This is a genomic window from Pseudomonas sp. SORT22 (genome assembly GCF_018417635.1).
Classification (GTDB): Bacteria; Pseudomonadota; Gammaproteobacteria; order Pseudomonadales; family Pseudomonadaceae; genus Aquipseudomonas.
The window spans coordinates 5,421,109-5,535,614 of the sequence record NZ_CP071007.1 but is presented as its reverse complement, the minus strand read 5'-3'; the positions used below and the strand labels follow the sequence as shown (position 1 = coordinate 5,535,614).

At 63.2% G+C, this 114,506-nt stretch carries 97 protein-coding genes, 4 pseudogenes and 2 riboswitches (2 of these 103 only partly in view); of the genes and pseudogenes, 56 read left to right on the top strand and 45 right to left on the bottom strand.

Annotated elements, in window-relative coordinates; all coding sequences use genetic code 11:
* The 13 genes from phaC to gshB form a co-directional block, all read right to left on the bottom strand.
* Positions 1–1,492: the 5' portion of a class II poly(R)-hydroxyalkanoic acid synthase gene (gene phaC, locus JYG36_RS25370; RefSeq protein WP_213602665.1), read on the bottom strand. It extends 188 nt beyond the left edge of the window; the window shows 1,492 of its 1,680 coding nt (coding positions 1–1,492); the start codon lies at positions 1,490–1,492; its stop codon lies beyond the left edge, outside the window.
* A 350-nt stretch (positions 1,493–1,842) separates the two neighbouring features.
* Entirely contained in the window at positions 1,843–2,220 is a 378-nt protein-coding gene (locus JYG36_RS25365) for a gamma-butyrobetaine hydroxylase family protein (protein WP_045193856.1), read from the bottom strand.
* A gap of 97 nt (positions 2,221–2,317) precedes the next feature.
* Complete coding sequence (hslU, locus tag JYG36_RS25360) at positions 2,318–3,655, bottom strand: ATP-dependent protease ATPase subunit HslU (RefSeq protein WP_045193855.1); 1,338 nt, start codon at positions 3,653–3,655, stop codon at positions 2,318–2,320.
* Positions 3,656–3,732: 77 nt separating this feature from the next.
* On the bottom strand, positions 3,733–4,263 hold the full coding sequence (gene hslV / locus JYG36_RS25355; RefSeq protein WP_028945572.1) for an ATP-dependent protease subunit HslV: 531 nt from the start codon (positions 4,261–4,263) through the stop codon (positions 3,733–3,735).
* Positions 4,264–4,440: 177 nt separating this feature from the next.
* Positions 4,441–5,712, bottom strand: coding sequence for a dihydroorotase (locus JYG36_RS25350; protein ID WP_213602663.1), 1,272 nt, complete (start codon positions 5,710–5,712; stop codon positions 4,441–4,443).
* Entirely contained in the window at positions 5,709–6,713 is a 1,005-nt protein-coding gene (locus JYG36_RS25345) for an aspartate carbamoyltransferase catalytic subunit (RefSeq protein WP_010221491.1), read from the bottom strand. Before JYG36_RS25345 ends, JYG36_RS25350 begins: the two co-directional genes overlap by 4 nt.
* Positions 6,714–6,725: 12 nt before the next feature.
* The gene (gene pyrR / locus JYG36_RS25340; protein ID WP_010221492.1) at positions 6,726–7,244 is read right to left on the bottom strand and encodes a bifunctional pyr operon transcriptional regulator/uracil phosphoribosyltransferase PyrR; all 519 of its coding nucleotides are present in this window, start codon (positions 7,242–7,244) and stop codon (positions 6,726–6,728) included.
* Positions 7,245–7,306: 62 nt separating this feature from the next.
* Positions 7,307–7,738 carry a Holliday junction resolvase RuvX gene (gene ruvX / locus JYG36_RS25335; protein ID WP_093376944.1) on the bottom strand — a complete coding sequence of 144 codons (432 nt, stop codon included), beginning with the start codon at positions 7,736–7,738 and terminating at the stop codon, positions 7,307–7,309.
* On the bottom strand, positions 7,738–8,307 hold the full coding sequence (locus JYG36_RS25330; RefSeq protein ID WP_213604497.1) for a YqgE/AlgH family protein: 570 nt from the start codon (positions 8,305–8,307) through the stop codon (positions 7,738–7,740). Before JYG36_RS25330 ends, ruvX begins: the two co-directional genes overlap by 1 nt.
* Before the next feature lie 71 nt (positions 8,308–8,378).
* Positions 8,379–9,362 (bottom strand): ankyrin repeat domain-containing protein, encoded by a 984-nt coding sequence (locus JYG36_RS25325; RefSeq protein ID WP_093376935.1) that lies wholly within the window; start codon positions 9,360–9,362, stop codon positions 8,379–8,381.
* A 159-nt stretch (positions 9,363–9,521) separates the two neighbouring features.
* Positions 9,522–10,013, bottom strand: a complete 492-nt coding sequence (locus JYG36_RS25320) for a hypothetical protein (protein ID WP_213602661.1) — start codon at positions 10,011–10,013, stop codon at positions 9,522–9,524.
* A gap of 139 nt (positions 10,014–10,152) precedes the next feature.
* Positions 10,153–11,058 (bottom strand): energy transducer TonB, encoded by a 906-nt coding sequence (locus JYG36_RS25315; RefSeq protein WP_038997538.1) that lies wholly within the window; start codon positions 11,056–11,058, stop codon positions 10,153–10,155.
* Positions 11,059–11,167: 109 nt separating this feature from the next.
* Entirely contained in the window at positions 11,168–12,121 is a 954-nt protein-coding gene (gene gshB, locus JYG36_RS25310; RefSeq protein WP_213602659.1) for a glutathione synthase, read from the bottom strand.
* Between gshB and JYG36_RS25305 the strand changes: the two genes are divergently transcribed.
* The 9 genes and pseudogenes from JYG36_RS25305 (at position 12,120) to trhA (ending at position 22,338) form a co-directional block, all read left to right on the top strand.
* Positions 12,120–12,398, top strand: coding sequence for a hypothetical protein (locus JYG36_RS25305; protein ID WP_177329128.1), 279 nt, complete (start codon positions 12,120–12,122; stop codon positions 12,396–12,398). The genes gshB and JYG36_RS25305 overlap by 2 nt on opposite strands.
* A 37-nt stretch (positions 12,399–12,435) precedes the next feature.
* On the top strand, positions 12,436–12,846 hold the full coding sequence (pilG, locus tag JYG36_RS25300; protein ID WP_045193849.1) for a twitching motility response regulator PilG: 411 nt from the start codon (positions 12,436–12,438) through the stop codon (positions 12,844–12,846).
* 43 nt (positions 12,847–12,889) lie between these two features.
* Positions 12,890–13,255, top strand: coding sequence for a twitching motility response regulator PilH (gene pilH / locus JYG36_RS25295; RefSeq protein ID WP_045193983.1), 366 nt, complete (start codon positions 12,890–12,892; stop codon positions 13,253–13,255).
* A complete protein-coding gene (locus JYG36_RS25290; RefSeq protein WP_082075373.1) occupies positions 13,252–13,806 on the top strand; it encodes a chemotaxis protein CheW in 555 nt (184 codons plus the stop codon). Before pilH ends, JYG36_RS25290 begins: the two co-directional genes overlap by 4 nt.
* Before the next feature lie 15 nt (positions 13,807–13,821).
* Positions 13,822–15,867, top strand: a complete 2,046-nt coding sequence (locus JYG36_RS25285; RefSeq protein ID WP_045193845.1) for a methyl-accepting chemotaxis protein — start codon at positions 13,822–13,824, stop codon at positions 15,865–15,867.
* A gap of 7 nt (positions 15,868–15,874) precedes the next feature.
* Positions 15,875–20,689 (top strand): annotated as a pseudogene (locus JYG36_RS25280) (Hpt domain-containing protein); the annotation flags it as partial.
* Between the two features lie 129 nt (positions 20,690–20,818).
* A pseudogene (locus JYG36_RS26935) lies at positions 20,819–21,205 on the top strand (response regulator); the annotation flags it as partial.
* The gene (locus JYG36_RS25275; protein ID WP_093376918.1) at positions 21,198–21,665 is read left to right on the top strand and encodes a chemotaxis protein CheW; all 468 of its coding nucleotides are present in this window, start codon (positions 21,198–21,200) and stop codon (positions 21,663–21,665) included. The pseudogene JYG36_RS26935 and the gene JYG36_RS25275, both read left to right, overlap by 8 nt.
* Before the next feature lie 55 nt (positions 21,666–21,720).
* Positions 21,721–22,338 carry a PAQR family membrane homeostasis protein TrhA gene (trhA, locus tag JYG36_RS25270; protein ID WP_045193841.1) on the top strand — a complete coding sequence of 206 codons (618 nt, stop codon included), beginning with the start codon at positions 21,721–21,723 and terminating at the stop codon, positions 22,336–22,338.
* On the opposite strand, the gene JYG36_RS25265 is transcribed toward trhA, so the two are convergent.
* Both JYG36_RS25265 and JYG36_RS25260 read right to left on the bottom strand, forming a co-directional pair.
* Complete coding sequence (locus JYG36_RS25265; RefSeq protein ID WP_045193840.1) at positions 22,335–23,054, bottom strand: 16S rRNA (uracil(1498)-N(3))-methyltransferase; 720 nt, start codon at positions 23,052–23,054, stop codon at positions 22,335–22,337. The genes trhA and JYG36_RS25265 overlap by 4 nt on opposite strands.
* Positions 23,055–23,153: 99 nt before the next feature.
* The gene (locus tag JYG36_RS25260; protein ID WP_045193839.1) at positions 23,154–24,560 is read right to left on the bottom strand and encodes an adenosylmethionine--8-amino-7-oxononanoate transaminase; all 1,407 of its coding nucleotides are present in this window, start codon (positions 24,558–24,560) and stop codon (positions 23,154–23,156) included.
* 190 nt (positions 24,561–24,750) lie between these two features.
* On the opposite strand from JYG36_RS25260, the gene JYG36_RS25255 reads away from it, so the two are divergent.
* From JYG36_RS25255 to JYG36_RS25245, 3 genes are all read left to right on the top strand, one after another.
* Positions 24,751–26,601, top strand: coding sequence for a flavin monoamine oxidase family protein (locus JYG36_RS25255; RefSeq protein WP_093376915.1), 1,851 nt, complete (start codon positions 24,751–24,753; stop codon positions 26,599–26,601).
* 262 nt (positions 26,602–26,863) lie between these two features.
* The gene (locus tag JYG36_RS25250; protein ID WP_045193834.1) at positions 26,864–27,415 is read left to right on the top strand and encodes a cytochrome b; all 552 of its coding nucleotides are present in this window, start codon (positions 26,864–26,866) and stop codon (positions 27,413–27,415) included.
* A gap of 34 nt (positions 27,416–27,449) precedes the next feature.
* A complete protein-coding gene (locus JYG36_RS25245; RefSeq protein WP_093376912.1) occupies positions 27,450–28,028 on the top strand; it encodes a YceI family protein in 579 nt (192 codons plus the stop codon).
* A 64-nt stretch (positions 28,029–28,092) separates the two neighbouring features.
* On the opposite strand, the gene rhlE2 is transcribed toward JYG36_RS25245, so the two are convergent.
* The 7 genes from rhlE2 to JYG36_RS25210 form a co-directional block, all read right to left on the bottom strand.
* Positions 28,093–29,976 (bottom strand): RNA helicase RhlE2, encoded by a 1,884-nt coding sequence (gene rhlE2, locus JYG36_RS25240; RefSeq protein WP_045193831.1) that lies wholly within the window; start codon positions 29,974–29,976, stop codon positions 28,093–28,095.
* Between the two features lie 221 nt (positions 29,977–30,197).
* Positions 30,198–30,983 carry a substrate-binding periplasmic protein gene (locus tag JYG36_RS25235; RefSeq protein WP_213602654.1) on the bottom strand — a complete coding sequence of 262 codons (786 nt, stop codon included), beginning with the start codon at positions 30,981–30,983 and terminating at the stop codon, positions 30,198–30,200.
* A gap of 65 nt (positions 30,984–31,048) precedes the next feature.
* Entirely contained in the window at positions 31,049–32,131 is a 1,083-nt protein-coding gene (locus JYG36_RS25230) for a hypothetical protein (protein WP_093376904.1), read from the bottom strand.
* A gap of 110 nt (positions 32,132–32,241) precedes the next feature.
* A complete protein-coding gene (gene metF / locus JYG36_RS25225) occupies positions 32,242–33,087 on the bottom strand; it encodes a methylenetetrahydrofolate reductase [NAD(P)H] (RefSeq protein WP_045193827.1) in 846 nt (281 codons plus the stop codon).
* Between the two features lie 93 nt (positions 33,088–33,180).
* The gene (gene ahcY / locus JYG36_RS25220; RefSeq protein WP_045193826.1) at positions 33,181–34,590 is read right to left on the bottom strand and encodes an adenosylhomocysteinase; all 1,410 of its coding nucleotides are present in this window, start codon (positions 34,588–34,590) and stop codon (positions 33,181–33,183) included.
* A 21-nt stretch (positions 34,591–34,611) separates the two neighbouring features.
* Positions 34,612–34,716, bottom strand: a riboswitch (S-adenosyl-L-homocysteine riboswitch).
* Between the two features lie 99 nt (positions 34,717–34,815).
* Positions 34,816–35,325 carry a hypothetical protein gene (locus JYG36_RS25215; RefSeq protein WP_213602652.1) on the bottom strand — a complete coding sequence of 170 codons (510 nt, stop codon included), beginning with the start codon at positions 35,323–35,325 and terminating at the stop codon, positions 34,816–34,818.
* 78 nt (positions 35,326–35,403) lie between these two features.
* The gene (locus tag JYG36_RS25210) at positions 35,404–35,910 is read right to left on the bottom strand and encodes an inclusion body family protein (RefSeq protein ID WP_123564896.1); all 507 of its coding nucleotides are present in this window, start codon (positions 35,908–35,910) and stop codon (positions 35,404–35,406) included.
* 336 nt (positions 35,911–36,246) lie between these two features.
* Between JYG36_RS25210 and JYG36_RS25205 the strand changes: the two genes are divergently transcribed.
* The gene (locus tag JYG36_RS25205) at positions 36,247–36,645 is read left to right on the top strand and encodes an acyl-CoA thioesterase (RefSeq protein ID WP_010221517.1); all 399 of its coding nucleotides are present in this window, start codon (positions 36,247–36,249) and stop codon (positions 36,643–36,645) included.
* A gap of 66 nt (positions 36,646–36,711) precedes the next feature.
* Here JYG36_RS25205 and JYG36_RS25200 read toward each other — a convergent pair whose 3' ends face one another.
* Positions 36,712–37,947 carry a cation:proton antiporter gene (locus JYG36_RS25200; RefSeq protein WP_213602650.1) on the bottom strand — a complete coding sequence of 412 codons (1,236 nt, stop codon included), beginning with the start codon at positions 37,945–37,947 and terminating at the stop codon, positions 36,712–36,714.
* A gap of 200 nt (positions 37,948–38,147) precedes the next feature.
* Between JYG36_RS25200 and JYG36_RS25195 the strand changes: the two genes are divergently transcribed.
* Together JYG36_RS25195 and JYG36_RS25190 are read left to right on the top strand one after the other, a co-directional pair.
* On the top strand, positions 38,148–38,981 hold the full coding sequence (locus tag JYG36_RS25195) for an EamA family transporter (RefSeq protein WP_045193824.1): 834 nt from the start codon (positions 38,148–38,150) through the stop codon (positions 38,979–38,981).
* Positions 38,982–39,006: 25 nt separating this feature from the next.
* Positions 39,007–39,393, top strand: a complete 387-nt coding sequence (locus JYG36_RS25190; protein WP_093376890.1) for an MAPEG family protein — start codon at positions 39,007–39,009, stop codon at positions 39,391–39,393.
* A gap of 6 nt (positions 39,394–39,399) precedes the next feature.
* On the opposite strand, the gene mltA is transcribed toward JYG36_RS25190, so the two are convergent.
* A complete protein-coding gene (gene mltA / locus JYG36_RS25185; RefSeq protein ID WP_213602649.1) occupies positions 39,400–40,551 on the bottom strand; it encodes a murein transglycosylase A in 1,152 nt (383 codons plus the stop codon).
* A gap of 130 nt (positions 40,552–40,681) precedes the next feature.
* Between mltA and JYG36_RS25180 the strand changes: the two genes are divergently transcribed.
* Positions 40,682–41,128 (top strand): c-type cytochrome, encoded by a 447-nt coding sequence (locus tag JYG36_RS25180; RefSeq protein ID WP_093387186.1) that lies wholly within the window; start codon positions 40,682–40,684, stop codon positions 41,126–41,128.
* Positions 41,129–41,174: 46 nt separating this feature from the next.
* Here the strand turns inward: JYG36_RS25180 and JYG36_RS25175 are convergent, their stop codons facing one another.
* The 4 genes from JYG36_RS25175 to JYG36_RS25160 all read right to left on the bottom strand — a co-directional run bounded on the left by JYG36_RS25175 (position 41,175) and on the right by JYG36_RS25160 (position 45,684).
* Positions 41,175–41,570 carry a DUF1090 domain-containing protein gene (locus tag JYG36_RS25175; protein WP_045193820.1) on the bottom strand — a complete coding sequence of 132 codons (396 nt, stop codon included), beginning with the start codon at positions 41,568–41,570 and terminating at the stop codon, positions 41,175–41,177.
* Between the two features lie 59 nt (positions 41,571–41,629).
* Positions 41,630–43,309 (bottom strand): NAD-dependent DNA ligase LigB, encoded by a 1,680-nt coding sequence (gene ligB / locus JYG36_RS25170; protein WP_213602648.1) that lies wholly within the window; start codon positions 43,307–43,309, stop codon positions 41,630–41,632.
* A 170-nt stretch (positions 43,310–43,479) separates the two neighbouring features.
* On the bottom strand, positions 43,480–44,670 hold the full coding sequence (gene metK / locus JYG36_RS25165) for a methionine adenosyltransferase (RefSeq protein WP_038997515.1): 1,191 nt from the start codon (positions 44,668–44,670) through the stop codon (positions 43,480–43,482).
* Between the two features lie 12 nt (positions 44,671–44,682).
* Complete coding sequence (locus tag JYG36_RS25160; RefSeq protein WP_045193817.1) at positions 44,683–45,684, bottom strand: ArsR/SmtB family transcription factor; 1,002 nt, start codon at positions 45,682–45,684, stop codon at positions 44,683–44,685.
* A gap of 259 nt (positions 45,685–45,943) precedes the next feature.
* On the opposite strand from JYG36_RS25160, the gene tkt reads away from it, so the two are divergent.
* The 9 genes from tkt (at position 45,944) to JYG36_RS25115 (ending at position 55,264) form a co-directional block, all read left to right on the top strand.
* On the top strand, positions 45,944–47,941 hold the full coding sequence (gene tkt / locus JYG36_RS25155) for a transketolase (RefSeq protein ID WP_093376877.1): 1,998 nt from the start codon (positions 45,944–45,946) through the stop codon (positions 47,939–47,941).
* 103 nt (positions 47,942–48,044) lie between these two features.
* Entirely contained in the window at positions 48,045–49,112 is a 1,068-nt protein-coding gene (gene epd / locus JYG36_RS25150; RefSeq protein ID WP_093376873.1) for an erythrose-4-phosphate dehydrogenase, read from the top strand.
* Positions 49,113–49,124: 12 nt separating this feature from the next.
* Entirely contained in the window at positions 49,125–50,288 is a 1,164-nt protein-coding gene (locus JYG36_RS25145) for a phosphoglycerate kinase (protein ID WP_045193813.1), read from the top strand.
* 31 nt (positions 50,289–50,319) lie between these two features.
* Positions 50,320–50,538 carry a hypothetical protein gene (locus JYG36_RS25140; RefSeq protein WP_045193812.1) on the top strand — a complete coding sequence of 73 codons (219 nt, stop codon included), beginning with the start codon at positions 50,320–50,322 and terminating at the stop codon, positions 50,536–50,538.
* Positions 50,539–50,589: 51 nt separating this feature from the next.
* A complete protein-coding gene (locus JYG36_RS25135; RefSeq protein ID WP_045193810.1) occupies positions 50,590–50,916 on the top strand; it encodes an MliC family protein in 327 nt (108 codons plus the stop codon).
* Positions 50,917–51,011: 95 nt separating this feature from the next.
* Entirely contained in the window at positions 51,012–52,076 is a 1,065-nt protein-coding gene (fba, locus tag JYG36_RS25130; protein ID WP_043863595.1) for a class II fructose-bisphosphate aldolase, read from the top strand.
* Between the two features lie 213 nt (positions 52,077–52,289).
* Positions 52,290–54,410 (top strand): putative bifunctional diguanylate cyclase/phosphodiesterase, encoded by a 2,121-nt coding sequence (locus JYG36_RS25125; RefSeq protein ID WP_213602647.1) that lies wholly within the window; start codon positions 52,290–52,292, stop codon positions 54,408–54,410.
* 39 nt (positions 54,411–54,449) lie between these two features.
* The gene (locus tag JYG36_RS25120; protein ID WP_045193804.1) at positions 54,450–54,950 is read left to right on the top strand and encodes a YgjP-like metallopeptidase domain-containing protein; all 501 of its coding nucleotides are present in this window, start codon (positions 54,450–54,452) and stop codon (positions 54,948–54,950) included.
* Between the two features lie 17 nt (positions 54,951–54,967).
* Positions 54,968–55,264: a winged helix-turn-helix domain-containing protein gene (locus tag JYG36_RS25115; protein WP_093376863.1), complete on the top strand. Its 297-nt coding sequence runs from the start codon at positions 54,968–54,970 to the stop codon at positions 55,262–55,264.
* A gap of 80 nt (positions 55,265–55,344) precedes the next feature.
* On the opposite strand, the gene JYG36_RS25110 is transcribed toward JYG36_RS25115, so the two are convergent.
* Positions 55,345–55,797, bottom strand: a complete 453-nt coding sequence (locus JYG36_RS25110) for a GNAT family N-acetyltransferase (protein WP_093376860.1) — start codon at positions 55,795–55,797, stop codon at positions 55,345–55,347.
* Between the two features lie 232 nt (positions 55,798–56,029).
* On the opposite strand from JYG36_RS25110, the gene JYG36_RS25105 reads away from it, so the two are divergent.
* The gene (locus tag JYG36_RS25105; RefSeq protein ID WP_093376858.1) at positions 56,030–56,770 is read left to right on the top strand and encodes a substrate-binding periplasmic protein; all 741 of its coding nucleotides are present in this window, start codon (positions 56,030–56,032) and stop codon (positions 56,768–56,770) included.
* Here the strand turns inward: JYG36_RS25105 and yccS are convergent, their stop codons facing one another.
* The 7 genes from yccS to JYG36_RS25070 all read right to left on the bottom strand — a co-directional run bounded on the left by yccS (position 56,771) and on the right by JYG36_RS25070 (position 67,903).
* On the bottom strand, positions 56,771–58,954 hold the full coding sequence (yccS, locus tag JYG36_RS25100; RefSeq protein ID WP_093376854.1) for a YccS family putative transporter: 2,184 nt from the start codon (positions 58,952–58,954) through the stop codon (positions 56,771–56,773).
* A 118-nt stretch (positions 58,955–59,072) separates the two neighbouring features.
* Positions 59,073–60,254 (bottom strand): BaiN/RdsA family NAD(P)/FAD-dependent oxidoreductase, encoded by a 1,182-nt coding sequence (locus JYG36_RS25095; RefSeq protein ID WP_045193795.1) that lies wholly within the window; start codon positions 60,252–60,254, stop codon positions 59,073–59,075.
* 99 nt (positions 60,255–60,353) lie between these two features.
* Positions 60,354–61,691: an ATP-dependent RNA helicase DbpA gene (gene dbpA, locus JYG36_RS25090; RefSeq protein ID WP_249744453.1), complete on the bottom strand. Its 1,338-nt coding sequence runs from the start codon at positions 61,689–61,691 to the stop codon at positions 60,354–60,356.
* A gap of 105 nt (positions 61,692–61,796) precedes the next feature.
* Positions 61,797–63,224 (bottom strand): multidrug transporter subunit MdtD, encoded by a 1,428-nt coding sequence (gene mdtD / locus JYG36_RS25085; protein ID WP_195885525.1) that lies wholly within the window; start codon positions 63,222–63,224, stop codon positions 61,797–61,799.
* 70 nt (positions 63,225–63,294) lie between these two features.
* Complete coding sequence (locus JYG36_RS25080; protein ID WP_213602646.1) at positions 63,295–64,626, bottom strand: TldD/PmbA family protein; 1,332 nt, start codon at positions 64,624–64,626, stop codon at positions 63,295–63,297.
* A complete protein-coding gene (locus JYG36_RS25075) occupies positions 64,626–66,068 on the bottom strand; it encodes a TldD/PmbA family protein (RefSeq protein WP_093376844.1) in 1,443 nt (480 codons plus the stop codon). Before JYG36_RS25075 ends, JYG36_RS25080 begins: the two co-directional genes overlap by 1 nt.
* Positions 66,069–66,100: 32 nt before the next feature.
* Positions 66,101–67,903 (bottom strand): acyl-CoA dehydrogenase, encoded by a 1,803-nt coding sequence (locus tag JYG36_RS25070; protein WP_093376839.1) that lies wholly within the window; start codon positions 67,901–67,903, stop codon positions 66,101–66,103.
* Between the two features lie 189 nt (positions 67,904–68,092).
* Here JYG36_RS25070 and JYG36_RS25065 point away from each other — a divergent pair, with 189 nt between their 5' ends.
* The 3 genes from JYG36_RS25065 to JYG36_RS25055 all read left to right on the top strand — a co-directional run bounded on the left by JYG36_RS25065 (position 68,093) and on the right by JYG36_RS25055 (position 69,970).
* On the top strand, positions 68,093–68,692 hold the full coding sequence (locus tag JYG36_RS25065) for a hypothetical protein (RefSeq protein ID WP_143013253.1): 600 nt from the start codon (positions 68,093–68,095) through the stop codon (positions 68,690–68,692).
* A 133-nt stretch (positions 68,693–68,825) separates the two neighbouring features.
* A complete protein-coding gene (locus JYG36_RS25060) occupies positions 68,826–69,521 on the top strand; it encodes a hypothetical protein (protein WP_213602645.1) in 696 nt (231 codons plus the stop codon).
* 50 nt (positions 69,522–69,571) lie between these two features.
* A complete protein-coding gene (locus tag JYG36_RS25055; RefSeq protein ID WP_213602644.1) occupies positions 69,572–69,970 on the top strand; it encodes a hypothetical protein in 399 nt (132 codons plus the stop codon).
* A 73-nt stretch (positions 69,971–70,043) separates the two neighbouring features.
* Here JYG36_RS25055 and putA read toward each other — a convergent pair whose 3' ends face one another.
* Positions 70,044–73,997, bottom strand: coding sequence for a trifunctional transcriptional regulator/proline dehydrogenase/L-glutamate gamma-semialdehyde dehydrogenase (gene putA / locus JYG36_RS25050; RefSeq protein WP_213602642.1), 3,954 nt, complete (start codon positions 73,995–73,997; stop codon positions 70,044–70,046).
* 352 nt (positions 73,998–74,349) lie between these two features.
* Here putA and putP point away from each other — a divergent pair, with 352 nt between their 5' ends.
* From putP to JYG36_RS25005, 10 genes and pseudogenes are all read left to right on the top strand, one after another.
* A complete protein-coding gene (gene putP / locus JYG36_RS25045; protein ID WP_045193789.1) occupies positions 74,350–75,834 on the top strand; it encodes a sodium/proline symporter PutP in 1,485 nt (494 codons plus the stop codon).
* A gap of 262 nt (positions 75,835–76,096) precedes the next feature.
* Positions 76,097–76,933: a 23S rRNA (adenine(2030)-N(6))-methyltransferase RlmJ gene (locus tag JYG36_RS25040; RefSeq protein WP_045193787.1), complete on the top strand. Its 837-nt coding sequence runs from the start codon at positions 76,097–76,099 to the stop codon at positions 76,931–76,933.
* A 104-nt stretch (positions 76,934–77,037) separates the two neighbouring features.
* Positions 77,038–78,795 (top strand): carbamoyltransferase family protein, encoded by a 1,758-nt coding sequence (locus tag JYG36_RS25035; RefSeq protein WP_038997493.1) that lies wholly within the window; start codon positions 77,038–77,040, stop codon positions 78,793–78,795.
* Positions 78,779–79,909 carry a glycosyltransferase gene (locus JYG36_RS25030; protein ID WP_213602640.1) on the top strand — a complete coding sequence of 377 codons (1,131 nt, stop codon included), beginning with the start codon at positions 78,779–78,781 and terminating at the stop codon, positions 79,907–79,909. Before JYG36_RS25035 ends, JYG36_RS25030 begins: the two co-directional genes overlap by 17 nt.
* Positions 79,909–80,805 carry an antimicrobial resistance protein Mig-14 gene (locus tag JYG36_RS25025; protein ID WP_213602638.1) on the top strand — a complete coding sequence of 299 codons (897 nt, stop codon included), beginning with the start codon at positions 79,909–79,911 and terminating at the stop codon, positions 80,803–80,805. Before JYG36_RS25030 ends, JYG36_RS25025 begins: the two co-directional genes overlap by 1 nt.
* Positions 80,802–81,009 (top strand): annotated as a pseudogene (locus tag JYG36_RS26930) (PIG-L family deacetylase); the annotation flags it as partial. The gene JYG36_RS25025 and the pseudogene JYG36_RS26930, both read left to right, overlap by 4 nt.
* Before the next feature lie 98 nt (positions 81,010–81,107).
* Positions 81,108–82,202 (top strand): annotated as a pseudogene (locus tag JYG36_RS25020) (PIG-L deacetylase family protein); the annotation flags it as partial.
* 51 nt (positions 82,203–82,253) lie between these two features.
* Positions 82,254–83,210 carry a glycosyltransferase family protein gene (locus JYG36_RS25015; RefSeq protein ID WP_045193782.1) on the top strand — a complete coding sequence of 319 codons (957 nt, stop codon included), beginning with the start codon at positions 82,254–82,256 and terminating at the stop codon, positions 83,208–83,210.
* A 67-nt stretch (positions 83,211–83,277) separates the two neighbouring features.
* The gene (locus JYG36_RS25010) at positions 83,278–84,051 is read left to right on the top strand and encodes a glycosyltransferase family 2 protein (RefSeq protein ID WP_093376811.1); all 774 of its coding nucleotides are present in this window, start codon (positions 83,278–83,280) and stop codon (positions 84,049–84,051) included.
* A gap of 48 nt (positions 84,052–84,099) precedes the next feature.
* Positions 84,100–85,194, top strand: coding sequence for a glycosyltransferase (locus tag JYG36_RS25005; RefSeq protein ID WP_093376807.1), 1,095 nt, complete (start codon positions 84,100–84,102; stop codon positions 85,192–85,194).
* 5 nt (positions 85,195–85,199) lie between these two features.
* Here JYG36_RS25005 and JYG36_RS25000 read toward each other — a convergent pair whose 3' ends face one another.
* Positions 85,200–85,802 carry a BUD32 family EKC/KEOPS complex subunit gene (locus JYG36_RS25000; protein ID WP_093376803.1) on the bottom strand — a complete coding sequence of 201 codons (603 nt, stop codon included), beginning with the start codon at positions 85,800–85,802 and terminating at the stop codon, positions 85,200–85,202.
* A 99-nt stretch (positions 85,803–85,901) separates the two neighbouring features.
* On the opposite strand from JYG36_RS25000, the gene JYG36_RS24995 reads away from it, so the two are divergent.
* The 3 genes from JYG36_RS24995 to hldE all read left to right on the top strand — a co-directional run bounded on the left by JYG36_RS24995 (position 85,902) and on the right by hldE (position 90,454).
* Entirely contained in the window at positions 85,902–87,077 is a 1,176-nt protein-coding gene (locus tag JYG36_RS24995) for an O-antigen ligase family protein (RefSeq protein ID WP_213602637.1), read from the top strand.
* Positions 87,078–87,092: 15 nt separating this feature from the next.
* Complete coding sequence (msbA, locus tag JYG36_RS24990) at positions 87,093–88,901, top strand: lipid A export permease/ATP-binding protein MsbA (RefSeq protein WP_045193777.1); 1,809 nt, start codon at positions 87,093–87,095, stop codon at positions 88,899–88,901.
* Positions 88,902–89,032: 131 nt separating this feature from the next.
* Positions 89,033–90,454, top strand: coding sequence for a bifunctional D-glycero-beta-D-manno-heptose-7-phosphate kinase/D-glycero-beta-D-manno-heptose 1-phosphate adenylyltransferase HldE (gene hldE / locus JYG36_RS24985; protein WP_045193776.1), 1,422 nt, complete (start codon positions 89,033–89,035; stop codon positions 90,452–90,454).
* Positions 90,455–90,487: 33 nt separating this feature from the next.
* On the opposite strand, the gene JYG36_RS24980 is transcribed toward hldE, so the two are convergent.
* The 4 genes from JYG36_RS24980 to JYG36_RS24965 all read right to left on the bottom strand — a co-directional run bounded on the left by JYG36_RS24980 (position 90,488) and on the right by JYG36_RS24965 (position 93,879).
* Positions 90,488–91,450: a metal ABC transporter ATPase gene (locus JYG36_RS24980; protein WP_213602636.1), complete on the bottom strand. Its 963-nt coding sequence runs from the start codon at positions 91,448–91,450 to the stop codon at positions 90,488–90,490.
* Positions 91,451–91,497: 47 nt separating this feature from the next.
* Positions 91,498–92,307: an aldo/keto reductase gene (locus tag JYG36_RS24975; protein WP_213602635.1), complete on the bottom strand. Its 810-nt coding sequence runs from the start codon at positions 92,305–92,307 to the stop codon at positions 91,498–91,500.
* A complete protein-coding gene (locus JYG36_RS24970; RefSeq protein ID WP_093376795.1) occupies positions 92,304–93,479 on the bottom strand; it encodes an NAD(P)/FAD-dependent oxidoreductase in 1,176 nt (391 codons plus the stop codon). Before JYG36_RS24970 ends, JYG36_RS24975 begins: the two co-directional genes overlap by 4 nt.
* A 67-nt stretch (positions 93,480–93,546) precedes the next feature.
* Positions 93,547–93,879: a DMT family transporter gene (locus tag JYG36_RS24965; RefSeq protein ID WP_028945643.1), complete on the bottom strand. Its 333-nt coding sequence runs from the start codon at positions 93,877–93,879 to the stop codon at positions 93,547–93,549.
* A gap of 86 nt (positions 93,880–93,965) precedes the next feature.
* Here JYG36_RS24965 and JYG36_RS24960 point away from each other — a divergent pair, with 86 nt between their 5' ends.
* Together JYG36_RS24960 and waaA are read left to right on the top strand one after the other, a co-directional pair.
* The gene (locus tag JYG36_RS24960) at positions 93,966–94,856 is read left to right on the top strand and encodes a LysR family transcriptional regulator (RefSeq protein WP_045193769.1); all 891 of its coding nucleotides are present in this window, start codon (positions 93,966–93,968) and stop codon (positions 94,854–94,856) included.
* Between the two features lie 14 nt (positions 94,857–94,870).
* Positions 94,871–96,139, top strand: coding sequence for a lipid IV(A) 3-deoxy-D-manno-octulosonic acid transferase (gene waaA / locus JYG36_RS24955; RefSeq protein ID WP_093376786.1), 1,269 nt, complete (start codon positions 94,871–94,873; stop codon positions 96,137–96,139).
* A gap of 88 nt (positions 96,140–96,227) precedes the next feature.
* Here waaA and JYG36_RS24950 read toward each other — a convergent pair whose 3' ends face one another.
* A complete protein-coding gene (locus JYG36_RS24950) occupies positions 96,228–97,661 on the bottom strand; it encodes a TolC family outer membrane protein (RefSeq protein ID WP_213602634.1) in 1,434 nt (477 codons plus the stop codon).
* 141 nt (positions 97,662–97,802) lie between these two features.
* Positions 97,803–97,907, top strand: a riboswitch (TPP riboswitch).
* Between the two features lie 157 nt (positions 97,908–98,064).
* Between JYG36_RS24950 and thiC the strand changes: the two genes are divergently transcribed.
* A complete protein-coding gene (gene thiC, locus JYG36_RS24945; protein ID WP_213602633.1) occupies positions 98,065–99,951 on the top strand; it encodes a phosphomethylpyrimidine synthase ThiC in 1,887 nt (628 codons plus the stop codon).
* A gap of 99 nt (positions 99,952–100,050) precedes the next feature.
* Positions 100,051–101,343, top strand: coding sequence for a putative hydroxymethylpyrimidine transporter CytX (cytX, locus tag JYG36_RS24940; protein WP_195885542.1), 1,293 nt, complete (start codon positions 100,051–100,053; stop codon positions 101,341–101,343).
* Here cytX and JYG36_RS24935 read toward each other — a convergent pair.
* A complete protein-coding gene (locus JYG36_RS24935; protein ID WP_093376769.1) occupies positions 101,312–102,058 on the bottom strand; it encodes an RsiV family protein in 747 nt (248 codons plus the stop codon). The two genes, cytX and JYG36_RS24935, sit on opposite strands and share 32 nt — an antisense overlap.
* Positions 102,059–102,244: 186 nt before the next feature.
* Between JYG36_RS24935 and JYG36_RS24930 the strand changes: the two genes are divergently transcribed.
* From JYG36_RS24930 to JYG36_RS24890, 9 genes are all read left to right on the top strand, one after another.
* Positions 102,245–102,865 carry an NUDIX domain-containing protein gene (locus JYG36_RS24930; RefSeq protein WP_093376764.1) on the top strand — a complete coding sequence of 207 codons (621 nt, stop codon included), beginning with the start codon at positions 102,245–102,247 and terminating at the stop codon, positions 102,863–102,865.
* The gene (locus JYG36_RS24925; RefSeq protein WP_045193762.1) at positions 102,856–103,308 is read left to right on the top strand and encodes a DUF1249 domain-containing protein; all 453 of its coding nucleotides are present in this window, start codon (positions 102,856–102,858) and stop codon (positions 103,306–103,308) included. Before JYG36_RS24930 ends, JYG36_RS24925 begins: the two co-directional genes overlap by 10 nt.
* A gap of 84 nt (positions 103,309–103,392) precedes the next feature.
* Positions 103,393–104,208 carry a 3',5'-cyclic-AMP phosphodiesterase gene (gene cpdA / locus JYG36_RS24920; protein ID WP_093376759.1) on the top strand — a complete coding sequence of 272 codons (816 nt, stop codon included), beginning with the start codon at positions 103,393–103,395 and terminating at the stop codon, positions 104,206–104,208.
* 102 nt (positions 104,209–104,310) lie between these two features.
* Entirely contained in the window at positions 104,311–104,919 is a 609-nt protein-coding gene (locus JYG36_RS24915) for a YqiA/YcfP family alpha/beta fold hydrolase (protein WP_045193759.1), read from the top strand.
* Positions 104,920–104,955: 36 nt separating this feature from the next.
* A complete protein-coding gene (gene parE, locus JYG36_RS24910) occupies positions 104,956–106,860 on the top strand; it encodes a DNA topoisomerase IV subunit B (RefSeq protein ID WP_045193757.1) in 1,905 nt (634 codons plus the stop codon).
* Positions 106,857–107,843 carry an esterase-like activity of phytase family protein gene (locus JYG36_RS24905; RefSeq protein WP_045193756.1) on the top strand — a complete coding sequence of 329 codons (987 nt, stop codon included), beginning with the start codon at positions 106,857–106,859 and terminating at the stop codon, positions 107,841–107,843. The genes parE and JYG36_RS24905 overlap by 4 nt, the downstream gene beginning before the upstream one ends.
* Entirely contained in the window at positions 107,840–108,358 is a 519-nt protein-coding gene (locus JYG36_RS24900) for a retropepsin-like aspartic protease family protein (protein ID WP_045193755.1), read from the top strand. The genes JYG36_RS24905 and JYG36_RS24900 overlap by 4 nt, the downstream gene beginning before the upstream one ends.
* Before the next feature lie 10 nt (positions 108,359–108,368).
* Positions 108,369–110,627, top strand: coding sequence for a DNA topoisomerase IV subunit A (parC, locus tag JYG36_RS24895; RefSeq protein ID WP_045193754.1), 2,259 nt, complete (start codon positions 108,369–108,371; stop codon positions 110,625–110,627).
* Between the two features lie 176 nt (positions 110,628–110,803).
* Positions 110,804–111,511, top strand: a complete 708-nt coding sequence (locus tag JYG36_RS24890) for a PqiC family protein (RefSeq protein ID WP_045193753.1) — start codon at positions 110,804–110,806, stop codon at positions 111,509–111,511.
* 200 nt (positions 111,512–111,711) lie between these two features.
* Here the strand turns inward: JYG36_RS24890 and JYG36_RS24885 are convergent, their stop codons facing one another.
* Positions 111,712–113,214, bottom strand: coding sequence for a HAMP domain-containing protein (locus tag JYG36_RS24885; RefSeq protein WP_045193751.1), 1,503 nt, complete (start codon positions 113,212–113,214; stop codon positions 111,712–111,714).
* Positions 113,215–113,349: 135 nt separating this feature from the next.
* On the opposite strand from JYG36_RS24885, the gene serB reads away from it, so the two are divergent.
* On the top strand, positions 113,350–114,506 hold the 5' portion of the coding sequence (serB, locus tag JYG36_RS24880) for a phosphoserine phosphatase SerB (protein ID WP_213602632.1). Its footprint extends 58 nt past the window's final position; only the first 1,157 of its 1,215 coding nucleotides appear in the window; it begins with the start codon at positions 113,350–113,352; its stop codon lies beyond the right edge, outside the window.

Genomic DNA, 114,506 nt, shown 5'->3' with positions numbered 1-114,506 from the left:
TGTTGGTCATGTAGCGCGCCTTGGGGTTGCCCGGCGGGTTGAGGATGCTCTGGATATGGCCGCTGTTGGACAGCAGGAACTCGACCTTGCCACCGAACAGCTGCGCCGACTTGTAGCATGACTGCCACGGGGTGATGTGATCGGCGGTACCGGCGACGCTGAAGATGTCGGTGGTCACCTGCTTGAGGTCGATCGGCGTGCCGCACACTTCCAGTGCATCGGGGCGCAGCAGTGGGTTGTTTTTGAACATTTCGATCAGGTCGCCGTGGAAGGCGGCCGGCAGTCGCGTGGTGTCGTTGTTCCAGAACAGGATGTCGAACACCGGCGGCTCGTTGCCCAGCAGGTAGTTGTTGACCCAGTAGTTCCAGATCAGGTCGTTGGGGCGCATCCAGGCGAATACCTTGGCCATGTCGCGGCCTTCGAGCACACCGGCCTGATAGGAGTGGCGCTTGGCCGCCTCGAGGGTCTGCTCGTCGACGAACAGCGCCACCTGGGTATCGAGGGTGGTATCGAGCACGCTGACCAGCAGGGTCAGGGCGTTGACCTTCTTTTCGCCCAGCGCCGCGTAGTGGCCCACCAGCGCAGTGCAGGTGATACCGCCGGAGCAGGCGCCGAGCATGTTCAGGTCCTTGCTGCCGGTGATCGCCAGGATCACGTCGACCGCTTCCTTGAGCGCGTCGATGTAGGTCGACAGGCCCCATTCGCGCTGGGACTTGGTCGGGTTGCGCCAACTGACGATGAAGGTCTGCACGTTGGAGCGCAGGCAGAAACGCGCCAGGCTCTTTTCCGGGCTGAGGTCGAAGACGTAGAACTTGTTGATCTGCGGCGGTACCACCAGCAGCGGCTTTTCCAGCACCTGCTCGGTGATCGGCCGGTACTGGATCAGTTCCAGCACGTCATTGCGAAACACCACCGCGCCTTCGCTGGTGCCGAGGTTCTTGCCGACTTCGAAGGCGTCCATGTTCACCTGGCTGGGCATGCCGCCATTGTTGACCATGTCCTTGGCCAGGTTCGACAGGCCGTCGAGCAGGCTCTTGCCACCGGTTTCGAAGAAGCGTTTGACCGCCGCCGGGTTGGCTGCGGTGTTGGTCGGCGCCATGGCCTCGGTCATCAGGTTGATGACGAAGTGGCCGCGGCTGATGTCCTGGTCGGAGAGGTTGCTGGTATCGATCCAGTCGTGCAGTTCCTTGCGCCAGGCCAGGTAGGTCTGCAGGTAGCGGCGATACAGCGGGTTCTGGCTCCAGGCCGGGTCGTGAAAACGGCGGTCATCGCCCTCGGGCTGCAAGCTCGACTTGCCGAAGATCACATCTTTCAGCTCCATGCCGAAATGGGCGACATGCTTGGCACTGTGCAGCGGTTGACGAATGGCCTGACGCAGGACCATTCGAGCAGATGTCAGCAAATCCTTGCGGCGCAAGCCGATCACCGGGTTCAGACCCAGGGTGTTTTCCGAGGCTTGGCGCTGCAGGTCATCGTTATTCTTGTTACTCATCTACGACGCTCCGTTGTCCTGAGACGAGTACCGGTTTGACTGTGCGCGTTACACAGACGAACGCCCGGTACTGCTGCTCGGGTGACCAGTGATAACGAACTGCGGTCCTGCGGCCGGATGCAAACGACGATGAGCCATGCGGGTTTTTTCTGCGTGAGAAGACTGCCTGCTTTCGCTCGCGACCTCTACATACCAGCCCGACCCTGCATTAAATCCGATGCAGGGAACTTGCCAGATCCATTGGTTACCCGACTTTTTGGTATAGCGCAAGACGGCCACTCATTGGCCGTGGTGCAGGCATTCAAGCAAATAGAATTAGAAAATGCGCTCTAAACCCTGAGGGGCCCGAGCTAGAGCATCAGCTTGACGATCGACTCGTTGGGGTCGCGGGATTTGCCGGCTTTTTTCAGCTCGCCAAGGTAGTCATCCCAGAGTTCCTGCTGGCGCAGGCACAACTGCTCAAGGTATTCCCAGGTGAACAGGCCGCTGTCGTGGCCGTCGTCGAAGGTCAGTTTCAGTGCGTACTGGCCGGCAGGTTCCAGCCCGCTCAAGCCAACGCCAAGCTTGCCGTACTGGAGGATCGGATTGCCGTGGCCCTGGACCTCGGCGGAAGGGGAGTGCACGCGCAGGAATTCGGCGGGCAGGTTGTACACCTCGCCTGGCCCGTAGGTCAGGGTAAGGGTCTTGGAGGCTTTGTGCAGGTTGATGCCGGTGGGGATTCTGGTCATGGATAAGGGCTCTTGGGCTACAAGCTGCAAGCTACAAGCTACAAGAGAAGGCGTCCAGCGCACTTGACTTGCAGCTTGCCGCTTGAAGCTTGCCGCTTTAGAGAATGTAGCGAGACAGGTCTTCGTTCTGCGCCAATTCGCCCAGGTGGCTGTTGACGTAGTCGGCGTCGATGCGGATCGGCGCTTCGCTGTGGGCGCTGGCCAGGTCGCCGGCGCTGAACGACACCTCTTCGAGCAGGCGCTCGAGCAAGGTGTGCAGGCGACGGGCACCGATGTTCTCGGTTTTCTCGTTGACCTGCCAGGCGATCTCGGCCAGGCGCTTGATGCCGTCGGCGGCGAACTCGATGTTCAGGCCTTCGGTTTTCAGCAGCTCACGGTATTGCTCGGTGAGCGAGGCGTGCGGTTCGCTGAGGATACGCTCGAAGTCTTCCGGGCTCAGGGCCTTGAGTTCGACGCGAATCGGCAGGCGACCTTGCAGCTCGGGCACCAGGTCGCTCGGCTTGCTCAGGTGGAAGGCACCGGAGGCGATGAACAGGATGTGGTCGGTCTTGACCATGCCCAGCTTGGTGTTCACCGTGCAGCCTTCGATCAGTGGCAGCAGGTCGCGCTGCACGCCTTCACGGGAAACATCGGCGCCGCCAACGTTACCGCGCTTGGCAACCTTGTCGATTTCGTCGATGAACACGATGCCGTGCTGCTCGACCGCTTCCAGGGCCTTGGCCTTGAGCTCGTCTTCGTTGACCAGGCGCCCGGCTTCTTCGTCGCGCACCAGCTTGAGCGCTTCCTTGACCTTGAGCTTGCGGCTCTTGCGCTTGCCCTTGCCCATGTTGGCGAACAGGTTCTGCAACTGGTTGGTCATCTCCTCCATGCCCGGCGGCGCGGAAATATCGACACCCACGGCCTCGGCCACTTCGATCTCGATTTCCTTGTCGTCCAGCTGGCCTTCGCGCAAGCGCTTGCGGAACAGCTGGCGGGTGTTGGAGTCCTGGCTGGCGACCTGGTCTTCGTTGAAGCCGGTGCGCGCCGGTGGCAGCAGGGCGTCGAGGATGCGCTCTTCGGCAGCATCTTCGGCGCGGTGGCCGACGCGGATGATTTCCTGCTCGCGGAGCATCTTGATCGCGGCATCGGCGAGGTCGCGGATGATCGACTCGACGTCACGGCCGACATAGCCGACCTCGGTGAACTTGGTCGCTTCGACCTTGATGAACGGGGCGTTGGCAAGCTTTGCCAGGCGCCGGGCGATTTCGGTCTTGCCGACGCCGGTCGGGCCGATCATCAGGATGTTCTTCGGCGTCACTTCAACGCGCAGCTCGGCCGGCAGCTGCATGCGCCGCCAGCGGTTGCGCAGGGCGATGGCGACGGCGCGCTTGGCGTCGTCCTGGCCGATGATATGGCGGTTGAGTTCGTGGACGATCTCGCGGGGGGTCATGGACATGATAGTGATGGTCCTTGGGCTCGATAAGTCAGCGTGGAAAAGCCCGGCCACCGGGGCCGGGCGCCAGAACAGCTGAATTACTCGGCCAGGTCCTGCTCCTCGATGGTCAGGTTGTGGTTGGTGAACACACAGATGTCACCGGCGATGTTCAGCGCGGTCTCGGCGATTTCGCGGGCCGAGAGGTCGGTCTTTTGCAGCAGGGCGCGGGCGGCGGCCTGGGCGTAGGCGCCACCGGAACCCATGGCGATCAGGCCGTCTTCGGGCTCGACCACGTCACCGTTGCCGGTGATGATCAGCGATGCGTCCTTGTTGGCTACCGCCAGCATGGCTTCCAGGCGGCTCAGGGAACGGTCGGTACGCCACTCCTTGGCCAGCTCCACGGCGGCGCGGATCAGATGGCCCTGGTGTTTTTCCAGTTGCCCTTCGAAGCGTTCGAACAGGGTGAAGGCGTCGGCGGTGGCACCGGCGAAACCGGCGATGACCTGGCCGTGGTACAGGCGGCGGACTTTCTTGGCGTTGCCTTTCATCACGGTGTTGCCGAGAGAAACCTGGCCGTCGCCGCCCATGACGACTTTGCCGTGGCGGCGAACTGAAACGATGGTGGTCAAGGGAGAGTCTCCACGCAGCGGGGCGAAAATGCCTGATGCAGACTCATATGGGGGTGGTGGGAAGGATTTCAACCTTGCAGGATGAGTGGTAATGGCTATCGCGGGTCAAGCCCGCTCCCACAGAGATGGGTGAAATCCTGTGGGAGCGGGCTTGACCCGCGATGTAGCAGCGCAAACTCAGGCTTCGTGACTGATATGCCCATCGACCAAGGTATAACGCACCGCACTCGGCAGGCAGTGGCCGATGAACGGGCAGTTGTCGCCCTTCGAGCGCCATTGCTCGCCGGCCAGGGTCGAGGCCTTGGCGTCGAACAGCACCAGGTCTGCGGCACTGCCTACCTTCAGCTCGCCCGCTGGCAGGCGCAGCGCTGCTGCAGGGCCTGCAGACAAACGTTGCAACAAAGTCGGCAAGTCGAGCAGGCCGTCTTCCACCAGGGTCATGGCCAGCGGCAGCAACAGTTCGACACTGCTGATGCCCGGCTCGGTGGCGCCGAACGGTGCCAGTTTGGCATCCCGCTCGTGGGGCTGGTGATGGCTGGAAATCGCCTGGATCACCCCGGACTTCACCGCCTCGCGCAGGCCGTCGCGGTCGGCGCGGGTGCGCAGCGGCGGTTGCACGTGGTAGAGGCTGGAGAAGTCGCGCAGCGCTTCGTCGGTGAGGATCAGCTGGTACAGGGCCACGTCGGCGGTCACCGGCAGGCCCAGTTCCTGGGCCTGGGCGATCAGCCGCGCGCCGCGGGCGCTGGTCAGCTGGCTGAAGTGCGCACGCACGCCGGTCTGTTCGACCAGCAGCAGGTTGCGCGCCAGGGCCACGGTCTCGGCGGTTTCCGGGATGCCCGGAAGGCCGAGGAAGCTGGCCATGGCGCCTTCGTGGGCCAGGCCACCCTGGGCCAGGTCGCGGTCCTGGGAGTGGAAGATCACCGTCAGGTCGAAGGTCGCGGCGTATTCCAGGGCGCGGGCCAGGGTGCGGTTGTTGGCAAAGGCATTGAGGCCGTTGCCAAAGGCCACGCAGCCGGCGTCGCGCAGGGCAATCAGCTCGGCAAGCTGCTCGCCTTCAAGGCCTTTGCTCAGGGCGCCGATCGGGTAGACCTTGCTGTGCCCGGCTTCGCGGGCGCGGTCGAGAATCAGCTCGGCCACTGCCGAGGTGTCCAGCACCGGCTTGGTCTGCGGCGGGCAGCACAGGCTGGTGACGCCACCGGCAGCGGCAGCGCGGGTTTCGCTGGCGATGCTGCCCTTGCGGCTGTAGCCGGGCTCGCGCAGGGCGACGTTGAGGTCGACCAGGCCGGGGGCGGCTACCAGGCCTTGGGCGTCGATGCTGCGCGCCGGCTTGAAGCCTGCCGGGGCGGCGCCGATGGCGATGATCTTGCCGGCATCGATGTGCAGGTCAGTGGTCTGGTCCAGGCCGCTCAGCGGGTCGATGACCCGGGCGCCGAGAATACTGAGGGTCACTGGGCGTTCTCCTGCTCGAATTGACGTTGCGCGGTCTGCCCGCTCATGGCCATGGACAGCACCGCCATGCGCACGGCGATGCCGTAGGTGACCTGGTTGAGGATCACCGAGTGGGCGCCGTCGGCCACCGCTGATTCAATCTCGACGCCGCGGTTGATCGGGCCCGGGTGCATGACGATGGCATCCGGCTTGGCCCCGGCCAGGCGCGCGGTGGTCAGGCCGAACAGGCGGTAGAACTCGCCTTCGCTGGGCAGCAGGCCGCCGGCCATGCGCTCACGCTGCAGGCGCAGCATGATCACCACGTCGACGTCCTTGAGGCCTTGCTCGAGGTCGGTGTAGACCTTCACCCCATACTGCTCGATACCGATCGGCAGCAGGGTTTTCGGGCCGATCACGCGGATGTCCGGGCAGCCCAGGGTTTTCAGCGCGAGCATGTTCGAGCGCGCCACCCGCGAGTGCAGGATGTCGCCGACGATGGCCACCGAGAGGTTCTCGAAGCCGCCCTTGTGCCGACGAATGGTGAGCATGTCGAGCATGCCCTGGGTCGGGTGGGCGTGGCGGCCGTCGCCGCCGTTGATGATCGCCACCTCCGGGCACACGTGCTCGGCGATGAAGTGCGCGGCGCCCGAGTCGGCATGACGCACGACGAACATGTCGGCGGCCATGGCTTCGAGGTTGCGCAGGGTGTCGAACAGGGTTTCACCCTTGCTGGTCGAAGAGGTCGACACGTTCAGGGTGATGACGTCGGCCGACAGCCGCTGGGCGGCCAGTTCGAAGGTGGTGCGGGTGCGCGTGGAGTTCTCGAAGAACACGTTGCAGACGGTCTTGCCGCGCAGCAACGGGACCTTCTTCACGGCCCGGGCGCCGACTTCGAGGAACGAGTCGGCGGTGTCGAGGATTTCGGTCAGCAGTTCGCGGGGCAAACCGTCGAGCGAGAGAAAGTGGCGCAGCTGGCCCTGATCATTGAGCTGCAGCGGGCGCTTGGCGTCGATTGGCGTCATCGCGGGGGACTCTTAAAGGGCGGAAGCGGAGGCGAGGTCCTGGCGCTCGAGGGCGAGCGGTGCGGGTCCGGTCAATTTTACCCGTTCATGGGCAGCCAGCGACAGGGTGGCGCCGACCACATTCGGCCGGATCGGCAATTCGCCGGCATCCAGGTCGAGCAGGCAGACCAGGGTCACGCTGGCCGGGCGGCCATAGTCGAACAGCTCGTTGAGGGCGGCGCGGATGGTACGCCCGCTCATCAGTACATCGTCGATCAGCACCAGGTGCTGGCCTTCGATCTCGAACGGCAGGTCGGACGGGCGCACCTGCGGGTGCAGGCCGTTCTGGCTGAAGTCGTCGCGGTAGAAGGAAACGTCGAGCGTGCCCAGGGCGGCGTCGCTGCCCAGCTCTTCGAGCAGGGCCTGGGCGACCCAGACACCCCCGGTGCGGATGCCGATGAAACGCGGCTCGGCAATGGCGCGGCGGGCCAGATGGGCGCGAAGGTCGACGGCCATCTGCCGGATCAGTTCGGCGGGATTGGGTAGGCTCATGCTTGCTCCTCAAGAGGCCGGGGAGCGGTGCGCTGGCCCGGCTTGAATGCGATGATCGGGTCTCAGGCCCCGGTATTGGCCTCCAGCCAGCCCTGCAGCAGCAAGGCGGCGGCAATGGCATCCACCGGATTGTCGCGGTAACTGCCGCGCTGGCCGCCACGGGCCATGCGCTCGCCCTTGGCTTCGAAAGTGGTCAGGCGTTCGTCGTGGGTGTGGACCGGCAGGTTGTATCGACCATTAAGGCGGCGGGCGAATTTTTCTGCGCGCTCGCTCATCTCGCTGGGGCTGCCATCCATGTTCAAGGGCAGGCCGACCACCAGGGCGTCGGGTTTCCACTCTTTGATCAGTTTTTCAACCTGGGCCCAGTCCGGCGTGCCGTTCTGCGCCTTGAGGGTGCACAGCTCGCGGGCCTGGCCGGTGATCACCTGGCCGACGGCGACGCCGATCTGGCGGCTGCCGTAGTCAAAGCCCAGCAGTAGACGTACTTCGGCCATCAGGCGTGCCCCGCCTGGCTGGTCAGCAGGCTGAGGTTGATCCCCAGGCTTGCCGCCGCAGCGGCCAGGCGCTGCTCACAGGCCATGCCGAAGATGATCTCGGGGTCGAACGGGCAGTTCAGCCAGGCGTTGTCGGCCAGTTCCGCTTCCAGCTGCCCGGCTTCCCAGCCGGCATAGCCGAGGGTAATCAGGCTCTGTTTCGGGCCCAGGCCGTCGGCGATGGCAAACAGCACGTCCTGGGAGGTGGTCAGCGACAGGCCGTCGAGTTCGACGGTGGCCTGGAAGCTGCGCTCGCTGGTGTGCAGGACGAAGCCGCGGTCGGTTTGCACCGGGCCGCCCATATAGATTGGTACATGAATGCAACTGGCCGGCGGTTCGACGTCCGGGCGCAGCTGTTCGAGGATATCGCCCAGGTTGAGGTCTTGTGGCCGATTGACCACCAGCCCCATCGCCCCATTGGCGTTGTGCTCGACGATATAGGTCAAGGTCTGCGCGAAGTTCGGGTCGGCCATGTGTGGCATGGCAATCAGGAACTGATGCTTGAGGTAATCCGGGCTGAGGTTCTTCATGCCTGATAGTGTGGCGGTGAGTGGCCACGCTGACAAGGTGCTGGCGTCACCTTGTCAGCTTTACTGCGGGGTTACTTGAACAGCTTGACCACTTCTTCGGTGTACAGGGTTGGCGACTCTTCAGCGGCCGACAGCACGTACTCCTGGACGGTTTGCTGCTTGGCCTGCGGGTACTTGGCCAGGTAGCTCTCCGGGAACGCCGGGGCCTTGAGGCTGGAGCCGGCCTTGATCAGCGCGGCGACGCAGTCCGGGTTGTCCGTGCGGGCGGCTTCTTCCAGCGGCGTACCGACCGGGAAGGTGCCGTGCTGCTCGTGGTAGGCATCGATCGAGCTGCCTTTTTTCAGCAGCAGGGCAATGCGCTCGGCCGCTTGTGGGTCAGGCTGGCCGTTCATCTCAAAGGCGCGTTCGCAAACATGGTGCAGCGGCGTCGTGCCGGTCAGGGTTACCTGGTAGGGATTGGCGCCGGCAGCGACCAGCAGCTTGATCACCTCCAGGTTCGAGGCACCCGGTCCGGTCAATGGGGTAAAGCCGTTCGGCCGGACGGCCTTGGCATCGGCGCCGGAAGCCAGCAGCAGCTTGATCAGTTCGGCTGAGCCCTTGCCTGCTGCGGTGTTCAGCGGCGTAGCGGAATCGCCCTGGGCCAGCACGTTGACGTCGGCGCCGGCCTTGATCAGGCCCTTGACCATGCGCAGGTCGGCCTCGGAGGCCTTCGATTGCTCGGCCTGGTTGAGGACGAACAGCAGCAGGGTTTCGCCGTTTTCCTGGATCGGTGTGTTGACGTCACCGATCTTTGGCAGGAACAGCTCGAACGGCGCGACGATCTTGTAGGAGGCGGCCAGGAACATCGGCTGGCCTTTCGGATCGGCACCCTGGTCGAGCAAGGCCTGGATCTTGGCCAGGCGCGCCGGGGTTTCGTCGTACTTGTACTCGCCAACTTCGTTGTACAGCTTCTGCGACAGCTCGGCGGCGTCGGCGAAGGCAGTAGCAGGCAGGACGCAGGCCGCCAGGGCCAGGCCGAGGGCGGCTGTTTTGCGGGCGAAATTGATGCGCGACATCAACAGAATCCTTTCTTGAGGGGGATATACGGGCGCGCATCATCGCAAAATGGCTATTGTTTTGCCATCAGGCTTAACCTTAGATCGATTGTAGTAGTCGGCGCTGACTGCCGGGTGGGTAGTCAGCAGTCAGTGCAGACGGGGCGAGCGGCTGTGTTTTCAGGAACGAAAAATAGCTGGGTGGTATTGAGCGGTAAACGAATTAATGACAACGTTTATCTCGCGATCATCCAGTTGGTAGTCGAAGTTGCCAGCACCTTCGATGTGAAGTAGCTCAGGTTGGTTGGACAGGGCGTTGATATTCAACGTTCCTGTGCCAGGATGGCTTCCACCTACCTGTCCGTTTTTGTAAGTTGCAAACAAGCCCAGGAACTCATTCACACCGGGTGTAGGGCTTATTGGGTAGTCGCCTTGTTTCAGCGCAGAGCCAGTCGAAATCCAAAGGGCAGGGTAGGTTCCGCTCGGATCAAAAGCCCCCTCGCTGAAAACGCAATAAATAAGGCTCGCGTCGCCCGGCCGAAAAAAATAGACGTTATTGTCCTCATGCACTTTTTCATTAATGCCATCTTTTACGGTTATGTTGAAATAACCTGAGGCGAGTTTAAAGTTGTATTTAAATTTTTCGGTGGCAGGCTCATTGTTAATAGTCATGGCGATCCCCTGGTTTGGTGATTTACCTAGTGATATTGAACCGCTGAAAGCAATGCCGAAACTGTCAGTTTTATCAGGTGGCAGTGATAGGTTTTCGTGTTATGCGTAAGTATTTTCAATTCTGCCCATTGCACGCAAATCAATTACTCTGCAACCGATCGCCGCGGGCGAAACGCCAGGTACGGATGATCTCCAGCCGGTCGATATCGGCCAGGTCGCCGGTGAACGGCGCGAACGGTGCGGCCAGGCGCACGATGCGCTGGGCGGCCTGGTCGAGCAGCGGCTGGCCGGAGGACTCCAGCACCAGCACTTCATACAGCGAACCGTCGCGGTTGATCGACACCATCAGCCGCAGGCTGCCGTAGATCTGCTGGCGCCGGGCTTCGTCGGGGTAGTTGAGGTTGCCGATACGCTCGACCTTCTTGCGCCACTCGTCCTTGTACCAGGCACCCTTGTCGCGCATGGTCGAGGCGGCATTAAGCCTGTGGATGCGCGGGCGCTTGGCGTACAGCTGCTGCTCGTTGGACAGTTCGGCTTCGAGGCTGGCGATCTGGCTGGACAGCTGCGAGCTGTCGAAGTCCGGGGTCGCGGCCTTGGGTTTGGGCTGCGGCTTGGCTTCCTTGGGTCGGGTTTCGACCTTTTCCGGCTTCGGCGCCTTGGTCGCCACTACTGCCTTGGGCGGCGTCGGTTGCGGTTGTACTTCGGGCTTGGCGGCCGGCGGCGGGGTGACCTTGTTGATCTTGCTGTCCTGGAAGGGCGCCACTTCGGTGGTTTTCGGCACCGCCTTCTTGTCCAGGGTGCCGCTGCCTTGCTGATTGTCCTGGGCCAGGTAATCGGCCTTCTGCGGCGCTTTCTCGCTTTTGAAGGTGGCCAGGGTGATTTCCATGGTCCGGCGGATTTCTTCGGGCTTGGCGAAGGTGAAGCCGACACCGAGAATCAGCGCCAGGTGCAGCAGCGCTGCCAGGAACAGGGTAAAACCCAGGCGATCCACCGGGCGTACGCGGGGTGGAGAGAAGTCGGCAGGGATGTCAGCAGGAAGCGTCATCAGGTATCCAGCAGCTGCAAAGACCGGGGGAAACCGGCAGAGCAGGTGCCCAGGTCATAAAAACGACCGGCATGATACCCCACTCTGCGCGGTTGCTCCGCGTCGGCTGTCAGCGCGCCTTGAGCTTGCGATCAATGGCATCCATCAACTGCACGCCGATCTGGGTGCCGAAGGCGTTGTCGATCTCGCGGATGCAGGTCGGGCTGGTGACGTTGATTTCGGTCAGGTGCTCGCCGATCACGTCCAGGCCGACGAACAGCAGGCCCTTCTCGCGCAGGGTCGGGCCGACCTGTGCGGCGATCCAGCGGTCGCGGTCGGTCAGCGGGCGGGCTTCGCCACGACCACCTGCAGCGAGGTTGCCGCGGGTTTCGCCCGAGGCCGGAATGCGCGCCAGGCAATAGGGCACCGGCTCGCCGTCGATCATCAGGATGCGCTTGTCGCCGTCCTTGATGGCCGGCAGGTAGCCTTGCGCCATGATTTGCTGGGTGCCGTTGCCGGTCAGGGTCTCGAGGATTACCGAGAGGTTCGGGTCGCCCGGGCGATGGCGGAAGATCGAGGTGCCGCCCATGCCGTCCAGCGGCTTGAGGATGGTGTCGCCCTGCTGGTTGACGAATTCGCGCAGGATATCGGCGCGGCGGCTGACCAGGGTCGGCGGCGTGCACTGCGGGAACAGCGTGGCGAACAGCTTTTCGTTGCAGTCGCGCAGGCTCTGCGGGCGGTTGACCACCAGCACGCCGGCGGCTTCGGCCTGTTCCAGCAGGTAGGTGCTGTAGACGAACGCCATGTCGAACGGTGGATCCTTGCGCATCAGGATCACGTCCAGCTCGCTCAGGGCGCTGTCTTGCTCGGCGTCCAGCTCGAACCAGTGCTCCGGGTCGGCGAACACTTTCAGCGGGCGCATGCGTGCGCGGGCCTGGCCGGCGCCTTGGTAGAGGTCCTGCTGCTCCATGTAGAACAGCGACCAGCCGCGCTCCTGGGCGGCCAGCAACATGGCCAGCGAGCTGTCCTTTTTATAGGAAATGCGCGCAATGGGGTCCATGACAATCCCGAGGCGAACGCTCATGGGCAAAATCCTCTCAGCGGCAATGGGCCGCATTGGCTCGAATGAAAAGTGGCGTCAGGGTGGCGCTCGCAGCGCTGGCGGTCAAGGGAAAAACGCATCCTGGGCGGCGCTGCGCCGGGCGTCGGCGCGGGCCGATGGAATGCACCCCCCAGAGTGTGCTAAAAAGGCCTGGCACGTGGCCTGCACGGCCGTCTCCAGCTGCAAGCCACAAGCCATAAGCCACAAGAAAAAGCACGCCGCGTTCACCCTGCTTTTTCTTGCCGCCAGAAACTTGTAGCTTGCCGCTCATAGCGAGCAGCGATGGTAGAGCAATTATGGAACAGCCCGGCGCGGCATTGAAGGTGATGGTGATCGACGATTCCAAGACGATTCGCCGCACCGCCCAGATATTGCTCGGTGAAGCAGGATGTGAGGTCATCACGGCCATCGACGGTTTCGATGCCCTGGCCAAGATCATCGACCACCAGCCGCAGATCATTTTCGTCGACGTGCTGATGCCGCGTCTGGACGGCTACCAGACCTGCGCCCTGATCAAGCAGAACAGCACCTTCAAGGACACGCCGGTGATTCTCCTGTCGTCCCGCGATGGCCTGTTCGACAAGGCCCGTGGCCGTGTCGTCGGCTCTGATCAATTTTTGACCAAACCTTTCAGCAAGGAAGAGCTGCTGGACGCAATCAAGGCCCATGTGCCCGGATTCGCCGCAGAAGAACAACACGCACCCTGACGTTGCGCCGCCGCGCAGGCGTCTATTCCTTATGGGGAACAGCATGGCCCGAGTTCTGATCGTCGACGATTCGCCGACCGAAATGTACAAACTGACCGGTATGCTCGAAAAGCACGGGCATGAAGTGCTCAAGGCCGAAAACGGCGCCGATGGCGTAGCCCTGGCCCGCCACGAAAAGCCCGATGCGGTACTGATGGACATCGTCATGCCCGGGGTCAACGGCTTCCAGGCCACCCGCCAGTTGAGCAAAGACCCGGAAACCGCGCATATCCCGGTGATCATCGTCACCACCAAGGACCAGGAGACCGACAAGGTCTGGGGCCAGCGCCAGGGCGCCAAGGACTACCTGACCAAGCCGGTGGACGAAGACACCCTGATCAAAAAGCTCAACGACGTGCTCAAAGGTTGACCACCCAGCCCATGGGCGAGTCGCTGACGGCCTTCGAGCTGCTGCTGGACATCGACCGGCGCTGCCGGCTGCTGGCCGCCGACCTGCCGTTGCAGGAAACCCGCCTGCAGAGCTGGAGCGGCATCGGCTTTCGCATTGCCGAACAGTGGTTCGTCGCGCCCATGGGCGAAGTCGCCGAAGTGCTGCACGAGCCGCGCCTGAGCCGCATCCCCGGGGTCAAGCCCTGGGTCAGCGGTGTCGCCAACCTGCGTGGCCGGCTGCTGCCGGTGATGGACCTCTGCGGTTTCTTCGCCCTGGGCCTGTCGGCACCGCGCAAGCAGCGACGAGTGCTGGTGCTCGACCATGACGAGTTGTTTGCCGGCTTGCTGGTCGATGAAGTGCTGGGTTTGCAGCATTTCCCACTGCACAGTCTCGACCTGTCGCCGCCAACGCCGTTGCTCAGTGCGGCCGCGCCCTTCGTCCAGGGGCATTTCCAGCGTGAGCGCAGCTGGGCGATCTTCAGCCCCTTCGCCCTGGCCCAGGCGCCGGGTTTCCTCGATGTCGCGCTGTAAAGGAATGCCACCTCCGTGACCACGACCAAGACGGCTCCATCGCCCCAGGGTTCCCGCAGCAGCGCGCAGATCGCGGCGCTGTTCGTGGTGCTGATCCTGTCGATCATCCTGCTGTTTGCCAACTTCGCCTACCTCAACACCCAGGCCAACTACGACAAGCAGTACATCGGCCATGCCGGCGAACTGCGCGTGCTGTCCCAGCGCATCGCCAAGAACGCCACTGAAGCGGCGGCCGGCAAGGCCGTGGCCTTCCGCCTGTTGAGCGAGGCGCGCAACGACTTCGAACAGCGCTGGGGCTACCTGAAAAAGGGCGATGCCAGCACCGGCCTGCCCGCTGCGCCGCCGGCGGTGCGCAAGGAAATGGACGCAGTGCTGCGCGACTGGGAAAACCTGCGCAAGAACACCGACACCATCCTGGCCAGCGAGCAGACCGTGCTGTCGTTGCACCAGGTCGCCGCGACCCTCGCCGAAACCGTGCCGCAGTTGCAGGTGGAGTACGAGAAGGTCGTCGAGATCCTCCTGCAAAGCGGTGCGCCGGCCAGCCAGGTGGCCGTGGCCCAGCGCCAGTCGTTGCTGGCCGAGCGTATTCTTGGCTCGGTGAATACCGTACTGGCCGGCGACGACACCGCTGTGCAGGCCGCCGATGCCTTCGGCCGCGACGCCAGCCGTTTCGGCCAGGTGCTCGAGGCCATGCTCGGCGGTAACGAAGCGATCCAGGTTACCCGCGTGCAGGATCCGGACGCCCGCGCGCGCCTGGGCGAGATCGCCGAGCTGTTCCAGTTTGTCGCAGGCTCCGTCGACGAAATCCTCGAAACCTCGCCCGAGCTGTTCCGTGTGCGCGAAGCCGCCGGGAGCATCTTCGGCCTTTCGCAAACCCTGCTCGATGAAGCCTCGCGCCTGGCCACCGGGTTTGAAAACCTGGCAGGCGGCCGAACCCTGGATACCGTCGGCGGCTATGTACTGGGTTTGCTGGCGCTGGCGTCGATCATTCTCATCGGCCTGGTGATGGTTCGCACCACCCACCGCCAGTTGCACGAAACTGCCGAGAAGAACGAGCGCAACCAGCAGGCGATCATGCGCCTGCTCGACGAAATTGAAGACCTTGCTGACGGCGACCTGACCGTAACCGTGTCGGTGACCGAAGACTTCACCGGCGCCATTGCCGATTCGATCAATTACTCCATCGACCAGCTGCGCGACCTGGTGGCGACCATCAACCTCAGCGCCGAGGAAGTTGCCGCCGCCGTGCAAGACACCCAGAACACCGCGCGCCAACTGGCCAAGGCCTCCGAGCACCAGGCCCAGCAGATCAGCGATGCCTCGGTGGCGGTGGGCGACATGGCTGAATCCATCGACCGCGTTTCCACCCACGCCTACGAATCGGCCAAGGTGGCCGAGCGTTCGGTGGCTATCGCCAACAAGGGCAACGAGGTGGTGCACAACACCATCAACGGCATGGACAACATCCGCGAGCAGATCCAGGACACCGCCAAGCGGATCAAGCGCCTGGGCGAGTCGTCCCAGGAGATCGGCGATATCGTCAGCCTGATCGACGACATTGCCGACCAGACCAACATCCTCGCCCTCAACGCGGCGATCCAGGCTTCGCTGGCCGGTGAAGCCGGGCGCGGTTTTGCCGTGGTTGCCGACGAGGTACAGCGCCTGGCCGAACGCTCATCGTCGGCCACGCGGCAGATCGAAGCGCTGGTGCGTACCATTCAGGCCGACACCAACGAAGCGGTGATCTCCATGGAGCAGACCACCGCCGAAGTGGTGCGCGGTGCGCGCCTGGCCCAGGATGCCGGGGTCGCTCTGGCCGAAATCGAAGGCGTGTCGCAGACCCTCGCCGACCTGATTCACAGCATCTCCGACGCCGCCCAGCTGCAGACCTCTTCGGCCGGGCAGATCTCGCATACCATGTCGGTGATCCAGCAGATCACCTCGCAAACTTCGGCCGGCTCCACCGCCACCGCCGAGAGCATCGGTAACCTGGCGCGCATGGCCAGTGAAATGCGCCGCTCGGTGTCCGGTTTTACCCTGCCGCCGACGCCACCGCGTTGAGGGCATCATGGTGATGGGAGCAGTTATGGCGGATCGGCACGATACGGTGGCGCTGGCCTGGGTCAGAGGGGCGATCGCCGACTGCCTGGGCCAGGCGCGCCTGACCCTTGAACACTTTGCCGCCGAGCCCGGCGATGAAGCGGTGCTCGACGGATTCGTCGAACAGCTGCACCAGGTGCGCGGCTGCCTGCTGATGCTCGAACTGCACGGCGCGGCGCTGCTCGCCGAAGAAATGGAACAACTGGGCCTGGCCTTGCGCCAGGGCCGCGCCAGCCAGCGCGGTGAAGCGCTGGGCGCGTTGTTTCGCGGCCTTGAGCAATTGCCGCTGTACCTGGAGCGCCTGCGCAGCGCCCGCCGCGACTTGCCGTTGGTGGTGTTGCCAGTGCTCAACCAATTGCGTGCCGAGCGCGGTGCCCAGGCCCTGGCCCAGGACAGCCTGCTGAGCAGCAGCCCGGCCGACGCCGAAGAGCTGGCCAACCTCGACCTGTACCTGGGCACCTGGCGCGATCGCCTGCAGGCCGGGCCGGATCGTGATGCCTTGCGTTCGGTGGTCGCCGCCCTGTGCGAAGACCTCAAGCGGGTCAAGGAGCGCCTCGACCAGTTCGTGCGCGGCGACCGCCAGCATCTTGAGGAACTGGAGCCGTTACTGGCGCCGCTGCGCCAGATCGCCGACACCCTGGCGGTCCTCGGCTTTGGCCAGCCGCGGCGGGTGATCATCGACCAGGTGCTGGTGCTGCAAAGCCTGGCCCAGGGTCAGCGCGAGCCTGCCGATGCGCTGCTGATGGATATCGCCGGCGCGCTGCTGTATGTCGAGGCCACCCTGGCCGGCATGGTCGGGCCGCTGGAGCAGAACAGCCAGAGCCCGCTGCCGGGCACCGACCTGGCGGAGATTCGCCAGCTGGTGCTGGAGGAAGCCTTCGCCGTGCTGCAGCAGGTCAAGGACCTGATCGGCGATTGCCTCGACGCCGGCTGGCAGCCGCAGCGTCTGCAGCCAGTGCCGGGCCTGCTGCAACAGGTGCGTGGCGCGCTGGCGATGCTGATGCTGCCGCGCGCAGCGGCGTTGATCGGGCAGTGCGGCGACTACGTGCATGCACAGCTGCTGGGCAGCGAGACCCTGGCGGATACTGCAGCCCTGAGCCACCTGGCCGAGGCCGTGAGTGCCTGTGAATGCTACCTGCAATGGCTGATTGCCGATCCCCAGGCCAACCCTTCGCGGTTCCTCGAGGCGGCGCAGCACAGCCTGGCTGCTTTGGGTTATCGGCCCGAGCCGGAACCGGCGTTGGTGGAAGCGCCTGTTGTTGCGGCGGATGAAGAAGCACCAATCGACGACGAGCTGCGGGAAATTTTCCTCGAAGAGGCCCACGAACTTCTGCCTTTGCTCAATCAGATGTGGACGCGCTGGCAAGCCGACGGCGCCGATCGTGACGCCCTGATCGAACTGCGCCGCGGTCTGCACACCCTCAAGGGTAGCGGGCGGATGGTCCGCGCCCAGGTGCTGGGGGAACTGGCCTGGGCGGCGGAGCACCTGCTCAATCGCGTGCTCGAGGGCCGGGTAGATATCGGTGCAGCGCCCCTGGCCGCCTTGCAGCAAGCGCTGGACACACTGCCTGGCTTGCTCGGCGAGTTTGCCCAGGCACTGGCGCCGGCGCATCCGCAGGTTGAACAACTGGCCGCGCACCTGCACGCCCTGGCCATGAACGACCCGCGCAGCGAGGCCGAGGCCGGCGAAGCCATCGACCCGCAATTGCTGGAGATCTTTCGCAACGAAGCCCTGGGTCACCTGGACAGTCTCGAAGCCTTCCTGCACGAGGCCGACAAGCAGTTGCCGCTGGCAGTCAGCGATAACCTGCAGCGCGCCCTGCACACCCTCAAGGGCAGTGCGGCGATGGCCGGGGTAGTACCGATTGCCGAGCTGGCCGGCGCCCTGGACTTGCTGGCGCGGGAGTTCAAGGCCCATCAGCTGGCCTTCGACCTGGAAGAAATCTACCTGCTGGAAACTGCCGAGCCGCTGCTGCGCCGTGGCGTGCAGCAGCTCTCCAGCGCGCCTCTGGCGCCGATTGCCGGGGCCGCGACGCTGATCGCCGATATTCACCAGGTGGTCGATGCGCGCCTGCAAGCTTTGCTCGAGGCGCCAAGCCAGGGCCTGCGGGTCAAGCGCGACCCGCAACTGATTGCCAGCTTCCTGGCCCAAGGCATGGACATCCTGCTCGACGCCGAATCGTTGCTTTTGCGCTGGCAGGAGCACCCGGGCGAGCGCCAGGAACTCAATGCCCTGCTTGATGAACTGACCACCCTCGGCCAGAGCGCACACCTGGCCGACCTGTGGCAGGTGGATGAGCTGTGTGAAGCCTTGCTCGACCTCTATGGCGCCGTGGAGGAGAGCAGCCTGGCGGTCAGCCCGCGGTTCTTCAGCGAGGCGCAAAGCGCCCATGAAGCGCTGATCGACATGCTCGACCAGATCGCCGCCGGCCAGGAAGTCGACCCGCGTCCGGAACGCCTGCAGGCCTTGCGCGAGCTGCTTGACGAAGGCCTCGACCCAGCGGCCATGGGCCTGGTCAATAGCCAGGGCGGGACAATCACCGAGCTTGTCAGTGCCACCGCCGAACTTGCGGCCCAAGCGCCGGACCCGGCCATGCTCGAACTGTTTCTCGATGAAGCCAGCGACATTCTCGACAGCGCCGACCAGGCCCTGGCGCGCTGGCTACTGGATACCGACAACGCCTCGGCGCTGTCGTCGCTGGCCCGCGACCTGCAAACCCTCAAGGGTGGCGCGCAGATGGCCGCCATGGGCGCGTTCGAGGTGCTGGCGCAAGAACTTGAGCTGCTTTACGAAGGTTTGGTGGACCGGCGCTTCAGCCCTGGCGCCGAGCTGTTTGCCCTGCTCAAGCGCAGCCACCAGCAACTGGCGCAGATGCTCGAACAACTGCAGCAAGGCCAGGTGCCGGCTGCCCAGGTAGAGCTGCTGGCGGCGCTGCGCGAGTTTCGTCATGAGGCGCCGCCGCCGGTGCCTGTGGATAAACCCGTCGAAGCGCAGCAGGATGCCGGCGACAAAGAGCTGCTGGAGATCTTCCTCGAAGAAAGCCTGGACCTGGTCGAAAGCTCCAGCGCGGCCTTGCTGCGCTGGCAGGCCGAGCCGCGTAATGGCGTTGAGGTAGAGAACCTGCTGCGCGACCTGCACACCCTCAAGGGCGGTGCGCGGATGGTCGAGATCGGGCCGATCGGCGATCTGGCCCATGAACTGGAGTTTCTCTACGAACTGCTCGCCGCCGGCCAGTTGCAACCGAGCCCGGCGCTGTTCAGCCTGCTGCAGAATTGCCACGACCGCCTGGCGCACATGCTCGATGCGGTGCGCCTGCAGCAACCGTTGCACGCGGCCACGGCGCTGATCGACTACATCCGCAACTTCAGCAGCGCCGCATTGGCCGATACCGCTGCCGGTCAGGCGCACCCGGATACGGCGCCGCCAGAGCTGCCGGTGACCGCCCCTGAGCGTGGCGCCGGGGATATGGTCAAGGTGGCCTCGGAGCTGCTTGATGACCTGGGCAACCTGGCCGGAGAGAATTCGATCATCCGTGGCCGCATTGAGCAGCAGGTCAATGACGCCCAAGTGGCCCTGAACGAGATGGAAACCACCCTGGAGCGCATGCGCGACCAGTTGCGCCGCCTGGATACCGAAACCCAGGGGCGCATCCTCAGCCGCCAGGCCGATGGCGACGGCCAGGCCTACGACGATTTCGACCCGCTGGAAATGGACCGCCATTCGCAGCTGCAGCAACTGTCGCGGGCGTTGTTCGAATCGGCCTCCGACCTGCTCGACCTCAAGGAAACCCTGAGCGTGCGCGCCCATGACGCGCACAGCCTGTTGCAGCAACAGGCGCGGGTCAACAGCGACCTGCAGGAAGGCCTGATGCGCACCCGCATGGTGCCGTTCGAGCGCCTGGTGCCGCGCTTGCAGCGGGTGGTGCGGCAGGTCTCCAGCGAGCTGGGCAAGCAGGTCGAACTGGTGGTCGGCAATGCCGAGGGCGAGATGGACCGCAGCGTTCTGGAACGCATGATGGCGCCGCTGGAGCACATGCTGCGCAACGCCGTCGACCATGGCCTGGAGTCGCGCGAGGCGCGCCTGGCAGCGGGCAAGCCTGCGCACGGGCTGATCTCGCTGAACCTGCTGCATGAAGGCGCCGACATCGTCATCGAAATGACCGACGACGGTGCCGGGGTGCCGCTGGAAGCCGTGCGGCGCAAGGCGATCAAGCGCGGTTTGCTCGACCCTGCAGCGGTGCTCAGTGACCACGAGATCATGCAGTTCATCCTCCAGCCAGGGTTTTCCACCGCCGAGAAGATCACCCAGATTTCCGGGCGCGGCCTGGGCATGGACGTGGTCCATGAAGAGGTCAAGCAGCTCGGAGGTTCGATGGTGATCGAGTCGAAGCCGGGCAAGGGCGCGCGCTTTTTGATTCGCCTGCCATTCACGGTGTCCATCAACCGTGGCTTGATGGTGCACTACGGCGAAGAGCAGTACGCGATTCCGCTCAATACCATCGAAGGGATCGTCCGCGTGCCGCCGGCCGAACTCGAGGCGTGCTATCAGCTTGATCCGCCGCATTACCAGTACGCCGGGCATCGCTACGAGCTGCGCTACCTGGGCGAGCTGCTGCAGGGGGCGGCGCAGCCGAAACTGTTGGGCCAGAGCCTGCCGCTGCCGGTGCTGCTGGTGCACTCCCACGACCAGCAATACGCTGTGCAGGTCGATGGCCTGGCGGCCAGCCGCGAGATCGTGGTCAAAAGCCTGGGGCCGCAGTTTGCCGCGGTCCAGGGCTTGTCCGGGGCGACCTTGCTGGGCGATGGCCGGGTGGTGCTGATTCTCGATCTGCTCGGCCAGTTGCGCGGTTTGCAGCAGCAGTTGGCGCTGCACCAGCACAGCAGCGAAGGCCTGCGCCGGGACAGCCATGGCAGCTTGCCGCAACGGCCGCTGCTGGTAATGGTGGTGGATGACTCGGTGACGGTGCGCAAGGTTACCGGGCGCCTGCTCGAACGCCACGGCATGAACGTACTGACCGCCAAGGACGGGGTCGATGCCATGGCCCTGCTGCAGGAGCATCGCCCGGACATTCTCCTGCTGGATATCGAGATGCCGCGCATGGACGGCTTTGAAGTCGCCACGCAGATCCGCCACGACCCCAGGCTCAAGGACCTGCCGATCATCATGATCACTTCGCGTACCGGCCAGAAACACCGCGACCGGGCCATGGCCATCGGCGTCAATGACTACCTGGGCAAGCCCTATCAGGAATCGGTGCTGCTGCAGAGCATCGCCCAATGGAGTCGCCGCGATGCTTGAACAACCGGCCCGGCAAAACCGGCGCAGCAGCCTCACCGGCCTGCTGCTGCCCTTGAGCGATCGCTGCCTGGTACTGCCCAACGTGGCCGTGGCCGAACTGATCGGCTTTCAGGCCGGCAGCCCGGCGCTGGACGCGCCCGAGTGGATGCTCGGCTGGATCGACTGGCGCGGCCAGCGCCTGCCGCTGCTGAGTTTCGAGTCGGCCTGCGACGGCCAGTTGCAGGTTGGCGAGCGGGCGCGGATCGTCGTGCTCAATGCCCTGGGCGACAGCCCGCTGCGCTTTGTCGCCTTGCTGGTGCAGGGTATTCCGCGCTCGTGCAAGCTCGACAGCCAGCTCAACTACGTCGATGTGCCGCTGGCCGGCCTGGAGCTGGCGGCGGTACAGGTGGGCGAACAGGTGGCACGGGTGCCGGACCTGCCCGCGCTGGAGCAACTGTTGGTAGACGCAGGGGTGGTTTGACGCATTTGCCTGTGTAGGATGGGAGACCTGTTTTAAGTCAGGAGGATCCTGTTGCATGTATCACGGTGAACGTTTCAACGCCTGGACCCATCTGGTCGGCGCCGTTCTGGCCTGCATCGGCGCCATCTGGCTGCTGGTGGTGGCGAGCCTGCAAGGCGACCCCTGGAAGATCGTCAGCCTGGCGATCTATGGCTTTACCCTGCTGTTGCTCTACAGCATCTCGACCCTTTATCACAGCGTGCGCGGCAAAGCCAAAGTGATCATGCGCAAGCTCGATCACCTGTCGATCTACCTGTTGATTGCCGGCAGCTATACGCCGTTCTGCCTGGTCAGCCTGCGCGGGCCCTGGGGCTGGAGCCTGTTCGGGGTGGTCTGGGGGCTGGCGGTGATCGGCATGCTGCAAGAGATCAAGCCGCGCTCCGAAGCGCGGGTCATGTCGATCATCATCTATGCGCTGATGGGCTGGATCGTGCTGGTGGCGGTCAAGCCGCTGCTCGCCAGCCTCGGCGCCGCAGGCTTTGCCTGGCTAGCGGCCGGTGGCGCGTTCTACACCATCGGCATCATCTTCTTTGCCTACGACAGCCGCTTTCGCCATTGGCATGGTATCTGGCACCTGTTCGTGATCGCCGGCAGCCTGCTGCACTTCATCGCGGTGTTCTTCTACGTGCTCTAGAAGTCGCCCCACAGCTGCTGGGCGACGGCCAGGGCCACGACTGGCGCGGTTTCGGTGCGCAATACGCGCGGGCCCAGGCGTGCGGCATGGAAGCCGGTGGCCTTGGCCTGCTCGACTTCGGCCTCGCTGAGGCCGCCTTCTGGGCCGATCAAAAACGCCAGGCTGGCGGGCTGCTGATGGCTGACCATGGGTTCGGCGACCGGGTGCAGGACCAGCTTGAGGTCCTGGTCGCAGGCCTTGAGCCAGTCTGCCAGCGGCTGTGGTGGGTGGATGACCGGTACGCTGGAGCGCCCGCATTGCTCGCAGGCGCTGATCGCCACCTGGCGCCAATGAGCCATGCGCTTGTCGGCGCGTTCATCCTTGAGGCGTACTTCGCAGCGCTCGCTGACGATCGGGGTGATAGCGCTGACGCCCAGTTCAGTGGCCTTCTGGATTGCCCAGTCCATGCGCTCGCCGCGCGACAGGCCCTGGCCGAGGTGAACCTGCAGGCTGGAGTCGGCTTGCCCGGCGAAGGCTTCGTCGAGCTGCACGCGGACGGTTTTCTTGCCGACTTCCAGCAATTGGCCGCGAAACTCCTGGCCGCTGCCGTCGAACAGTTGCACGGCATCGCCAACCGCCATGCGCAGCACGCGGCCGATGTAGTGGGCCTGGGCTTCGGGCAGGTCGTGGGCGCCGAGGCTCAGGGGGGCGTCGATGAAAAAGCGGGACAGTCTCATGTACTAACTCTAAAAATGTGTTGGCAGTGCGGGCTTCATCGCGGGGCAAGCCCGCTCCTACAGGGATCTTTGCAGGAGCGGGCTTGCCCCGCGATGCTGTTAGCCCGGATCGCGGAAATCAGGGTGAAAATCAGCCGGCACTGCCACGCTGACGCGGCTGCTGGTGGCAATGTCGATACCCTCGGTGGCCACCTCGGCGAGGAAGTCGATCTGCTCCGGGGTGATCACGTAGGGCGGCAGGAAATACACCACGCTGCCCAGCGGGCGCAGCAGGGCGCCACGGCTCAGGGCGTGCTCGAAGACCTTCAGGCCACGGCGTTCCTGCCACGGGTAGGCGGTCTTGCTGGCCTTGTCCTGGACCATCTCGATGGCCAGGGCCATGCCGGTCTGGCGCACTTCGCCAACTTGCGGGTGGTCGACCAGGTGCTCGGTGGCGCTGGCCATGCGCTGGGCCAGGGCCTTGTTGGCCTCGATGACGTTGTCCTGCGCGAAGATATCCAGGGTCGCCAGCGCCGCGGCACAGGCCAGCGGGTTGCCGGTGTAGCTGTGCGAGTGGAGGAAGGCGCGCAGGGTCGGGTAATCGTCGTAGAAGGCGCTGTACACCTCGTTGGTGGTCAGGCACGCGGCCAGCGGCAGGTAGCCACCGGTCAGGGCCTTGGACAGGCACAGGAAATCCGGGCGGATGCCGGCCTGTTCGCAGGCGAACATCGTCCCGGTGCGGCCAAAGCCCACGGCGATCTCGTCGTGGATCAGGTGCACGCCATAGCGGTCACAGGCCTCGCGCAGCAGCTTGAGGTATACGGGGTGGTACATGCGCATGCCACCGGCGCCCTGGATCAGCGGTTCGACGATCACCGCGGCGACCGTGGCGTGGTGTTCAGCCAGGGTCTGCTCCATGGCCGCGAACATGTTGCGCGAGTGCTCTTCCCAGCCCATGCCCTCGGGGCGCAGGTAGCAATCGGGGCTTGGCACCTTGATGGTGTCGAGCAGCAGCGCCTTGTAGGTCTCGGTGAACAACGGCACGTCGCCGACCGACATCGCCGCGATGGTCTCGCCGTGATAGCTGTTGCTCAGGGTGACGAAGCGCTTCTTCTCTGGCTGGCCTTTGTTCAGCCAGTAGTGAAAGCTCATTTTCAGCGCCACTTCGATACAGGACGAACCATTATCGGCGTAGAACACCCGGTCCAGGCCTTCGGGGGTGATTTGCACCAGGCGCTCGGACAGCTCGATCACCGGCTGGTGGCTGAAGCCTGCGAGAATCACGTGCTCAAGCTGGTCGACCTGGTCCTTGATGCGCTGGTTGATGCGCGGGTTGGCATGGCCGAAGGCGTTGACCCACCAGGAGCTGACGGCGTCGAGGTAGCGCTTGCCTTCGAAGTCTTCCAGCCACACGCCTTCGCCGCGCTTGATCGGAATCAGCGGCAGTTGTTCGTGATCTTTCATCTGGGTGCAGGGGTGCCACAGGACCTTGAGGTCACGTTGCATCCACTGTTGGTTGAGGCCCATTTCGATTCTCCTGGCGACGGCGGCTCGGACATGCCGCGCAAGCCTATGCAATGCGCCGGTCGAGAACAACCCGTGCGCTGCAATCAGGGTGCTGGCGTTGCTGGCGGGGGCGCTTGGCGTGGCGTATCCTTCGGCTACTCTTTCTGGGGGATCCCCCCAAACACTTCTGCTTTGATCCGGAGTTCGCCGAATGTCTGCTGGTTGGCTGCGCGCCTGTGCGCTGGTAATGATAGGACTGTTCAGCGGCACTGCGCTGGCCAAGGACAAGGCCCCGACGGCGATCGTCGTCGGTGGCGGTCTGGCCGGCCTGACAGCCGCCTATGAGTTGCAGAACAAGGGCTGGCAGGTGACCCTGCTGGAAGCCAAGACCGGTATGGGCGGGCGCTCGGGCCTGGCCACCAGTGAATGGATCGGCAACAGCAAGGCCCAGCCGGTGCTCAACCAGTACCTGGATGCCTTCAAGCTCAGCACCTTGCCGGCACCTGAGTTCGTGCGTACCCCGGGTTACCTGATCGATGGCGAGTATTTCAGCGCCGCCGACCTCAGCACCAAGCAACCGGCCACCGCCGAAGCGCTCAAGCGTTACGAGAAGACCCTCGACGACCTCGCACGCTCGATCGACGATCCGCTGAACCCAGCCGCCAACAGCACCCTGTTCGCCCTCGACCAGCTCAACGTTTCCGGCTGGCTCGACAAGCTGCAACTGCCGGCCACCGCGCGCCAGCTGGTCAACCAGCAGATCCGTACCCGCTATGACGAGCCGTCGCGCCTGTCGCTGCTCTATTTCGCCCAGCAGACCCGCGTCTACCGCGGCGTCAGCGACCGTGACCTGCGCGCCGCACGCCTGCCAGGCGGTAGCCCGGTGCTGGCCCAGGCCTTCGTCAAGCAATTGAAAACCATCAAGACCCAGTCGCCGGTCAGCGCCATCATCCAGGACAAGGACGGCGTCACCGTCAAGGTTGGCAGCGTCGGTTACCAGGCCGACTACGTCGTGCTGGCCGTACCGCTGCGCGCGCTGTCGAAGATCCAGATGACTCCGGGCCTGGACACCAAGCACCTGGCCGCCCTCAAGGGCACCAACTACGGCTGGCGCGACCAGCTGATGCTCAAGTTCAAGACCCCGGTGTGGGAAAGCCGCGCGCGGATGTCTGGCGAGATCTACAGCAACACCGGCCTGGGCATGCTCTGGATCGAGCCTGCGCTCAAGGGCGGCGCTAACGTGGTGATCAACCTCTCCGGTGACAACGCGCGCCTGCTGCAGGCCTTTGGCGACAAGCAGATGGTCGACCAGGTGCTGATCCGTCTGCACGCCTTCTACCCGCAAGCCCGTGGCGCCTTCACCGGCTACGAAGTACGCCGTTACAGCACTGACGTGGGTACCGGTGGCGCCTACCTGGCCTATGGCCCTGGGCAGATCAGCAAGTACTGGCGCCTGTGGGAGCGTCCGGTGCAGCGGGTTGCCTTTGCTGGCGAGCACACCGATGCGATGTACCCGGGCACCCTCGAAGGCGCTCTGCGCAGTGGCCAGCGCGCTGCCAGCCAGGTCCAGGACCTGGCCGCGGGCAAGTCGTTCGAGCCGGTCAAGGCGGTTGCCGCCACGGCCGCTGCCGGCACCGCGGCTGCCGCGGCGAGCAAAGGTAATTTCTTCAGCAACCTGTTTGGCGGATCGTCCGACAAGCCGGCCAAGGCCGAAGAGCCGGTGAAGAAGGAAGAGGGCAAGCCAGGCTTCTTCAAGCGCATGTTCGGTAGCGATGACAAGCCTGCCGAGCAGCCAGCGGCCAAGCAGGCCGAGGTGGCTCCGGCCCCTGCGCCGGCGCCAGCACCTGCGGTCGCCCCGGTTGCCAAGGAAGAGCCAGCCAAGGCGCCGGTGAAAGCCGCTCCGGCCAAACCAGCGGCCAAGCAGGCACCGGCGAAAAAGCCGGCAGCCAAGGCGCAACAGCCGAAGAAAACCGCAGCCAAGGCTGCGCCTGCGAAAAAAGCCGCCGCCAAGGCGGAACCAGTGAAAAAGCCGGTAGCCAACACCCAGGCCAAGGCGCAGTAATGCGCTGACTTCATCGCCGGCAACGCCGGCTCCTACAGGGGCAAGTACACACCGAACCTGTGGGAGCCAGCCTTGCCGGCGATGGGCCGCGCAGCGGCCCCAAGGCCCGCAGGGTCTTCCCTTCCCACGTAGTTAATGTTTCCTTAATAGCTTCGTTTCATACTAAAGATCATATTTCTCGATATTTCAGAGCAAGTTTTTCTGCTTTTATTCGATTAATAAATCGTTAGTCTGAGCACAGTTCTTACAGGGAAACACGGCAATGCAACTGCGCAACTCACCTTCTCGTTATGGCTTTGTCAGCATCGTCCTGCACTGGGGTGTTGCACTGGCTGTATTCGGCCTGTTCGGCCTGGGCCTGTGGATGATGGGCCTGGACTACTACAGCCCATGGCGCAAAGACGCCCCCGACCTGCACAAAAGTATCGGCCTGGTGCTGCTCGGTGTGATGCTCCTGCGCGTGCTCTGGCGCTTTCTCAGCCCACCGCCGCCAGCGCTGCCCAACCACGGCAAACTCACCCGCCTCGCCTCCAAGGCCGGCCATGGCCTGCTGTACCTGGGGCTGTTCGCGGTGATGTTCGCCGGCTACATGATTTCTACCGCCGACGGCGTTGGCATCCCGGTGTTCGGCCTGTTTGAAGTGCCGGCGCTGGTCAGCAACCTGCCCGATCAGGCCGATGTCGCCGGCGAGATCCATTTCTACCTGGCCTGGGGCCTGGTGATCTTTGCCGGGCTGCACGGCCTGGCAGCCCTGAAACACCACTTTATCGACCGTGACGCGACCCTGATCCGCATGCTGGGCCGCAAAGCTTGATGTTCAACCTCAACTCCAAAAGGGATATAGACGCATGTTGAAAAAGACTTTTGCCGCTCTGGCGCTCGGTACCGCACTGTTCTCGGCCGGTCAGGCAATGGCAGCAGACTACAAGATCGACAAGGAAGGCCAGCACGCCTTCGTTGACTGGAAGATCAGCCACCTGGGCTACAGCTTCATCCACGGCACCTTCAAGGACTTCGATGGCTCCTTCAGCTGGGACGCCGCCAAGCCTGAAGCCAGCAAGATCGCCGTCGACCTGAAAACCGCCAGCCTGTGGTCCAACCACGCCGAGCGTGACAAGCACATCGCCAGCAAAGATTTCCTCGATGTGAGCAAGTTCCCAGAGGCCAAGTTCGTCTCCACCGCTGTCAAATCGACCGGCGAGAAAACTGCTGACGTGACTGGCGACCTGACCCTGCACGGCGTCACCAAGCCAGTCATCTTCAAGGCCACCTTCAACGGTGAAGGCAAGGATCCATGGGGCGGCGAGCGCGCCGGTTTCAACGCCAAGACCACGCTGAACCTGAACGACTTCGGCATCAAAGGCCCAGGCCCGTCTTCGCAGACCCTGGATCTGGACATCTCGATCGAAGGTATCAAGCAGAAGTAATGCTTGCTGCATAAACGAAAACGCCGCCCCTAGGGGCGGCGTTTTTGTTGGCGCGGTCGCTGAATCAGCGGTTACGCGTCAGCAGCGCAGGCTTCTCGCCACGTGGACGGCTTGGCAGCTGCTCGAGCTGTTCGGCAGTCGGGAAGCGGTCGACCTTCGACTCCTTGTGGACGATCTTCGGCTGCGGCTGGCCCTCACGCGGATTGCGCACGGCCGGCTCTTTGCTCGCTTGATCGTCGCGCGCCGGGCGGCGATTGCGACCGCCACCGTCGCGGCTGCCGCCACCATTACGGGCACCGCCGCCGCGCTTCTCGCCATTGGCCGAAGCACCACCACCGCTGCGCGGACCGTTGTTGCTGCGCGGCTGGCCGCCACGTGGCTGGCCACCGGTGCTGGCGCCGGTGCCGGTCTGGGCAGGTGCGCCCGGACGACGGTTACGGCCCTGGTTGCCCTTGTTCTGGTAAGGGCTGACGTAGTCGGCGCGGTTGCCGAAGTTGTCGACTTCGTCATCCAGGAACTCTTCCGGATCACGATTGGCCGGAACTTGCGGAACACCTGGCTGGCCCGACTGGGCCTGCCGCGGTTTGTTGTCGCGGGGCTTGCGCTCCTGGCGACCACCGGCGGATTTCTCCGCGGTTTTTTCCTTGTCCTTGTCGCGGCCTTTGTCTTTGCCCTGGTCCTTACCCTTGTCCTTGCGACCGCCGCTACCGGCATTGCTGCCATCGGCGCGCTGGCCACGGCCACCACGCGGATTGTTTTGCGGACGCTCACGGGTCTCGGGTTTCTCGGCTTCGACCTTGGAGGCATCAAAGCCCATCAGGTCGCCATCCGGGATCTTCTGGCGGGTAACGCGCTCGATGCTCTTGAGCAGTTTTTCTTCATCCGGAGCGACCAGCGAGATGGCCTCGCCCGAACGACCGGCACGACCGGTACGGCCGATACGGTGAACGTAGTCTTCTTCAACGTTGGGCAGTTCGAAGTTGACCACGTGCGGCAACTGGTCGATGTCCAGGCCACGGGCGGCGATATCGGTGGCAACCATGATGCGCACGCTGCCGGCCTTGAAGTCGGCCAGGGCCTTGGTGCGCGCGTTCTGGCTCTTGTTGCCGTGGATCGCGGCGGCGGTCAGGCCGTGTTTTTCCAGGTACTCGGCCAGGCGGTTGGCGCCATGCTTGGTACGGGTGAACACCAGCACCTGTTCCCACGCACCGGTGGTGATCAGGTGTGCCAGCAAGGCGCGCTTGTGGCTGGCCGGCAGGCGGTAGACGCGCTGCTCGATACGCTCGACCGTGGTGTTCGGCGGCGTGACCTCGATGCGCTCGGGGTTGTGCAGCAGCTTGTCGGCAAGGTCAGTAATGTCTTTGGAGAAGGTCGCCGAGAACAGCAGGTTCTGACGCTTGGCCGGCAGGCGGGCAAGGACCTTCTTCACATCATGGATGAAGCCCATGTCGAGCATGCGGTCGGCTTCGTCGAGCACCAGGGTCTCGACGTGGGACAGGTCAACGCTGCCCTGGCCGGCGAGATCCAGCAGACGGCCGGGGCAGGCCACCAGCACGTCGACACCCTTGGCCATGGCCTGAACCTGTGGGTTCATGCCGACGCCACCAAAGATGCAGGCGCTGACGAATTTGAGGTCGCGGGCGTAAACCTTGAAGCTGTCGTGAACCTGGGCGGCCAGTTCGCGCGTCGGGGTCAGCACCAGTACCCGCGGCTGGCGTGGGCCATGGCGCTGGGATTTGTCCGGGTGACCACCGGGGAACAGGCGTTCAAGGATCGGCAGGGCGAAACCGCCGGTTTTACCAGTACCTGTCTGGGCGGCAACCATCAGGTCGCGGCCTTGCAACACGGCGGGAATGGCCCGCTGTTGCACCGGAGTGGGCTGGGTGTAGCCCGCAGCCTCGATGGCGCGAACTAGAGCCTCGGAGAGACCGAGGGAAGCAAAGGACATGAGTAATCCTGTTTTAATGGGGGCTGAGCCCGATGGGATAATCTTGCCTGGCGCGACGGGCATCAGCTGATGCTATCGCGTCCGGTCCAGCAGGGTCTTCAATGCGCATCCGGGGCGGCGGGCGGGCTCTGGGCCGCGCTGTCCTGCCGGTCGGGATGCCTTTTGCAAGGCCGAGCGTCCGGGCGTAAGCCTGGCGGGAAGGCCCGAGTATAACAGAGCATTCAGCGCATGCTGCTTTCCTGCTGCTCAACGGCGGTTGGAAAGTTTTCCGCAGTGCCGGCGTAGCGTGCATGCAGCGCGGCATAGGCCGGCTCGCGCTTGAAGCGCCGCAGCTCGGCGGCAAAGCGCTGGGCCAGCAGGTCCATGCCGACATTGCGGCGCACCGCCAGGTACTGGCTGTGGCGGCTGATCACCAGAGGCAGTTCGCTGATCTGCTGTTCCAGGCCCAATGTCTTGATCATATAGCGGCCCACACGGCGGTCGGTGATCAACAGGTCGATACGTCCGCGCTGGAGCTTGCCGAAGTTGGCCTCGTGAGTGGGGGCCGGCTCGCGGGTGAACAGCGGTGAGTCGATAAACGCGCCACCATAGCTGTAACCGGGCGAAGTGCCGACGGTAAGGCCGCTCAGGTCTTCCAGGCGCTTGACCTTGTGCGGGCGAGCGTTGGCATAGAACAGGGTAAATTCGACGTCGGACAGCGGCTCGCTGGGGTAGAACAACTGGCTGTCGCGCTGTTCGGTCTGGAAGATGTCCAGCACGCCATCGGCCAGGCCCTGCTCGATCATCGCCAGGCAGCGCTTCCAGGGCAGGAACTGCCATTCCACCTCGACCCCCAGGCGCTTGAATACCTCGGCGGTGACCTCATAGTCGATGCCTTTGGCCTGGCCGTCTTCGAGATAGACGTAGGGGGCCCAGGGTTCGGTGACGATACGCAGCTTCTCGCCGTGGGCAAAGGCACTCAGGCAAGTGAGAATCAGCGCGGTCAACAGGCGGGTGAAATCGGGCATGGCTGGAGATTACGACGTGTGCACGGCTATGGCTAGTAGCCGTGCATGTCGAGCCCGCCTGGGTGTCAGCGCTGTGATCGCTTTAACAGTGAATCACGCACCGTGCGGTGCTTGCGGCCCAGCGACAGGCGCATGCCTGGGTGCTCGAACCATCGCTGCAGGGTATCGGCGCAGATCGGCCGCGGATGGCGGGCCCTGGCGTTGTCCAGGGCCTTGTCCCACCAGGCCGTAGCGCAGGCGCGGTCGAACTCGTTGGGGTAGTCGTAGCAGCCATTGAGCAGTTCGCGCATGAACTGGCGCTGTTCGCTCGGCAGGGCCAGGCTCAGCGCCTTGTAGCCCAGGCGTTGCAAGGTCGGCGGTTTGGGCAACTGGGCGTTGACGCGGGTGACATCCGCCAACGCCTCTTCGCTCAGGGGTGCGTGCTGGTGCTTGGCCAGCCAGGCCTGGACCTTGGCCCGGAACAGCTGCTTGCGGCTCCAGTAGTGATGGATCAGGTCGGTGCACTGGTTGACCTGCATCTGCCGGTAGGCGGCCACGCCCAGGCAGAACTCCTCCAGGGTGTAGGCGCCGTTGGCGTGGGGGTAGTACTCGTCCATCAAGGCGATGGAGCGGTCCAGCAATGGCGCATCTTCCTGCATCAGGCCAATCACCCCGGAGTTCAGCAGCGGCATGTGCCGGTCGGCCAGCCCGCGTTCTTCGAGCATTGCTGCCAGGCTCTGGAACAGCGGGCACTGAGGATCATTGCCATAGGTACTGCCGATGGCATTGCACAGCAGGGTGCCTGGCTTGACCCGGCGGAACAGCTCGATGGGCGACTGATGGAAGAACGTGTCGGTATCGATCAGCACGGCCATGGGCGCGCTGGCAAGCACCTGACGCAGCACCACGTGCTTGCTGCGAAAGTGGTAGCCGTAGGGCTGGTTCCAGGCTTCACGGGTGGCGGCGTCGAGTGGATGAACAGTTACCGGCAGGTGCCGGTAGGGTTCGGGATTGTCGCTGTAGACCTGGATATCAAGTGCTTCCCCGGGTGTCTTGCGCAGGTTGGCCAGGGCGCTGACAATGCTGAACTGGGCTTCCTGGTGGTAGGTGGGCGGCCCGAAGACCAGGTAAACGAGTTGCGGTCGAGCAGGGGTAAGTCCTTGGCGCATGGAAGGCACGAAAATCCGTCTGGGGGCAGGAATGCAGAAAGGCCCTTAGCGTAAGCTAAAGGCCTTTTCAGTATTCTGACGCAATTGTTACCTGCGGTGTAGCGGTTCGATCAGCGGGGCAACTTGAGGTTGTTCCAGATCGCCAGGCTCGGGTCGGCCTGGTTCAAGGTGTAGAAGTGCAACCCTGGAGCGCCGCCTTGCAGCAGTTGCTCGCACATGCGGGTGATGACGTCTTCACCGAAGGCCTGGATGCTCTTCACATCGTCGCCGTAGGCTTCCAGCTGCTTGCGGATCCAGCGTGGGATCTCGGCGCCGCAAGCGTCGGAGAAGCGCGCCAGCTTGCTGTAGTTGGTGATCGGCATGATCCCCGGTACTACCGGAATATCCACACCCAGCTGCTGCACGCGCTCGACGAAATAGAAGTAGCTGTCGGCGTTGAAGAAGTACTGGGTGATGGCGCTGTCGGCGCCGGCGTTGGCCTTGCGCACGAAGTTCTTCAGGTCGTCCTCGAAGTTGCGCGCCTGGGGATGCATCTCCGGGTAGGCGGCGATTTCGATATGGAAGTGATCGCCGCTTTCCTGGCGGATGAACTCCACCAGTTCGTTGGCGTAGCGCAGCTCACCGCTGGCCATGCCCATGCCCGACGGCAGGTCGCCGCGCAAGGCGACGATGCGCTGGATGCCGGCTGCCTTGTACTGGGTCAGCAGCGAGCGCAGGTCGTCCTTGCTGTCGCCGACGCACGACAGGTGCGGGGCGGCGGGGACTTTCACTTCGCTTTCCAGCTGCAGCACGGTGTTCAGCGTGCGGTCGCGGGTCGAGCCACCGGCACCGTAGGTGCAGGAGAAGAAATCCGGGTTGTAGCTGGCCAGCTGGCGGGCAGTGGCGAGCAGTTTTTCATGTCCAGCATCGGTCTTGGTCGGGAAGAACTCGAAGCTGTAACGACGTTCCTGAGACATAGAAGGTTCTCTTCAGCGGCAAGCTACAAGCCGCAAGCGACAAGCAGAAGCGGCGCGAACCGCTTGCAGCTTGCAGCTTGCAGCTACCAACTTTCAGTAACGGTAGGCGTGTGGCTTGAATGGCCCTTCAACAGTCACGCCGATGTATTCGGCCTGTTGCGGGGTCAGTTGGGTCACTACACCACCGAAGCCGCGGACCATTTCCAGGGCCACTTCTTCGTCGAGTTTCTTCGGCAGGACTTCAACGGTCAGGCGCTCGGCTTTCTGAGCGGCTGGCAGGTCGGCGTACTTCTGTTCGAACAGGAAGATCTGTGCCAGGACCTGGTTGGCGAACGAGCCGTCCATGATCCGGCTTGGGTGACCGGTAGCGTTGCCCAGGTTCACCAGGCGGCCTTCGGCCAGCAGGATCAGGTAGTCGTCGTTCTGTGGGTCGAAGTCGCCGTGGCCGGTACGGTGGATCTTGTGTACCTGTGGTTTGACTTCTTCCCAGGCCCAGTTCTTGCGCATGAAAGCGGTGTCGATTTCATTGTCGAAGTGGCCGATGTTGCAGACCACGGCGCGCTTTTTCAGGGCCTTGAGCATGTTGGCATCGCAAACGTTGACGTTACCGGTGGTGGTCACGATCAGGTCGATCTTGCCCAGCAGGGCCTTGTCGATGCTCGCTTCGGTGCCGTTGTTGATACCGTCGATGAACGGCGAGACCAGCTCGAAGCCGTCCATGCAGGCCTGCATGGCGCAGATCGGGTCAACTTCGGAAACCTTGACGATCATGCCTTCCTGACGCAGCGACTGGGCCGAGCCCTTGCCCACGTCACCGTAACCGATGACCAGCGCCTGCTTGCCCGACAGCAGGTGGTCGGTGCCGCGCTTGATGGCATCGTTGAGGCTGTGACGGCAGCCGTACTTGTTGTCGTTCTTGCTCTTGGTGACCGAGTCGTTGACGTTGATCGCCGGGACTTTCAGCTCGCCCTTGGCCAGCATGTCGAGCAGGCGGTGCACACCGGTGGTGGTCTCTTCGGTGACGCCGTGGACGCGCTCCAGTACCGCCGGGTATTTCTTGTGCAGCAGCTCGGTGAGGTCGCCGCCATCGTCGAGGATCATGTTGGCGTCCCATGGCTGGCCATCCTTGAGGATGGTCTGCTCCAGGCACCACTCGTACTCTTGCTCGGTCTCGCCTTTCCAGGCGAACACAGGGATGCCGGCAGCGGCAATGGAGGCAGCGGCCTGGTCCTGGGTCGAGAAGATGTTGCAGGACGACCAGCGCACTTCGGCACCCAGGGCGACCAGGGTTTCGATCAGCACGGCGGTCTGAATGGTCATGTGGATGCAGCCGAGGATTTTCGCACCCTTGAGCGGTTGCTCTTCAAGGTACTTGCGGCGCAGGCCCATCAGCGCTGGCATTTCCGATTCGGCAATGATGGTCTCGCGACGGCCCCAGGCAGCCAGGGAGATGTCGGCGACTTTGTAATCGGTAAAACCAGCAGGCGTGTTTACAGCGCTCATTGAGAGCCTCCATTCGTAGTGTGCGAATGGGCGCCGTTGTGCGTTTAGTGTCCGCAGGCAGGCCTGGCGGGACAACGCCCCATCCGAGCCTGACAGGTTGAACCTGCTGCAGCGCCCCTCGGACAGGTGGCGGGAACGGTGGCCAATGCAGCCACCGTCGAATAATGCCGGGCGATTATAGCCGGGCTTTTCGAGCTTCCCAAGCGCTAAAGACAAATCTGCGGCTCAGCCGGTCGGCGCCGTGACCAGCAGGTCCAGGTGCAGGCTCAGGTATGCCAGCGGCTCGCAGCCCTGGGTCAGCAGCATTACCTGCCAGGTCAGCTTGAATTCGCCCGGATGGTCGCTGTGCAGATGCCAGTGGTAGTCGTCGACCTCGTGGCACGACGGTTGCAATGGTGCGGATGCCTCCGGACGTGCCAGGCGCAGATTGTGCTGTTCGATCAGCTCGATTGTCAGCGGCGGCGTGCTGGCAGGGCTGTGGCTGAACAGTATTTCTTCGCCGAGCAGTGCTACCGGCACCATGCGCAGCAGTAGCGGGGTCCCGGCTTCGAGGGTCAGTCGGGGGGAGTCGACAAGCAGAGAGCCGTCCGGCTCCGCTCGGGTGTGCAAGATGCACAGGTGGCGAGGGTTGAGCGCGACGGGCGTACCCGGGTTGCCGGGCAAAGGGTCGAGCGAGGCAAGCAGGCCCTGGGCATCGACGATCAGTACAACGTGTTCAGGTTTCTCCGTAGCCATGATGAGCTCCTTCCATGAGCACCAATTGGGGCGGGTTGCGGTGTGCGCCGCTGGCTGGCCGGCGGCGCTTGCCCTGGATCAGTTGGTGATGGTGATGAACGGATCCCATTCGAAGTAGCCGCAGCACTTGCAATCACGGTCGACGATCATGAACTTGAAGTGGTAGGTGACCTTGCCTTGCGCAAGCAAGTCGCCACGCCAGTAGTAGTTGTCGTTGATCTGGCAGGTCGGCACGGTTTTGTTGTTGGCATTGGGCACGGCCGATTGCACTTTGGCCTTCAGTGCCCGAGGGTCTTCCAGCAGTTGGTGATTGGGGTCGTCGCAAACGAACCCATAGAGGATCACCGACTGCTCGAAGCCAAAGGAAATGCTCTGTTCACGCCAGCGCACGACATCACCTACGCGACCCTTGAGGTGCAACTCGCCGCCGGCCTGGCCAGAGATGACGTTGTCCTGGTAGGTGACCATGTAGATGTGTTCTGGCGGGATGAACGTGGGCTTGTTCGGGTCTTTGCTCGGATTGGGGAATTTCTTGAGGATGGTTTCGGTGTCGAAGTTGATGCTGACGTCGATAACTCTGGACATGAGTGGATTCCTTTTCACTGTACGAGTAGGTCAATGGTGAGCCTCGGATGCTCTCCACTGGCACTGCCCGGAGCTTCGCTTCCTGCGATGCCGGTGCTGCCGCGCCGTATGCCAAGTTCCGGTGGTCCGACTACCTGGAGTGATCTGCGGATCACATGCTCAGGCTAGCCGCATCGATTGGGCTGTCAAAGCGTGCCGAGCGGAATTTTGCTGGCTACTGACCAATGGTCGTAATGGTCGAATCCCCCGGAATGGGACTACCATGTAACGCAAGAGCCCAAGGGCTGAGATTGCCCTTCGGTGCTTGTTTTTCAGAGGCCAAGGTCAGGAGTAACGATGAATTTCCACACCCGCAAATGGGTAAAACCCGAAGACCTCAACCCCAACGGCACCCTGTTCGGCGGCAGCCTGCTGCGCTGGATCGACGAAGAGGCGGCGATCTATGCGATCGTCCAGCTGGGCAACCAGCGCGTGGTGACCAAGTACATCTCGGAGATCAACTTCGTCAGCGCTTCGCGCCAGGGCGACATCATCGAACTGGGCATCACCGCCACCGAATTCGGCCGCACCTCGATCACCCTCAAGTGCGAAGTGCGCAACAAGATCACCCGCAAGAGCATCCTCACCGTCGACCGCATGGTCTTCGTCAACCTCGGTGAAGACGGCTTGCCGGCGCCGCACGGGCGCACTGAGATCAAGTACATCAAGGATCAGTTCGATACCGCGGTGGAGTGATAGGCGCCGCCGGCAAGCCGGCTCCCATATATCCCTGTGGGAGCAGGCTTGCCAGCGATAGCGGTCTCAAGGCTGCTCGGTAACCCCGCGCACCACCCGGCCGATCGTCAGGCCCTGCAGCAGGATCGACGACAGCACCACGATGTAGGTGATGCTCAGCAGCAGATCACGCTCGGTGCCCGATGGCAGCGACAGCGCCAGGGCCACCGACACACCGCCACGCAGGCCACCCCAGGTCAGCACCCGCACGGTACCGCGCGGAACGGTGCGCCAACGGCGCAGCATCAGGATGGCCGGTGCCACGGTCAGCAGGCGCGACAGCAGGATCGCCACCGCCAGCACGCCGGCCGCCGCCAGGTGCATCCACGAGAATGGCAGCAGCAACAGCTCCAGGCCGATCAGGGCGAACAGCAGGGCGTTGAGCATGTCGTCGATCAGTTCCCAGAAACCGTCCAGGTAGCGGCGGGTCATGTCGTTCATTGCCAGGTTGCGGCCCAGGTTGCCGATGATCAGGCCGGCCACGACCATGGCGATCGGCGCCGAAACGTGCAGCTCATAGGCCATGGCCGAACCGCCGATCACCAGTGCCAGGGTCAGCATGACCTCGACCTGGTACTGCTCGATGCTTTTGATCATGCGGTAGGTGATGTAGCCCACCAGGCCGCCGAACAGAATGCCGCCAATGGCTTCGCGGGCGAACAGGATCGCGGTGTCGGCCACCGTCGGTGTTTCGCCAAGCTGGGCGATGCCCAGCAATACGGTGAACACCACGACTGCAGTGCCGTCGTTGAACAGCGACTCGCCAACGATGGTGGTCTTCAGTGGCTTGGAGGCATTGGCGGTACGCAGTGCGCCGAGAACCGCGATCGGGTCGGTCGGCGATATCAAGGCACCGAACAGCAGGCAGTAGAGCAGGCTCACATGCCAGCCGAACAGGGCGAAAATCCAGTGGGCGAGAAAGCCGATGACCACGGTGGCAATCAGCACGCCGACGGTCGCCAGCAGCCCGATCGGCCAGCGGTAGCTGCGCAGGTCGGCAAGGTTTACGTGCAAGGCGCCAGCGAACAGCAGGAGCGACAGCATCCAGTGCATCAGCAGATCGTTGAAGTCGATCTGGTTCATCAAACCCTGCACGCGCTCTTCCAGGCCGGGGTAGCCGATCACGCTCAAGCCTTGCAGCAGCAGCGAGAACAGCAAGGCGGTGACCATCACGCCGATGGTTGGGGGCAGGCCGATGAAACGGTAATTTACATAGGTGAGGAGGGTGGTCAAACAGATAAACGCAGCAACGAGCTCAAGCATCCTAGGTCCTGTAGTGGCTTCCAAGTCGACACCCGATAGCCTCGGGCATTTCTTTGATGACCTGCCGAGGGCTTCGGGACACACTTTTGACTGGTTTCGTTGACCGCGTTCTTTCGATTTCGTTTCCAGCCGCCTGTGCTGAAGTGGTTATATAGCGCTTGGCCATTGATGACCTCACCTGCCTTGCCAAGGACCATTGCGTGTTAGCCACCTCATTGGTATTGGTCGCGGCGCTGCTGCACGCGACCTGGAACACCCTGATCAAATTCAGCGGCGAACGCCTGCTGGTGATTGCCAGCATGGACGTGGTGGCGCTGGTATTTGCCCTCGCCATGGTCGCGTTCGTCCAGGTGCCGCCGGCCGAGGTCTGGCCGTGGATGCTGGCCTCGGCAGTGTTTGAACTCTTCTACCGGTTCCTGCTGATACAGGCCTATCGGGTCGGTGACCTGGGGCTGGTCTATCCGTTGATGCGCGGCCTGTCGCCGCTGGTGGTGCTGGCGCTGACCCTGACCTTTGCCGGCGAAGCCCTGAGCAGCCAGCAGATCATCGGCATCCTGCTCATTCCCTGTGGCATGGCCTGCCTGCTCTGGCAGGGCGGCGGCGGTGACCGGCTGCCCTGGTCGATGCTGCCGGTGGTGGCCTTGATCGGCCTGTGTATCGGTTGCTACACCTGGCTCGACGGCCAGGCGATCCGCCTGTGGTCGCAGCCGCTGGACTATCTTGTATGGCTGACGCTGATCAGTGCCTGGCCGTTTCCGCTGCTGGCAGGGGTGGCCCGGCGCGCGCCGTTCATGCTGTTCTGGCGGCTGCAGTGGCGCTTGGGCCTGGCGGTGGGTTTTTGCGTGTTGTTCAGCTATGCCCTGGTGCTCTGGGCCATGCAACTGGGGTCGGTGGCCGAGGCGGCGGCGCTGCGCGAGGTCAGCGTGATTCTGGTGGTGCTGTTCGGCATGCGCTACCTCAAAGAACCTTTTGGCGGGCCGAGGCTCTTAGCCTGTGCCCTGGTGCTGATCGGCATGCTGATCATGAAGCTCTGATAATTCTACTGACAAGGACTTGGCCATGACCGTTGCCTTCTGGTGTGTACTGATTGCGTTGTTTTTGCCCATTGTCTGTACCAGCATCGCCAAGGTTGCCAGCGGGCGCTTCAACCTGCGCCAGAACCACGACCCGCGGGCTTTCCTCGACAAACTCGAAGGCTTGCCGCGCAGGGCCCACGCGGCGCAATTGAACAGCTTCGAAGCTTTCCCGGCGTTCGCTGCGGCAGTGATCATCGCCGACATCGTCGGCAACGCCGAGCAGGTGACCCAGGACGTGCTGGCGGTGCTGTACATCACCAGCCGCCTGCTCTACATCATCTGCTACCTGGCCGACTGGGCCGCCCTGCGTTCGCTGGTGTGGTTCGTCGGCCTGGGCCTGATCGCGTCGTTCTTCTTCGTCTCGATCTGAGCCGCGTCACGGCACCTGGGGCACGGCCGGCAAGGCTGCGCCCTTGGGCCACAGCAGCCAGATCTGGCCTTGCTGCTTCATGTCGCCGGCCAGTTTGCCGGCTTCAGTGCCAGTGCCCCAGAACAGGTCGGCGCGCACTTCGCCGGTGATCGCCCCGCCGGTATCCTGGGCGGCCACCGGACGCACCACCGGCGCGCCATCAGGGCGCGTGGTCGAGAGCCACAGCAGGCTGCCCAGCGGAATCACCTTGCGGTCGATGGCCACGCTGTAGCCGGCGGTCAATGGCACATTGAGCGAGCCGCGCGGGCCTTCGTTGCTGTCCGGGCGGGTGCTGAAGAACACGTAGCTGGGGTTGCTCGCCAGCAGTTCCGGAACCCGCGCCGGATTGCTCTGGGCCCAGGCATGGATGCTGCCCATGGTCACTTCTTCTTTCTTCAATTGCCCTTGTTCCACCAGCCAGCGGCCGATCGGGCGATAGGGGTGGCCATTCTGGTCGGCATAGCCGATGCGCAGTTGGCGGCCGTCTTCCAGCTGGATGCGGCCAGAACCCTGGATCTGCAGGAACTGCAGGTCCATCGGGTCGGTCAGCCAGGCCAGTACCGGTGCCTTGGCGCCCTGGGCATTGATGGTTTCTGCGGTGTCGTAGGGTTTGAGTACCCGGCCTTCGAGGCGGCCACGCAGACGCTTGCCCTTGAGTTCGGGATAGACGCTGTCCAGCGCCACCACGATCATGTCGACCGGTACGCCATAGACCGGCACAGTGGCGCTGTCGGTCTGGGTCAGGCTACCGGGGTAGACCGGCTCGTAGTAACCCGTGATCAAGCCGTTGGCGTTGTTCTCGGCCGAACGCATGCTGTAGACGTCCAGCTGCGCCTGAAGAAAGCTGCGTACTTCAGCCGGGCTGGCAGCAATGGCTGCCGCTGCGCTGCAGGTGTTGGCCCAGATCGCATCACGCTTGAGCCGCTCGCAGGCACTGCGCCAGGACTCGAAACCGGCGACCAGGTCGCTGTCGCTGACCCGTGGCAGGTCTTCCCAGGTGGCGCCGACGTAGGTAGCCAGCGGGTGTGGCTTGGGTTTTTCCGGCGCGCTGCCGTTGCAGCCGGCCAGCAGGGCCAGCACCGACAGGGTCCAGCCGAGGTGGCGCAAAGGAAGTTTCATCAACGGGGTTCCTCGACGGTTGGCGTGGCTTGCAGCCGTTTTCGCAAACCGTAGTTTTAATAAGGGTATTGGTCTTTGCCGGTGAGGCGAGGATACTGGCCGCCTTTTTCCGTGAGCCGAAGTGATCAAGATGCTCAAGCGACTTTCTGTTGTACTGCTGGCGTGTTTGACCCTGAGTGCCTGTGGCGGGGTCGATCCCAACTCGCCACTGGGCCAGCGCAAGACGATCTTCAAGCAAATGCTCAAGACCAGTGAAGACCTCGGCGGCATGCTGCGTGGGCGCCTGGCCTTCGATGGGCAGAAGTTCGCCGATGGCGCGGTCAAGCTCGACAACCTGTCCCGCGAGCCCTGGAAGCACTTTCCACAGGTTCGCGAAGAGGATGATACCAGCGCCCGCGCCGATGTCTGGGAGAAGCAGGCACGCTTCCAGGACCTGGCTCGGCAGATGGAAGCCAGTACCGCCGAACTGGTCGCGGTGACCCGCACCCAGCCGCTCAAGGCGGCTGACCTGGCTGCGCCGATGGACAAGGTCGAGGCGGCATGCAAAGCCTGTCATACCGAGTTTCGAAATCACTGAGTGGCTGTGGGAGCGGATAAATCCGCTCCGACAATAACGCTGTCAGTTACTTCTCCAGCTCTTTCAGAGCGTCTTGCAGCTCCTGCTTGGACTCTGCCAGCTTGTCCTTGCGCTTGTTGATCTTCTCGGCGTCACCTTTTTTCATGGCCTTGTCCAGGTCCTTGGTGCGCTGGTTCACTTCGTGACGGGCATCGAGGACTTTCTGTTCGCGCTCTTTGCGCAGGCTGGCATCGGTGCAATGCTCGGTCACTTCGCTGAGGGCTTTTTCCAGGCCGGCTTGCTGATTGCTGTTGCCATGGGCGCGAGCCTGTTCGATCTGTTCGCTGATGGCTTGCTTCTTGGCTGCGCAACCGGTCAGGCCTGGCTGTTGTTCGGCAGCCAGCAGGGGCGTGGCCAGGAGTGAACAGACGGTGAACAGGGCAAGCGGGGAAAGCAGTTTCATTAGGGGCTCCGTTGTCGCGGGCTTGGCAGAATCCATGATGCTGCCCTGATCCGGCGAAATTAGAAACCCTCGATTGTGTGTCTGCGCAATTGTTCGGCCACTATCTGCACCTGCGGTGAGCGGAAAAATGCCAGCAATTGCGCGCTGCGGCCTGGGCCAACACCCGGCTCGGCCAGCCATTGCCCGGCATCGCGCTGGCGCAGGTCTGCCCAGGTGGTGTCCGCTGCCAACGGCGTCGCGGCTGGAACGCCGAGGGCACTGAGCCAGCGAACAAAGGGTTGCTGGCGGGCCTGGTCGAAGGCTTGCAGTAACTGCTGGCGGCTGCGTTCGCCAAGCCCTGGCACCGATTGCAAGTCTTCATCCTGCAGGTCGAGCCAGTCGCCCAGGCCTTGCACATGGCCACTGTCGATGAGTTTTTCCCAGGTGCCTGGGCCCAAACGGGGCATGTTCAGGCCTTGCTTGGAGCTGAGCCAATTGAGGCGGGCGACGAATTGGCTACGGCAGCCATCGTCGGGTTGCCAGCAACTTAGCGAGTGGTAGTGGGCAGGGTCAGGGGTTGCGATGTCCATGCGTTGAACACTGCGGTGCACCACCTCATCCAGGCGTGGAATGGTCAGCCCGGCGAGGCTGATGGCCACCTGGTCGCCGGGGCGGATGTCCAGCTGCTGCCAGCGTTGGAAGGAGCCGAGGCTGACCTGGCGGATCTGCCGGTCATCCAGTTGCACCGGCTCGATCTTCAGCACCGGGGTGATACGCCCGGTACGGCCGATGTTGAAGTGTACGCCCCGGACTTGCGCCAGCGCCTGGGCAAAGGGGTATTTCCACGCGGTTGCCCAGTACGGGTCGCGCGCTTGCCAACGACTGCCGTGTGGGCGCTGGCCCTGGCGCAGCACCACGCCGTCGCTGGCGAAGGGCAGCGGGCTGCGGTACCAGTGTTCGCGCCAGCGGGCAGCCTCGGCGAAGCTGCTCAAGGGCTCGCTGTAACGCTCGCTATGCTCAAAACCCAACGCGCTCAAGCCTTTGAGTCGTTCGCGCTGATCGGCCGGCCCCAGTGGCCAGGCCCAGACAAACAAGCCGACCACCGCGCCCTGTTCGGCACTGATACGTTTGCGCGCCAGCAGGCCGGCGACATTGCCGCGGGCGTTGAGGCTGCCGGCATTGGCCTGTACGTGGCCGTCCAGGCGCCAGAACAGTTCGCCCTGGAGCACCAGGTCGAGGGGCTCGGGCAACTGCTGGTTGAGTGTGCCCAGGGCCGGGATGTGCCGGCTCCAGTCGTGGCCATGGACGCCGTCGCCGCGGCTGATCAGTTGCACCAGCTTGCCGTCGCGATAAACCAGGGTAGCGGCCACGCCATCGACCTTGGGTTGAATCCACAGCTCTTGCTTGCCGTGCATCCAGGCTTTGACCGCCGCATCGTCGGCCAGCTTGCCAAGGCCGGTATGGGCAATCGGGTGGCGCAAGGGGCCGACAGCGGTTTTCAACGGGCTGTCCTGCGGCCTGGCTGGCGTCGGGAAGCAGCTTTGCAGATGGCCCAGGCGTGTGCGGCTCTGGTCATAGAGTTCGTCAGCGACCAGCGAGACACCCTGACGGTGATAGTGATCGTCCCAGTCGGCAAGCGTCTGCTGGAGCTGGCGGATTTCAGCCCGGGCCTGAACAGGCGGCCAGTCGGGGCAAGTCTGCGCGTGTGCCGGAAGCAGCCAGAAGAAGAGCAGAAGGGACAGCAGAGACGTGTGCAGCATGGCGAGCATCCTTGCTCGGCGGGGTGGAATACCAAGCCTAGGAAAGATTGAGCACCTTGAAGGTGTTCAACATGTCAGGTCATGTGTCTAGGCCAATGAAAAAGCCCCGACCAGTCACCCGGCCGGGGCTTCGCTTGCAGCTTGCAACTTGCAACTTGTAGCTTCAGCCCTTACAGACCGGCAGCAGCGCGCAGGGCGTCGACGCGGTCGGTGCGTTCCCAGGTGAAGGTGGTGAAGGTGTCGTCGCCGACAGTCTTCTGCTGCGGGATACGGCCGAAGTGACCGTAGGCAGCGGTTTCCTGGTACATCGGGTGCAGCAGGTCGAGCATGGTGGTGATCGCGTACGGACGCAGGTCGAAGCACTCGCGCACCAGCTGGACGATCTTGTCGTCGGAGATCTTGCCGGTGCCGAAGGTGTTCAGCGAGATCGACGTCGGCTGAGCGACACCAATGGCGTAGGAAACCTGGATCTCGCAACGCTCGGCGAGGCCGGCGGCGACGATATTCTTGGCCACGTAGCGCCCGGCGTAGGCGGCGGAACGGTCAACCTTGGACGGGTCCTTGCCGGAGAACGCGCCACCGCCGTGACGGGCCATGCCGCCGTAGCTGTCGACGATGATCTTGCGACCGGTCAGGCCGCAGTCGCCTACCGGGCCACCGATGATGAACTGGCCGGTCGGGTTGATGTGGAACTGGGTGTCCTTGTGCAGCAGTTCGGCCGGCAGGGTGTGCTTGACGATCAGCTCCATCACCGCTTCCTGCAGGTCTTTTTGCGACACTTCAGGGTTGTGCTGGGTCGACAGCACCACGGCGTCGATACCCACTACCTTGCCGCCTTCGTAACGGCAGGTAACCTGCGATTTGGCGTCCGGGCGCAGCCACGGCAGCAGGCCGGACTTGCGCGCTTCGGCCTGGCGCTCGACCAGACGGTGCGAGAAGCAGATCGGTGCTGGCATCAGCACGTCGGTTTCGTTGCTGGCGTAGCCGAACATCAGGCCCTGGTCGCCGGCGCCCTGGTCTTCAGGCTTGCTGCGGTCAACGCCCTGGGCGATGTCTACCGATTGCTTGCCGATGATGTTCATGACCGCGCAGGTCGCGCCATCGAAGCCGACGTCGGAGCTGTTGTAGCCAATATCGACGATGACTTTGCGAACGATGTCTTCCAGATCGACCCAGGCCGAGGTGGTGACTTCGCCAGCGATGATCGCGACGCCGGTTTTTACCAGGGTTTCGCACGCCACGCGGGCGAATTTGTCCTGGGTGATGATGGCGTCCAGCACCGCATCCGAAATCTGGTCGGCGATTTTGTCCGGATGCCCTTCAGACACGGACTCGGAGGTGAAAAGGGAGTATTCGCTCATCTCGACGGGTTCCTAAAATTTACCGATGGTGATGTCGCCAGCCGGTCGCTGAAAATGGCGGACCTGAATCTGGAAACCATTACGTAAGCCCACATAGAGGCTGTCCCCGGGAGCCAGTCCCGCAGCGCTGGCCCAACGGGCCAGGTCGTCCTGCTCGAAGCCCAGCCAGATATCGCCACAGGCCTCTCTGGCCCAGCTCTGGTCGTGGCTGCACAACTCTGTTACCAACAGGCTTCCGCCTGGTTTCACGCGGTTGGCCAGCTGCCGCAGGGCTTCGGCCGGGGCGCTGAAATGGTGCAGGACCATGTTCAGCACTACGCAGTCGGCTTCCACATCCGTTGCACTGAGTGCATCGGCCAACTGCAGGTTCACATTAGCCAGACCTTCACGCTCGCAGACCCTACGGGCCAGGTCGAGCATGGTCGGGCTGTTGTCCAGGGCGGTGACCCGGGCAAAGCGCCGGGCCAGCTCGGGAAGAAACTCGCCATCGCCGGGGCCCACTTCAAGGGCCTCGGCGCCGGCTTCAAAACTGAGCTTGTCGAGCAGGGCCAGCAAGCTTTCGCGGTACTGCGGCAAGCCGGCAATCAAATCCTGCTGGGCGCGAAATTTCTCTTCGACACGCAGGAAAAAGTCCTGGCTGGTGGCAGCCCGGCGTTGTTGCACCTGGGCGATACGGGCCTGGACCTCATCGGCCAGACTCAGCCCGTCGACTTCTTCAAGTAATGCCGCATGCAGCTTGCCGCCCAGGCTCAGGCCATCGGGCAGGGCGCGGCGGTAAAAGATCGCATTGCCTTCGCGGCGGGTCGCGACCAGGCCGGCCTGGGCCAGGACCTTGAGGTGATGGCTCATGCCCGACTGGCCAATGGCGAAGATCTGCGCCAGTTCCAGTACGCCGAACGAATCGCTGGCCAGGGCGCGCAATACGTTAAGGCGCAGCGGGTCGCCGCCGGCTTTGCACAGGGCAGCCAGCGCATCGCTTTGCTCTTGGCGGATCGACGGCACGGGTAGGTTCATGGAGCGGCAGTCTAGTCAGGCAACGATTGCCTCGCAAGGCCAATATCAAAAAGTTTTGATATTGCTCGATAAGCGGGGCAATTCGTCGCAGGCCAAGCGACCGATCCGGCTGTTTGCCCGGGTTAACGCCTGATTCTTTGCTCAATCACAGGAAAATCATGCTGCATCGACCATCCGTCATTGCCCCCGGACACGTGCCTGGGCGAAAATGGCCGCCTTTTTTCGTTTCGTAACTAATTCAACACCCAGGAGATAAGCGATGCCCAGCCGTCGTGAGCGTGCCAACGCCATTCGTGCCCTCAGCATGGATGCCGTGCAAAAGGCCAACAGCGGCCACCCCGGTGCCCCTATGGGCATGGCGGATATCGCCGAGGTTCTGTGGCGTGACTACCTGAAGCACAACCCGACCAACCCGAACTTCGCCGACCGCGACCGCTTCGTGCTGTCCAACGGCCACGGTTCGATGCTGATCTACTCGCTGCTGCACCTGACTGGCTACGACCTGTCGATCGACGACCTGAAAAGCTTCCGTCAACTGCACAGCCGTACCCCGGGCCACCCGGAGTTCGGTTACACCCCAGGCGTCGAGACCACCACTGGCCCGCTGGGCCAGGGCCTGGCCAACGCCGTCGGTTTCGCCCTGGCGGAAAAAGTCCTGGCTGGCCAGTTCAACCGCGCAGGCCACAACGTCGTCGACCACCACACCTATGTGTTCCTGGGTGACGGTTGCATGATGGAAGGTATTTCCCACGAAGTCGCTTCCCTGGCCGGTACCCTGGGCCTGGGCAAGCTGATCGCCTTCTACGACGACAACGGCATCTCCATCGACGGCGAAGTCGAAGGCTGGTTCACCGATGACACCCCTAAGCGTTTCGAAGCCTACAACTGGCAGGTGATCCGCAATGTCGACGGCCATGACGCCGACGAAATCCGCACCGCCATCGACACCGCGCGCAAGAGCGAGCAGCCGACCCTGATCTGCTGCAAGACCATCATCGGTTTCGGCTCGCCGAACAAGCAGGGCAAGGAAGATTGCCACGGTGCTCCGCTGGGCAACGACGAAATCGCCCTGGCGCGCAAAGAGCTGAACTGGAACCACGGCCCGTTTGAAATCCCGGCTGAGATCTACGCCGAGTGGGATGCCAAGGAAGCCGGCAAGGCCGTCGAAGCCGAATGGGACCAGCGTTTCGCTGCCTACTCCGCCGCTCACCCGGAGCTGGCCAACGAACTGGTGCGTCGCCTGAGCGGTGACCTGCCGGCCGATTTCGCCGAGAAAGCAGCAGCCTACATCGCTGAAGTCGCGGCCAAGGGCGAGACCATCGCCAGCCGTAAAGCCAGCCAGAACGCCTTGAACGCCTTCGGCCCGCTGCTGCCTGAACTGCTCGGCGGCTCGGCTGACCTGGCCGGTTCCAACCTGACCCTGTGGAAAGGCTGCAAAGGCGTCAGCGCTGAAGACGCCAGCGGCAACTACATGTTCTACGGCGTGCGCGAGTTCGGCATGACCGCGATCATGAACGGCGTCGCCCTGCACGGCGGCCTGGTGCCTTACGGCGCGACCTTCCTGATGTTCATGGAATACGCCCGCAACGCGGTGCGCATGTCGGCGCTGATGAAACAGCGGGTCATCCACGTCTACACCCACGACTCCATTGGTCTTGGCGAAGACGGCCCGACCCACCAGCCGATCGAGCAACTGACCAGCCTGCGCAGCACCCCGAACCTGGACACCTGGCGCCCAGCCGATGCCGTCGAGTCGGCGGTCTCCTGGAAGTTTGCCCTGGAGCGTAAAGACGGCCCGTCGGCGCTGATCTTCTCGCGTCAGAACCTGCAGCACCAAGAGCGTGATGCCGGGCAGATCGCCAACATCAGCCGCGGCGGCTACGTCCTCAAGGACTGCGCCGGCGAGCCTGAGCTGATCCTGATCGCCACCGGTTCCGAAGTCGGCCTGGCGGTTCAGGCGTTCGACAAGCTGACCGAGCAAGGCCGCAAGGTCCGCGTCGTGTCGATGCCGTCGACCAGCGTGTTCGATGCCCAGGATGCTGGCTACAAGCAGTCGGTACTGCCACTGCAAGTCGGCGCGCGGATCGCCATCGAAGCGGCCCACGCCGACTTCTGGTACAAGTACGTCGGCCTCGAAGGCCGCGTCATCGGCATGACCACCTACGGCGAGTCGGCACCTGCATCGGCCCTGTTCGAAGAGTTCGGTTTCACCCTGGAAAACATCCTGGGTACTGCTGAAGAGCTGCTGGAAGACTGATCAACAGTGCTGGAATCATCGCGGGGCAAGCCCGCTCCTACAGTTCTGTAGGAGCGGGCTTGCCCCGCGATTGCAGATAACGCTTCTGTTCCGTGAGCATCCCATGCCCCAATCGCGTCCTTACAAAGTTGCACTCAACGGCTACGGCCGTATTGGTCGTTGCGTCTTGCGCGCACTCTTTGAACGGGGGGCGAAGGCGGGCTTCGAGATCGTTGCGCTGAACGACCTGGCCGACCAGGCCAGTATCGAATACCTGACACGCTTCGACTCCACCCACGGGCGTTTCCCCGGAGAGGTGAAGGTCGACGGCGATTGTCTGCATATCAATGGCGACTGCGTGAAAGTCTTGCGCAGTGCCACCCCGGAAGGGATCGACTGGGCGGCGCTGGGCGTCGACCTGGTGCTGGAGTGCTCCGGCGCCTACAACACCCGCGCCGATGCCATGCGTTTTCTCGACGCCGGCGCGCCGCGGGTGCTGTTTTCCCAGCCCATGGCCAGCGAGGCGGATGTCGACGCCACGGTGGTCTACGGAATCAACCAGGATTGCCTGGACGGCAGCGAGAAGCTGGTGTCCAACGCCTCCTGCACCACCAACTGCGGCGTGCCGCTGTTGCGGGTGCTGGACCAGGCTTTTGGCCTGGAGTACGTGTCGATTACCACCATCCACTCGGCGATGAACGACCAGCCGGTCATCGACGCCTATCACCACGAAGACTTGCGCCGTACCCGTTCGGCGTTCCAGTCGGTGATCCCGGTGTCCACGGGCCTTGCCCGTGGTATCGAACGGCTGCTGCCGGAACTTGCCGGGCGAATTCAGGCCAAAGCCGTACGCGTGCCGACCGTCAATGTGTCGTGCCTGGACATCACCCTGCAGACCGCCCGCGACACCACCGCGGCCGAGGTCAACCGGGTGCTGCGCGAAGCCGCCCTGAGCGGCCCGCTGCAGGGGCTGCTGGCCTACACTGAACTGCCGCACGCCAGTTGTGATTTCAACCATGACCCGCATTCGGCGATTGTCGATGCCAGCCAGACCCGCGTTTCCGGCCCCCGGCTGGTCAACCTGCTGGCCTGGTTCGACAACGAATGGGGTTTTGCCAACCGTATGCTCGACGTTGCCGATCACTTTCTGCACGTCGTCAATCAAACCCGCTCCACTTGTAAACAGCCCTGAAGGACTGCATTCATGACCGTGTTGAAGATGACCGACCTCGATCTGCAAGGTAAGCGCGTACTGATCCGCGAAGACCTCAACGTGCCTGTGAAGGACGGTGTGGTTGCCAGCGATGCGCGCATCCTCGCTTCGCTGCCGACCATCAAGCTGGCCCTGGAAAAGGGCGCGGCCGTGATGGTCTGCTCGCACCTGGGCCGCCCGAGCGAAGGCGAGTTCTCTGCCGAGAACAGCCTCAAGCCGGTCGCCGAGTACCTGAGCAAGGCCCTGGGCCGCGACGTGCCGCTGGTTGCCGACTACCTCGACGGTGTCGAAATCAAGGCCGGTGACATCGTCCTGTTCGAGAACGTGCGCTTCAACAAGGGCGAGAAGAAGAACGCCGACGAGCTGGCGCAGAAGTACGCCGCCCTGTGCGATGTGTTCGTGATGGACGCCTTCGGTACCGCTCACCGCGCCGAAGGCTCGACCCACGGCGTAGCCAAGTTCGCCAAGGTCGCTGCTGCCGGCCCGCTGCTGGCGGCCGAGCTGGATGCCCTGGGCAAGGCCCTGAAAGCCCCGGCCAAGCCGATGGCGGCGATCGTTGCCGGCTCCAAGGTGTCGACCAAACTGGACGTGCTCAACAGCCTGAGCCAGATCTGCGACCTGCTGATCGTCGGCGGCGGCATCGCCAACACCTTCCTGGCCGCGGCCGGTCACCCGGTCGGCAAGTCGCTGTACGAGCCTGACCTGATCGACACCGCCAAGGCCATCGCTGCCAAGGTCAACGTACCGCTGCCAGTGGACGTCGTGGTTGCCAAGGAGTTCGCCGAAAGCGCCGCCGCGACCGTCAAACTGGTTGCCGACGTTGCCGAAGACGACATGATCCTCGACATCGGCCCGCAAACCGCGGCCAACTTCGCCGAGCTGCTGAAGTCGTCGAAGACCATCCTCTGGAACGGCCCGGTCGGCGTGTTTGAATTCGACCAGTTCGGTAATGGCACCAAGGTCCTGGCCCAGGCCATCGCCGAGAGCGCGGCGTTCTCCATTGCCGGTGGTGGCGATACCCTGGCGGCCATCGACAAATATGGCGTTGCCGAGCAAATCTCCTACATTTCTACCGGTGGCGGTGCTTTCCTCGAGTTCGTCGAAGGTAAAGTGCTGCCGGCCGTTGAAGTGCTGGAACAGCGAGCCAAGGCCTGATCCATTCGGCCTGGCAAAGGGAGCGACCTGCATGGTCAAGCAATTGCCTGTGATTATCCTGGCCGGTCTGCTCGGCGCTTGCTCCAGTAACCCGGAGCAGGCGCCGGCAAAGCCCGGCGCGCCGAAAGGCGGCTGCTATCAGTCTGAATGGCAGGCTGAAACGGCACCGGTGATCAACAAAAGGCTGGGCCCGGATGGCCTGGAAAAATACGACGACGAACATCAGCGCCGGGCCCAGGGTTGCCCTTGATCGGTTCACGGCAACCTACCGGCCGGTTTGTGGTCTGCTAGAGGATATTGGATGAAAGCGGTTGCGGCCTTGATGGCCCTGGCAGTACTCGGTGGTTGCGCAAGCCTCAAGCCTGCGCCGGCACCGGCCGACAACTGGACCCGCTGGGTCTGCGACAGCCAGGTTGAAGTGCTCTGGCGCTTTGCCGACAGCAGCCAGCAGGAGGTGGATGTACGCCTGGGTGGCGGCGACCAGGTCTACCGGCTCAAGCCGGAGCCCAGTGGCTCGGGTGCGTTGTACAGCGATGGAGTGCTGGCGTTCCACAGCAAGGGTGACGAAGGCCTGGTGTACTGGGTCGCCACCAACGATTTGATAGGGCGGGGCTGCAAGGCGCCGTGACTGGCCGGGCCTCGAAGGCCCACACTACTTGAATAGCAACCGCCGCTGCGGCAGGCTTGCACGAAAAACGACGCTTGTCGGGAGAGAGATACACAATGGCACTCATTAGCATGCGCCAGATGCTGGACCACGCCGCTGAATTCGGCTACGGCGTTCCAGCTTTCAACGTCAACAACCTCGAGCAGATGCGCGCCATCATGGAAGCCGCCGACAAGACCGACTCCCCGGTGATTGTCCAGGCCTCGGCCGGTGCCCGCAAATACGCCGGCGCGCCGTTCCTGCGCCACCTGATCCTGGCTGCGATCGAAGAATTCCCGCACATCCCGGTGTGCATGCACCAGGACCACGGCACCAGCCCTGACGTCTGCCAGCGCTCGATCCAGCTGGGCTTCAGCTCGGTGATGATGGACGGCTCGCTGGGCGAAGACGGCAAGACCCCGACTGACTACGACTACAACGTCCGTGTTACCCAGCAAACCGTTGCCATGGCTCACGCCTGCGGCGTTTCGGTTGAAGGCGAGCTGGGCTGCCTGGGTTCGCTGGAAACCGGCATGGCCGGTGAAGAAGACGGTATCGGCGCCGAAGGCGTACTGGATCACAGCCAGATGCTGACCGATCCGGAAGAAGCTGCCGACTTCGTCAAGCGCACTCAGGTCGATGCCCTGGCCATCGCCATCGGTACCAGCCACGGTGCTTACAAGTTCACCAAGCCGCCTACTGGCGACGTGCTGGCGATCGACCGCATCAAGGAAATCCACAAGCGCATCCCCAACACCCACCTGGTGATGCACGGTTCGTCCTCGGTACCGCAAGAGTGGCTGGCGATCATCAACCAGTACGGCGGCGACATCAAGGAAACCTACGGCGTGCCGGTTGAAGAAATCGTCGAAGGCATCAAGTACGGCGTGCGCAAGGTCAACATCGACACCGACCTGCGCCTGGCGTCCACCGGTGCCATGCGTCGCCTGATGGCCACCAACCCGAGCGAATTCGACCCACGCAAGTTCTTCGGCGAAACCGTCAAGGCCATGCGCGACGTCTGCATCGCCCGTTACGAAGCCTTCGGCACTGCTGGTAACGCCTCGAAGATCAAGCCGATCTCCCTCGAAGCGATGTTCCAGCGCTACGCCAAAGGTGAGCTGGCCGCCAAGGTCAACTAAGTCTGAACAGAAAAGCCCGCAGCGATGCGGGCTTTTTTGTGCCTGCGCGCCAGGAAGGCAATGCGCATGGCCCGGCCGGACAGACCGTTAGTCGGCTAACAGGCCATTCCGACCATGATGGCAATGTGCTGACTTCAGATTTATGGCAGCCGGGTCTAGAGTTACGCACAGATTTCAGCCGAAGCCCGGCATTGGTGCCTTAAGAGAAGCAGCATGGATTGCGCGCAACCTCAGTCACACGATAGCGGCTCAGTACTGCTGGTCGTTGACGATTATCCGGAAAACCTGATCAGCATGCGGGCCTTGCTGGCCCGCCAGGACTGGCAAGTACTCACCGCGAGCTCGGGGACGGAAGCCCTGAGCGCGCTGCTCGAACATGAAGTGGACCTGGTGCTGCTCGACGTGCAGATGCCGGGCATGGACGGTTTCGAGGTTGCCCGCCTGATGCGCGGTAGCCAGCGTACGCGGTTGACGCCGATCATCTTCCTCACCGCCAACGAACAGTCCCAGGCCGCTGTGCTCAAGGGCTATGCCAGTGGTGCGGTGGATTACCTGTTCAAACCCTTCGATCCGCAGATCCTCAAGCCCAAGGTTCAGGCGCTGCTCGAGCAGCAGCGCAACCGGCGCTCGCTGCAGCGCTTGAGCCGCGACCTGGAAGCGGCGCGGGCGTTCAACGCCTCGGTGCTCAACAATGCCGCCGAAGGCATCCTGGTGGTGGGCGAAAAGGGTGAGATCAGCTTTGCCAACCCGGCCATTTCGCAATTGCTCCAAGCCCCGGTCGAGCTGCTGCAAGGCGCCAACCTGCTGGATTTCGTGCAGTCGCCGGGGATGACCTTGTGGGCCGAATCGGCGTTCTACCAGGCCTACCTGGAGCGGCAGATCTTCCGTATCCACGATGCCCTGCTGCGTACCGCCGGCGGCCAGCCGGTGCCGGTAGCGCTGTCGTGCTCGCCATTGACCGACGGCCAGCGCGCCATGGTGGTGACGGTGCTGGACATGTCGGTGGTGCGCCACCTGCATCAGCAACTGGAGTTTCAGGCGGTTACCGACCCCTTGACCGGGCTGCTCAACCGCCGTGGCTTCTACCAGGCCGCTGAAAGCGCCCTGGTGCGTAATGAGCGCAGCGACAAGACCCAGGCGCTGATGTACCTGGACCTGGACGGTTTCAAACGTATCAATGATTTTCTCGGCCATGAGGCCGGCGACCGGGTGCTGCATTGGGTCGCCGAGCAGCTCAAGGATTGCCTGGGCGCCAATGCGATCCTGGCGCGCATGGGCGGCGATGAGTTCACCGCCTTGTTCGATGCCCTGGAATACCCCGAGCAGGCGGCGCGTTTCGCCGAGGGGGTGATCGAGCGCATGTCGATCTGCCAGCAGATAGAGGGCATGGAAGTGACCCTCGGCGTGAGCATCGGCATTGCCACCTACCCCGATTGCGGCGCCAACCTCGACGGCCTGCTGCGCGCGGCCGACGCTGCGATGTATGCGGCCAAGCAGGCCGGGCGCCAGCAGTATCGCTACTACGACCAGGACCTCAATGGCCGGGCGCGCTCGCGGCTGATGCTCGAAGACTCGGTGCGCAGCGCCATCGAGCACAAGGATTTCAGCCTGGTCTACCAGCCGCAGGTGGCATTTGCCGACGGCCGTCTACGCGGCTTCGAGGCGCTGCTGCGTTGGCAGCACCCCAGTGTCGGCGACGTGCCGCCGGGGTTGTTCCTGCCCTTGCTGGAAGAGGCGCGGCTGATTTCGCGCCTGGCCAGCTGGATATACGCCCAGGGCGCGGCGCAGCGGCGTGACTGGCAGGAATGCTTCGAGCCGACACTGGTGCTGGGCATTAGCCTCAGCCGCGTGCAGTTCGCCATGCCCAACCTGGCCGAGGAACTGGGCCGGGTGATCGCCATCCAGGGCCTTGATCCGGCGCAGCTGGAGGTCGAGGTGGCCGAGACGTCGTTGATGGTCAATAACGACGTGGCTTTGAAACAGTTGCACAAGTTGCGCGAGCTGGGCGTGCGCATCGCCCTCGACGATTTTGGTGCGGGCGATTGTTCGCTGCGGCTGCTGCGCGACCTGCCAATCGACACGCTTAAACTCGACCGCCACCTGGTCGCACGCTTGCCCGGCTCGCAAGCGGACGCGGCGCTGGTGCGTTGCGTCATCGACCTGTGTCGCCAGTATGCAATCAGCGTGATCGCCGAAGGTGTCGAAACCCTCGAGCAGGCGCACTGGCTGCAGGCCAACGGCTGCGAATATGTGCAGGGCTTTTTGGTGGCGCGACCGATGACGGCCAGTGATGCCGGGGCGTTTCCGGGCTTTTTTGCCTGGCAGCAGCTGTAGTTGGGTACACTGGCGCCTTTACCGTCAGCCGTTTTGCCCATGACCGTGCTCAAGTACCTGCAAGCCTATCCACCCGCCCTGCAAGACCAGGTTCGCCAGTTGATTGCCAGCAATCGCCTGGGCGACTACTTGCAGCAGCGCTACCCGGACCGGCACGCGGTACAAAGCGACAAGGCGCTGTACAGCTATGCCCAGGCGCTCAAGCAGGAGCACCTGCGCAACGCGCCGAACCTCGACAAGGTGCTGTTCGACAACCGCCTTGACCTCACCCACCGCGCGCTCGGCCTGCACACGGCGGTGTCGCGGGTGCAGGGCGGCAAGCTCAAGGCCAAGAAGGAAATCCGCATCGCTTCGTTGTTCAAGGAGGCGGCGCCGCAGTTTCTGAAGATGATCGTGGTGCACGAACTGGCGCACCTGAAAGAGTCCGATCACAACAAGGCGTTCTACCAGCTCTGTGAATATATGCAGCCGGGCTACCATCAACTGGAATTCGACCTGCGCGTTTACCTGACCTACCGCGAGCTGCCCGCCAGCCTGTAGGCCCTGAGGATTTGCCAATGGAAGTGAGCAAGACCAAGAGCAGTTTCTACCGCCGGCTGTATGTCGCCTGGCTGATCGACAGCCAGACTGCCAGCACCGTCCCGGCCTTGATGGAAGCCACCGGCATGCCGCGGCGCACCGCCCAGGACACCATTGCCGCCCTGGCCGACCTGGACATCGTCTGTGAGTTCGAGCAGCAGGCAGGGGCGCGCAATCATGCCGGGCACTACCGGATTCGCGACTGGGGGGCGATCGACAAGCAGTGGATCACCCAGCATTTGCGCGGTATTCGTGAAGTGCTGGGCTATCCCTGAAGGCCCCATCGCGGGTCAATCCCGCTCTTACATAATTGTGGGAGCGGCGGTGCGGCGACCCGACTTGACCGGCGATGCTGCTAGTCCCGCCGCATACCAATGTGTGGGATATCGTCTTCCAGATACTCCTCTCCCGCCACCTTGAAACCATGGCGTGCATAGTAGCCCTGCAAGTGCGCCTGGGCTGACAGGTATACCGGCACTTCAGGCCAGTAATGCTCTGCGTACTTGAGCCCATGCTCCATCAGTTCATGGCCGAGTCCACGACCACGTGCCTCGGGGGCGATCAGCACCCGGCCTATGACCACGTCACCGCCCTGGGACTGTGGATCGAGCAAACGCAGGTACGCCAGCAACTGGTCACCTTCCCAGGCCATCAGGTGGCAGGTGTCGCCTTCCAGGTCCTGGCCATCGACTTCCTGGTAGGCACATTTCTGTTCGACCACGAACACTTCGGTACGCAGTCGCAGAATGGCATAGAGTTGTTCCTTGCCAATGTCACTGTGGTGTTTGCAGATCCAGTCGATGGCCATGGGCGTCTCTCAAGCGGTTGATAGCCCTGATCATGGCAGACTGCGCGGCGAGGGTCTAATTGCGCCAGGTCAATACAGGCTCGAAGTCGACCGGAATAGAGGCCATTTGATATCATTTGCCTCTGCCCGATTACTTCTTCTTTGTGTAACCTGCGATGGCTGATAGGCACTGAACATTCTCAAGCAGTTGAAATCAACGGCGCGAACCAGGGGTTCGCTAAAGGATTTGAGCATGCGGCCATTGCTTCGAGTCTTGGCTTCAATGGGAATACTGCTACTGCTGAGCACATCGGCGCAGGCCACCCGGCTGCGGCTGGTGGCCGACAGCTGGCCACCGTTCACCGATGCCAGCATGGCCAACGGCGGCCTGGCCACAGCCATCGTCACCACCGCCCTGACCCGTGCCGGCTATACCAGCCAGTACGAGCAGGTGCCCTGGGCCCGGGCGCTGCTGGGGGTGGGGGAAGGCCGCTACGATGTGCTGGTCAACGCCTGGTACAACGACTCGCGTACACAAATTGGCCAGTTCTCCGCCAGCTACCTGACCAACCGTATTCGGCTGCTCAAGCGCAAAGGCGATGCGCTGCGCTTCAATGCCTTGAGCGACCTCCATCCGTTCCCTGTCGCCGTGGTACGCGATTACGCCTACTCGCCCGAGTTCGACAGTGACGCCCAATTGCAGAAGGTTCCGGTGCGCAGTTTTTCCGTTGCTGTCGGCATGCTCGCCGCCGGGCGTGTACGCCTGGCGCTGGAGGATGAGTTCGTTGCCGGTTATTACCTCAAGCGCGAACCGAAAGAGGTGCGTGAGGCGGTGGAGTTCTTCGACAAGCCGGTCAGCGAGAACAGCCTGCATATCCTCGTCAGCCTGAAGAATCCCGAGCACCAGCAGATCGTCGCCGGTTTCGACCGCGCCATTGCCCAGATGAAAGCCGATGGCAGTTATGCCCGGCTGCTCAAGCAGCACGGCCTGTAATCAGGCCGGCGCGCTGTCCTTGATCAGGTGTGCGGCGAGGGTGCGCAGTGGCGCCAGTTGCCGGCAGATCAGCGCCAGCTGGGTTTGCACCAGGCGCTGGTTTTCGTCGAGCTCTTCGGGCATCTGCTCAAGCTCATTGGCCAGGGCCTCTTCGGCATCACTGTGGATCGCTACCGGCAACTTGCTGGCCAGGCCTTCGGCGATTTCATCCAGGCTGCTGGCCAGGCTGGCCCCGGCGCCATCGATCAACTGCTGGCGAACCTCGGCATCCAGGGCCGTGTCGCGGTGCGCGCCGAGGCCCGACAGATAACTGAGCAGGGTGTGCGACAGCACCAAAAAACGGAAACCGACGTCGGCCTCCTTACGAAAATGCCCCGGCTCCATGAGCATGTTGGCCAGGGTGGTCGACAACGCCGCGTCGGCGTTGTGGGCGTTGCGCCGGGCCAGGCGGTAGGCGAGGTCGTCGCTCTTGCCCTGGGCGTACTGCTGCATGATCTGGCGCAGGTAGGTGCTGTTGCAGCTCAAGGTGTTGGCCAGCACCTTGTTCAGGCGCCGGCCCTGCCAGTCCGGGAGGAACAGGAATACGGCGAGGATGGCGATCAGGCTGCCCACCAGGGTATCGAACAGGCGCGGCAGGAACAGCCCGTAGCCATCGCCGATCTGGTTGAAGCAGAACAGCACCATCAGGGTGATCGCTGCGGTTGCCAGGGTGTAGCGGGTGGTGCGGTTGACGAAGAACACCACCCCGGCGGCCACGGCGAACAGTGACTGGATGATCGGGCTGGGGAACAGGTCGAACAACGCCCAGCCGACGGTCAGGCCGATGCCCGTACCGATGATCCGTTGCACCAGCTTGCGCCGCGTGGCGCCGTAGTTGGGCTGGCAGACGAACAGGGTGGTGAGGATGATCCAGTAGCCCTGGGTCGGGTGAATCAGGTGCACCATGCCATAGCCGATCGACAGCGCCAGAGGCAGGCGCAGGGCGTGGCGAAACAGCAACGAGGTCGGCGTCAGTTGCTGGCGCAGGCGGCTCCAGACGTCCTTGAAATTGCGCGGCGAGCGGTCGAGCAGGCTGCTGTCGCTGGCATCGGCAAGGTTGTCGGGGTTGCTGGCATCGCTGAGCAGGCGGTCGAGGGTCGCCAGGTTTGCCGCCAGCGCCCGCAGCGAACGCAGCAGGCCACGCCAGGCCGGGTTGCTCTGGATGCGCAGGTGTTCGAGCGAGGCGTGCAGGTCTTCCAGGGCCTGGGCGAAGCTGGTGTCGTAGGTGAACGGCTGGCGCAGCTGGATGGATTCGGACAACTGCTGGCACGCAACGCCCTGCTGGCGCAGCAGGCGCTGGCAGCGGAACAGCACGTCGCTGTGGAAAAAGGCTTCGGTCAGGGCGTTGTAGGGGTAGTGCGATGAACTGGCACGCTCATGGATGTCCTGGGCCAGGAAGTACAGCTTCAGGTAGCGGCTGACCTTCGAGCCAGGCCGGCCATTGCCGACCCGGTGCAGGATGATCTCCTTGGCCGCATTCAGTGCGGCCACCACCCGGCCGTTCTGCTGCGCCAGTTCCAGGCGCCGGGCTTCGACATCCAGCTGGCGGATCGGCTCGAACAGGGTGGCCTTGAGCTTGAGGTAGCGACCCAGCTCGCGGAACAGCCGGGCCAGGCTCTGCTGCACCGGCTGGTTGGAAAACAGCGCCTGCCATAGCACTGAAAGCAGGCCGTACCAGGCGGCGCCGGCCACCAACAGCAACGGCTCGTGCCAGAAGTCAGTGACTTCGCCGCCGCGCTGGTCGACGCCGATCATGGTGTACACCGACAAAATCAGCGTCGCCGAGGCAATCGCGCCGTAGCGCTCGCCGAGCGCACCGAGCATGGTCAGGGCAAAGCTGGCCAGGGCCAGGGCGCAGCCGAAGATGATCGGGTAGGGGAACAGCAGCTCCACCGACAGCGCGGCAACCGTGAAGCACACCAGGGTCACCGCCAGGGCATTCAGGCGCCCCTGCCAGCTGTCGTCGGTCTCGGCCAGGGCGCTGGCGATAATCCCCAGAAACAGCGGGATCAGCAGGCTCATCTCGTCCTTGTACCAGCACAGCAGCATGCTGCCGGTCAGGGCGATGAGAACGCGGATGGCGTAGCTGAACTTGTCCAGGGCCCAGAGGCGGCGCAACGATTGGCTGAACGAGGAAGATGACATGTCGGGTCGGCAGGCCTTGGGCGATGATCGAAATTGAGCCAGTCAGATGGCAGCGGTGTTACCGCCGCCATCTGACCAGCAAAATTTGTTCCTTGATGCGCTGATTCTACCGCGAAGGTTAGACGAACTGCGCGGCCGCGTACGCCGAGGCCCAGGCCCACTGGAAGTTGAAGCCGCCCAGGTGGCCACTGACGTCGAGCACTTCACCGATAAAGTACAGCCCCGGGCTTTTCAGCGACTCCATGGTTTTCGACGAAACCTCGCGGGTATCAACGCCGCCCAGGGTTACCTCGGCGGTGCGGTAGCCCTCGGTACCGGCCGGCACCACCTGCCAGGCCCCGAGCTTGTCGCTGACCTGGGCCAGTTCCGCCGGGGTGTACTGCTTCATCGGTTTGGAGACGAACCAGTGCTCGGCCAGCAGGTTGGCCATCTTCTTGGTGAAGATTTCGCCGAGCAGGGTCTTGAGCTCGCTGTTGGGGCGCTCGGCTTGCTGCTGTTGCAGCCAGCTCAGGGCGTCGTGCTCGGGCAGCAGGTTGATCTCAACCGTGTCGCCGGCCTGCCAGAACGAAGAAATCTGCAGGATCGCCGGGCCGCTCAGGCCGCGGTGGGTAAACAGCAGGTTTTCCCGGAAGCTGCTGGCGTTGCAGCTGGCCACGCAATCCACCGAGGTGCCCGACAGTTCAGTGCAGATCGCCTTGAGCTGCGGTTCGGTGATGGTGAACGGCACCAGGCCGGCACGGGTCGGCAGCAGGGTGTGACCGAACTGGCGGGCGACCTGGTAGCCGAAGCCGGTGGCGCCCAGGGTCGGGATCGACAGGCCGCCGGTGGCGATGACCAGCGACTGGCACTGGAACTGGCCGGCGCTGGTTTCCAGCAGGTAGCCGCTGTCGAGTTTTTCGATCTGCTCGATGCGGGTGTCCATGCGCAGCTCGGCGCCAGCGTTGTCGCACTCGTCCAGAAGCATGCCGAGGATGTCGCTGGACTTGTTATCGCAGAACAGCTGGCCGAGCTTTTTCTCGTGGTAGGGCACGCCGTGCTTGCCGACCATCTCGATGAAGTCCCACTGGGTGTAGCGGGCCAGGGCCGATTTGCAGAAGTGCGGGTTGTGCGAGAGGAAATTGCTCGGCTCGGTGTACATGTTGGTGAAGTTGCAGCGGCCACCACCGGACATGAGGATCTTCTTGCCCGGTTTGTTGGCGTGGTCGAGCAGCAGCACCTGACGGCCGCGTTTGGCGGCGCTCAGGGCGCACATCAGGCCGGCGGCGCCAGCGCCGATGATGATCACTTCGGTGGAACGCACTGCAAAATCCTCGAGAATTCGGTGGTGAAGCGATCGCGGGGCAAGCCCGCTCCTACAGGGAGGGTGTGTAGGAGCGGGCTTGCCCCGCGAAAAAAGTAATCAGACGATCCGCACCCGCAACGAGCGGCCTTTGATCTTGCCGCTGTTGAGCCGCTGCAGCGCCTGTTTGGCCACCGCGCGCTCGACGGCGACGAAGGCCTGGAAGTCGAAGATGGCAATCTTGCCGACCTGGGTGCCCGGCAGCCCGGCATCGCCGGTCAGGGCGCCAAGAATGTCGCCAGGGCGCAGCTTGTCCTTGCGCCCGGCAGCGATGCACAGGGTGCTCATGGTCGGCAGCAGCGGTGCACCATTCTGGGCCTTGAGGCTGTCCAGCTGTTCCCAGCGCAGGGCGGCCTTCTGCATGTCTTCGATGGCCTGGGCGCGATGGCCTTCGGCCGGGGCCACCAGGCTCACCGCCAGGCCTTTCTCGCCGGCACGGCCAGTACGGCCGACGCGGTGCACGTGGATCTCGGCATCGCGGGCCAGCTCGACGTTGATGACCATGTCCAGGGCGTCGATATCCAGGCCGCGGGCGGCGACGTCAGTGGCCACCAGCACCGACAGGCTGCGGTTGGCGAACAGGGTCAGGACCTGGTCGCGGTCACGCTGCTCCAGGTCGCCATGCAGGGCCTGGGCGGCGATACCCTTGGCCTGCAGGTGCTCGACCAGCTCCTGGCACTGCTGCTTGGTGAAGCAGAACGCTACGCACGACTGCGGGCGGAAGTGCCCGAGCAGCTTGCTCACCGCGTCCATGCGCTGTTCCGGGGTGATCTCGTAGAAGCGCTGCTCGATCTGGCTGTCGGCGTGCTGCGACTCGACCTTGACGGTTTGCGGGTCGCGCATGAACGCCGAGGCCAGCTGCTTGATGCCGGCCGGGTAGGTGGCGGAGAACAGCAGGGTCTGGCGGCGCTTCGGGGTCTGGCCGATGATGTCGGCGATGGCGTCGTAGAAGCCCATGTCGAGCATGCGGTCGGCTTCATCGAGCACCAGGGTGTTGAGGCCATCGAGCACCAGGGTGCCTTTGCTCAGGTGCTGCTGCACGCGGCCCGGGGTGCCGACGATGATGTGCGCGCCGTGCTCCAGCGAAGCGATCTGCGGGCCCAGGGACACGCCACCGCAGAGGGTCAGAATCTTGATGTTGTCTTCGCTGCGGGCCAGGCGGCGCAGCTCTTTGGCCACCTGGTCGGCCAGCTCGCGGGTCGGGCACAGCACCAGCGCCTGGCACCCGAAGTAACGCGGGTTGAGCGGGTTGAGCAGGCCGATGCCGAAGGCGGCGGTCTTGCCGCTGCCGGTCTTGGCCTGGGCGATCAGGTCCATGCCCTTGAGCATCACCGGCAGGCTTTGGGCCTGGATCGGGGTCATCTGGGCGTAGCCGAGGGCGTCCAGGTTGGCCAGCATGGCGGCGGACAGCGGCAAAGTGGCGAAGGCGGTGGCAATGGTGGTCACGAGACTGGCCTGCAAAACAAAATGTCGCGCAGTGTACCAGCCTCATGGCCTTTAGCCCTAAGGCTCGATCTCCGGTTCCGGACGAGGGGCACGCCTTCCGTCCGCCCTGGACAGCTGCATGAAGATCGCCGCCGCCAGCATGGCCATCAGGCCGATGGTCACAAAGGTCAGCTGGAACGCCCCGAGGGTGCTCTCGACGCCTTCGGCACTGCCCGCTGCGGTAAAACCGCCAAGCAGGGCGCCGGCACAGGCCACACCGAGGCTCAGCGACAATTGCGCGACCACCGACAGCAGGCTGTTGCCGCTGCTGGCGCTGTTGTCGTCGAGATCGATCAGGGTCACGGTGTTCATCGCTGTGAACTGCATCGAGTTGACCGCACCCAGCAAGCCCAGTTGCAACAGCAACAGGGCGTAGGGCGTCTGTTCGTCGACCAGCCCCAGGCTTGCCAGCAGCAGGCCCAGCAACAGGGTATTGCCGGTGAGAATATTGCGATAGCCGAAGCGCTCGATCAGCGGCCGGGCAATCGACTTGGCGACCATCGCCGCCGCGGCCAGGGGGATCATGCTCATGCCGGCCTGGGACGGTGAGTAACCCAGCGCCACCTGCAGCAACAGCGGTACCAGGAACGGCAGGGCGCCGCTGCCCAGGCGGGCAAACAAGTTGCCGAGGATACCCACCGAAAAGGTCCGGGTGCGGAACAGTTTTGGCGAAAACAGCGGGTTGTCGACGCTGCCGGCGCGCAGCCAGTAGGCGGCCAGGCAGGCCATGCCGGCAAACAGCAGCAGCATTACCCGCAGGTGCGGCAGATGCAGCTCGCCCAGGCCTTCCATGGCAATGGTGATCAACACCATTGCCGCGCCGAACAGCACGAAGCCGATGCCGTCGAAGCGGGTACGCTCCGAGCCGCGCAGGTCGGGGATGAACTTCCACACCGCATAACAGCCGATGGCGCCAACCGGCAGGTTGAGCAGGAAGATCCAGTGCCAGCTGAGAATTTCCACCAGCCAGCCGCCCATGGTCGGGCCCAGCAACGGCCCGAGCAGGCCGGGGATGGTGATGAAGCTCATGATCCGCACCAGCTCCGAGCGTGGATAGGCACGCAGTACCACCAGGCGCCCGACCGGTAGCATCAAGGCGCCGCCCAGGCCCTGGATCACCCGTGCCGCTACCAGCATGCCGAGGCTGCTGGCCAGGGCGCAGAGCAGCGAACCGAGGCTGAACAGGAGGATGGCGCCGAAGAAGATGCGCTTGGTGCCAAAGCGGTCGGCAATCCAGCCCGAGGCCGGGATCAGCAGGGCCACGGTGAGCATGTAGGCGATGATCACCGACTGCATGCGCAGCGGGTCTTCGGCCAGGTCGCGGGCCATGGCCGGCAGGGCGGTGTTGAGGATGGTGCCGTCGAGCGACTGCATGAAAAAGGCGATGGCCACCACCCAGGGAATCCAGCGGGCGGTGGTCGGGTCCAGCGGGGCGCGGTTGGGCATGGGTTAGTGTGCAGTCCTTGAGGGCCTCATCGCGGGTCGGTGGCAGCGGGCTTGACCCGCGATGGGCTAATTACAGTGTCAACGTCAGGCGTTTGACCAACGCTCCCGGCAAATGGCTCGAACTGGTCTGGCGCTGGCCGTAGGTGCTGGTCGACAGAATCAGCTCGCGTTCGGTCGTCAATGCCTCCAGTTGCGAACCCAGCAAACTGTAGACGCTGTCGTCAAAGCGCATGGTGCTCACCGGCGCCTGGATCTCGCCGTTCTCGACCCAGAAGGTGGCGAAGCGGGTCAGGCCGGTCATGCGCGCAGCGGGCAGGTCCGAGTAGTTCAGGTACCAGAGGTTGCTGATGTACAGGCCGGTGCCCAGGCGGGCGAGGACTTCGCTCTGCCCAAGCTCGCCGCCGGCCATGCTCAGCGCGCATGGCGACTCGTAGCTATCGGCACCGTTGGCCGCCAGTTCGAACTCGGCGGCGCTACGGGCGCAGATCAGCCGATCGTGGGCCCGGCCCTGGTCAATCAGGCGCAGGTCGCTGCGCTCCAGGCCTTCGTCCGAAAACGACGGGCTCAGCGAGCCGCTGACCTGCTCGCTTATCTGGACCAACGGGCTCAGGCTGGCATCGGCGCTGTACAGGCGTTGCAGCGGGCTGTTCTTGGTGGCGATGGCCTGGGCCGAGAAGCCGCCCCAGCAGAGCATGCCCATGATCTCGTCCAGCGCTGCCGGTGCCAGGTAGGCGCGGTACTGACCGGGGGCGAGTTTTTTCAGCGGGCGGCCGAGGTAGTCGAGCTGTTCGCGGGCCTGCTGCAGGCGCAGGGCGAAGGCTTCGCCGTCCCAGGACTGGCCGGCATAGTTGGCCTTGACCGCCTCGCCGTTGCTGTGGAACAGGCTCCAGTCGAAGTTGAAACTGTTGGCCTGGTGCCAGCCAAAGGCCCCGAACGAGCTGGCAAAACCCCGGCAGATCGGGCCCGCGGCGTAGATGCCAACCAGGTCCAGATCACCCGCGCCTTGCTCGATCTGCGCCAGCACCGCAGCGCTGTCTGGCAGCGCTTGATCCTGCACGCTATGGCTGTGCCAGGCGCTGTCATTGAGTTGCAGGTAAGGGTCGGGCTCAAGCAGCGGCAGGGTCTGGCGCAGTTGCTCCAGGGCTTGTTGCAGGCGCAGCTGATCGACCTCGGCGTCGTTGCCGAGGGTGAACTGCAGCTCGGCCTGGCGCCCGTCGGCGACCAGCTTGAGCACGCAACTGGCCTGTTGCACTTCGCCGGCCTGGCGCACCCTGGCGTGGTTGAAGCGGATGAACTGCGAGTGCTCGCCGCTGTAGCTCAAGGTGAAATGCTCTGGCGCGCACACCGCGTCGCGCAGGCTGGCGACCAGGTGCTGGAAACTTTGCAGTGGGGTGGCAGCCATCAGGCGTCTCCTCCGAATACGTCGATCTGGCTGAATACGCAGGCGGGGGAGGCGTGGCCCACGCGTACCACCTGGTTCGGCTCGCCCTTGCCGCAGTTTGGCGTGCCCAGTACCTGCAAGGTGCTGGCGTCACCGACGGCGCTGAGATTGCCCCAGAACCGGGCGGAGATGCCGCGGTAGTTGGGGTTCTTGACCACGCCCTTGAGCTCGCCGTTTTCGATCAGTTGGCCCCATTCGCAGCCGAACTGGAACTTGTTGCGCGCATCATCAATCGACCACGAGCGGTTGGTGCGCATCAGGATGCCCTGCTCGATACCGCCGATCAGTTGCGCCAGGGTCTTGTCCCCCGGCTCGATGTTGAGGTTGGCCATGCGGTCGATCGGCGCGCGGTTCCAGCCGCAGGCGCGGCTGTTGGCCACCCCTTCAAGGCCGGAACGGAACTGCGACAGGGCACCACCGAGCGGGCGGACCAGCAAACCGTCCTTGATCAGGTACTGCTTGTGCGCAGCGCTGCCGTCATCGTCGTGGCTGTAGCTGGCAAGCTCTTCGCGGATCGACGGGTCGAAGGTCACGTTGAGCAATTTCGAGCCGTACTGCAGGCTGCCGAAGTCGCTGGCTTTGACAAAGCTGGTGCCGGCGTAATTACGCTCGTCGCCGAGGATGCGGTCCATTTCCAGCGGGTGGCCGATCGATTCGTGGATCTGCAGCATCATCTGGTCGGGCATCAACAGCAGGTCGCGCACACCACTGGGGGTGTTCGGCGCCAGCAGCAGTTGCAGGGCCTGCTCGGCGACTTTGGCCCCGGCACCAACCAGGCCGCAACGCTCGATCACATCGAGGCCGCCCTGCTGGCCGAAGTTTTCCCGGCCCAGGGTGCGGGTCTGGCTGTCCTGGCCGTCGAAGGCGGTGGTGCTGAAACCCGGGTAGATAAAGCGCTGGGCCTGGCGCAGTTCAGCGCCGGCGGTGTTCAGGTAGATCTGCTCGATAGTGCTGATGCCAAGGCTTGCCTGCCAGTTCACCAGGCGGCTGTCGTCCGGCACGCTGGCAGATTCCTGGGCAAGCAGGGCGTAGCAGTCGGCCAGGGACGGGAAGGCTTGCTCAAGGTTGGGCGAGCAGTAATCGGCGCGGCCTGTGGCCAGCGGTTGCTCGCGCAGGTCGAGCAGGGCGCGCCCGGCGATTTGCCGGGCCAGTGCCTCAGCCTGCTCCAGGGCACGCTGCAAGCCGGCTTGCGAGAGGTCGGCGGTGGCGGCGTAGGTTTCCACGCCATGGACGCGCACGGTGAGCATCGCGCCTTCGTCGCGGCTGAGAAACGGCGGCTCGGCGATATTCTTGCGCACCGACAGGTGTTGCTGGCTTTGCTGCACATAACGCAGGGAGAAAAATTCGCCACTGCTGCGCAGAGCGGCGAAGCGCTGGCGCAGCAATGCGGTCAACTCGAACATGCGGGAACCTCCGTGTGCGCGGTGGCTCCCCCTCAGAACCACTCGTCGTGCATGCTCAGGCAGGTATCGTCACTGGCCGCGAGCAATGCCAGCTCATTATGGCAGCCCGGCACTTCCCAGGTCAGGAAATAACGCGCGGCCTGCAATTTGCCCAGGTAGAAGTCGCGATCGGCCGGGTTGCCCCGGGCCAGGCCTTGTTCGGCGTGGATTGCCTGCTCCAGCCAGCGCCAGCCGATCACGCAGTGACCGAAAGCCTTTAGATACAGCGCCGAGTTGGCCAGGGCTGCATTGACCTGGCCCTGGGCCAGATCGCCGAGCAGGCCGAGGGTCACTTCCTGCAGGCGATTGAGCAACTGCTCCAGCGGTACCCGCAGACGATCCAGGCTGCTGTGCGGATGGGCTCTCTCGCAGGTGCTGGCGATCAGGCGGACCAGTTGCTTGAGCCCGGCACCACCGTTTTGCGCCAGCTTGCGCCCGAGCAGGTCCAGCGACTGGATGCCGTGGGTACCTTCGTGAATCGGATTCAGGCGGTTGTCGCGGTAGTACTGTTCGACCGGGTACTCGCGGGTGTAGCCATGGCCGCCGAGAATCTGGATGGCCAGCTCGTTGGCCTTGAGGCAAAACTCCGAAGGCCAGGACTTGACGATCGGCGTCAGCAGGTCGAGCAGTTCATGGGCCTCCTGGCGAACCGTATCGCTTTCGCCGCTCTGGGTGTCATCGAACAGCCGCGCGGCGTACAGGCCCAGATCAAAGGCGCCTTCGACGTAGGCCTTCTGGGTCAGCAGCATGCGCTTGACGTCGCTGTGATTGATGATCGGCACGGCAGCGGTGGCCGGATCCTTGTTGTCTGGCAGGCGCCCTTGCGGACGCTGGCGGGCGTACTCCAGCGAGTACAGATAGCCGGCATAACCAAGCATCACCGCGCCCATGCCGACGCCGATACGCGCCTCGTTCATCATCTGGAACATGCAGGCCAGGCCCTGGTGTGGTTTGCCCACCAGGTAGCCGACGCACTGGCCGTTGTCGCCGAAGTTCAGCGCCGTCGAGGTGGTGCCGCGCCAGCCCATCTTGTGGAACAACCCGGCCAGCAACACATCGTTGCGCGGGCCGAGGCTGCCGTCGGCGTTGACCAGGAACTTGGGCACGATAAACAGCGAAATGCCCTTCACCCCGGGCGGCGCATCGGGCAGCTTGGCCAGGACCATATGCACGATGTTCTCCGACAATGGATGGTCGCCGCCGGAAATGAATATCTTGTTGCCGCGCAGCCGATAGCTGCCATCGCCGGCTGGCTCGGCGCGGCTGCGAATATCGGCCAGGGACGAGCCAGCGTGCGGCTCGGTCAAGGCCATGGTGCCGAAGAAGCGGCCTTCGATCATCGGTTGCAGGAACAGGCGCTTCTGCTCGTCGCTGCCAAAGCTTTCAATCAGGTTGGCGGCGCCCATGGTCAGGAACGGGTAGGCCGTGGTACCGGCGTTGGCCGCCTGGAAGTGGGCGAAACAGGCTTGCGAGAGCAAGGTCGGCAACTGCATGCCACCGGCTTCGAAGTCGCGGCTGGCGTTGAGAAAGCCGGCTTCAAGGAAGGCATCGACCGCAGGCTTGACCTCGGGGATCAACAGCGCCTCGCCATTTTCATAGCGCGGCTCGTGCTCATCGCCCTTGCGATTATGCGGGGCGAAATACTTCTCGGCGATGGTCCGCGCAGTGCTCAGAGCGGCATCGAAGGTTTCGCGGTTGTGCTCGGCAAAGCGCGGGCGTTGGGTCAGGGCCTCGGCATCGAGCACTTCGTAGAGTTCGAAGGCCAGGTTGCGGGCGCTGAGCAGGGTCTCGGACATGGCGGCATTCCTGTCTGGGGATGGGCCGAGTCTAGGTAGTGACGATGCTACTGCACAGTGAAATAGATACGGGTGATGGCAAGGCACAAGGCGTTTGGGAATGTTCGTACCCTTGCTTCGGAGCCAGAGGGCAGATCTGTGATGCACGAGCAGGCTTAGATAGTCGGCCCATTACCGAAGGCCGTAGCCATGACCACTAACAGCACCGCTTCGATGAGCCCTGATCTCTCTGATGCCACAGGCAGGGGGCCAATGTTCTTCGTCGTATCGATCAGAAAGTTGATCGTGATGAACCTGTTCACCTTTGGTTTTTATTGGCTTTTTTGCCATTACCAAAGCTGGGCGCTCTACCGGCGGGAAACCGGGGAGCGAGTGTTACCGCTGGTAAGAAGCATCTTCGGCATTCTGTTTCTTTACAGCCTGCTGAGCAGGGTCGATCGGCAATTACACCTGTCTGGTCGAAGCTACAGGTGGTCACCGTTCTGGTTGGTATGCGCCTTGATCCTGCTGACAGCGTTCTCGTTGTGGGCAAACCAGATGATGGAGCTGGCGCCGCTGCCGTTGTTGAGTGCGGTATTGGCTATGGATGTCGTGATTCTTTGGGTAATGGCCAGGATTCAGGGAGCGATAAACACCTGCGTAGGCGACCCGAAAGGCCAGTCTAATTCCCGCTTGTCACTCCTGAATTGGGCCTGGATGTCGGTCGGGATTCTGGTTTGGATAGTGCTGGTGTCTTTTCTCGTGGTTTTGCTGGCAGGTTTTTTCATCGGGATCTTTGTTGATGTCTGAGTTAGCCATCAGGTGATACATCGATCAGAGTTGGTTTGGGAATTTTCACACAAGAAAAGAGGAGGCTTCTGGTAGTCAATTTACGGTTTATTCGCTTATTGATTGAGCCAACTAATTCAGTGGCGTTCTTAAAGTGGAAGAGATAATTCCAAGCTCCAGGATTGAGCAATATAACCTCTTCAATATAGAAAGCCCGTTATTTGCAGCGCTAACAATCGAAGCGGCACTCTCAAGACGGTATCAAATTCCAGGGCTGGATGGCCTCCTTGCACAGTGTGGTTTGTCGATGCTTCACTGCTTGAAACCCGAAGATCATGTGCGAATTCTCTCCCGGGTCAAAAGAGGCGAATGGCTACTGGTGACTAGTCGCCCTTTTCAACCGTTGAGCGGGATACCCATGTGTACGGTTGCGGACCCAGCCGGCCCACGTTCTCTCCTTGGGTTCTTCTCCAGCGAGCAAGAACTCCGAATGATTAAAAAGGGGCCTGGGAAATGGCGAACTATCAGCATCGACCTAGAGGGCGCGCGGAGCATTGTTGCCTTTCTGGCAAATCGCATAACCTCAATGGGGGATGAGGGGCGCCCTTTTTTGACAGAGGGTAAGGATTATGCAAATACCATGCGGACAGTAACGCAGCAGTGGGTTCCTTTGGAGCAACATGACCAGAGCTTTGCACCACGTTTGATCGTGCGCAGCTATGGTGAAATTCGTAAGATCAAGCAAATTTATGTCGAGGGGGAGGACCACTGGCAGGTAGTCGGAAAGTCTTGGCATTGGCGCCCTGTTGTTGCCGATACTGTCTACGAATATAAGGATGGTTTATTTTGAGCGGGGTGATCAAACGGCTCCCACGTATGATCCGGTGTTGGTGGGGTGGGATGGATGCATTTTTTATAGTCTTTTATGTCCAGGGTAGTCTTCGTGGCGGTCAGATCCCCTATTACACCGACGCCCAAACCATGATCGGGTTGCTTCAGGATCATGGCATGCTAGCCAAGTGGCTGGCGGGTATGAGCTTCACCTTGCATCTTTCGATCATTGTCAGCTGCTTGCTGTTGCTGGCGGGGCGAAAGTCGGGGGCTTATCTCGGTTTGCTACAGACTCCTTTTCGCCTGATGTTCATGGTGCCGTCCATTTCGATTCTATTGGTGTGGGCAAAGCTGTCGCCAGCCTACAGTCTCTGGCTCATGCTGGTTTTCGTCATTGCTTCCGAAGTCGTGAAGGCGGGTAGCCTGGGGTGGCTGGTACGTCATCAACGTGTGAAGTTTCTGGGCTAGATAGCATCGCGGGTCAAGCCCGCTCCTACGCTGTAGGAGCGGGCTTGACCCGCGATAGAGACGCTGCTGGCTATCAGCCGATAGTCATCAGGCTCGCGTTACCACCGGCAGCAGCAGTGTTGACGCTCAGTGCGCGCTCGATCACCAGGCGCTCCAGGGCAATCGCGGTTTCACCCGACGACAGGCCGTGAACACCGACGATGGCACCGGCGCGCTTGGCCACCTGCTCGCACACGGCGCGCAGTTGGTCGGAGTCGCCATGGTGGAGGACGGCGTCGAATACCACGTCATCCTTGTTCCAGTCGGCCACCAGTTGGATGCGCGCTTGCACTTCCTTCGGCAGGCGATTGCGCAGGGTCTTGCTCAGCTCGCCTTCCGGCCACACCGCCGAGCTGCCCACGGCCAGTACCGCCGCCAGTTGGGTCAGCAGGTCAGCTTCGACCTCGGCCAGGCACAGCACGTGCTCGCGCGGCAGGATGGTGTAGCTGTTGCGCTCGCCGGTCGGGCCCGCCAGCAGGCGGCTGATACCGCTTTGCGATTGCTGGGCGAACTGCTCGCACAGGCCGCTCAGGTCGTTCAGCTGATTGCTCGCCGCCCAGGCTTTGAGGGCTTGCAGCGGTTTGCTCAGGCTGTCGCGCAGGCGGGTGTCCGGGGCGTTTTCGCCGTCGGTGCGCTGGAACGACTGCTCGATGGCGCCCGCCGGGCGGGTCGACAGCAGGCGGTACAGGTACAGCGGGCCACCGGCTTTCGGGCCGGTACCGGACAGGCCTTCACCGCCGAATGGCTGCACGCCGACCACGGCGCCGACGATGTTGCGGTTGACGTAGACGTTACCGGCATTGACGTTGTCGATGACCTTGGCAATGGTTTCGTCGATCCGGGTGTGGACACCCAGGGTCAGGCCGTAGCCGGAGGCGTTGATCTGCTCGATCAACTGGTCGAGGTTCTTGCGGTTGTAGCGCACCACGTGCAGTACCGGGCCGAAGATCTCGCGCTGCAGTTCGTCGAAGCTTTCCAGTTCTATCAAGGTTGGCATCACGAAAGTGCCGCGCTTGATCTCTTCACCATCGGCGATTGCCATCTGGTACACGGTACGGCCTTTGTCGCGCATACCCTGGATGTGCTTCTCGATACCGGCCTTGGCTTCGGCGTCGATCACCGGGCCAATGTCCACGGCCAGGCGCTCGGGGTTGCCCAGGCGGCTTTCTGCCATGGCGCCCTTGAGCATTTCGATGACGCGGTCGGCAGAATCTTCCTGCAGGCACAGTACGCGCAGGGCCGAGCAACGCTGGCCAGCGCTGTCGAAGGCAGAAGATACGACGTCGATGACCACCTGTTCGGTGAGCGCCGAGGAGTCGACGATCATCGCGTTCTGGCCGCCGGTTTCGGCGATCAGCGGGATCGGACGGCCCTGGGCATCCAGGCGGCCGGCGATGTTGCGTTGCAGTAGGCGGGCGACTTCGGTAGAGCCGGTGAACATCACGCCTTTGACCCGATCGTCACCGACCAGGCGGGCGCCGACGGTTTCGCCGCGGCCCGGCAGCAGTTGCACTACGCCTTCGGGGATACCGGCTTCGAGCAGCAGGCGCACGGCCTGGGCGGCAACCAGCGGGGTCTGTTCGGCCGGCTTGGCCAGCACCGGGTTACCGGCGGCAAGTGCCGCGGCAACCTGGCCACTGAAGATCGCCAGGGGGAAGTTCCATGGGCTGATGCACACTACCGGACCCAGCGGGCGGTGAGCGTCGTTGCTGAAATCGTTGCGCGCCTGGACGGCGTAGTAACGCAGGAAGTCGACGGCTTCACGCACTTCGGCGATGGCGTTGGCGAAGGTCTTGCCGGCTTCGCGGGCGAGCAGGCCCATCAGCGGCTGGATCTCGGCTTCCATCAGGTCGGCGGCACGCTCCAGGATCGCGGCGCGTTCGGCCGGCGGGGTGGCCTGCCAGATCGGCGCGGCATTGAGCGCGCACTGGATGGCGTTGTCGACGTCAGTGACGTTGGCTTCCTGGACATGACCCACCACATCGCGCAGGTCAGCCGGGTTCAGCACCGGCGCCGCCGCTTCGTTGCTGGAAGCGCAAGCGAGCATCGGCGCGGCTTTCCAGTCGTTGTGGGCGCTGGCCAGCAGGGCGCAGGACAGCGAAGCCAGGCGGTGTTCGTTGGCCAGGTCGATACCGGCGGAGTTGGCCCGCTCGGTGCCATACAGGTCACGCGGCAGCGGAATGCGCGGGTGCGGCAGGCCGGTATTGCCTTCCTGGGTAGCCATCTGTTCGATGGTGGCGACCGGGTCGGCGACCAGTTCCTGGATCGAGATCGACTGGTCGGCAATACGGTTGACGAACGAGGTGTTGGCGCCGTTTTCCAGCAGGCGGCGAACCAGGTAGGCCAGCAGGGTTTCGTGGGTACCGACCGGGGCATACACGCGGCACGGACGGTTCAGCTTGCCATCGGCGACCTTGCCGACAACCTGCTCGTACAGCGGCTCGCCCATACCGTGCAGGCACTGGAATTCGTACTGGCCCGGGTAATAGTTCTGGCCGGCGATATGGTAGATGGCCGACAGGGTGTGTGCGTTGTGGGTGGCGAACTGCGGGTAGATGACTTCCGGCACCGACAGCAGTTTGCGTGCACAAGCAATGTAGGAAACGTCGGTGTACACCTTGCGGGTATACACCGGGTAGCCTTCCAGGCCTTCGACCTGGGCGCGCTTGATCTCGCTGTCCCAGTAAGCACCTTTTACCAGGCGGATCATCAGGCGATGGCGGCTGCGGCGGGCCAGGTCGATGACGTAGTCGATCACATACGGGCAGCGCTTCTGGTAGGCCTGGATGACGAAACCGATACCGTTCCAGCCGGTCAGTTGCGGCTCGAAGCACAGGCGCTCGAGCAGGTCCAGGGACAGCTCCAGGCGGTCGGCTTCCTCGGCGTCGATGTTCAGGCCGATGTCGTATTGCTTGGCCAGCAGGGTCAGCGACAGCAGGCGCGGGTACAGCTCGTCCATGACGCGCTCGTACTGGGCGCGGCTGTAGCGTGGGTGCAGGGCCGAGAGCTTGATCGAGATGCCCGGGCCTTCATAGATGCCGCGACCGTGGGAAGCCTTGCCGATCGAATGGATAGCCTGCTCGTAGGACGCCAGGTATTTCTGCGCGTCATGTTCGGTCAGCGCCGCTTCGCCGAGCATGTCGTAGGAATAACGGAAGCCTTTGGCTTCGAACTTGCTGGCGTTGGCCAGGGCTTCGGCGATGGTTTCGCCGGTCACGAACTGCTCGCCCATCAGGCGCATGGCCATGTCGACGCCCTTGCGGATCATCGGCTCGCCGCTCTTGCCGATGATGCGGCTGAGCGAAGAGGTGAGGCCGGATTCGTTGTGGGTCGAGACCAGTTTGCCGGTCAGTAGCAAGCCCCAGGTGGCGGCGTTGACGAACAGCGACGGGCTATTGCCCAGGTGCGGCTGCCAGTTGCCGGTGCTGATCTTGTCGCGGATCAGGGCGTCGCGGGTGCCTTTGTCGGGGATGCGCAGCAGGGCTTCGGCCAGGCACATCAGCGCCACGCCTTCCTGCGACGACAGGGAGAATTCCTGCAGCAGGCCCTGAACGATGCCGGCACGGCCGCCAGCGCTCTTCTGGTTACGCAGTTTTTCGGCGATGCCGGCGGCCAGCTTGTTGGTGGCTTCGGCCATGGCGGCCGGCAGGCGCGCCTGCTCCAGCAGCATCGGTACCACTTCCGGCTCAGGGCGGCGGTAGGCGGCGGTGATGGCCGAGCGCAAGACCGACTGCGGCAGGATGCTTTCGGCAAATTCTAGGAAGCATTGGTGGGCGTGGTCGGCCTGTACTTCACCGGCATCGTCGGCATGAATGCCGGGCTGACCGTTGAGTTCGGTCAGGGTGGCGCCACCCTCGAGCTTCTCCAGGTAATTGAAGATCGCTTGTTTGATCAACCAGTGCGGCGTGCGATCGATAGAGGTCGCAGCTGCTTTGAGTCGCTCACGGGTAGGGTCGTCGAGTTTGACCCCAAGGGTGGTCGTCGCCATTTCTTATCCTCATTATTGCCACAGGCTGTGGCTTAAGCTGGCGCCAAGATTAGCCGTGCGCGATTTTGGGTGCAACCTAGTGCAACCCAAAATATGCAGGAAAAAAGTGCTACTCGTCCGGAGGGTAAAACCACACAGCAAAAATGGCTGTTTGTGGTGCATTTTCTTCTGAAAACAGGTCTTCTTGCTCCAAAAGGGAGCAAAAACCTGCTGTTACGCAAAATTTCCGACGAGGTGCAACTTGATTGTAAAAACAGGTTGCACCCTCTTTGCGTTGTTGCATAGGATTCGCGGCCTGGGTGCAACCTCTTCGAGGCTGTCGCTACATAAAAACAAACGCCAGGGCGCAACAATGAGTGTAAGCAATCCAACCTTGATCACGTTCGTGATCTATATCGCGGCAATGGTGCTGATCGGCTTCATGGCCTATCGCTCTACCAACAACCTTTCCGACTATATTCTTGGCGGTCGCAGCCTCGGCAGCGTGGTTACCGCGCTTTCGGCCGGTGCTTCGGACATGAGTGGCTGGCTGTTGATGGGCCTGCCGGGCGCTATCTACATGTCGGGCCTGTCGGAAAGCTGGATCGCCATCGGCCTGATCATCGGTGCCTATCTGAACTGGCTGTTTGTTGCCGGCCGCCTGCGGGTGCAGACCGAGCACAACGGTGATGCGCTGACCCTGCCGGATTACTTCTCCAGCCGCTTCGAAGATAACAGCGGGCTGCTGCGGATCATCTCCGCCGTGGTGATCCTGGTGTTCTTCACCATCTATTGCGCCTCCGGCATCGTTGCCGGCGCCCGTCTGTTCGAAAGCACCTTCGGCATGTCCTACGAGACAGCGCTGTGGGCTGGTGCGGCGGCAACCATTGCCTACACCTTCGTTGGTGGTTTCCTGGCAGTGAGCTGGACCGACACCGTCCAGGCTACGCTGATGATCTTCGCCCTGATCCTGACCCCGGTTATCGTGTTGATCGCAACCGGCGGTCTTGACACCACCTTCGCTGCCATCGAGCTGAAGGACGCGGGCAACTTCGACATGCTCAAGGGCACCACTTTCATCGGCATTATCTCGCTGATGGGCTGGGGTCTGGGCTACTTCGGACAGCCGCACATCCTGGCGCGCTTCATGGCCGCTGACTCGGTCAAGTCGATCGCCAAGGCCCGTCGCATCTCCATGACCTGGATGATCCTCTGCCTGGTCGGTACTTGCGCTGTGGGCTTCTTCGGTATCGCCTACTTCTCGGCGCACCCTGAAGTCGCAGGCCCGGTCACCGAGAACCACGAGCGTGTGTTCATCGAGCTGGCCAAGATCCTCTTCAACCCATGGATTGCCGGTGTCCTGCTGTCGGCCATCCTGGCGGCTGTCATGAGTACCCTGAGCTGCCAGCTGCTGGTGTGCTCCAGTGCCCTGACCGAAGACTTCTACAAGACCTTCCTGCGCAAGGGTGCCTCGCAGCTGGAGCTGGTCTGGGTCGGTCGCGCCATGGTGCTGCTGGTGGCCGTGGTCGCCATCCTGATCGCCTCCAACCCTGAGAACCGCGTGCTGGGCCTGGTCAGCTACGCCTGGGCCGGCTTCGGTGCTGCCTTCGGTCCGGTGGTACTGATCTCGGTACTGTGGAAAGGCATGACCCGTGACGGCGCACTGGCCGGTATCCTGGTCGGTGCGATCACCGTGGTGGTGTGGAAGCACTTCTCCATCTGGGGCCTGTACGAAATCATCCCGGGCTTCATCCTCGGCGCCCTGGCGATCTACTTCGTCAGCCGGGCCGGCAGCCCGTCGAAGGCGATGGTTTCGCGCTTCGAAGCCGCCGACGAGGCGTTCAAGGCCGGTCATTGATCGACTGTTGAGCTTCGCCTGACCACGGCCCGGCCTCGCAAGAGTCTTGTGGGAGCGGGCCTTGTCCCGCGATCGAGCGCGAAGCGGTCGCAATTCAGGTAGCAGCAGGTGGGCTGGCGGCATTGGTCTCATCGCGGGGCAAGCCCGCTCCCACTGGGCTTGACCCGCGATGGCTGACATCGCGGGTCAAGCCGCATCTGCGCATCGCCGCTCCCCCTGTTGTGCATGACAAGGTAAACTGCGCGGTCTTGCAGGAGTTGCCATGAACTATCGTCACGCCTTCCACGCCGGCAACCACGCCGACGTCTTCAAACACCTTGTGCTGACCCGCCTCATCGCCTTGATGTCGCGCAAGGAGCAGCCGTTTGCCTACCTCGACACCCACGCAGGCTTGGGTCTTTACGACCTGCAGGGCGATCAGGCGACACGTACCGGCGAGTGGCTGGAAGGTATCGGCCGCCTCTGGGGGCGCGACGACCTGCCGGAAATCACCGCGGACTACCTGCGCATCCTGCGCAAGATGAACCCCGATGGCGAGCTGCGCTATTACCCGGGCTCCCCGGAACTGGCCCGACGCCTGGCCCGTCAGCAAGATCGCGTGCTGCTTAACGAGAAACACCCCGAAGACGGTCGCCTGCTCAAAGACAACATGAAGAAGGACCCGCGCGTTGCCGTGCACCTGGGCGAGGGCTGGCATGTGCCGCGGGCCTTGCTGCCGGTGCAGGAAAAGCGTGCGGTGATGCTCATCGACCCGCCGTTCGAGCAGGCCGACGAGCTCAAGCGTTGCACCCAGGCGATGAAAGAGACCATCAGTCGCATGCGCCAGACTGTCGCGGCCATCTGGTACCCGATCAAGGACCAGCGCCAGCTGGTGCGCTTCTACCAGGACCTGACCAGCACCGGCGCGCCTAAACTGCTGCGGGTCGAGCTGTATGTGCACCCGCAGGACAGCCCGCAGGGCCTCAACGGCTCGGGCCTGGCCATCGCCAACCCGCCATGGGGCCTGGAAGAAGAACTGCGCACGCTGTTGCCATGGCTGTCGCAGGTGCTGGCGCAGACTCAGGGCAGCTGGCGGATGGATTGGCTGATCGCCGAATAAGCGCGGCAAGCCCGCTCCCACACTTTGCGTTATAATCCCGCTCTTTGGCTGCCGCTCGGCCCACGTGCCAGCGCGCATATATACAGATTGAAGAGGCTAGACCCTTGGCATTGACGATTCTTGGCCTGTCCGGCGCCCTTAGTCATGACCCTTCCGCGGCCCTGTACATCGACGGCAAGCTGATTGCCGCCGCTGAAGAAGAGCGCTTCGTGCGCGATAAACATGCAAAGAACCGCATGCCCTACGAATCGGCGAAGTTCTGCCTGGAACAGGCCGGTATCAAGCCGTCCGACGTTGATGTGGTGGCGATTCCGTTCGCCCCGATCAGCCTGTTCGGCGAGGCTCGCTGGCACTACGCCAAGCGTTACTGGTACGCCCCGGACCGCGCCCTTGACGCGATCCTGATGGGCAACCGTCGCTACAAGCGTTACCGCAAGAAGATCGTCTGGTGCCTGGAGCAACTGGGCTTCGACCCGAAAAAGGTCAAGATCGAGCCGGTCGAGCACCACCTGGCCCACGCCTCCAGTGCCTACCACTGCTCCGGTTTCAAAGAGAAAACCGCGATCCTCGGTATCGACGGTAAGGGCGAATACGCCACGACCTTCTTTGGCTACGGCGAAAACGGCAAGATCCACAAGATCAAGGAATTCTTCGATCCGGACTCCCTCGGTGGCCTGTACGGCGCGATCACCGAGTTCCTCGGTTTCGAAATGCTCGATGGCGAGTTCAAGGTCATGGGCATGGCGCCTTACGGCGACGCCAGCAAGTACGATTTCTCGCGCCTGGCCTCGTTCGAAAACGGCGAGCTGGTGATCAACACCGACTACGCCAACGTCATCGGCCTGCGTCGTTATAAAGAGAAGGGCAAGGGTTTCTACTTCTCGCCAAAACTGATCGAGTGGCTGGGCCCGAAACGCGAAGGCGACATCGCCGACGAGCCGTACATCCACTACGCCGCGAGCATGCAGGCGCTGTTCGAGAAGCTCGCCCTGCAGATGATCGACCACTACCTGGGCGACATCCTCAAGGAGACCGGCAAACTGGCCTTCGCTGGCGGCTGCGCGCTTAACGTCAAGCTCAACCAGAAGATCATTGCTCGCCCTGACCTCAAGGAACTGTTCGTCCAGCCGGCTTCCGGCGACGCCGGCACCGCGGTCGGAGCTGCTGCTTATGTGTCCCACGCCCGTGGTGTACCGGTTGAGAAGATGGAACACGTCTACCTCGGCCCTGCGTACTCCAACGAAGACGTGATCGCCGCCTGTGCCCGTCATCCGAGCCAGCCAAAATGGCGCAAGCTGGAGAACATGCCCGAGCAGATCGCCAAGATCATGGTCGACGGCAACCCGGTGGCCTGGTTCCAGGGCCGCATGGAGTTCGGCCCGCGTGCCCTCGGCGGTCGTTCGATCATCGGTTGCCCGAGCGTGGAAGGCGTTGCCGACCGCATCAACCACCAGATCAAGTTCCGCGAGCGCTGGAGGCCTTTCTGCCCGTCGATGCTCGACACCGTCGCGCCGCAGATGATCAAGATCGATCACCCGGCGCCGTTCATGACCTTCACCTTCGAAGTGGCTGAAGAGTGGAAGACCCGCGTGCCGGAAGTCGTCCACGAGGACGGCACCTCGCGCGCCCAGGTGCTCAAGCGCGAGTACAACCCGCGCTACTACGACATGATGAAGGCGCTGGAGACCCTGACCGGCAACGGCGTGTCGCTGAATACTTCGCTCAACCGTCGTGGCGAGCCGATGATCTGCTCGCCGACCGATGCGCTGAACATGTTCTTCGGCTCGGACCTGCAGTACCTGATCATGGAAGACATCCTGGTGGTCAAGGACGGCGCGGACACTTATGACGTCCAGGGCTGAAAAACGCGTCCTGCAGTTCTGTCATGGTTATGACGGTCCGTTCCTGGACTGTGCGCGCCAGTACGCCAGCCTGTTCGACGGTAGCGGCTACAAGGTCACGACGGTGTTCCTGACCGGCGCTGCCGACCCTCAGGTCGCGGCCGGCTGCGCCTCGGACGAGGTGATCTTCCTCGAGTTCAGCTCCAAGGCCATTCGTGGTCTTAAGCTGGGGGCGATCCGCGCCTTGCGGCGGATCGTCGCCAGCCGCCAGTTCAGCTTCTGCATCGCGCACCGCTTCAAGCCGATCTATATCGCCTTGCTCGGCAGCAACTTGCCAGTGATCGGCGTGCACCACGCCTTCGGTGACTACCTGCGCCGCAGCCGCCAGCTGTTTGCCAACCTGTTCAGCAAACGCCTGAGCCTGCTCGGTGTTTCTGACGCAGTGCGCGACGACATGCGCAAATGCCTGCGCAAGTGGCCGGCCGAGCGTATCCAGACCCTCTACAACCGCATCGACATCGAGGCGCTGCAGGCCAGCCAGGTGCCCGCCGCGCAGGCGCGCGAGGCGTTGGGCCTGGACCCGCAAGCGTGGATCGTCGGCAACGTCGGCCGCCTGCATCCAGACAAAGACCAGGCCACCTTGCTGCGTGGTTTCGCCCAGGCCTTGCCGCAACTGCCGGCCGGCGCTCGCCTGGCCATTCTTGGCAAGGGTCGCCTGGAGCAGCAACTCAAAGAGCAGGCCGCCGAACTGGGAATCGCCGCGCACGTGGATTTTCTCGGTCAGGTGCCTGACGCTCGTCGCTACTTTCGTGCTTTTGACGCCTTCGCCTTGAGCTCCGACCATGAGCCGTTCGGCATGGTCCTGCTCGAAGCCATGGTCGCCGGCGTGCCGCTACTGGCTACGGCCTGCGGCGGTGCGGTCGAGGTGGTCGAGGGTGTCGGCATCCTCTTCCCGCTGGGCGACGCCGAGCGTCTTGGGCAAGGTTTGCAGCACCTGGCCGCACTGGATGCCGGGCAGCGCCAGGAGTGCGCCGGGCGCATGCTTGAGCGTTTGCGTGAGCGCTTCTCCGATGCCGCAGTGCGCGAGGCCTTCTGGCAACTGCCGCACGTTCGTGCCCTGACAGCGGAGGCTTGATGCTCAACCATATTCAAGGCTGGCGCGAGCGCGGCTGGACGCAGATCGATGCGCCAACCTACGCCCTGGCCTGGGAAAAGTTTGGCGGCAGTGTCGCCACCCATCCACTGGTTGTTGAGCAGCTGGCTGACCTGGCGCAGATCCCGGTGCGTTACCTGGGCTGGGAGCAAAACGGCGAGCTCAAGGCTGCGATTCCCACCTGGGGTCGCTACCTGGCGCTGTCCAAAGATATGCTTAAGCGTCAGGGCAAAAAAGGCCTGTACGACCTGGGCAATGCCGAGCTGATCCTGCCCGCCGCTGCCGATGCCCAGGCGCCGCTGCGTCATGCCGGGCGTTATCTGTCCGAGCTCAACCAGGGCCGTTTTGCCAACCTCAAGGCGCAGGCCGAATTGCTGGCCATGGCGCGTACGCCGGAAGACCTGTCGAAGAAGTTTCGCTACAACCAGCGCCGTGAACTGCGCCTGCTGGAAGAGGCGGGCGGCCAGGTGCGGCCGGTCACGGATTTTTCCAGTAGCGAACTTGCGGCGATCTACTGCGACCTGTTCCAGCGCCGCTGGGAGTTTCCGGCTACTGGCGCCGAGCGCATGGCCGAGGTGATCGAGCGCCTGCGCGAGCTGTTGATCGGTTCGGTGCTGTTTCTTGACGATGCGCCGATTGCCATCCAGCTGGTTTATCGGGTCGAAGCGCCAGCGTGGATCAGCGTCGAGTACATCAACGGTGGTGTCGATCCGCAAACCAAGGCTTTCAGCCCCGGTAGCGTGCTGAGCTTCCTCAATACCCAGGCTGCCTGGGAAGATGCCCGTACGCGTAACAAACCCTTGCGGTTCTCCTTCGGCCGTGCCGATCGCGAGTACAAGGACCGTTGGTGCAACCCCGTGCCGGTGTTTCAGGTGTGAGCCGCAAGCAGCAGTTGCTCAAGCGCCACCGGCGCAACAAGCGCCTCGGGCTGCTGATCGGCTTGTTGGTGCTGCTTGCCCTGGGGTTTTTTGTCCAGTGGTGGTTGCCGCTGCTGCTGTTGCCGCTGTTGTGGGTCGCCCACGAGGCGTGGTTTGCCGACCATCTGTTCTACTCTCCGGCTGAAGACTATCAGTATCAGTTCCCGTCAGACTGTGTGGCGCATTCGGTCGGACTGGTCGATGGAATTGTGCGCCTGGAATCGCCGCTGCAGCTTGGTGCTGAGCAGACGGTGATTCTTCAGGTGCACCTGAAAAGCAATTGGCTGGGGCGGTTCCTTGATCCTGCGGTAAGCCTGGGCAGTGACGACGTTCAGACGTTCGAGCGGGGCGTGAACGGCCTGCGTTACCTGAACCTCACCGGGCTGGCCGAGCCGTTGATGGCTGGACAGTTGCGCCTGCGTGGACGCCACTGCCGCCTGGTGGGCGAGGCAACGCTATGGGTTGCGCCACAGGCCGATCTTCGCCAGCGCCGGGTCATGGTCATCGCGCCCCATGCCGATGATGCCGAGCTCGCAGCCTTTGGCTTCTACAGCCAGGCCGAGGAGACCTGGGTGGTGACCTTGACTGCCGGTGAAATCGAAGCCGAACACTACCAGCAAATGGGCCTGGAAAAGGCTGAGGCTGCGCGCCTGAAAGGCCGTTTACGAGCCTGGGACAGCATCGCTGTGCCGCGTTGGGCCGGGGTGCCCGAGTCTCGCTGCGTGCAGCTGGGGTATTTCTGCTTGCAACTCCCGGCCATGCAGGCCGCGCCTGCAGAGCCAATGGCTTCGCGCGAGGCCGGGCTTGCCGATACCCGCCTGTTTCGCCAGTTCAACCCGCTGACCCTGCCGGGTGATGAAGACGGCGCGCCAACCTGGAACAACCTGCTGGCCGATCTGCGTGCACTGTTGCTCAGGGCCCGGCCGCAGGTGCTGGTGATGCCGCACCCGACCCTCGATCCGCACCCTGATCATATCTGCGCCCAAGCTGCTGTGCTCGAAGCGCTGCAAGGCCTTGAGTGGCAGCCTGAAACCCTGCTGTGCTATGCCAATCACCTGCATGACAACGACCGCTGGCCCATGGGTGATAGCGGTGCAGGCATTGCTTTGCCGCCGCAACTGCAAGCAGCCCAGGCCTGGTCTCCCTACTGCCTGGTGCTGGGCCTGCCCGCCCAGCGCGACAAAGCCATGGCCCTGGGCATGATGCACGACCTGCAGCCGCCTGCGCCGTTCAAGCGCCGCCTGCGCCGCCTGCTGCAACGCTGGCTGGCCGGGCGTCGTCCTTCGCCCTATGGCGAGAACGAATTCTTTCGCAAGGCTGTGCGTCGACACGAATTGTTCTGGCGTCGTGAGCTCTGATCACGATGCTACAAGATTGAAAGCTGTGGCCTGAGCGCCGCAAGGAAGACAATGAAAGTTCTATTTCTGGTGCAGAAAGAACAACGGGCGATCCTCGACCGTTTGTATGACGGCGTTGCTGCGCACAGCGACTGCGACCTGCGCTGGCTGAGCAGTGACGAGCAGCGCAACCTGCGCCGCTACTTCCGCCGCGAAGTCGACGTCGACAAGTACGACCGGATCGTGTTTTTCCTGCGCTTCAAGCAAGAGATTCGCCAGGTCGGTTTCATTCGTACGGTGCCCAATCTGGTCATCCTCGAACATGATGCCTACCAGAACTACATCCCCTGCAAGTACACCGGCAAGTTCAGCGCCCATTACCGCCAACTGCCTTGGGCGCGGGTCATCAGTTCCGGTTACATGGTCAGTGAGCGCCTGCGTCAGGAGGGTTTCGATGCCGAGTTCGTACCCAAGGGCTACGACCAGCAGCTGTTGGCCGACCAGGGTCGTGAACGGGATATCGAGCTGGCTTTTGTCGGCAGCACCAACAGCGTTGCCTACAGTGGCCGCAAGGCGTTGCTCGATGAATTGGCGCAGGTGGAAAACCTGCTGGTAACCCGTACCAAGTCCGGTGAAGAGTATTGCGACACGCTCAACCGCATCCGTTTTTTTGTTAGCGCGGATGTCGGCATGGGCGAATACATGATCAAGAATTTCGAGGCGATGGCCTGTGGCTGCGTTTTGCTGGCCTTTGACCAGGGTGAGGCGGAAAATCGCGCCCTGGGTTTGAAAGACATGCATAACGTGGTGCTCTATGACAGCATTGCCCAGTTGCAAGAGAAGCTGAAAGTATTGCGTGCCGACCCCGGGCTGGTCGAGCGTATCGGCAACAACGGCCGTGATCTGGCCGTCTCGCAATTCAGCTTCGCCCAGGTAGGTCGTAGCATCGTGGAAAAAATGCAGCCACCTCTTCGTCCCCGTCCAGCCCTGACCGGCTGGCAACGCTTGCGTTTGAGACTGGGCATATGAGCCGGCTGTCCTGAAACCAGGCAAGTAGTCTCGAACATTTGAATACAGTTTATGGGGAGGGAGTCCGGTGCGATTCTGCCAAGATAGCGACGTAACACTGGTTGTCACCAGTTGCGGACGCTTCGATTTGCTAAAACTTACGCTGGAAAGCTTTGACCGCTTCAATACCGCGCCTATCCGTGAAGTGTTCATCACCGAAGATTCGGGAGATGACGCTGTTCACCAGGCTGTGCCCGAGCATTGGAAGCCGCACTGCAAGGTCTTCGTCAATCGTCCGAAACTGGGTCAGCTGGCCTCGATCGATCTCGCTTACAGCCATGTAAAAACCTCTTACATCTTCCATTGTGAAGATGACTGGGAGTTCTACCGTCCTGGCTTCGTCGAAGACTCGCAAGCGATCCTGGCGGTCAGCCCTGAGCTGCTTCAGGTCTGGTTGCGCAGTTATGTCTATGACCTGAAGTTGCATAGCCCCTACATCCACCTTGGTGAGCGCCAGGTGATTGCCGGTGTGCCCTGCTACCCGTTGTTGTCGGACAAGCCTGAGTGGCAGAGTTTTTCTCTGAACCCGGGGTTGCGCCGTTTGAGCGATTATCAGCGCTGTGCGCCGTTCGCCGCCTATGCTGGTGAAAAGGCACTGTCAAAGCGCTATGCAGAATTGAACCTGACCGGCGTGAGCCTGGAAGGTGATGCCGTGTTGCATACCGGCTTCGGCATGCACGTCAGCCTGCCTGAAGAGCGTCAGCGCAAAGCACGCCGGCGTCAGCGCGAGCGGGTCAAGCTGGCAGCTGCCTTGTTGATCGGTTTGGCAGTGGGAGTGGCTATTGGCTTTCTTGCGAATTGATTCAACTGGCTTGCCAGTGATCCAGTCCGATACAAGGGGTACATCCCCGTGAATATCGTCAACATTATGTGGGCTGGCGGTTCGCCGTATGTCTCGGTGCACAAGGTGCATCAACAAATTCTGTCCCAGGCCGGGCCTGGGGCGAAAATCAGCAGTTGGCTGCTGCAGGGGCAGGGTGCCTGCTATGGCGGTGAGTCAACGCGCGAGTGGCATTTGTCCCATCGCCTGCTCAAGGGGCGGCATGTCTGGCGCGCATTGCGTCCCTGGTTGCGGGGGCGGTTTCGCGATGCGCTGGAACAAGCCAATGCTCAGGTGCTGTTGCTTGACGGGTTGGGCGTGTCGCGCTTGATACTGCCGCTGCTCAAGGTCATGCCGAACTTGCGGGCCACCGTCGTGTTTCATGGCAAGACCCGCCTGCGCCGGGCCGATATTGCCTTGTTGCGCGCTTTTCCTGCCTCTCGGCTGACGTTTGTCGCCGTCTCACAAACCCTTGCCGATGCATTGGCGCAAGACCTCGGGGTGCCGGTGCAGGTGTTGCGTACCGCCCTTGAACCAGATGGCTTTCGTCGCAACTTGCTAGGCCGGCAACAGGCACGTCAGGCGCTGGGGCTCGCGGAGCACGGCGTACGTGTCCTGGGCGCAGTCGGCCGGTTGGTCGATAGCAAGGGTTTTGACTACTTGCTCGATGCCTTTGCCCAGGCTGCTCGGCAGCAAGCTGATCTGCGCCTGGTGATCCTCGGTGAGGGCGGCTTGCGCTCACAGTTGCAGGCGCGGATCCAGGCGCTTGATCTGGCTCAGAAAGTCTCGATGCCAGGGCACTGTGTCGGGCTGGAAAAGCTCTACAGGGCATTTGACTGGCTGTTGATTCCTTCGCACTCCGAAGGGTTGGGCCTGGTGCTGCAAGAGGCGGTAATGGCCGATGTGCCTGTCCTGTGCAGCGAGTTGCCGGTGTTTCGCGAGCAGTTGGGAATCGCAGGCTACTATGCGCCGGCGGGTGATGTCGGCGCCTGGAGCAACGCGATTGCCGCGTGCTCGGATCTTCAGGCAAGCACTGTTGCCAACGCTCAATACCAGGCCCTGCAGCCCGAGCAGGCCTGGCAACGCTTCAGTCAGGCTTCCAGGGCGTTACTGGGTAGGGCCTGAGTTCTTTACGGCAGCAGTGCGCGCTCAAGCTCAGCCAGGGGAAACTGGTCAGCCAACTGTTCCCGGGCAATGTACCGGGCAAAATGTTGCACGTTGCGTCGAATCATTCGGCTGGACAACGGGGCTCGCAGGAAACGCATGTCGGCGACATCGATCAAGCCAAGTTGCTGCTCAGGGGTAACAACAATGTTGCCAAGGTGCAGTGAGCGGAAGTAAATACCCGCCTGATGCAGCTGGCGCACCAGTCCGATCAGATCCGGAAGGCGTTCCTGCCAGCTGAAACCGGGCTCGCGAGACAGCTGGCTCAAGGTTTTGCCGGGCAGTGGACGGTACAGTACCGCCGTCATTCCAGGTGCGTCCAGCTTGTAGTACTCCAGCACTTCAAGCGTAGGAATTCCCTTTTTCTTTAGCATCACCGCGTTATCGATAAAGCGTCGGGAGTAAGGTCGCAGCAGCGCAGAAGAAATTAACCGCTTGCGCCTGAAGAGCTTGAGGATATTGCCGTCTGTTAACAGGTAGACTTTAGCGCCGTAGCTGTCGGCCTCCAGTATCTGGGCACCAAGCGTCAGCTGATTGAAGTCGACTTGGGGGAGCCGGGAACATTGCATGGTAGGGGCCTTGTTAGCGGGCAAGCAAAATGACCGGCAATAATGCCGAAAAGTTCAGGGTTGCACCATGCCGGTGTTGTTGAATCAATGGGGAAGTGCATGATGTATTCGAGGCGCTGGGCGCAGGCCTGGCTGGCAATTGGCTTTTTCTGGTTTTTGGTGGGCATTGCCCTGGCGCCAAGCAACAAGCTTTACCAGCAAGGGCTGGTTGCGTTTCTGTGGCTGCCTACGCTGGTCATGCTGTGGTCTGCCCGCGCATTGCTGGTCGAGCTTTGGCATGCACAAAAGGCACTGTGCCTGGCGTTGCTGCTGATGCTCGGCTGGACCGCTTTGAGCTTGTCGTGGGCCGCCACAGAGGAGCCCGGGCGTGAACTCAAGCGCCTGCTGTACATAGCGGTATTCCTGCTGTTCTTCCCCCTGTTGGCCCAACTCGGGGAGCAGCGCATTCGCCTGCTGATGCTTCTGGGTGGGGCGGGGCTGGCTATCGGTGCCGTATTGTCGATCGTGCAGTTTTATCTGGTCCGCGGCGAGGAGTGGGCATCCAGGCTGTATGGCATCGGTGAAATTTCCCACCCAATCCTTGGTTCTTACGTCATCGGCGCAGCGATTGTCTGGATGATCCATTGGCCAGTTAAACAACGCCTGATGCAGTTGCTCTGGGGTGTTGCCCTGCTCTGCCTGGGGGCATTCGTGTTGTTGTGCCAGAGTCGTGGTGCGGCCTTGGGCTTGCTGATCACGATGCTGGCCATGCCGCTCTGGTGCCGTGACCGCAGAAGCCGGGTGATTGCTGCAACAGCGCTGGTAGGCGCTGCCATTGGTTTTGCGCTGTTGTACTCGCTGGTCATGTACCGGGGGGCGTCCTACCGGCCGGAGATCTTCGAGGTAAGCCTGCAGATGATCGGTGAGCATCCCTGGACCGGCCTGGGCCTGGGGTCGTTCTACTCCATCAGCGCCGCCGGTATGCAGTTCGACCACACCCACAACATGTTCACCCACATTGCCATCGAACTGGGTATCCCCGGCATGCTGTTGTGGCTGGCGGTGTGGCTGTGCACTTTGCGCGAAATCTGGAAAACCCGCGATACAACCTTTGGCAAAGGTCTGATGGGCCTGTGGTTGTTCTCGACCCTGGCCATGCAGTTCGACGCCGCAAGCCTGACCGGCACCCCGCGTGCCGAGTGGTTCATCAGCTGGCTGCCGGTCGGCCTGGCCACTGTCCTGGTCTGGGTACGTGCCCGGGCACCAGGCTGTGATAAAATTTCCGGTTCTATCTGAACAGCGAGCTCGACGATGGCCGAAACACCGCGAGAGGCGGAGCAGAGCTCCAGCCTGAAAATCTACTTCCGGCTGCTGAGCTACGTGAAGCCGTATATCGGCATTTTTCTGCTGAGTATCATCGGCTTCGTGATCTTTGCCTCGACCCAGCCGATGCTGGCCGGCATCCTCAAGTACTTCGTCGATGGCTTGAGCAACCCGCAGGCGGTGTTGTTCCCCAACGTGCCGTATCTCAAGGACCTGCAACTGCTGCAGGCCGTGCCGCTGCTGATCGTGCTGATCGCCGCCTGGCAGGGTCTGGGCTCGTTCCTGGGCAACTACTTCCTGGCCAAGGTTTCCCTGGGTCTGGTTCACGACCTGCGGGTCGAGTTGTTCAACAAGCTGCTGGTGCTGCCCAACCGCTACTTTGACAGCCACAATTCCGGCCACCTGATTTCGCGCATCACCTTCAATGTGACCATGGTCACCGGTGCTGCGACCGATGCCATCAAGGTGGTGATCCGCGAAGGCCTGACTGTGGTCTTCCTGTTCATCTACCTGCTGTGGATGAACTGGAAGCTGACCCTGGTGATGCTGGCGATCCTGCCGATCATCGCCGTGATGGTCGGTACCGCGAGCAAGAAATTCCGCAAGCAGAGCAAGAAGATCCAGGTGGCCATGGGCGATGTCACCCATGTCGCCTCGGAAACCATCCAGGGCTACCGCGTGGTGCGCAGCTTCGGTGGCGAGAGCTACGAGCAGCAACGCTTTGCCAACGCCAGCCAGAGCAACACCGACAAGCAGCTGCGCATGACCAAGACCGGCGCGGTGTACACGCCGATGCTGCAACTGGTGATCTACACCGCCATGGCGGCATTGATGTTCCTGGTGCTGTTCCTGCGCGGCGAGGCTACTGCCGGTGACCTGGTAGCCTACATTACCGCAGCGGGCCTGTTGCCCAAGCCGATTCGGCAGTTGTCGGAGGTTAGCTCGACCATCCAGAAAGGCCTGGCCGGTGCCGAAAGCATCTTCGAGCAACTGGACGAGGCGCCGGAGGTCGACAGCGGCACCGTCGAGCTGGACCGTGTGGTCGGGCGTCTCGAGGTGCGCAACCTGAACTTTACCTATCCGGGTACTGACCGCCAGGTGCTGACCGATATTTCCTTTACCGCAGAGCCCGGGCAGATGATCGCCCTGGTGGGGCGTTCAGGTAGCGGCAAGTCGACCCTGGCGGCACTGATACCACGCTTCTATCACCACGATGACGGACAGATCCTCCTCGACGGCGTGGAGATCGAGAACTACCGCCTGCGCAACCTGCGCAAGCACGTCGCCCAGGTGACCCAGCACGTGACCCTGTTCAACGACACCGTGGCCAACAACATCGCCTATGGCGACTTGGCCGGGGCGCCGCGGGCCGAGATCGAAGCCGCTGCCGCCGATGCCTATGCCAAGGAGTTCGTCGAGCAGTTGCCGCAAGGCTTCGACACCCAGGTCGGTGAAAACGGCGTGCTGCTCTCCGGTGGCCAGCGCCAGCGCCTGGCGATTGCCCGGGCGTTGCTCAAGAATGCGCCATTGCTGATTCTCGACGAGGCCACGTCGGCCCTGGATACCGAGTCCGAGCGACACATCCAGGCCGCCCTGGATCATGTGATGAAAGGCCGCACCACCCTGGTGATCGCCCACCGGCTGTCGACCATCGAGAAGGCCGACATGATCCTGGTCATGGACCAGGGCAAGCTGGTCGAGCGTGGCACCCATACCGAGCTGCTGGCAGCCAACGGCTTTTATGCCAGGCTGCACGCCATGGGCCTGGACGAGCCGGCCAAGGTCGATATCACCTGAGTCAACCGCGCCGGGGCCTTGTGCCCCGGCAGCGTTTCCCTGGAATGCCTGGCAACAAGGCGGTAAACAAGCCGTCGCTTTGCCTGTGCTAATATCCTGCCCCTGTTAATTATTTTGTATATGGGTTGCCCATGAAGTTGTCCATGCCGCGTTTCGATCAAGCCCCGGTACTGGTGGTGGGCGATGTCATGCTCGACCGCTACTGGCATGGCGGTACCTCACGGATTTCACCTGAAGCGCCGGTGCCGGTGGTCAAGGTCGAACAGATCGAGGACCGTCCGGGCGGTGCCGCCAACGTCGCCTTGAACATCGCTGCCCTTGGCGCGCCGGCGGCGCTGGTCGGGGTGACCGGCCAGGACGAGGCTGCCGACAGCCTGGCCAACAGCCTGCAGGCTGCCGGTGTGCGCTCGATCTTCCAGCGTATCGCCCATCAGCCGACCATCGTCAAGCTGCGGGTCATGAGCCGCCACCAGCAGTTGCTGCGTATCGATTTCGAAGAACCCTTCGCCACCGACCCGCTGTCCCTGGGCGCCGAGGTCGATACCTTGCTCGACGGCGTCAAGGTGCTGGTGTTGTCGGACTACGGCAAGGGCGCGTTGAAAAACCACCAGAGCCTGATCCAGGCCGCCCGCGCCAAAGGCATTCCGGTGCTGGCCGACCCCAAGGGCAAGGATTTCTCGATCTACCGAGGCGCCAGCCTGATCACCCCGAACCTCAGCGAGTTCGAAACCATCGTTGGCCGTTGTGCCGACGAGGCCGAGCTGGTGGCCAAGGGCGCCCAGTTGATGAGCGAGCTGGAACTGGGTGCCTTGCTGGTGACCCGTGGCGAGCACGGCATGACCCTGCTGCGCCCCGATCACCCGGCCTTGCACTTGCCGGCCCGGGCCCGTGAAGTGTTCGACGTGACCGGTGCCGGTGACACTGTGATCTCGACCCTCGCCGCCGCCATCGCTGCCGGTGAAGAGCTGCCTCATGCGGTCGGCCTGGCAAACCTTGCCGCCGGTATCGTGGTGGGCAAGCTGGGTACTGCAGCTATCAGTGCCCCCGAGCTGCGCCGCGCGATCCAGCGCGAAGAGGGTTCCGAGCGTGGCGTACTGAGCCTCGACCAGTTGCTGCTGGCCATCGACGATGCCCGCGCGCACAACGAGAAGATCGTCTTCACCAACGGCTGCTTCGACATTCTCCATGCCGGCCACGTGACCTACCTGGAGCAGGCCCGGGCCCAGGGCGATCGCCTGATCGTCGCGGTCAACGACGACGCCTCGGTCAGCCGCCTTAAAGGCCCGGGCCGGCCGATCAACAGCGTTGACCGGCGCATGGCCGTACTCGCTGGCCTCGGCGCCGTGGACTGGGTGATCAGCTTCCCTGAGGGCACCCCGGAAAACCTGCTGAGCCAGGTCAAGCCGGATGTGCTGGTCAAGGGTGGTGACTATGGCATCGACCAGGTGGTCGGCGCCGACATCGTCAAGGCCTACGGCGGTACCGTGAAGGTGCTGGGGCTGGTGGAAAACAGCTCGACCACCGCCATCGTCGAGAAGATCCGCAAGAACTGAAGCATCGCGGGGCAAGTCGCCCCGCACTCGGTTCTACTTGCGCAGCCCGCCACGCGCCATCTGCAACAACTCCCTCGCCCTGCCGGTCAGCCGCTTCAAGCCGCTGTCCGGTTTTGCGGGTGTCAGGCCTTGCTGCCTGACCCAATCCTTCCAGCGAATCCGCTCATCCCTGACCAGCCAGCCATCCTGTTGGGCAAAGCTTTCTGCCAGGTACAGCCCGCGGGTGCTGGCCGGCACCAGGCGATCCTTGCTCAGGGTGTAGAGCTCGGCGCGTGGCTGGCCGTCTTCCAGCGGCATCAGGTACAGGTCGGGGCGTTTACGGTTGAGGCGCGCGACCAGTTGGTCGCCTTCAAGGCGTTCGTCGACGTGGAACAGGCTCAGTGACTTGGCCTCGCGTGGTACTTGCAGGCACAGGTCGTAGATCAGTTGCAGCGAGGCGGTTGGCAAGTGCACATATGCCCGTGGCCGTTCCAGCAATTGCAGGTTGGCGCAGCGTACCGGGCGTGCGGCGCCGGACTGCGGCGTCAGCACAAAGGGCAGGGCTTCGCGGTAGTGCAGGGCGTCGGCGTAGGGCGCCGGCAGCCAGGTTTCGTTGAAGCGCCCGCCCAGCCAGCCTTCCGGGGTTTCCAGCAGGCATTCCTCGGCCACCTCCTGAATTGCCGTATGCAGCGGCAGGTTCAGCTCCTGGGCCGGCACATAGCCTGAAATCAGTTTCAGCACGACATCGCCACGGTCCTGGCGGCGCTGGCGTACCAGCACCCAGTAATCGCGGTTCTGCCAGCGCAGGGTCAGGCGCACCGAGACGCCGAGGTTGGCCAGTTCGACAGCAAAGTGCTGGCTGTCGGCAACCTGGATCGGCTTGCGCCGTTGCAGGGTCTGGGCGAAGTTCAGCGGCATGCCGATGCTCTGGTACACCAGGCCTTCGGGGCTGGCCTCGACGTGCAAGGGCAGGGTCTTGAAGTTGCTCGGGTTCTTGCGGATCAGCGTTCGCGGCATGTCGGCTCCGTCTTGCGTTGGGGTCGGCCGCGGCGGCGGCGTGAGTGTCAGCGGCGCAGCACCTTGGCAACGGTTGCCACGTTATGGGTCAGGTGCAGCGGATTGATGGTGCCGACAATAGCACTGCTGACCCCGGGGTGGGCGAACAGCAGTTCGAAGCTGGCGCGCACCGGGTCGACACCCGGGCTAAGGCACACATGGCCGCTGGCCAGGGCCTTTTTCACCAGGATCGCCTTGCCGTGCTTGGCGGCGTAATCAATCACCGGCCGTTCGGCCTGCTCGTTCAGATTGTAGGTGACCATGGCGCAATCGCCGCGTTCGAGCGCCTTGAGACCGCCCGCTGCGGTTTTGCCAGACAGCCCGAAACCACGGATCTTGCCCTCCTGCTTGAGGGCTTCGAGGGTTTGGTAAACCTCCTCGTGCTCAAGGATGTGCAAGTCGTTGCCGTCGGAATGCACCAGTACCAGGTCGATGCAGTCGGTTTCCAGGCGCTTGAGGCTACGCTCGATGGAAAAGCGCGTGTGCGCTGCGCTGAAGTCGAATCGCGACTGGCCGCCCTCGAACTCCTCGCCGACCTTGCTGACGATCACCCACTGGTCACGCTGGCCGCGTAATAGCGGGCCGAGGCGTTCTTCGCTGCGGCCATAAGCGGGTGCGGTATCGATCAGGTTGATGCCCAACTCGCGAGCCTGGGCCAGCAGCATCCGTGCTTCGTGGTCGTCGGGAATAGTGAAGCCGCTGGGATATTTGACGCCCTGGTCGCGGCCAAGCTTGACCGTGCCCAGGCCCAGTGGCGAAACCGTCAGACCGGTACTGCCGAGGGGCCGATGCAAATCGTGCAGGCTCGGCAGGCTCATGGCAGCAGTTGCTCCCACACCGGCAGGGCCATGGGCGGTCGCGGCAATTCGGGCAGGGCCGGCTGGCCGCCTGGCTTGATGCCGTCGCGCTCAAGGTTGGCCAGCACCCGGTCACTGAAGTCCGGCGCCAGGGCCAGCTTCGTCGGCCAGCCCACCAGCAGGCGTTGCTGCTCGGCGAGGAAGGCGTTGTCGGGGCGCACCAGGCCCGATTGCGCAGGCTCGGCGCGGTCGATGCGCACGGTGGCCCAGCGCACCTGGCTGAGGTCGATCCAGGGCAGCAGGTTGCTGACTTCTTTTTTCGCCGCGGCAATCTGCGCTTCAGGCTCGCGGGCTACGCCGTCGGCTTCGGCCAGGTCGCCGCCCAGGTACCAGACCCACTGGCCATCGGCGCCCGGGTGGCTGGTGACGGTGATGCGCGGCTTCGGCCCGCCGCCCAGGCAATGGGCGTACAGCGGCTTGAGGCTGGCGCCCTTGGCCATGACCATGTGCAGCGGCCGGCGCTGCATGGCTGGCTGGCTCAGGCCCAAGGCTTCGAGCAAGGCGGCGTTGCCGGCACCGGCGCTGAGCACCACGCGCTGGGCGCGAATTTCGCGGCCATCGACGCGCAGGCCGGCCAGTTCGCCATTCTCTTCAAACGGTTCGATGCTTTGCCCGGCAAGCAGGCTGTCACCGGCCAGTTCCGCAAGCTTGTTGAGCAGGCTTGGCACATCGACGACCAATTCGGCCAGGCGATAGACCTTGCCCTTGAAGGCACGGTCCTGCAGGGCGGGTGGCAACTGCTCGCCCTTGACCTGATCGACCCGGCCGCGCACGGCCTTGCTGGCAAAGAAGCTGGTGAGGTTGCCGGCCAGGGTGCCAGGTGACCACAGGTAGTGGGCTTCGGACAGCAGGCGCACGCCGGACAGGTCCAGCTCGCCATTGCCGGCCAGGGCCTCGCGCCAGCGCCGGGGCATGTCGGCGATGGCTTCCGAGGCGCCGGTCAGGGCACCGTGCAGCGCGTACTTGGCGCCACCGTGGATGATCCCCTGGGATTTGAGGGTCTGCTCGCCACCGAGGCTGGCGCGTTCCACCAGAACTGTCGAATAGCCGAGCCGGCGCAGGCGGGCATTGAGCCAGAGGCCTGCGACCCCGGCGCCGACGATCAGCACATCGGTGGAAATTACGGTTGGCATGCATGAACCTCACAAGCGTGGACAGACGCCCAGTATACAGCCTGTGAGCCATTGCACCTGTTGCCGATCAATGCCCGGCGGTTTTCGAGAAGACCTGGATCACCACCACGCCGCCGACGATCATGGCCATGCCGAGCATTGCCGGCAGGTCCAGCTTCTGGCCGTAGATCACCAGCGCGGCGATGCTGATCAGGACGATGCCCAGGCCCGACCAGATGGCATAGGCAATGCCCACCGGAATGCTGCGCACCACCAGGGTCAGCATCCAGAACGCCACGGCATAGCCACAGACCATCAGCAGCAGCGGCAGGGGCGTGCTCAGGCCCTTGACGGCTTTCATTGAGGCGGTGGCGATGACTTCTGCGCAGATGGCGATAGCCAGGTAGGTGTAGGCATTCATGACGGTGATCCTCTGTTCTGGCTGGGCATTCTAGAGCAAGCCTGAATGGGGTAAAGTCATTACCTATCTTTTCTGGAGATAGGTTGATGGCCGAGCAGTGGAATCTGGAGCAGTTGCGCATGTTCGTGCGGGTCGCCGAGCTGCGCTCGTTCTCGGCAGTAGCCCGTGAACAGCGCAAGGCGCAATCGGCGGTGAGCAACGGCATCGCTTTGCTTGAGGCTGACCTGGGGGTGACCCTGTTCGAGCGTAGCAGCGGCCGCCAGCCGCGCCTGAGCGAAGCCGGCGCAACCTTGCTGGAAGATGCCCGCGAGCTGCTGCGCCAGTGCGAGCGCCTGGATGGCCGGGCCCTGGCGCTGATGCGCGGGCAAGAGGCGCAATTGCGGGTGGCCCAGGATGAGGCCATGCCCTATCAACCGGTGATCGACAGCCTCGATGAGCTGGCCCGGCAGTTTCCCTTGCTCGAAGTACAGATGGCCAGCGGCGCCCAGGGCGACGTGGCGCGCAAGCTGATCGAGCGGCGCGCCGATCTTGGCCTGCTGTTCCACCATGACCAGATGCCGGTATCCCTCGAGCGCCGGGCGGTGGGGCGGATCGAGATGGTTACTGCCTGCGCCGTGGATCATCCCTTGACCCGTCTTGAGCGCGTCAGTCGTCAGGACCTGGCCCGCCACCGCCAGTTGCTGATCACCCCGCAGGAAAGCGGCTACCCCGGTGGCGAGCCGATCAGCCCGCAGATCTGGCGCGCCGACAGCTTCTACGCCATGGCCGAATTGCTGATGCGTGGCCTGGGCTGGGCCTGGTTGCCGCGGCATGTGGTGCAGTACCCCACCTACCAGGCGCAGATGGTCGAGCTTGCCAGCGAATGGACACCGCCAGCACTGGTGGTCGAGCTGGTGTGGCGCCGTGACGAGCCACTGGGGCCCGCCGCGCAGTGGTTGGCCGAACGCTTCGCAGTGCACTTGCGCGCCATTGGCTAGTACACTTCGGCGCCATGAACAGAACCCTCTATACCTTGCTGTTTCACCTGGGCCTGCCGCTGGTTGCGCTGCGCCTGTTCCTGCGTTCGCGCAAGGCGCCGGCCTATGGGCAGCGCATCGCCGAGCGTTTTGCCTGCAAGCTGCCGGCCATGGCCAGGGGCGGCATCTGGGTGCACGCGGTGTCGGTGGGCGAGAGCATTGCCGCCGCGCCGATGATTCGCGCCTTGCTGCAGGCTTATCCACAGCTGCCGATCACCATCACCTGCATGACCCCGACCGGTTCTGAGCGGGTGCGGGCGATGTTCGCCGACGAGCCGCGCATCCAGCACTGCTACCTGCCCTACGACTTGCCCTGGGCCGCCGGGCGCTTTCTCGATCACGTGCAGCCCAGGCTTGCGGTGATCATGGAGACCGAGCTGTGGCCTAACCACATTCATCAGTGCGCCAAGCGCGGTATTCCGGTGGCCCTGGCCAATGCGCGGTTGTCCGAGCGTTCGGCGCGGGGCTATGCGCGCTTTGCTGGCCTGACCCGACCGATGCTGGCCGAGATGAGCCTGATCGCGGTACAGACCGAAACCGAAGCCCAGCGCTTTCGCCAGTTGGGCGCGCGACCGGAATGCGTGCAGGTAACCGGCTCGATCAAGTTCGACCTGAGCATTGACGAGCAACTGTTGCCGCGCGCCCGTGCCCTGCGTGAGCAGTGGCAGGCCGGCCAGCGACCGGTATGGATCGCGGCCAGTACCCATGAAGGCGAGGACCCGATCATTCTCGCCGCCCACCGGCAGTTGCGCGAACACCATGCCGACGCCTTGCTGATCCTTGTGCCGCGTCACCCGGAGCGCTTTAACAGCGTGTTCGAGCTGTGCCGCGGGCAGTTGCCGACGGTGCGCCGTTCCAGTGGTGAAGCGGTCGCGGCTGATACCGCAGTGTTGCTTGGCGACACCATGGGCGAGCTGCTGTTTCTCTATGCCCTGGCCGATATCGCCTTCGTAGGCGGCAGCCTGGTGGCCAATGGCGGGCACAACCTGCTGGAGCCGGCGGCGCTGGCGCTGCCGGTGCTCAGTGGCCCGCATCTGTTCAACTTCCTGGAAATTGCGGCGATGCTGCGCGAGGCCGGTGCCTTGCAGGAAGTCGATGATGCCCAGGGGCTGGCGGCCGAAGTTCGCCGCCTGATTGAGTTGCCGCGGGATGCGCAGCGCATGGGCGCGGCGGGGTTGGCGGTGATGAAGGCCAACCAGGGCGCCTTGCAGCGCTTGCTTGAAGGCTTGGGGCGCTTGCTCTGACGTCATCGCGGGTCAAGTCGAGGCGTCGCACCGCCGCTCCCACAGTAGGAGCGGCGGTGCGACGCCTCGACTTGACCCGCGATGCGTTTCAGGGCCGGGCTTCGAAGTTGGCCTTGGCCGCTGCTGCCAGGTCTGGCGGCAGGAAGTCCTTGTCCGGGTTGTAGTCCGGTTTCAGGTAGCGGCTCAAATCGCTCAGGTCCTGCGGGCTCAAGGTGCCGGCGGCTTGCTTCAGGCGCAGGTTGTCGAGGATGTAGTCGTAGCGGGTGTTGTTGTAGTCACGCACCGAGGTGTACAGCTGGCGCTGGGCATCGAGCACGTCGACGATGTTGCGGGTACCGACCTGGTAGCCGATTTCGGTGGCTTCCAGGGCGCTCTGGTTGGAGATGATCGACTGCTTGCGCGCTTGCACCTGCTCGACGTCGGTGTTCACCGCGCGGTGCAGGTTGCGGGTGTTTTCCACCACCTGGCGGCGCAGGCTCTCGCGCTGCTGCTCGCTCTGGTTCAGGCGCTGGTAAGCCTCGCGTACCTGCGAGCTGGTCAGGCCGCCGCTGTAGATCGGAATGTTCAACTGCAGGCCGATGCTGGTCTGCTCGACATCGCCGCTGTAGTTCTGCCCGGTGAGGTTGGGGTTGGAAAAGCCCAGGCTGTCGTTGTCGCCCTTCTGGTAGCGCGCTACCGCATCGACGGTCGGCGCGTGCCCGGCCTTGCGCTGGCGCAGGGTCTCTTCGGCGGCGCTCACCGCGTAGTTGGTGGCCAGCAGGTTGAGGTTCTGCTTGCCGGCAGTCTCGACCCAGGCTTTGGCGTCGTTCGGCACCGGCAGTTGCACCGGCAAGGTGTGGACGATGCCCTGCACCGAGTTGTAGTCGCGGTTGGTCAGGGTGATCAGCGCCTCGAAGGCGTCGTCGACCTGGCGCTGGGCAACGATGCGGTTGGCCCGGGCGGTGTCGTAGCTGGCCTGGGACTGCAGCACGTCGGTCTTGTCCGACAGGCCAACGTCAAAACGCTCGTTGGACTGGTCGAGCTGGCGCTTGAACGCTGCTTCCTCGGCCTTGGTCGAGGCCAGGGTGTCCTGGGCGCGCAGCACGGCGAAATAGTTTTCGGCGCTTTGCAGGATCAGGTTCTGCTCGGTGGCCGACAGCTCCAGTGCCGCCTGTTCGTTGACCGCTTCGGCCGCCTGCAACTGGAACCAGCGATCAGCGCGAAAGACCGGCTGGGCCAGGGTCGCGGACCAGGAGTTGCCGCTGCGGTTGGCGGTAATCGAAGGGCTGTCGATCTTGGTGCGGTTGTTCATCATTTCGGCGCCGGCCGAAAGGTTCGGCAGCAGGCCGGCACGGGCCTGGGGCACCACTTCCTTCTGGGCGCCGTAGTTGGCGCGGGCGGCCGCCAGGTCGGCGTTATTGTTCACGGCTTCCTGATAGACGCTGACCAGGTCGGTCTTCGCCGACAGGGGCACGTCCGCTGCCCAGGCCATTCCGTTGGTAGCACAAGACACGGCAAGGGCCAGTGAAAGTTTGCGCAGCATAGGGCAATCCTTGAACGGTGAGAATTTCTGAACTGGTGAGTGTAGTTGCGCAGCCATTTTGCAACAATCCGCTATTTGCGCCATTTATCGTGTCCATGTCCAGGTGCTTGGCTTTGTATGCCACTCCAGCTTAGACTGGCCGCGTTCTTGTCGGGGTGCCTTGTGTTGAGGCTGAGATCGGATAATCCGGATCCCGTTGAACCTGATCAGGTTAGCGCCTGCGTAGGGAACAAGATTTCTCGCTTTCCCGGCGAGTCTCTTGTGCCAGGTCCGGGAATGTCGAGTCAGCCACCACAGCTGCAGGCATCACCGCGCATTTGGCACAGCACCACCCATGGTGCGTCCGTGCCTTTCAGGTTCTCCCCGACATTCCACTGCTAGGAAGCCGTCTGGAGAGCCTGTGATGAGTAAACAAGAAAAATATACCAATCTGAGTGAATCGGCCCGGGTCGATCAACAATCCGTACAGCCATTCACCCGCTCGCGCAAAATCTATGTCGAAGGCTCGCGCCCGGACATCCGCGTGCCCATGCGTGAAATCAGCCTCGACGACACCCCGACCGACTTCGGCGGCGAAGCCAACGCCCCGGTACTGGTCTACGACACTTCCGGCCCCTACACCGACCCTAGCGTTATCATCGACGTGCGCAAGGGCCTGGGCGACGTACGCTCGGCCTGGATCGACGCCCGTGGCGATACCGAGCGCCTGGCCGGCCTGTCGTCGGACTTCGGCCAGCAGCGCCTGGCCGATGCCGAGCTGACCAAGCTGCGTTTTGCCCACGTGCGCAATCCGCGCCGGGCCAAGGCCGGCGCCAACGTCAGCCAGATGCACTACGCCCGCCAGGGCATCATCACCGCCGAGATGGAATACGTTGCCATCCGCGAAAACATGAAGCTGCAAGAAGCCCGTGCCGCCGGCCTGCTTGACCAACAGCATGCCGGGCACAGCTTCGGCGCGAGCATCCCGAAAGAAATCACCGCCGAATTCGTCCGCGAAGAAATCGCCCGCGGCCGCGCGATCATCCCGGCCAACATCAACCACGTGGAGCTGGAGCCGATGATCATCGGCCGCAACTTCCTGGTGAAGATCAACGGCAACATCGGTAACAGCGCCCTGGGCTCGTCCATCGAAGAAGAAGTGGCCAAGCTGACCTGGGGCATCCGCTGGGGCTCGGACACGGTGATGGACCTGTCCACCGGCAAGCACATCCACGAAACCCGCGAGTGGATCATCCGCAACTCGCCAGTGCCAATCGGTACCGTACCGATCTACCAGGCCCTTGAGAAGGTCAATGGCGTGGCCGAAGACCTGACCTGGGAGCTGTTTCGCGACACCCTGATCGAACAGGCCGAGCAAGGCGTTGACTACTTCACCATCCACGCCGGCGTACTGCTGCGCTATGTGCCGCTGACCGCCAAGCGCGTCACCGGCATCGTCAGTCGCGGTGGCTCGATCATGGCCAAGTGGTGCCTGGCGCACCACAAGGAGAACTTCCTCTACACCCACTTCGACGAAATCTGCGAAATCATGAAGGCCTACGACGTCAGCTTCTCGCTCGGCGATGGCCTGCGTCCGGGCTCGATTGCCGACGCCAACGACGAAGCGCAGTTCGGCGAGCTGGAAACCCTCGGCGAGCTGACCAAGATCGCCTGGAAGCATGACGTCCAGTGCATGATCGAAGGCCCGGGCCACGTGCCGATGCAGCTGATCAAGGAGAACATGGACAAGCAGCTCGAATGCTGCGACGAAGCGCCGTTCTACACCCTTGGCCCGCTGACCACCGACATTGCCCCGGGCTACGATCACATTACCTCGGGCATCGGTGCGGCGATGATCGGCTGGTTCGGTTGCGCCATGCTCTGCTACGTCACGCCCAAGGAACACCTGGGCCTGCCGAACAAGGATGACGTCAAGACCGGCATCATCACCTACAAGATCGCCGCCCATGCCGCCGACCTCGCCAAGGGCCATCCCGGCGCGCAGATCCGCGACAACGCACTGTCCAAGGCGCGCTTCGAATTCCGCTGGGAAGACCAGTTCAACCTCGGCCTGGACCCGGACACCGCACGCAGCTTCCATGACGAAACCCTGCCCAAGGATTCGGCCAAGGTCGCGCACTTCTGCTCGATGTGCGGGCCGAAGTTCTGCTCGATGAAGATCACCCAGGAAGTGCGTGAATACGCTGCCAACCAGCGCATCGAAGCGGTGGACGTGGCGCTCGAGGATGGCATGCGCGAGCAGGCCGAGCGGTTCCGCCAGGAAGGCAGCCAGTTGTACAAAAAAGTCTGACCCGATTAACGGGTAAAACCTGCTCCCCCTGTGGGAGCGGGCTCGACCCGCGATAGGGCCTTAAAGAACAACTACTTCCCTCCTGTCGAGACCACACTCGTGAGCACACCCAGCCAGTTTTCCCCCGATCACCCGGTCAGCGCCGAGCAACGCGTGCTCAGCGGCCGCGACCTCTGTTCCTTGTGGTTTTCCCTCGGCATCGGCCTGATGGTGCTGCAGACCGGTGCTTTGCTCGGCCCCGGCCTGGGCCTGGCCAATGCTGTGCTGGCGATCATCGTCGGCACCAGCGTCGGCGTGCTGCTGCTCGCCGCGGTCGCGGTCATCGGCAGTGATACCGGCCTGTCGTCGATGGCCGCCCTGCGCCGCAGCCTGGGCAGCAATGGCGCGCGTCTGCCAGCCATGCTCAACCTCCTGCAACTGATCGGCTGGGGCTCGTTCGAAATCATCGTCATGCGCGATGCCGCCAGCCTGCTTGGCGAGCGCGCCTTCGGCGAAGGCAGCGTGCTGACCAATCCGTTGCTGTGGACCTTGTGCTTCGGCGCGCTGGCCACCTTGCTGGCGGTCAGCGGGCCGTTGACCTTCGTGCGCAAGATTTTGCGCAAGTGGGGCATCTGGCTGCTGATCGGCGCCTGCCTGTGGCTGACCTGGAACCTGTTTGCCAAGGCCGATCTGGCCGCGCTGTGGGCGCGCGCCGGCGATGGTTCGATGCCGCTGGCGATTGGCATTGATATCGCCATTGCCATGCCGCTGTCGTGGCTGCCATTGATTGCCGACTACTCACGCTTCAGCCAGCGCGCCAGCCGGGTGTTTGCCGGCACGGCGCTGGGCTATTTCATCGGCAACGTGTGGATGATGAGCCTGGGCGTGGCCTACACCCTGGCCTTTGCCCCGGCGGGCGAGGTCAATACCTTGCTGCTGGCCCTGGCTGGCGCCGGCCTGGGCATTCCGTTGCTGCTGATCCTGCTCGATGAGTCGGAAAAAGCTTTTGCCGATATTCACTCGGCGGCGGTCTCCACAGGTTTTCTGCTGCGCTTGAAGGTCGAGCACCTGGCCTTGGCCATTGGCGTGCTGTGCACCCTGATCGCCAGCTTGGCGCCGCTGGCGCAGTACCAGAACTTCCTGTTGCTGATCGGCTCGGTGTTCGCGCCGCTGTTCGGCGTGGTGCTGGTCGATCACTTCATCGTCCGCCGCCGGCGCAGCGACTCAAGCCCGATCCACAGCCTGCACTGGCCGGCATTGCTGGCCTGGGCGATTGGCGTAGCGGCTTACCATTTGCTGGCGCACTACGCGCCGAACGTCGGCTCGACCCTGCCGGCCTTGCTGCTGGCAGGGGTGGTCTATTGGGCCGCCGCGCCGGCAGTCAGCCGCGACCGGGAAACAACTCCGGCCTGATCACGCCGTTCAGGCGCGGGTAGGGGATTTTCAGCTCGATATGGCCCATGGAGTACGGGGCGATGGCATAGACCTCGTACTTCAGCACCACCGCGCCGTAGGTCAGGGCGATGTGCGGGGTCTGGCGGAACGGCCAGGTCTTGACGAACTCGGCGTCCTTGTCCATGCCGGTGCTGATCAGCCAGCCTTTGTGGGCTTCTTCGGCGGTCTTCCAGAAGGTCGCTTCCTGGCCCGGCACCAGCATGTCCTGCAGGCTCAGCACCTTGTCCTGCTGGCGCGAATAGTTGATGAAGCCGCGTCCGGGCATGCCGTGGGCGCCGCCGGTGTCCAGGTAGCTGGACAGTTCGATGATCACCAGTCCGTCATGCTGCTCGCGTACCTTGGCTTGCAGGTAGCTGCTGTTGCGGCTTTGTGCGCTGGCCATGAACTGCTCTTCGTAGGCTTTGAGCGAGCTGGGCAGGGCGCTGCGCTCGTTGTCCTGGGTCAGTTGCAGCAGGCGTTTCTCGACGATCCCGTCCAGCTTGGGGTTGGCCGGGAAGTGGATGGTGTCGATGTTGACCAGCGGGCAATCGGCATTGCTGCAACCGGGCTTGATGTGCTCCCAACGGTCGCGCTTGACCTCCAGCGGCGTGCGCATGTTGGGCTGGAACAGGCTCTGACAAGCGCCAAGGGCCAGGGCCAGCACGGCCACGGAAGTCAGTTTCACAAGCGTCATGATGATCCTTGTAAGGCAAAGGTGATCGGACTTGGACCGTCGGCAAGGCCTTCAGTTCGCCACTAAGCTGAATAGACCAGCGGGGTGCTTATCCTCGCAGCCTGGACGGTATCTTTAAAGAGGTGAAACGCAGCGGTACGCAGGTTAGGATGGCGCGATGCGGTAAATGAGGTAATGAGGATTCCCATGTCTGACACGTTCAACAACGCTGTGCCCAGCCAGGTCGAGATCGTCGATCGGGCCACTTGCTACAAGGGCTTCTACCGCCTCGACAAGGTGCGCCTGCGCCACGAGCTGTTCGCCGGTGGCATGGGTCGTGAGATCAGCCGCGAGCTGTTCGTGCGCCATGATGCGGTGTGTGTGCTGCCTTACGATGCCCAGCGCGACGAAGTGGTGCTGATCGAGCAGTTTCGCGTCGGCGCCATCGGCAAGGTCGACAACCCCTGGCTGATCGAACTGGTCGCCGGTCTGATCGACAAGGACGAACAACCGGAAGAAGTTGCACACCGTGAGGCCGAGGAGGAAGCTGGGCTGGTGTTCAGTACGTTGTGGCCGATGACCCGGTATTTCCCGTCACCGGGCGGCAGCGACGAGTTTGTGCATCTTTACCTGGGCCGTTGCAGCAGCGTTGGGGCCGGTGGCCTGCACGGGCTGGAAGAAGAAGGCGAGGATATTCGCGTGAAGGTCTGGGCGTTCGAGGATGCGCTGCAGGCCGTGCGCGACGGCAAAATTGCCAACGCGGCAACCATCATTGCCTTGCAATGGCTGGCCTTGAACCGCGCTGAAGTCAGGGGGCTATGGTCGTGAATCTGCTGCGCGAGCGCTACCGGGTAGATCTGGTCGGGTTGCAGGCTGCCTGCGAGGCCAACTATGCGCGCCTGATGCGCCTGCTGCCCGACATGCGCAGCACCCAGAGCTCGCGCCGGATCGGCATGACCCAGGGCGACCAGATGCTTGGCGTGCTGGTCCTCGATGTAGTGCTCGCCTGTCCCTACACCACCACCTTGCGCGTGCGCCAGGAGCACAGCCTGCCCTGGCTGCCGGTGCCGCAGCTGGAGGTGCAGGTCTACCACGACGCGCGCATGGCCGAAGTGGTCAGCGCCGAGCACGCCCGGCGTTTTCGCAGTATCTATCCGTACCCCAATGCGGCCATGCACCAGCCGGACGAAAAGGCCCAGCTCAATCTGTTCCTCGGTGAATGGCTGAGCCATTGCCTGGCCTGTGGCCATGAGTTGGCCGTCGTTCGCTGAAATGTGATGACGGTCGTTTTCGAGTATTTGCTCAACGCCCGCCAGCCGCCATAATCGCGCTGAATCCGTTCAAGGAGTCGGCCCTTGCCGCAACCATCGATCCCCCCTAGCGACGCGCCGGTGTATCTGGTGCAACTGACCGACAGTCATTTGTTTGCCGACGCGCAAGGCACGCTGCTGGGCATGAATACCCGCGACAGCCTGCAGCGGGTGATCGAGCGGGTACGCGACGAGCAGCCGCGGATCGACCTGCTGCTGGCCACCGGCGATTTATCCCAGGATGGTTCGGTCGAGTCCTACCGCTGTTTTCGTGACCTGACCGCGAGCCTTGAGGCCCCCGCGCGCTGGCTCGCCGGCAACCATGACGAGCCGCTGCCAATGGAACAGGCGGCGCAGGGCACTGATTTGCTTGATCCGCAGGTGGATATCGGCAATTGGCGAATCCTCATGCTCAACTCGGCGGTGGCCGGTTCGGTGCCGGGCTTGCTCGATGACGGCCAGCTCAGGTTGCTAAAGAGCGCCTTGGACGAAGCGCCCGAGCGCCATCACCTGATCTGTTTCCATCACCAACCGGTATCTATCGACTGCGCCTGGATGGCGCCGATCGGCTTGCGCAACGCCGACGCACTGTTTGCTGTGCTGCAAGGTTATCCACAGGTACGGGCCTTGCTCTGGGGCCATATTCACCAGGAGTGGGACCAGGTTCGCGACGGCGTGCGGCTATTGGCCTCACCCTCGACCTGCATCCAGTTCGAGCCGCGCAGCGAAGACTTCAAAGTCGGCGAGCAGGCCCCCGGCTACCGCTGGCTGCGCCTGCAGGCGGACGGCTCGATCGACACCGGCGTGTCGCGGGTCAGCGACTTCGAATTCACCGTCGACTACGAAGGCGACGGCTATTAAGTGTTGCCAAATCGCTGAAACTGCTGCATCTGCCGTCTAACAGGCTAAAATGCGCGCTTTCCTGCCTGGCGATCCAGGCATTCAAGGCGCATCGGGGGCGGCATGTCGGGTTCGATTCTCTATATTCACGGGTTCAACAGCGCGCCGTCGTCGAAGAAGGCCAGCCAGCTGGTAGCAGTCATGGCCCAGCTGGGGCTGGCCGAGCGCCTGCGCGTGCCGGCCCTGCATCATCACCCGCGCCAGGCCATCGCCCAGCTTGAGGCGGCGATTGCCGAGCTCGAATCGCCATTACTGGTCGGCAGCTCGCTCGGCGGCTACTATGCCACCCATCTGGCCGAGCGCCACGGGCTCAAGGCCCTGCTGGTCAACCCGGCGATCAACCCGCACCGGCTGTTCGACGGCTACCTGGGGCCGCAGCAGAACCTCTATACCGGCGAAACCTGGGAACTGACCCTGGACCACGTGCAGGCTCTGGCCGAGCTGGAAGTGCCGGCGCCGACCGATGCCGGGCGCTTTCAAGTGTGGCTGCAGACCGCCGATGAAACCCTGGACTACCGCCAGGCCGAGCAGTTCTACCGTGCCTGTGCACTGCGCATCCAGGCCGGTGGCGATCACAGCTTCCAGGGCTTTGCCGAACGCCTGCCAGCCCTGCTGAGCTTTGCCGGCATTGCCCCGCAGCAGTATCAAACACTCGATTTTTCTGTATTTTGATAACCTATTTTCACCCACGACTGACGACGAGAACCCATGGCCATTCCCAGCGCTAGTGCCTATAACGCAGACGCCATCGAAGTCCTCTCCGGCCTTGACCCGGTGCGCAAGCGCCCGGGCATGTACACCGACACCAGCCGGCCGAACCACCTGGCCCAGGAAGTGATCGACAACAGTGTCGACGAAGCCCTGGCCGGGCACGCCAAGTCGGTGCAGGTGATCCTCCACGCCGACCATTCCCTGGAAGTGTCCGACGATGGTCGCGGCATGCCGGTGGACATCCACCCTGAAGAGGGCGTGTCCGGGGTCGAGCTGATCCTCACCAAGCTGCACGCGGGTGGCAAGTTCTCGAACAAGAACTACCAGTTCTCCGGCGGCCTGCACGGGGTGGGTATTTCGGTGGTCAACGCCTTGTCCAGCCAGGTGCGGGTCAAGGTCAAGCGCGACGGCAACGAGTACCAGATGACCTTCGCCGATGGCTACAAGGCCACCGAGCTTGAAGTAGTCGGCAGCGTTGGCAAGCGCAACACCGGCACCAGCGTGTACTTCGCCCCGGACCCCAAGTATTTCGATTCGCCGAAATTCTCCATCAGCCGCCTCAAGCACGTGCTCAAGGCCAAGGCCGTGTTGTGCCCGGGGCTGCTGGTCAGCTTCGAAGACAAAGGCACCGGCGAGAAGGTCGAGTGGCACTACGAAGACGGCCTGCGCTCCTATCTGGTCGACTCGGTCAGCGAGTTCCTGCGCCTGCCCGACGAGCCATTCTGCGGCAGCCTGGCCGGTAACAAGGAGGCGGTCGACTGGGCCCTGCTGTGGCTGCCCGAAGGCGGCGACAGTGTCCAGGAAAGCTACGTCAACCTGATCCCCACGGCCCAGGGCGGTACCCACGTCAACGGTCTGCGCCAGGGCCTGCTCGATGCCATGCGCGAGTTCTGCGAGTTCCGCAACCTGCTGCCGCGCGGCGTCAAGCTGGCGCCGGAAGACGTCTGGGAGCGCATCAGCTTCGTGCTTTCGATGAAAATGCAGGAGCCGCAGTTCTCCGGGCAGACCAAAGAGCGCCTGTCCTCGCGCGAGGCTGCCGCGTTCGTTTCTGGCGTGGTCAAGGATGCCTTCAGCCTGTGGCTCAACGCTCACCCGGAGGTGGGCATGCAGCTGGCGGAGCTGGCGATCAACAACGCCGGCCGGCGCCTGAAGGCGAGCAAGAAGGTCGAGCGCAAGCGCGTCACCCAGGGGCCGGCACTGCCGGGCAAGCTGGCCGACTGCGCCGGCCAGGACCCGATGCGTGCCGAGCTGTTCCTGGTCGAGGGTGACTCGGCCGGCGGTTCGGCCAAGCAGGCGCGGGACAAGGAGTTCCAGGCCATCCTGCCGCTGCGCGGCAAGATCCTCAACACCTGGGAAGTCGATGGCGGCGAAGTCCTGGCCAGCCAGGAAGTGCATAACATTGCCGTGGCCATTGGCGTCGATCCCGGCGCTGCCGACATGAGCCAGTTGCGCTACGGCAAGATCTGCATCCTTGCCGACGCCGACTCCGACGGCCTGCACATCGCCACCTTGCTCTGCGCGCTGTTCGTCCAGCATTTCCGCCCGCTGGTCGAAGCCGGCCACGTCTATGTGGCCATGCCACCGCTGTACCGCATCGACCTGGGCAAGGAAATCTACTACGCCCTCGACGAAGCCGAACGCGACGGCATCCTCGACCGCCTGGTGGCCGAGAAGAAGCGCGGCAAGCCGCAGGTCACCCGATTCAAGGGCCTGGGTGAGATGAACCCGCCGCAACTGCGGGAAACCACCATGGACCCGAACACCCGACGCCTGGTCCAGCTGACCCTCGACGACCTGGACGGCACCCGCGAAATCATGGACATGCTGCTGGCCAAGAAGCGCGCCGGCGATCGCAAGAGCTGGCTGGAATCCAAAGGCAACCTGGCCGAGGTCCTGGCTTGATACGTGTGGCCCTGACTGCGGCTCTGGCGCTGTTGACGCTTCCGGCACTGGCCGCGCCGTGGCCGGAGCTCAAGCTGGTCGCCGAACACCCGGTCGAGGGCATGCGTGGCGGCAATCTGTCTGGCCTGAGCGAATGCCGAGGCGGGCTGTGGGCGGTTTCCGACCGCGATGACGAGCTGCTTTACCGCCTGGATACCTCGGCTGCCGTCTGGCAAGCCGAAGCGCTGCACATGGAGGTACCGCCGGTACCGGACAGCGGTTTGCCCTGGGGCTTGCGCTCGCGCACCTGGGCTGCCGCGCAGGTGCGCGGCGGCGAGCTGGACTTCGAAGGCATCAGCTGTGATGCCGCCGGCAACCATTACCTGGTCAGTGAAGCCCATGCGGCCGTGCTGCAGGTACCAATGGAAGGCGCGCCCAACTGGCTGAAAATCGACCCGAGCATGGTCCGCCAGGCGCGGGCCAGCGGCATGTTGCTGCACTTCAATGCATTGTTCGAAGGCCTGGCGGTGAGCCCGGCCGGCGACCGTATCTGGCTGGCGGCCGAGCGCGAGCGCCGCGGCCTGCTGCTGATCAACCGCCAGCAGACCACCTGGAACTGTGGCAACGGCTGCGTGCTGCTCAGCGAAGCCGGGGTCGAGATGCAGCCGCCGCAGATGCCCAGGCCGCGCCCGGTGTCGCGCGACTTTGCCGACCTGGCCCTGTTCAACGACAAGCTCTTTACCCTGGAGCGCAACGCCTATCGCATTTGCCGGCGTGATGCGCAGACAGCCAAGGTCGAGCGATGCTGGTCGTTTGCCGCCGATGCCCTGGCCGAGCCCCGGCGTTACTCGCAGCCATTCGGCCTGGCCGAGGCGCTGGTGATCGATGACAAGGGCGCCTGGATTGGCCTGGACAACAACGGTGCGACCCGCCAGGACGGCGAATCGCGACCGATCGTCTGGCGCTTTGCCGCGCCGGCCGGCGGCTGGAGTGGCAAATCGTGAGCCAGCCACCGGGCAAGCGTGCTGGCCGGGTACTGCTGATTCTGGCCTGGGCGGCTGGATTGTTCCTGGCCACGCGCTTTTTCGGCGAGTGGGAGCAGCGTCAGGCCAACCCCAATGCCGTGGTCACCTCGCAACACGGCGAGGGTTACATCGAAGTGCAACTGGCCGGCAACGGCCAGGGGCATTTCGTCGCCGATGGCCGGATCAACGGCCAGACGGTACATTTTCTGCTCGATACCGGGGCGACCGACGTGGCGATCCCCGAAGCCCTGGCTGGCAAGCTAGGCCTGGAGCGCGGCGCGCCGGTGATGTTGAGCACCGCCAATGGCCGCACCCAGGGCTACCGCACGCGCCTGGACCAGCTGCAGCTGGGCGATATCCTCCTGCGCAATGTGCGCGCGCTGGTGGTGCCGGGGCTCGATGGCGAACAGGTTTTACTGGGCATGAGTGCCCTGAAACAACTTGAATTTACCCAGCGTGGCGGCACCTTGCTGCTGCGCCAGAACCTGAAATGATGAGGCCCGCATGAGCGACTCCCTTGATCTCAGCCTCGATGGCGTAGAGCGCCGGTCACTGGCTGACTTCACCGAACAGGCCTACCTCAACTACTCCATGTACGTGATCATGGACCGCGCCTTGCCGCATATCGGCGACGGCCTGAAGCCGGTGCAACGGCGCATCGTCTATGCCATGAGCGAACTGGGCCTGGACGCCGACTCCAAGCACAAGAAGTCGGCGCGTACCGTCGGTGACGTGCTCGGCAAGTTCCACCCCCATGGCGACTCGGCCTGCTATGAAGCCATGGTGCTGATGGCGCAGCCGTTCAGCTACCGCTACACCCTGGTCGATGGCCAGGGCAACTGGGGTGCGCCGGACGATCCGAAGTCCTTCGCCGCCATGCGCTACACCGAGGCGCGCCTGTCGCGCTACTCCGAAGTACTGCTCAGCGAGCTGGGCCAGGGCACTGCGGACTGGGTGCCGAACTTCGACGGCACCCTCGATGAGCCTGCGGTGCTGCCGGCGCGCCTGCCGAACATCCTGCTCAACGGCACCACCGGTATCGCCGTGGGCATGGCCACCGACGTGCCGCCACACAACCTGCGCGAAGTCGCCTCGGCCTGCGTACGCCTGCTCGATGAGCCCAAGGCCACGGTCGAGCAGCTCTGCGAGCATATCCAGGGCCCGGACTACCCGACCGAAGCCGAGATCATCACCCCGCGTGCCGAACTGCTGAAAATCTACGAAAGTGGCCGTGGTTCGGTGCGCATGCGCGCGGTTTACCGCATTGAGGACGGCGATATCGTCGTTACCGCGTTGCCGCACCAGGTCTCCGGGGCCAAGGTGCTGGAGCAGATCGCCGCGCAGATGCAGGCCAAGAAGCTGCCGATGGTCGCCGACCTGCGCGACGAGTCGGACCACGAGAACCCGTGCCGCATCGTCATCATCGCCCGCTCCAACCGGGTTGACCTCGACGAGCTGATGCAGCACCTGTTCGCTACCACCGATCTTGAGTCCAGCTACCGGGTCAACGTCAACATCATCGGCCTGGATGGCCGCCCGCAGCTGAAAAACCTGCGGGCGCTGCTGGTCGAATGGCTGGAATTCCGCGTGCAGACGGTGCGCCGCCGGCTGAAGTTCCGCCTCGACAAGGTCGAGCGCCGCCTGCACCTGCTCGAAGGCCTGTTGGTAGCCTTCCTCAACCTGGATGAAGTTATCCACATCATCCGCACCGAGGACCAGCCGAAAGCTGCGCTGATTGCCCGCTTCGACCTTACTGAAACCCAGGCCGAGTACATCCTCGAGACCCGCCTGCGCCAACTGGCGCGCCTGGAAGAGATGAAGATCCGCAACGAGCAGGACGAACTGGCCAAGGAACAAGCCAAGCTGATTGCCCTGCTGGGCAGCGAAACCAAGCTGCGCAAGCTGGTGCGTGCCGAGCTGATCAAGGATGCCGAAACCTACGGCGACGACCGCCGCTCGCCAATCGTCGCCCGTGCCGAAGCCAAGGCCCTGTCGGAAAACGAGCTGATGCCGACCGAACCGGTCACCGTGGTGCTCTCGGAGAAGGGCTGGGTGCGTTGCGCCAAGGGCCACGATATCGACGCCACGGGCCTTTCCTACAAGGCTGGCGATGGCTTCAAGGCCGCCGCTGCCGGGCGCTCGAACCAGTTTGCCGTGCTGATCGACTCCACCGGCCGCAGCTACTCGCTGGCCGCCCACACCTTGCCATCGGCCCGGGGCCAGGGCGAGCCGTTGACCGGCCGTCTGACGCCGCCACCGGGCGCAAGCTTCGACTGCGTGCTGCTGCCCGAAGATGACGCCCTGTATGTGATCGCCTCCGACGCCGGTTACGGCTTCGTGGTCAAGGGCGAGGACCTGCAGGCCAAGAACAAGGCCGGTAAAGCCCTGCTCAGCCTGCCCAACGGTGCCAAGGTCATTGCCCCGCGCCCGGTCGCCGATCGCGAGCACAACTGGCTGGCGGCGGTGACCACCGAAGGCCGCCTGCTGATCTTCAAGGTCAGCGACCTGCCGCAACTGGGCAAGGGCAAGGGCAACAAGATCATCGGCATCCCGGGCGACCGGGTGGCCTCGCGTGAAGAATTTGTCACTGATCTGGCGGTCATTCCCGACGGCGCGACCCTTGTATTGCAGGCCGGCAAGCGTACCCTGTCTCTGAAGGCCGACGACCTTGAGCATTACAAGGGCGAACGTGGGCGCCGGGGCAACAAATTGCCCCGTGGCTTCCAGCGGGTTGACGCGCTGTTGGTCGAAATTCCCGGATAAGCCGGGTTAGACAGCCTGAACGGGTATTTTCGTGCCCGTTCGCGGTTGAAACACTGGAGTCGAGCCGCTATTTCGCGGATGATAGGCCCCTTGCGGTACCAGCGTGGCTGTGTATCCGAACGAATCTATATGAGTATCACTGCGGTTTGCCTTGTGGCGACCGCCTGGATGGGATGATGAAATTTCTGCGCCTTCCGTTGGTTCTGCTGTGTGGCGTGCTCGGACTGGCTGGTTGCAGCATGCACCAACCGGTATCCCTGTATCAGCTCGACAGCGGTGAGCCTGGCCAACCCAAGCAAAGCGCGGGTATGGCAGTGGTTCTCGGCCCAGTGTCGATTGCCGACTACCTGCAACGCGAAACCCTGCTGCAACGCCAGGCCGATGGCAGCCTGACTGCTGCCACCGATGGCCGCTGGGCCGGTAGCCTGTCGGCCGACATCGACCAGTTGCTGGTCCGTCAGCTGGCCTGGCGTCTGGACAGCCAACGTGTGGTCCTGGCCCCGGCCAGCACCGGTTTCACCCCGGATGTACAAGTGCTGCTGTCGATTACCCGCCTGGACTCCGGCACCAACCAGCCAGCGATTCTCGACGCCCAGTGGCGCCTGCTCGATCGCCGTGGCCAGGTCCGTGACAACCGCATCGTGCACCTGGAGCAGCAGCACCAGGGTAGCGAGAGCGCCCAGGTACAAGCCCAGGGCCAGTTGCTGCAAAAGCTCGCCGAGCAGTTGAGCATTGCCTTGAAGCCGCTGGCCAACCAGCCGGCAGTGGTGGAAGAACAACAACCGAAGAAAGCTGCACCGGTACAAGTGCGCAAAGAGCCGGAAAAGCCGAAGATCCCGTTGGCTACGCCGATTCGTACCGACCTTGAAGTGTTCCGCTTCTAAGTCGAGTGCCAACAAGAAGCCCGCAGCGATGCGGGCTTTTTTGTGCCCGTGTGGGAGCGACGGTGCGGCGATCCGACTTGACCCGCGATGCGGCCGGCGCAGGCTTCACATCGGGTTGCTAGCGTTTTCGCGGGGCAAGCCCGCTCCTACAGGGCAATAAAAAAGCCCGCATCACTGCGGGCTTTTGGTTTGCCAAGGGGTCAGCTCTTGACCCGGCGCTCATGCATCCGCGCCAGTTGCCGCTCCAGCATCGATGGGTACGGCTCCATCAGACGCTCGACACAGCAGGCGCCTTCGGGGCTGGCGATCGGACGAATCCGCGCACGCTGACGAACCAGGGCGTCGTCGCTGATCTTGCGCTCGACCAGCAGCAGGTTGCGGCTGTGCTGCGACAGGGCCAGGGCGTCCTGGGCTTTTTCGGTCAGCAGCAGGTCGATCTGGCTCAGGCCGTGCAGGTCTTCACCCAGGGCCAGGCCCAGCTGCAGTTGCAGGGTGATGCCGCTGTCGGCCACTTCGATTTGCAGCTCATGGCCCAGGGCACGCAGCAGCTCGCCACAGCAGATGGCATTGGTGAGGTAGTCCTCGCCGCTATCCTGGCTGTGGAACAACAGCAGGGTGCTGCCGTCGTTGAGGGTATGCACTTCGCTTTCATACAGTGAGGCTGCCTGGTCGAGGCAGTCGCGGTAGCGTTCCAGCAGCTCGGTCAGGCGCGTGCGCGGCAGGCGTCGCAGTTGCTCCTGGGAGCCCAGTTGCACCGCCAGCACGGCGCTGGCCTGTGGCTCGCGGTTGACCGGGGCTGCCGGGGCAGGGGCGGGGCTGTGGTCCTCGTCGAGCAGGTCGGCGAAGGCGTCATCGCTGTCGTCGTCCGTTACAGGCTTGACCGGTTTGGCGGCCTTGGCCACAGCCGGTTGTTCGTCGAAGCTCGGGTCGCGCAGGTTGCGCACTTCGAACTCCGGCTCATCCTCATCCTCATCGAAGGACTCTTCTTCTTCCGGCTCGATTTCCCGTGGTGGCGGGGCCAGGCGGGTGTGCAGCTGACGCGCCAGGTCGCCGATTTCATCCTGGCGCTCGATGGCCGGGGTGAACTCGTTGATGTCGCGCAGCCAGACCCGCAGCTGCAACAGCGGCGTGGAGATGTAGCGGCCCAGGCGCAGGCTCATGGCTAGCGCCAGGGCCAGCAGGATACCGGCAAGGATGCCCATGCTCTGCAGGCTGATGGTCAGCGGCTGCTGGAACTGGCTCATGTCCAGGCTGATGCGCAGTTGCCCGGCGGTCACGTCCTGGAAGGTGATCTTGGTCTGGTACAGGCCTTCGGCTTCACCCAGCAGGCCGTTTTTCGGGCGCTGGCCGGCTTCGGCGAGGATCCGGTTGTCGACGCTGTAGATCGCCGCATGGGCCACCAGCGGGTTCTTCACCAGGTTGCCCAGCAGCACGTTGAGGCTGAGGATGTCGTTGGACACCAGCAGCTCGGTGGCCGAGGTGGCGGTCTGGGTGGTCAGGCTCTGCCCGAGGGCATCGGCCTGCTCATGCATGGCTTCCTTGAACTGCAGGCCCATCACGCAGGCGTAGATCACCAGCGCCAGTGCCACCAGAAACACGTTATGGCAGGCGATACGCAGCGCCAGCGGTATTCGGCGTTGGCGCAGGGCGTGGAAGATCAGCAGGAAGAAGTTGTCGGTCTTAACGGGCGTGGGCCGGTTCACAGAGCGCGGCTCTTTATGTCGGAGAAGTTGCTGCGCAGTATAGCGAGCGCTCAGGGGCGGGCAAAGTATCGACTGCGCCCGATGGTCAGCGAAAATCGGTAGAATGCGCTTTTTTTCAACGAGTCGGAGCCCGTCTTGCGCGAAATCGTTCTGATTAACATCACCGGTGAAGACCGCCCGGGTCTTACCGCCGCCATCACCGGTGTTCTGGCCCAGGGTGGAGTGAACATCCTCGACATCGGTCAGGCGGTGATTCACGACACCCTGTCCTTTGGCATCCTGGTCGAAATTCCGGATACCGAGAAGGCCTCATCGGTGCTCAAGAACATCCAGTTTGCGGGTAACGAACTCGACCAGCAGGTGCGGTTTACCCCGGTTTCCGAGGCCGACTACCAGAATTGGGTCGAAGGCCAGGGCAAAGCCCGGCACATCGTCACCCTGCTGACCCGGCGGGTGACTGCCGAGCAACTGCAGCGGGTCAGCTCGATCACCGCCAAGTACGGGCTGAACATCGACCATATCGATCGCCTCTCGGGCCGTGTCGCGCTGGACACCCCGGCCGAGCAGAGCAAAGGCTGCATCGAGTTCTCGGTACGTGGCGAGCCGGCTGATCCGCAAGCCCTGCGCGCCGAGTTCCTCAGCGTCGCCCAGGAGCTGAACGTCGACATCGCCTTCCAGCAGGATTCGTTGTTCCGTCGCAACCGCCGCCTGGCGGTGTTCGACATGGACTCGACGCTGATCGAAGCCGAAGTGATCGACGAGCTGGCCAAGGCTGCCGGGGTCGGTGAGCAGGTATCGGAAATCACCGAGAGGGCCATGCGTGGCGAGCTGGATTTTCGTGCCAGCTTCAAGGAGCGCCTGGCGCTGCTCAAGGGCCTGGACGTTGGCGTGCTGGACCAGATCGGTGCGTCGCTGCGCCTGACTGAAGGCGCCGAGACGCTGTTCGCCGAACTCAAGCGCCTGGGTTACAAGACCGCCATCCTCTCCGGTGGCTTCACCTACTTTGCCAAGCAGCTGCAAGCCAAGCTGGGCATCGACTACGTATTCGCCAACGAGCTGGAAGTGGTCGATGGCAAGGTGACCGGCGTGGCGGTCGAGCCGATCGTCGACGCCCAGCGCAAGGCTGATCTGCTGGGTGAGCTGGCGCGCAAAGAAGGCCTGCAGATGGAGCAGACCATTGCCGTCGGCGATGGCGCCAACGACCTGCCGATGCTGGCGATTGCCGGCCTGGGCGTGGCGTTCCGGGCCAAGCCGCTGGTCAAGCAGTCGGCCAAGCAGGCGATCTCGACCCT

Bases quoted from the DNA above. Each gene is read 5' to 3' on its own strand.
- JYG36_RS25245 (WP_093376912.1), top strand. From the start codon at position 27,450: ATGTTGAAAAAGACTTTTGCCGCTCTGGCGCTCGGTACCGCACTGTTC.
- JYG36_RS24975 (WP_213602635.1), bottom strand. From the start codon at position 92,307: ATGAGCCTGCCGAGCCTGCACGATTTGCATCGGCCCCTCGGCAGTACC.
- pyrR (WP_010221492.1), bottom strand. From the start codon at position 7,244: ATGAGCCTACCCAATCCCGCCGAACTGATCCGGCAGATGGCCGTCGAC.
- JYG36_RS25180 (WP_093387186.1), top strand. From the start codon at position 40,682: ATGCTCAAGCGACTTTCTGTTGTACTGCTGGCGTGTTTGACCCTGAGT.
- JYG36_RS25250 (WP_045193834.1), top strand. From the start codon at position 26,864: ATGCAACTGCGCAACTCACCTTCTCGTTATGGCTTTGTCAGCATCGTC.
- JYG36_RS25175 (WP_045193820.1), bottom strand. From the start codon at position 41,570: ATGAAACTGCTTTCCCCGCTTGCCCTGTTCACCGTCTGTTCACTCCTG.
- JYG36_RS25040 (WP_045193787.1), top strand. From the start codon at position 76,097: ATGAACTATCGTCACGCCTTCCACGCCGGCAACCACGCCGACGTCTTC.
- JYG36_RS24950 (WP_213602634.1), bottom strand. From the start codon at position 97,661: ATGCTGCGCAAACTTTCACTGGCCCTTGCCGTGTCTTGTGCTACCAAC.
- JYG36_RS24980 (WP_213602636.1), bottom strand. From the start codon at position 91,450: ATGCCGCGAACGCTGATCCGCAAGAACCCGAGCAACTTCAAGACCCTG.
- JYG36_RS24890 (WP_045193753.1), top strand. From the start codon at position 110,804: ATGAAATTTCTGCGCCTTCCGTTGGTTCTGCTGTGTGGCGTGCTCGGA.
- fba (WP_043863595.1), top strand. From the start codon at position 51,012: ATGGCACTCATTAGCATGCGCCAGATGCTGGACCACGCCGCTGAATTC.
- pilH (WP_045193983.1), top strand. From the start codon at position 12,890: ATGGCCCGAGTTCTGATCGTCGACGATTCGCCGACCGAAATGTACAAA.
- rhlE2 (WP_045193831.1), bottom strand. From the start codon at position 29,976: ATGTCCTTTGCTTCCCTCGGTCTCTCCGAGGCTCTAGTTCGCGCCATC.
- JYG36_RS25235 (WP_213602654.1), bottom strand. From the start codon at position 30,983: ATGCCCGATTTCACCCGCCTGTTGACCGCGCTGATTCTCACTTGCCTG.
- hldE (WP_045193776.1), top strand. From the start codon at position 89,033: ATGAAGTTGTCCATGCCGCGTTTCGATCAAGCCCCGGTACTGGTGGTG.
- JYG36_RS25305 (WP_177329128.1), top strand. From the start codon at position 12,120: ATGGGCAAAATCCTCTCAGCGGCAATGGGCCGCATTGGCTCGAATGAA.
- JYG36_RS25055 (WP_213602644.1), top strand. From the start codon at position 69,572: ATGGATGCATTTTTTATAGTCTTTTATGTCCAGGGTAGTCTTCGTGGC.
- parE (WP_045193757.1), top strand. From the start codon at position 104,956: ATGGCCATTCCCAGCGCTAGTGCCTATAACGCAGACGCCATCGAAGTC.
- JYG36_RS25025 (WP_213602638.1), top strand. From the start codon at position 79,909: ATGCTCAACCATATTCAAGGCTGGCGCGAGCGCGGCTGGACGCAGATC.
- putA (WP_213602642.1), bottom strand. From the start codon at position 73,997: ATGGCGACGACCACCCTTGGGGTCAAACTCGACGACCCTACCCGTGAG.
- JYG36_RS25345 (WP_010221491.1), bottom strand. From the start codon at position 6,713: ATGACGCCAATCGACGCCAAGCGCCCGCTGCAGCTCAATGATCAGGGC.
- JYG36_RS24995 (WP_213602637.1), top strand. From the start codon at position 85,902: ATGATGTATTCGAGGCGCTGGGCGCAGGCCTGGCTGGCAATTGGCTTT.
- JYG36_RS24925 (WP_045193762.1), top strand. From the start codon at position 102,856: ATGGTCGTGAATCTGCTGCGCGAGCGCTACCGGGTAGATCTGGTCGGG.
- pilG (WP_045193849.1), top strand. From the start codon at position 12,436: ATGGAACAGCCCGGCGCGGCATTGAAGGTGATGGTGATCGACGATTCC.
- JYG36_RS25070 (WP_093376839.1), bottom strand. From the start codon at position 67,903: ATGTCCGAGACCCTGCTCAGCGCCCGCAACCTGGCCTTCGAACTCTAC.
- yccS (WP_093376854.1), bottom strand. From the start codon at position 58,954: ATGTCATCTTCCTCGTTCAGCCAATCGTTGCGCCGCCTCTGGGCCCTG.
- hslU (WP_045193855.1), bottom strand. From the start codon at position 3,655: ATGTCCATGACCCCCCGCGAGATCGTCCACGAACTCAACCGCCATATC.
- JYG36_RS25320 (WP_213602661.1), bottom strand. From the start codon at position 10,013: ATGACTATTAACAATGAGCCTGCCACCGAAAAATTTAAATACAACTTT.
- tkt (WP_093376877.1), top strand. From the start codon at position 45,944: ATGCCCAGCCGTCGTGAGCGTGCCAACGCCATTCGTGCCCTCAGCATG.
- JYG36_RS25325 (WP_093376935.1), bottom strand. From the start codon at position 9,362: ATGTCGCGCATCAATTTCGCCCGCAAAACAGCCGCCCTCGGCCTGGCC.
- JYG36_RS25275 (WP_093376918.1), top strand. From the start codon at position 21,198: ATGCTTGAACAACCGGCCCGGCAAAACCGGCGCAGCAGCCTCACCGGC.
- JYG36_RS24960 (WP_045193769.1), top strand. From the start codon at position 93,966: ATGGCCGAGCAGTGGAATCTGGAGCAGTTGCGCATGTTCGTGCGGGTC.
- JYG36_RS25260 (WP_045193839.1), bottom strand. From the start codon at position 24,560: ATGGGCCTCAACCAACAGTGGATGCAACGTGACCTCAAGGTCCTGTGG.
- JYG36_RS24965 (WP_028945643.1), bottom strand. From the start codon at position 93,879: ATGAATGCCTACACCTACCTGGCTATCGCCATCTGCGCAGAAGTCATC.
- JYG36_RS25190 (WP_093376890.1), top strand. From the start codon at position 39,007: ATGACCGTTGCCTTCTGGTGTGTACTGATTGCGTTGTTTTTGCCCATT.
- JYG36_RS25135 (WP_045193810.1), top strand. From the start codon at position 50,590: ATGAAAGCGGTTGCGGCCTTGATGGCCCTGGCAGTACTCGGTGGTTGC.
- JYG36_RS25200 (WP_213602650.1), bottom strand. From the start codon at position 37,947: ATGCTTGAGCTCGTTGCTGCGTTTATCTGTTTGACCACCCTCCTCACC.
- JYG36_RS25365 (WP_045193856.1), bottom strand. From the start codon at position 2,220: ATGACCAGAATCCCCACCGGCATCAACCTGCACAAAGCCTCCAAGACC.
- msbA (WP_045193777.1), top strand. From the start codon at position 87,093: ATGGCCGAAACACCGCGAGAGGCGGAGCAGAGCTCCAGCCTGAAAATC.
- JYG36_RS25115 (WP_093376863.1), top strand. From the start codon at position 54,968: ATGGAAGTGAGCAAGACCAAGAGCAGTTTCTACCGCCGGCTGTATGTC.
- thiC (WP_213602633.1), top strand. From the start codon at position 98,065: ATGAGTAAACAAGAAAAATATACCAATCTGAGTGAATCGGCCCGGGTC.
- trhA (WP_045193841.1), top strand. From the start codon at position 21,721: ATGTATCACGGTGAACGTTTCAACGCCTGGACCCATCTGGTCGGCGCC.
- JYG36_RS25105 (WP_093376858.1), top strand. From the start codon at position 56,030: ATGCGGCCATTGCTTCGAGTCTTGGCTTCAATGGGAATACTGCTACTG.
- JYG36_RS24970 (WP_093376795.1), bottom strand. From the start codon at position 93,479: ATGCCAACCGTAATTTCCACCGATGTGCTGATCGTCGGCGCCGGGGTC.
- mdtD (WP_195885525.1), bottom strand. From the start codon at position 63,224: ATGCCCAACCGCGCCCCGCTGGACCCGACCACCGCCCGCTGGATTCCC.
- JYG36_RS25265 (WP_045193840.1), bottom strand. From the start codon at position 23,054: ATGAGACTGTCCCGCTTTTTCATCGACGCCCCCCTGAGCCTCGGCGCC.
- mltA (WP_213602649.1), bottom strand. From the start codon at position 40,551: ATGAAACTTCCTTTGCGCCACCTCGGCTGGACCCTGTCGGTGCTGGCC.
- waaA (WP_093376786.1), top strand. From the start codon at position 94,871: ATGAACAGAACCCTCTATACCTTGCTGTTTCACCTGGGCCTGCCGCTG.
- JYG36_RS25120 (WP_045193804.1), top strand. From the start codon at position 54,450: ATGACCGTGCTCAAGTACCTGCAAGCCTATCCACCCGCCCTGCAAGAC.
- JYG36_RS24915 (WP_045193759.1), top strand. From the start codon at position 104,311: ATGTCGGGTTCGATTCTCTATATTCACGGGTTCAACAGCGCGCCGTCG.
- JYG36_RS25230 (WP_093376904.1), bottom strand. From the start codon at position 32,131: ATGCGCCAAGGACTTACCCCTGCTCGACCGCAACTCGTTTACCTGGTC.
- JYG36_RS25125 (WP_213602647.1), top strand. From the start codon at position 52,290: ATGGATTGCGCGCAACCTCAGTCACACGATAGCGGCTCAGTACTGCTG.
- JYG36_RS25015 (WP_045193782.1), top strand. From the start codon at position 82,254: ATGAAAGTTCTATTTCTGGTGCAGAAAGAACAACGGGCGATCCTCGAC.
- JYG36_RS25255 (WP_093376915.1), top strand. From the start codon at position 24,751: ATGTCTGCTGGTTGGCTGCGCGCCTGTGCGCTGGTAATGATAGGACTG.
- JYG36_RS25160 (WP_045193817.1), bottom strand. From the start codon at position 45,684: ATGAACCTACCCGTGCCGTCGATCCGCCAAGAGCAAAGCGATGCGCTG.
- JYG36_RS25145 (WP_045193813.1), top strand. From the start codon at position 49,125: ATGACCGTGTTGAAGATGACCGACCTCGATCTGCAAGGTAAGCGCGTA.
- JYG36_RS25315 (WP_038997538.1), bottom strand. From the start codon at position 11,058: ATGACGCTTCCTGCTGACATCCCTGCCGACTTCTCTCCACCCCGCGTA.
- JYG36_RS25215 (WP_213602652.1), bottom strand. From the start codon at position 35,325: ATGGCTACGGAGAAACCTGAACACGTTGTACTGATCGTCGATGCCCAG.
- epd (WP_093376873.1), top strand. From the start codon at position 48,045: ATGCCCCAATCGCGTCCTTACAAAGTTGCACTCAACGGCTACGGCCGT.
- JYG36_RS25065 (WP_143013253.1), top strand. From the start codon at position 68,093: ATGACCACTAACAGCACCGCTTCGATGAGCCCTGATCTCTCTGATGCC.
- ruvX (WP_093376944.1), bottom strand. From the start codon at position 7,738: ATGGCCGAAGTACGTCTACTGCTGGGCTTTGACTACGGCAGCCGCCAG.
- ligB (WP_213602648.1), bottom strand. From the start codon at position 43,309: ATGCTGCACACGTCTCTGCTGTCCCTTCTGCTCTTCTTCTGGCTGCTT.
- JYG36_RS24935 (WP_093376769.1), bottom strand. From the start codon at position 102,058: ATGACGCTTGTGAAACTGACTTCCGTGGCCGTGCTGGCCCTGGCCCTT.
- JYG36_RS25075 (WP_093376844.1), bottom strand. From the start codon at position 66,068: ATGTTCGAGTTGACCGCATTGCTGCGCCAGCGCTTCGCCGCTCTGCGC.
- JYG36_RS25000 (WP_093376803.1), bottom strand. From the start codon at position 85,802: ATGCAATGTTCCCGGCTCCCCCAAGTCGACTTCAATCAGCTGACGCTT.
- JYG36_RS25140 (WP_045193812.1), top strand. From the start codon at position 50,320: ATGGTCAAGCAATTGCCTGTGATTATCCTGGCCGGTCTGCTCGGCGCT.
- JYG36_RS25205 (WP_010221517.1), top strand. From the start codon at position 36,247: ATGAATTTCCACACCCGCAAATGGGTAAAACCCGAAGACCTCAACCCC.
- dbpA (WP_249744453.1), bottom strand. From the start codon at position 61,691: ATGCTGGCCAACCTGGACGCCCTCGGCTACGCCCAGATGACCCCGATC.
- JYG36_RS25110 (WP_093376860.1), bottom strand. From the start codon at position 55,797: ATGGCCATCGACTGGATCTGCAAACACCACAGTGACATTGGCAAGGAA.
- putP (WP_045193789.1), top strand. From the start codon at position 74,350: ATGAGTGTAAGCAATCCAACCTTGATCACGTTCGTGATCTATATCGCG.
- metK (WP_038997515.1), bottom strand. From the start codon at position 44,670: ATGAGCGAATACTCCCTTTTCACCTCCGAGTCCGTGTCTGAAGGGCAT.
- parC (WP_045193754.1), top strand. From the start codon at position 108,369: ATGAGCGACTCCCTTGATCTCAGCCTCGATGGCGTAGAGCGCCGGTCA.
- JYG36_RS24930 (WP_093376764.1), top strand. From the start codon at position 102,245: ATGTCTGACACGTTCAACAACGCTGTGCCCAGCCAGGTCGAGATCGTC.
- JYG36_RS25210 (WP_123564896.1), bottom strand. From the start codon at position 35,910: ATGTCCAGAGTTATCGACGTCAGCATCAACTTCGACACCGAAACCATC.
- gshB (WP_213602659.1), bottom strand. From the start codon at position 12,121: ATGAGCGTTCGCCTCGGGATTGTCATGGACCCCATTGCGCGCATTTCC.
- JYG36_RS25080 (WP_213602646.1), bottom strand. From the start codon at position 64,626: ATGGCTGCCACCCCACTGCAAAGTTTCCAGCACCTGGTCGCCAGCCTG.
- JYG36_RS25030 (WP_213602640.1), top strand. From the start codon at position 78,779: ATGACGTCCAGGGCTGAAAAACGCGTCCTGCAGTTCTGTCATGGTTAT.
- metF (WP_045193827.1), bottom strand. From the start codon at position 33,087: ATGTCTCAGGAACGTCGTTACAGCTTCGAGTTCTTCCCGACCAAGACC.
- JYG36_RS25330 (WP_213604497.1), bottom strand. From the start codon at position 8,307: ATGAAGAACCTCAGCCCGGATTACCTCAAGCATCAGTTCCTGATTGCC.
- ahcY (WP_045193826.1), bottom strand. From the start codon at position 34,590: ATGAGCGCTGTAAACACGCCTGCTGGTTTTACCGATTACAAAGTCGCC.